The following is a 111,887-nucleotide window of genomic DNA, read 5'->3' on the forward strand; positions in this document are numbered from 1 at the left end:
GCGTCTACAGCGTGGCCGCGCTCGCCGGTGCCGCCGCGTACGCCACGGGGCTGCTGCTGGTGCTGCGGCCGTGGCTGTCGGCCCTGCTGGAACCACTCGGCCGGATGGCGCTCACGAACTACGTCACCGGCACCGCCGTCATCGTCCTGGCGGCCCCACTGCTCAGGGCCGACCCCACCCGCTGGTCGGTGGTGGCGCTGGCGCTCGCGACCGTGGTCGCCCAGGTGCTGTTCAGCGGCTGGTGGCTGGCCAGGTTCCGGTACGGCCCGCTGGAATGGGTCTGGCGGTGCCTCACCTGGTTTCGACGGGTGCCCAACCGGTTAGAGTCGGGCCGTGACCACCATCGCCCTCTGCCAGATCCCGGTGTCTCCTGAGCCGTCCGCGAACCTGAAGAGGGTCAGGGAGGCGCTGGCCCGGGCCGAAGGCGCCGACCTGGCCATCTTCCCCGAGGCCACGCTCACCCGCTTCGGCGGGCGCGTCGCCGGCCTGGCCGAGCCCCTCGACGGCCCGTTCGTCACCGGCCTGTCGCACGCCGCCCGCGAGCACGGCGTGGCCGTGATCGCCGGGGTGTTCGAGCCGGGCGACGGCGGGGGCCGCGTCCACAACACGGCCGTCGCCATCGACGCCGAGGGCTCGATCAGGGCGGCGTACCGGAAGATCCACCTGTTCGACTCGTTCGGCGCGAAGGAGTCGGAGCTGGTCGCGCCCGGGTCCCGCCCCACCGTGGTGGAGCTCGCCGGGCTGCGGATCGGCCTGATCACCTGCTACGACGTCCGCTTCCCCGAGCTGGCCAGGGCGCTGGTCGACGAGGGGGCCGACCTGTTCGCCGTGATCGCCGCGTGGGGCTCGGGGCCGCTCAAGGAGGACCACTGGGTCACCCTGGTACGCGCGCGGGCGCTGGAGAACACCATGTGGACGGCCGCCGTCGGGCAGGCGCCCAACCCGGCCGAGTCGTCCGACGGCTTCGGCGTCGGACGCAGCATGCTGGTCGACCCGCTCGGCGTGGTCCGCGTCGACCTCGGCACCGCACCCGGCGTCCAGCTCGTCCGGATCGATCCCGAGGTCACCGCCGCCGCCCGTGCCGCGCTGCCCTGCCTCGAACACCGGGTGCTGAAGGGTCAACCGATCGTAAAGTAGTGGTGTGAGCGGAACGCAGATGCAGAAGGTCATCCCGCCGCGTCTGCTCGTGCCGTACCTGTCGGGCAAGCGCACGGTCATCTCCGGCTACGTCTACCGCGTGCAGGACTGCGCGCGGCTGACCACGCCCCGGGCCCTCCACCGCGGCCTCGACCTGTCGTTCGAGGGCTCCGAGCTGACGGCCGACGTGCCCGAGCTGTACGTGCTGCGCTGGTACGCCCGCGACGTCGACACCTACGCCGTGCCGTACGGGCCGCACATGGGCGGCGACTGGAGCGACGCGCCGCCGTTCGCCGGCAACGGGTTCACCACCTCGCCCGAGAACGTCGTCCCCCAGTTCCACACCGTGCCGATGCCGATCCCGGCCGGCGCGGAGATCGTCCACGTCACCCCGGAGGGCGAGCGGCGCTTCGCCGAGTACGACGGCCTGACCTGGCGGCCCGCCGCATGAGCGACGCGATCACGCCCGTCGCCTCCGGCTTCGTCGCCCGCTTCGGCGACCGCACGCTGCCCGCCGCGCTCGGTCCCGGCAGCGACGACGTGGTGCTGTTCAGCGAGACCGAGCTGGAGGGGTTCGAGGCGGCATCCGGCTACTGGCGGCGCCGGGTGCGCAGGGCCGACGTGGAGTGGCTGGTGCTCGTCCGCACCGTCGGCGCGTTCGGCGGCGAGCCCTGCATCGTCCTCGACGAGGACGACGACGGCCTGCACATCGCCTACACCGGGCACAGCGGGATGAAGGCGGAGGCGCTGGGCTACTGGATGGTCGACCACGGCGCGTACGAGGTGGTCGTGCCCCGCGAGGAGGTCTTCTCCCTGCGCGTCGAACGGATCCCCGTGCCCTAGCCCTGGAGGCCGAGGCGGCGGTAGCGGGCCGCGCGGGCGGCCAGGCGGTCCTGCGGGCTCATCGCGAGCAGCCCCGCGATCTCGTGCTCCAGCGCCCGCCCGACCCGCTCACAGAACCGGCGCGGCTCGTACGCGGCGTCCGGCCGCTCCGGGATCACCCGGTCGACGATGCCGTCGCGGCGCAGGTCGGTGGCCCTGATGCCCTGCGCCCTCGCGATCTCGGGAGCGAAGTCCACCGAGCGGTACAGGATGGCCGACGCGCCCTCCGGCGGCAGCGGCGACAGCCACGCGTGCTGCGCGCACAGCACCCGGTCGGCGGGCAGCAGGGCCAGCGCCGCCCCGCCCGCGCCCTCGCCGAGCAGCACGCAGACCGTGGGCGCGTCGAGCGTGACGAGCTCGGCCAGGCAGCGGGCGATCTCCCCGGCCAGCCCGCCCTCCTCGGCCGACTTGGACAGGTCGGCGCCCGCCGTGTCGACCACGGTGACGAGGGGCAGGTTCAGCTCGGCCGCCAGCCGCATGCCGCGCCTGGCCACCCGCAGCCCGGCGGGCCCGAGCGGCGCGGTGTGCCGCTGCGTGCGGCGGTCCTGGCCGAGCACCACGGCGGGCGCCGTGCCGAACCTGGCCAGGGCCAGCAGCAGGCCCGGCTCGTTCGCGCCGGTGCCGGTGCCGGCGAGCGGGCTGACGTCGGAAGCGGCGAGCTTGAGCAGCGTGCGCACGCCGGGACGGTCGTCGCGGCGCGAGCGGGTGATCGCCTCCCACGCCTCCACCGGCCGCAGGTCCTCCTCGGGCGCCCCCTCCTCCCCCGGCTGCCGGGCGCGGACGAGCGAGCGGTCGGCGCACAGCACGTCGAGCGCGCGGATCGCGGCGTCGCGCTCGCCGCCCGGCGGCACGACCGCGTCGAGCAGCGCGTGCCGGTGCAGGTTCTCCGCCACCTGGACGCCCTCGGGAAACGGGTAGCCGTGCAGCGACTCGAACACGCGCGGCCCGAGGAAGCCGATCATCGCCCCCCGCTCGGCCGAGGTGAGGTGCCCGAGCGACCCCCACGAGGCGTACACGCCGCCGGTGGTGGGGTGGCGCAGGTGGACGAGGTAGGGCAGGCCCGCCGCGCGGTGCGCCTCCACCGCCGCCGTGATCTTGATCATCTGGACGAACGCCAGCGCCCCCTCCTGCATCCTGGTGCCGCCGGAGGCCGGCGCGGCCAGCAGCGGCAGCCGCTCGCGGGTGGCGCGCTCGACGGCCGTGACGATCCGCTCGGCCGCCGCCACGCCGATCGACCCGGCCATGAACGAGAACTCGCTGACCACGACCGCCACCCTGCGCCCGCCGAGCAGCCCCTCGCCCGTCAGGACCGCCTCGTCGTAGCCGGACTTCGCCCGGGCCGCGGCCAGCTCCTCGGCGTACGAGGAGCCCGGCTCGGCCGGATCGGCGGGCGGCACGTCCCACGACGTCCACGACCCCGGGTCGAGGACCGCGTCGATCAGCGTGCGCGCGTCCGGACGGCTCACTCTGGCTCCCTACTGTCGATCGGCGATGCAATGTTGACGCACGACGACGCCGTACGGTGCCACGCAATGCCGATCATGTCGGTCACGATCTCCGTGGGGCCCTGGCGGTTCACCGTTCGCGTTCCTCCAGCCAGGCGAGCACCGACTCGGTGTCCTGGCCGAGCGCGGGCGGAGCGGTGTGCACGGGCTTCTCCTGCATGCCTTCTTCCCGGCCGCTCGGGCCGCCTGGGTCGTCGAAGCGCAGGGGCGGGCCGGGCAGCTCGATGCGGCCCAGCACCGGGTGCTCGACCTCGACGACGAGACCCTGCGAGCGGGTCTGCGGCCAGGAGTACACCTCGTCGAGCGTCCTGATCGCGCCGGCGGGCACGCCCGCCTCGCCCAGCCTGGCCAGCCAGTGCCCCCGGTCGTGCGCGGCGAGCGCCGACTCCATCTCGGCAACCAGCCGGTCGCGGTGCGCGCGCCTCTCGCGGTTGGTGGCGTACTCCGGTCTGTCAGGGTCGATGCCGAGGAGCGCCGCGACCTTGCGCCACTGGCCGTCGTTGGCGGCGGCGATCTGGAGCATGCCGTCGGCGCAGCGGAACGCGCCGTACGGGGTGATCGAGGCGTGATGGTTGCCGCTCGCGTGCGGGACCGTGCCGCCGACCGTCCAGGCGGTGCCGTGGTAGGAGTGGACGCCCGTCACGGCCGCCAGCAGCGACGTGCGCACCACCCGGCCCCTGCCGGTGTGCTCGCGCTCGTACAGGGCGGCGGCGACGCCGTACGCGCCGTGGATGCCCGCGAGCAGGTCGGCGACGGACGCCCCCACCCGGTACGGCTCGTCGGGCGAGGGGCCCGTCAGCGACATCAGCCCGGCCTCGCCCTGGGCGATCTGGTCGTAGCCTGGACGTCCGCCCTCGGGGCCGTCGTGGCCGAACCCGGTGATCGACAGGACGACCAGGCGCGGGTTGAGCTCGTGCAGGCGCTCGACGGGGAAGCCGAGCCTGTCGAGGACGCCGCTGCGGAAGTTCTCGACGAGCACGTCGCTCTGGCGGACCAGGCGCTCGATGAGCTCCTTGCCCTCGGGCGTCTTCATGTCCACCGTGATGGACTGCTTGTTGCGGTTGGCTGCCAGGAAATACGTCGATATGTCGTGATCTGGGCCGACGAACGGCGGGCCCCAGCCGCGCGACTCGTCGCCCCCGTCCGGGTGCTCCACCTTGATCACGAGAGCGCCGAGGTCGCCCAGCATCTGCGCGGCGTGCGGCCCCGCCAACGCCCTGGACAGGTCTAGCACGACGATGCCACCGAGCGGTCCGAGCACGATCAGCCTCCCGCCCGCGTCATAGGTGATCCGAGCACGATCAGCCTCCCGCCCGCGCCATAGGTGATCCGAGCACGATCAGCTCCCTGCCTGCGCCGTAGGTGATCCGAGCATGATCAGCCTCCCGCCCGCGTCCTGGGTGAAAGGACATTCTCTCAGCTTGTCATCCGAGATCCGATCTTCACGTTCCAGAACCCTGCGATTTCCCCGCCAACCGCACGATCGGCCCCCCTGCCAATCCCACGCCCCAGCCCTCCCCGCCAGCCCGCGCCGCCGAGCTTGCGCCGCCCAGCCCCGCCGAGCCCTCCCCGTCAGCCCGCGCCGCCGAGCTTGCGCCGTCCAGCCCGCGCCGCCCAGCCCTCCCCGTCCAGCCCGCGCCGCTCAGCCCTCCCCGTCCAGCCCGCAGCGCCCAGCCGCCGTGATCGGCGGGCTCCGGCACGCGGCGCCCTCCTCTCCCCTCCCCGGGGCCTCTACCCTGGGGTCCGTGGATTCCCTGGCCCCCCGCCTGCGCGCGTTGCCGCCCTCGTGCGGCCCGGTCCGCCTCGTCGCGGTCGACGGGCCCGCGGGCTCCGGCAAGACGACGTTCGCCGGCACGCTCGGGTCCGAGCTGGGATGCCAGGTCGTCCACAGCGACGACTTCCCCGTGCCGTGGGAGGAAGGGCCGGGCGGCTGGTTCCCTCTGCTGGAGGAGCAGGTGATCCGCCCGCTGCGGCGCGGGCTGCCCGGCGGGTTCCGGCGCTACGACTGGCAGCGGGGCGCGTACGCCGAGCGCGTCACCGTGCCGCCCGCGCCGGTGCTGATCGTCGAGGGCGTGGGCACCGCCCGCCGGTCGGTCGCCCGCCTGCTGGCGTTCACCGTCTGGATCGAGGCCCCCGACGACGTACGGCTACGGCGCGTGCTCGACCGCGACGGACCCGAACTGGCGCCGCGCTGGCACGAGTGGTTCGCGGCGGAACGCGAGTGGTTCGCCGCCGACGGCACCCGCGCGAGAGCCGACCTCGTCGTGAGCACGGGCGTCCCCTGCCACTGAACCCGCCTCCTGAACGCGCCTCCTGAACCCGTCTTCTGAACCCGCCTTCGCCTCACCCGGTCGGGCCCGCACCGGGCCCGTGCCGCCTCCTCAGCCGTCCAGGTGGGAGGTGTCGTTGAACGCGACGAGCTCCAGCCGGCCACGGGCGGCGTGCCAGGTGGAGACCGAGGCGTTGAGCACCGGGGCGTACGCGCCGGCCGCCGCCGCCTCGCCGTCGGGCGTTCCCGCGATGGCGAGACGCAGACCGAGGATCACCGAGTCGTGCGCCACGAGCAGCACCCTCCTGCCGTCGGCCCGCACGGCCAGCTCCGCGAGGAACGCCCGCAGGCGCGCCACGACGTCGGCGAACGACTCGCCGCCCGGCGGCCGGTAGACGTACGGGCCCTCGGCCAGCAGCCGCGCCGCCTCCTCCGGGAAGCGCTCCCTGACGGCGGCCGGGTTCAGCCGGGCCAGGAGCCCGTTCTCGACGTCCCTGAGGCGCGCGTCGACGGTGACGGGCGGCGGCTCGCCTCGCCAGGCCGCGCCGGCGACCTCCCACGTCTGCACCGCCCGCAGGTACGGCGACGACCACACCAGCTCGGGGCTCTCACCCTCCGGGAGGGCGGCGAGTCTGCGGCCGAGCGCCTCGGCCTGCGACCTGCCGCGCGGGGTCAGCCCGACCTCGTCGTCGCCGAACCCGTAGACCAGCGGCGCGTCACCGGCGCGGGCGTAGGCGACGTTCGCCTCGCTCTCCCCGTGCCGTACGGCCGTGATCCGAGCCGGTCCCATGCCCGCATCCTGCCACGGCCGCCCCGCTCCCTGCGGGGCCAGGTACGGCGGGACCGCTGAGAGCCGTTCCAGGACTCCCGACGCCCCAGCACCTCTAGGAGGCGTTCGAGGACTCTGATGCTCCGGCACCTCCTAGGAGGCGTTCGACGATTCCCGGTGTTCCAGCACCTTGGCGAGGGCTTCGGCGAGGTGGGGGGCGGCCGGTGGGCCGGCCATGAGGAGCTGCTGACGGACCCACACCACGCTCCGGGCCGCCTCCTCGGCCGCCGGACACGGCTCGGCACGGGTGCCCTCCTTCAGCAGCGCGTCCATCCCGCCCAGCGGCGGGTAGCCGGCGTCCAGCGGCACGCCCTCCGCCGCCATGGCGCGCAGGAGGAAGTCGCGGTCCACGTCCGTCTCCAGGCGCAGCATGAGCAGGTGCCGCGAGTCGCGCGTGGTGCCCGGCGGCGCGGGCACGACGCTCACCGGCAGCCCGGCGAGTTCACGCCGCGCGGCGGCGCAGAAGGCGTTCCTCTGGTCGATCTCGGCGTCCAGCCGGTCCAGCCAGGGCAGCAGGATGGCGGCCTGGATCTCGGTGAGACGGAGGTTCCAGCCGACGTCCGGGTGGCCGTACCACTGGCCGCCCTGCCGCCTGCCGACGTTGCAGACCGACCAGACGCGTCCGTGCACCGCCTCGTCCCGGCAGACGACCAGGCCGCCCTCCCCCGCCGTCATCGCCTTGCTCGACTGGAAGCTGAAGACCCCCGCGTCGCCGAGCCCGCCCACCGGCCGCTCCCGGTAGCGGGCGCCGTGCGCCTGAGCGGCGTCCTCGACGACGGCCAGGCCGTGCCGGGAGGCCAGGTCGCCGATCTCGTCCATGGCGGCGGGACTGCCGGCCAGGTGCACGGGCAGGACGGCGGCGGTGGCGGCGGTGAGGGACGCCCGCACGGCGGCGGGTGACAGGTGGAGGTCCGCCGGATCGACGTCCACGACGACGGGGGTGGCCCCGGCCAGCAGGACGGCCGTGGCCGACGCCACGAACGTGTACGCGGGCACGATGACCTCGTCGCCCCTGCCGATGCCGAGGCCGCGCAGCGCGGCGAACAGTCCGAGGGTGGCGTTCCCGACCGCCACCCCGTACGCGACGCCGGCCTCCCGCGCGAACGCCTCGGTCAGGCGGGCGACGACGGACCCGCCCTGCGTCGCCCCCCACAGCCCGCTGTCCAGCACCTCGGTGACCAGGGCGCGCTGGGCGTCGTCGAGCGGCGGCGGCCAGGCGGGCCAGGGCGCGGTGCGGACGGGGGCGCCGCCGTGGATGGCGAGGGTCATGTCGGGGTCCCTTCTTCGCGGTCGAGGGGCGGCGGCCTGCGGTGGCCGGGGTTCGTCGGGATCGAGGCGGAGGATCCGTGGCTTCGGCGGCGGCGGAGCGGGCGAGCGCGGCCCCGGCGCGCCTGGGCATCGAGATGACCCGGTTACCCCTTACGCAAATTCCGGTACAGACCGAAATCTAGCCCGGCGGGGATGGAGGGTCAAGGGAAGGCGCACGGCCCGGGGCGGGCGAGCCGACGACAGGAAAGGCTCGCGTGGCCGCAACAGCTCGGGTGACAGGTAGGGCTCACGTAGCAGGCGCGCGGATGGCCGCTATGGCCTAGGTGGCCGGAAGGGCTGGCGTGACTAAGGGGTGCCGGGAGGGCTGGGGCGGCCTGCGTTAGGTGGCGGAAAGTTCCGACAGAGCTTTGCGCTCCTCCTCCAGGAGGGGAGGGCCGTACAGGTCGCAGGCGTGCGTCGCGGGGATGCGTCCCTCCGCGGCGGCCAGCCACAGCATGCGCTGCACGTACCCCTCCATCGGCTCGGTGAAGGTGGCCTGGGCGAGACGGTCAAGGCGGGCGGACGCGTCGGCGAAGGACCGCAGCCCGTCGCCCCTGTACGCCTCCATCACCGCCGCCGTCACCTGGACCGTGGCCGCGGCGATGCCGACGAGGGCCGCCTCGGCGCCCCACAGCAGGGAGGGGCCGAACATGCGGTCCTCGCCGGTGATGGCGAGCCGTCCGGCGGCGCGGGCGAGCTGGATGGCCCGCTGGCAGCCCATCGCGTCCGAGAGCAGGGCGGTCTTGAGCCCGGCGACGCCGGGGTGTTCCAGCAGGCGCCGCAGCGTCTCGGGCGGGCACGGTCGCGTGTAGAGGTCGAAGGCGATCATCGGCAGGCCGGACGCGCGCCAGATCTCCTCGTGCAGCGCCACCCTGTCGCCCGCGGACGGGAACACCAGCACGCCGTCCGCGCCCAGTTCGGCCGCCGCCCTGGCCTGCCCGGCGCCCTGTTCGGGGCCCTTGCCCGCGTCGCCGCCCACGCCGACGAGCACGGGCACGCCGAGCGCCACGGCGATGCGGATCACGTCGGCCCGCACCTGCGGGGGCAGGAACGGGCCGCGTCCGGTGTGGGCGAGCACCGCGAGGGCGCCGGCGCCGTCGGACACCAGGCCGGCGAGGTAGCGGGAGACCACGTCGAGGTCCACGCGACCGGACGTCGTCATGGGGGTGGCGGCGGCGGCGATCAGGCGGCCGCGGAGCCGGTCGCGGAGGTTTCGTGCCGAGATATCCACCCGGGAAAGCCTAATTTGCGAAGGGTCGTCGCGAAAGTGTTCGGGAAAAACGATTTTCAGGTATCGGTCATGACCGGAAGCGGTTTATGGCCGCCCGGCGCACCCACCCCGCGACCACCCGCCGCCCCGGTCCCACGGCCGGGCCGGGCCGGGCCGACGCGGGTCCCGGGTTCCACGGGCAGGCCGGGCCACCCCGGGCCGCGCGCTCCACGTCCCGGGTCCCGTGTTCCACGGGTAGGCCGGCCCGACTCGGGTCCCGCGTTCCACGTCCCGGGTCCCGGGTTCCACGGGTGGGCCAGCCTGACTCGGGCCCCGCGTTCCACGTCCCAGGTTCCACGGGCAGGCCGGCCCGACTCGGGCCCCGCGTTCCACGTCCCGGGTCCCGGGTTGCACGGGTGGGGAGGCCCGGTCCTGGAGGACTGGGGCGGGGTTCTGCGCCAAGATGAGAGCCGAGGTCCGACGCCCGGACGGAGCCCCGGTGACGGGGCACGGTCCAGACGAGCGCACCGACCGGGAAGCGCTGTCGCCCCCATCGCCCCCGGCGCGGGCGACCGCGCCGACCGGGGGTAGCCCCGGCGCCTCCATGGTCCCCGGCGCGGACGGCCGCGCCGACCGTGGGAGGCGCCGTCGCCTGGGAAGCACCGTCGCCCGACAAGCGCCGTCGTCCCCATCGTCCCCGGGGCGAGCGGCCGCGCCCGTCGGGGGAAGTCCCCGGCGCGTACGGAGCGCCCCTGAACCCTGTCGGGAACTACGGGGAGTAGTTCACACGTTATAGTTGCGGTCTTGACCGAAAAACGAGGGAGGCGAGGGTGGGAATCGTCATCGGGGTCGTCGGCCCGCATGATCTGGTCGACGACGTCGCGGCCGCGTGCGAGGAGCAGCCGGGCGTCAGCGCGCTGCGGCTCGACTACGACCACGAGTCGCAGGCGCCCGCCATCGTCGAGGCGCACGCGAACGCCGTCGAGGGGTGGCTGTTCACCGGCATCGTCCCCTACATGCTGTCCCGCGCGGCCGAGGCGCTGACCCGGCCGGCCGCGTTCGTCGACTACTCGGGCGCCACCCTGCTCAGCGCGCTCGCGCGCCTGCAGTACGAGGGCCAGGACATCACCAGGCTGTCCATCGACACCCTCTCGGCCGCCGACGTCACCGCCACCTTCGCCGAGGCCGGGCTGCCCACCTCGGAGGTGCGCACCCTCCCGTACCGGCCGGAGATGACCTCGAAGAAGGCGGTGGCCTTCCACCGGCGCGGGCCCGAGCACCCCGTGATCACCTGCCTCAGCTCGGTGCACGAGGCGCTGCGCGGCGAGATGCACGTCCTGCGCCTCGCGCCGTCGGTGCGTTCGGTGCGGGTGGCGCTGCGCCAGCTCCTGCTGACCGCCGAGGGGCAGGCCCAGGAGGACGCGCAGATCGCGCTCGGCCTGGTGGAGGTCGAGAACGAGGAGGGCCTGCTGCGGGAGGCCACCGCGCTGGGCGGCACCCTGGCGGCCTTCCGCGGAGGCACGCACCTGCTGGTCACGACGCGGGGGCCGCTGCACGACGCCACGGGCGGGTTCGCCGCGCTGCCGATGCTGTCGAGGCTGGCCGCGCAGAACGAGGTGGTCAGGGTGGGCTTCGGCCTGGGCCGCAGCGCCGCCGAGGCGGAGAGCCTGGCCCGCCGCGCGCTGGGCAGGGCGCGCCGCATCGGCGACGTCGCCGCGGTGCTGTCGCTGCGCGCCGACACGGACATCGTGCTGGAGTCGGTGCCGGTGCCGCCTGCTGACGCCCAGAACCTCCCGCTGATCGCCCGCCGCGTCGGCCTGTCGGTGCCGACGCTGGAGAAGCTGATCGAGGCGCAGGCCGCGGCCGGCGACGAGCCGCTCACCACCCGCGAGATCGCCGACCGGCTGGCGGTGCAGCAGCGCACCGCCCGCCGGATGCTGCACCGCCTGGAGCTCGCCGGGCTGGCCGAGCGCACCGGCAACCTCACGAGCGGCAGCAGCGGCCGTCCGCTGACCCTCTACCGCCTGACCCTCTGACGCCTCCGGCGGGTCACGACAGCCAGCGGGCCAGGCCGTCCGAGACGAACTCGTCGTCGCGCAGCCACGGGTAGGCGGCCCACACGCGGTCGATCTCGGCGAGCTGCCCCGGCGACAGCTCCTCGGACGGGTCCAGGCACCAGCGTCCCTCCAGCAGCCCCTGGCGGCGCAGCACCTCGTGGATGCCGGGGATGCAGCCGTGGAAGCCGTTCGCCGAGTCGAAGATGGCGGCGTTCGCGTCGGTCAGGTGGCCGTCCAGGGTGAGCAGGCGGCGTACGGCGGCGTCGTCGCCCGCGCGGGCGAGCGCCGCCTCCTCCAGCAGTTCCACCGCCCGGCGCACCCAGACGGCCCACTGGCCGAGCAGCCCGCCGACGAACTGCGTCTCGACCTCGCGGCCGTCCACGACAACCCGGTGGGTGGTGACGAGGTCGGCCAGGATGTGGTCGTCGTTGCCGGTGTAGAGGGCCACCTCGCCGGCCCGGCCGGCCCGTACGACGCCGTGCAGCACGTCGAGCGTGCGGTACCGGTCGAACGGCGCCACCTTGACGCCCACCACCGACTCGACGGAGGCCAGCCGGGTCCAGAAGTCCCGCGACAGCGGCCGGCCGCCGACGGCGGGCTGCAGGTAGAAGCCGACGACGGGCAGCACCTCGCCGACCGCGCGGGCCCGCTCGACGAGGGCGTCCTCGTCGAGCTCCCGGTACGGGCCGAGCAGCACCATGTGGTAGCCGAGCGACCTGGCGAGCTCGGCCTCGGCCACGGCCTGGGCGGTGGGGCCGGTGGCCCCGGCCACGAGCACGACCTCCCGGTCGTACTCGCCGGCCGTGCGCGCCGCGAGCTCGAGCACCGGCGCCAGCAGGTCGGTGCCGTGCAGCGCGAACTGGGTGGTGTGGACGCCGACCGCCAGGCCGCCCGCGCCCGCCTCGACGTAGTAGCGGGTCAGCGCCCGCTGGCGGCGCTCGTCGAGCGTCCTGTCCTTCGTGAGGGCCAGCGGGTGCGCCGGGATCACCAGGCCGCGCCTGAACAGGTCCCGTACCGATGTCTGCGCCTCCGGAGCCGTACCGAGCACGTGAGTCCCCCTTCGTGGTGGGTGTGAGGTGCGCCCGCGGGTCAGAAGCGCCCGTCGCGGCGCTCGAACTTGGTGGGCTTGCCGAGCAGCGGGCCTCCTCCCGCGACCCAGCGGGCGGTGTGCTCGATCAGCTCGGCGGGGGTCAGCTCGGGGTAGCCGAACAGCCGGTGGCAGCGGGAGGCGTTGGACAGCAGCGCGGTCGGCGCCTCCTCGCCGGTGAACACCGGCTCCTTGCCGAGCGCCGCGCCGAGCGCCTCGGCCGCCTGCCGTACGGAGATCAGTTCGGGGCCCGTCACGTTGAGCACGTACGGCGGGGTGCCGGCGAGGCGCAGCGAGCGCAGGGTGACCTCGTTGGCGTAGCCCTGCCAGACCACGTTGACCTGGCCGGTGGTGAGGTCGACGGGCTCGCCGGCGAGCACCTTCTGCGCCAGGTCCACCAGGACGCCGTACCGCAGCTCGACGGCGTAGTTGAGCCGGATCAGCGCCATGGGCGTGCCGTGCGTCTCGCTGAAGTGCGTCAGCACGCGCTCCCTGCCGAGGCAGCTCATGGCGTAGTCGCCCACGGGGCCGGTGGGCGTGTCCTCGGTGCTGCCGCCGCTCGTCACGGGGACGAGCGGGTAGACGTTGCCGGTGGACAGGGCGGCGATCCTGGCTCCCCTGAACCTGTCGGCCACCCGTCCTGGCAGGTAGGCGTTGGTGAACCAGGTGGCGTGCTCGCGTCCCTGCGTGCCGAACTTGGCGCCGACGAGGAACACGACGTTCGCGGCGTCGGGCAGGTCGCGCAGGGCCCGCTCGTCGGCCACGTCGGCGGGCGCCACGGTGGCGCCCGCCTCCCGCAGGGCGTCGGCGAGGCCCGGCTCGGAGAAGCGGGAGACGGCGATGACGCGCCTGTCGCCGCCGCCCGCGGACAGGGCGTTGAGCGCGAGCCGTACCAGGCTCGGGCCGAGCTTGCCGCCCGCGCCGAGGATCATGATGTCGCCGTCGAGCCCGCCCAGGTCCTCGACGAGCCCGGCGCTGGGCCGGGCCAGCCGCTCCTCCAGTTCCGCCGTCGTGCGCACGCGCGCCTCCTCCGTCCCGTTATTTACGGTCCAGACCGTAACCGGGACGGAGATCCGCTGTCAACGGGTGCGCGTCGCTCAGGCTTGCTCGCGGGCCGACACCAGCACCTCCAGGATCGCCCGGGTCTGCTCCCACGGGATCGGGCTCGGCGCGCCGCCCACCATGGCGAGGAACGCCTCGATCGTGCCCTCGTAGCCGAGGTTCGCGACGGGGTCGTCCCCGCTCTCGATCACGATCGTGTCGGTGCGGTCGCGCCGGTGCAGCGTGACCGTGTACGCCTCGCTCTCGGAGACGCCCAGGATCTCGACCGTCCCCGTGACGCCGCTCCCCCAGCGCAGCGCCATGACGCCGGTGTCCTCCGAGCGCAGCGTGGCGTAGTGCCGCCTGGCCCCGGCGGCGCCGGCCAGGCGCACGTCCGGGCCGAGCAGGGCGACCAGGAGCTCCACGCCGTGGACGCCCATGGTCACCATGGTGCCGCCGCCCTCGCCGGGGGTGTCCTGCCAGGCGTTGTAGCCCGTCGCCCACATGCCGACGTCGTGCCGCACGGTCGCCCGCACGGCCAGCACCTCGTCCGGGTCGACGGGCGGCGCGGCGGCGAAGGCGGGCGCGAAACGCAGCACCGACCCCGACATCACCCGGTCGTGCACGGGCAGCCGGTCGAGCGCGTCGAGCTGCTCCCGGCTGGCGGCGGCGGGCTTGTTGACGAAGCACGGCGCGCCCGTCTCCAGCACCTTGGCGAGCGCCCCGGGCACCTGGGGGTTCGGCACGGTCAGCACGACGCCGTCCGGCTTCGTGGCCAGCGCCTCGTCGAGGCCGCCCGCCACCTTCGCCGCCGGGTGCTCGTCGGTGAACCGGCGCAGCCGCTCGGGGTCGGGCTCCCACACCACCAGCTCGGCGTGCCTGGTCAGGGTGCGGGCGTCGGTGTACGGATGGCTGGTGGCGAGGCCGGCGAGCACGATGCGCACGATGTCCTCCATGGGGGTGACAGGAATGAAATGTCCCCCATCATGGCAGCCGGCCCCCCGCACCGCCCGGCGCGGCCGAGCACGGCGCCGCCGGCGGCCTGGCCTGGTTCGCCGTACGGCTCGCCGGGGACACCGCCGCACTGCCGCGAAGCGCAGGGGCCGTAGTGTGGTGCCCGTCGCGATCACCGGCGCGGCCCCGGGCGGCCCCGCCCCCGCGTCGCGGCAGGAAGCAGACCATCGCACCACAGGGGGACGCATGACCACCGTCGCCGTGCTCGGCACCGGACTCATGGGCGCGCCCATGGCACGCAACATGCTCAAGGCGGGGATGGACGTCAGGGTCTGGAACCGCACCAGGGAGAAGGCGCTCCCGCTGCGGGAGGACGGCGCGACCGTGGCCGGCACGGCCGCCGACGCCGTCAGGGACGCCGACGTGATCGTCACCATGCTCAGCGACGAGGACGCGGTGCGGGCCGCCCTCACCGCCGCCGCCCCCGGCCTGCGCCCCGGCCAGGTATGGGCGCAGATGAGCACCGTCGGCGTGGCGGGCGCCCAGCGGCTCGCCGCTCTCGCCGCCGAGCACGGGCTGACCTACGCCGACGCGCCGGTCCAGGGCACCAGGCAGCCCGCCGAGCAGGGCAGGCTGGTCGTCCTCGCCGCCGCCCCGCAGGAGGCCAGGGACGCCCTCGACCCCGTCTTCTCCGCCGTCGGCGGGCGCACCCTGTGGCTGGGCGAGGACGCCGCGGCCGGCACGGCCAGCGGGCTCAAGATGGCCGCCGTCAGCTACGCCGTCTCGCTGACCGCCGTCGTCGCCGAGTCGCTCGCGCTGGCCAAGGGCCTCGGCCTCGACCCCGAGCTGCTCCGCCAGGTCATCACCGGCGGCCCGCTGGACAACGCCTACTTCCAGGCGAAGTCCAAGGCCATCCTGGAGGGCGACTTCGAGCCGAGCTTCACCGTGCGCAACGCCGAGAAGGACACCCGGCTCATCACCGAGGCCGGCGAGTCGGCCGGGGTCAGGCTCGACCTGGCCGCCGCCGCGGGCGAGCGCCTGCGCCGGGCGGAGAGCGCGGGCCACGGCGACGAGGACATGTCGGCGACGTACTTCGCCAGCTTCGGCTGAGCCGCGGGAGGCCGGGGCCTCCCGGCGGGTCAGAGGTCGTCCACCTCGGCGAACGTCCTGCCGCCCGCGAGCTTCGGGTAGCCGGGGCCCCTGTCGAAGAAGCGGCCCGAGCTGTCGGCGGGCGGGCGGAGGCGGGCGCGCAGCTCGGCCGTGGCCTGCTCGTCGATGCGGTCGCCGTCCAGCACCACGCCGTAGTCGCCGAGCGCGCCCGCGATGGACACCTTGCCGTCGCGGACGTCGGCCGCCACCGCGCGCGGGTCGCGGTCGTACGGCGAGCCCCATCCGCCGCCGCCGGTCGTGCGGATGCGGATCACCTCGCCGGCCTGCACCGGGTGGTCGTCGACGAGGCCGTCCATCTCCCTGCCGTTGATCTCGACGCGGAAGGGCCGCCCGGCCAGGCCGCCGTTGACGCCCCAGCAGGACAGGATGGAGCGGTCGGCGATGGACATGTACGACGCGTCCCTGAGCATCCGGATGTGCTTGTCGTAGCCCAGGCCGCCCCTGAACATGCCGGGCCCGCCGGAATCGCAGGCGAGGCCGAGCCGCTCGACGCGGAACGGCCAGCGGGCCTCGGCGAACTCGACGGGGATGTTGCGCGAGTCGGGGACGATGTGGATGGTGTCCTCGCCGTCGGCGTACCAGCGGCCGCCCGAGCCGCCGCCCAGCACCTCGCGCATCAGGTACGGCACGCCGTCGGCGTCGGCGCCGTACACGCCGGTGTAGCGGATGGTCTCCTGGTCGGCCGGCATGCGCCCGCCGGTGGCCTTGGCCAGCACGCCCGCGAGCACGCCGAGCAGGCGCAGGATGACGAACGTGCGGGCGTTGGTCGGGGCGGGGAAGACGGGCGTGAGCAGCGTCCCCTTCTCCGGGAAGACCATCTCGATGAGGGGGACGACGCCCTCGTTGACGTCCAGCTCCGCCATGCGCTCCGGCGTGTCGGCCAGGTTGCGCAGCACGGGCGCGAGCCACTTCTTGAGAAAGACGCCGTCGGCGTAGTCGCCGGCGTGGTTGATCGGCCCCTTGGCCTGCGGGGACGTGCCGGTGAAGTCGATGGTGAGCGGCGCCGGCGCCGCGTGGTCGACGGTGAGGGTGATGCGCTGGGCGTGCAGGCGCGGCTCGTCCACGCCGTCGTGCTCGGCGTAGTCCTCCCACACGTACGTCCCCTCGGGGATCTTGGACAGCAGTTCCCTGCGGAACGTCTCCGTGGTCTTGCCGATGATCGCGTCGAAGCACTCCTCGACGGCCTGCCTGCCGTACCGGTCGAACAGCTCGGCCAGGCGGCGCGCCCCCATGAGGCAGGCGGAGCACTCGGCGTCGAGGTCGCCGGCGAGGGAGTCGGGCATGCGGGAGTTGCGGGTCATGATCCGCAGCGCGGCCTCGTTGGGCGCGCCCTGGTCCCACAGCTTGATCGGCGGGACCATGAGGCCCTCCTCGTACACCGACCTGGCGTGCGAGGGCATGGAGCCGGGAACGGCGCCGCCGATGTCGTCGTGGTGGCCGAACGCCTGCACGAACGCGACCACCTCGCCGTCGTGGAAGACCGGGACGGTCACGCACAGGTCGGGCAGGTGGCCGATGCCGCCCTCGGAGAGGTAGACGTCGTTGTGGAAGTAGACGTCGCCGGGCCGCATCGTCTCGATCGGGAAGTCGCGCACGACCGGCTGGACGAGCGCGCTGTACGAGCGGCCGGTGAGCTTGCGCAGACGGCGGTCGTGGATGCCCGCGCGGAAGTCGTGCGCGTCGCGGATCATCGGCGAGCGGGCGGTGCGCGCGATCGCGGTCTCGACCTCCTTCTCGACCGAGGCGAGCGTCCCCTCCACGATCTCCACGAGGATCGGGTCAGTCACGGCGGACCTCCACGTTGCCGTAGTCGTCGACGGTGGCGGTGAAACCGGGGTGGACGGGGATGGTCGAGCCGTACTCCTCGATGACGGCGGGGCCGCGCACCACCGCGCCGGGGCCGAGCGCGGCCCGCTGGTGGATCGGGGTGTCGGCCGCCTCCTCGAAGTGCACCCGGCGGACGCCCGGGGGCGGCGGGTCGGCGACGGGCGGGCGGCGGCGGACGACCGGCCGGGTGATCGGCCCGATGCCCGACACCCGCAGGTTGACCCATTCGATGCCGTGGCGGGGGTCGTCGCGGTAGGCGTAGCCGTACAGCTTCTCGTGCGCGTCGTGGAAGCGGCCGGTCACCTCGGCCCGCCACGCCTCGTCGAGCTCCCCGGCGGGGGCGGGCACCCGCACCTCGTACGCCTGGCCGTAGTAGCGCAGGTCGGCGCTGCGCGCGTACACCGGGTCGTCGAAGCCCTCGCGGTCGAGCGCCTCGGCGGCCTCGCGCTCCAGCTCGCGGAAGATCTCCCCGGCCGCGGCCAGGTCGAGGTCGCGGGTGACGTACGTGCGCACGTAGTCGTTCTTGACGTCCACGGTGAGCAGCCCGAACGCCGAGACGTTGCCGGGGTCGGGCGGGACGACGACGGCCGGCAGGCCGAGGATGTCGATGAGGCGGCAGGCCAGCAGCGGCCCCGAACCGCCGAACGTCACCAGCGGGAAGTCACGCACGTCGAGCCCGCGCTTGACGGTGAGCTGCCGGATCGCGTTGCTCTGGTTGAACGCGCTGATCTCCAGGATGCCCGTGGCGGTGCGCTCCGGGCTCAGCCCGAGCTTGCCCGCGAGCGCCTCGATGCCGGCGCGGGCGGCGTCCACGTCGAGCGGGATCTCGCCGCCCAGCAGGTGCGGCGGGATGCGGCCGAGGAGGACGTGCGCGTCGGTGACGGTCACCTGGGCGCCGCCCCTGCCGTAGCAGAGGGGGCCGGGGTCGGCGCCCGCCGACTTGGGCCCCACCTTGAGCGTGCCCTCCGGCGAGATCCACGCGATCGAGCCGCCGCCCGCCCCCACGGTGACGATGTCGATCATGGGGATCTTGCAGGGGTAGCGGCCGATCGAGCCCTCGGTGGTGATGGACGGCTCGCCGTCGACGACGACGGCGACGTCCGTGGAGGTGCCGCCGCCGTCCAGCGTGATGACGGACGGGTGCCCGGCGGTCGAGGCGATGAGCGCCGCGCCGAGCGCCCCGGCGGCCGGGCCCGACAGCACGGTCGTGATCGGCTGGTTGACGACCTCGCGCGCCGACAGGACGCCGCCGTTGGACTTCATGACCGAGAACGGCATGCCGAGCCGCGTCGAGAGGTTCGCGATGTAGCCCCGCATGGCGGGCTTGACGGCGGCGTCGACGAGCGTGGTGACCGCGCGCTCGTACTCGCGGTACTCGCGCAGCACGTCGCTCGACAGCGAGATGACCGCCTCCGGGTGCTCGCGCCACAGCACCTCGCGCATGCTGCGCTCGTGCTCGGGGTTGGCGTACGAGTGGAGGAAGCACACGCCGATCGCGGTGACGCCCTTGCTCCTGAACCAGCGGGCCACCTCGGCGGCCTGCTCCTCGTTGAACGGGCGCACCTCGCCGCCCAGGTGGTCGAGCCGCCCGCCGACCGTCTTCACCAGGTGGACGGGCACGATCCTGGGCGGCTTGACCCAGAAGTACGAGTTGCCGTAGCCGTCGGGGACGCTCTGCCTGGCGATCTCCAGGATGAACTCGAAGCCCTCGGTGGTGATCAGGCCGAGGTCGCCGATGCGGTCCTCCAGCAGCCGGTTCGTGGCCACCGTGGTGCCGTGGACGATCGAGCTCACGTCGAGCGGGCCCAGCTTGGCGATGCCGGCCATGAACCCGTCGGCCGGGTTCGCGGGCGTCGAGGGGGTCTTGGTCGTGACGATCTCACCGGTCCGCTCGTCCACCGCCACCACGTCGGTGAACGTGCCCCCGGTGTCGACACCGATACGGACGCTACGCATGGTCCCTCAGCTTCTGCGCCGGCCGAGCACGTCGTCGATGACCCTGGGCGCGTTCTCCGTGCCGACGTACGCGGCGAGCCTGACCACCATCTCCTGGGCCCTGGCCAGTTCGGCCTCCACCCTGGCCTTACCCGACTGGCCCGCCTGCACCCCGAAGTACGCGCCGATGATCGTGCCGACCACCCCGGCGACGCCCGCGAACAGGGGCGCGAAGTCGCGGGTGGCGAAGACGGCGGCGCCGAAGGCGACCAGGACGGCGACGATGCCCGTGACGACCACGAAGAAGCCGTAGCGCCAGCGGGCGGCGTCCGCCTGGGCGGCGGTCACGTCGTCGGGCTTCATCATGGCGTCGAGCGCCTGGGGTCTGTCGGTGACCACGGATCCTCCTGATAGTCCAGGGGAGAAATGTCCCATGAGGTGATGGAACAAGCCAAGCCGCTAAGGTGGCCCCCCGTGACTGACGTGTCTGCCTTGTCGCCTGTGCCGGCCGGAGCCCGGGACGCCGTGTTGAAGTTCTACTTCGGCCCCATGGACTGCGGGAAGTCCACCCTGGCGCTCCAGATGAACTACAACCACGCCCGCCAGGGCAGGCGCGGTCTCGTGCTGACCAAGCACGACCGCTCCGGCGGCCCGAAGATCACCAGCAGGATAGGGCTCGGCATGGAGGCCATCGAGGTCGAGGACGGCCTCGACCTCGTCCGCCTGGTCACCGCCCACGAACGCGTCGACTACCTCATCTGCGACGAGGTCTGCTTCTACACGGTCGAGCAGATCGAGCAGCTCGCCGACCTGGTCGACGACCACGGCGTGGACGTCTACGCCTTCGGCCTGGCCTCCGACTTCCGCTCGGTCATGTTCCCCGCCGCGCAGCGCCTGTTCGAGCTGGCGGACGAGGTGTGCCGGCTGCAGGTCGAGGTGCTGTGCTGGTGCGGGCGTCCCGGGCTGCTCAACGCGCGCGTCGTCGGCGGGGTGCTGGCGCGCACCGGGGAGCAGGTCGTGATCGGCGACACCGACGCCTCGCCGGTGCGCTACCAGGTGCTGTGCCGGCGCCACCACCGCTCCGGCCAGCTCGGCGAGGGCGCTCCCCCGGCCCCCTGACGGGACACGGGCCGGGAGAGCGGCGGCTGGAACGGCGCCCGGCCCGTCCCCGGGCCGCGGGTCGGACCGCGTCCCCAGGGCGTGGGGTCAGAGCGCGCAGGAGTCGTCGGCGCAGCCGTCGGCGGGGGCTCCGAGCCGGACGATCGGCGTCTGGCCCGTCCTGGCCGCGACCTCGTCGAGCGCGGCGGCGAACGCGTCCACCGGCTGCGCGCCCGACACCGCGAACTGCCCCTCGAACAGGAACAGCGGCACCCCGGTGACGCCGAGGCTCCGGGCCCGGTCGATCTGCTCGCGCACCTCGTCGGCGCCCTCGCCGGTGTCCTCCACGCCCGTCTCGGCCGCCAGCTCGGCCAGGACGCCGGGGTCGGCCACGTTGCGGCCCTCGGCGAAGTACGCGCGGAACAGCCGGTCGGCCATCTCCTCGCCGCGTCCCTGCCTGGTGGCCACCTCGATGAGCCGGTGCGCCTCGAACGTGTTCGTGCTGATCGCCCTGGCGAAGTCCATCTCCAGGCCGGACTCCTCCGCGAACCCCAGCACCCGGCCGGAGATCTCGCGCGGGTCGGCGCCGAACTTGCGCTCAAGGACGTCGTACAGGGGCTCGCCGTCGGCGGAGGCGCCGGGATCGAGCTGGTACGGGCGCATCGTCACCTCGACGGCGCCGCCCTTGGCGCGGAACCGCTCGGCCGCCTCGGCGAACCTGACGTGGCCGATGTAGCACCAGGGGCAGGCGACGTCGGAGAAAATCTCAACCTTCACGTACCAGCACAACCCACCGCCCGCCCCGGCGATTCCTGCGACGCTCAGCCCGAGGTCAGCTCCTCCAGCCGGTACGGCAGGTGGGCGCAGTCGTCGACCAGGGCGGACGCCGCGCGCCACCAGGCGAACCACTCTCCGCTGCGCCACATCCAGTCCACGCGCTCGATCGCGGCCACGACGTCGCCGACGGTGTCCCAGCGGTCGCCGAGCTGGTCGCGGGTGGCGCCGTTGCGCAGCGCCCAGTCGCGTAGGACGTCCGCCGCGCCGGGCGGCACCCTCCTGGCGTACGGGTCGGGGTCCTCGCCGGGGAGCCGGTGCGGGCCGAGCCCGGCGGCGACGCCCCAGCTCCACTGCGCCTCGGCCGGCCCCGAGTACCGCAGCGACTGGAAGTCGAGGTTCGAGCCCAGCTCGCCGCCGGGGCGCCGGACGACGACCGCGTCGAGCCGGCCCCCGGCGTCGAAGTGGACCACCAGCCGCTCCCCGGGACGCGCGCCGGGCGGCAGCGGGAACCGGTCCTCGGCGTGCCAGGAGTTCAGGTCCACCTGGGCCGCCGGGCGGCCCCACAGCGCGTCGGCGGCGTCGTCGGAGATCCAGGCGGCCAGCATCTCCAGTGCCGTCAGGTCGGTCCACGGCTCGATGGCCACGGCCGTGGTCAGCACCTCGTCGGGCGGCGGGAGCTTGCCGCCCCTCGGCCGCTCCCACCATTCCTTCCCCAGCTCGCGGGTGCCCACCAGCAGCGCCGCCACGGCGGCCAGCTCGGACGACCTCCTGGTGAGCGGGGCGCCGAGCGCCAGGTCGAGGCAGCGGCGGGTGCGCTCGTCGCCGAGCACGGGGCGTACGTCGCCCACCAGCGTCGGGGCCGTCGGGCGTTCTTCCCCCAGCAGTGTGCGGAGGACTCGTCTGGCTTCGGTTCGCGCGTCTTCAGCATGTGCCTGCCGCATACAGCCAACGCTACGCCGGGAGATCCTTTTCCGCGAGATCCGGCCCCCCTCTCACCTGCCGTTCCACCCGCCGTCTCCCTCGCCGGCGGCGCCAGGCGCGGCGGCGGACGCACGGCGGCGGGAGGCAGGGCGGGAGGCGCGGCGTCAGGCGCGGCGGCGGGAGGCGCGGCCGAAGAGCCAGCCCACGACGACTCCGGTCAGGGCGATGCCCGCCCCCATGCCGAACGACGCCAGCATCACCCAGGGGCGCGTCTCGGTGTGCGCCTTGGGCGGGCGCTCGTACACGGCGGCCAGGACCGGCGCCCCCTCCCCCGAGGCCGCGGGGACGGCCTCCGCCTCGACCTGACCGGCAGGTCCGGCGGGCCCGGGAGCGGGCGCGACGGCCGGGGCGCGGAGGTGGCCGTCCACGGCGGAGAAGAACTCCCCCGCCGTCCGCCTGGCCACCGAGGCGAGCATGCGCTGCCCCACCCCGCCGATCATGCCGCCCACCACGGCCTCGGCGTCGTAGTCGACTTTGGTGCCGCCGTCGGCGTCGCTCAGCCGCACCCTTACGGTGGCGTCGACCGTTCCCGGCGCCCCCTGCCCGCGCGCCCTGAGCGTGAAGCTCTCGGGCGCGAGCGGGTCGGCGAGGGCCACCTCGCCCTGGTAGACCCCCTTGACGGAGGCGACGCCCGCGTTGACCGTCATCCGGTACGTGTCCGGCCCGGTCTCCTCCAGGCGCTCGCAGCCCGGGATGGTGCGTACGAGCACCGCCGGGTCCTGGAGCGCGGCCCACACACGATCTCTCTGAGCGCCGATCACGGCACTGCCCGCAACCTTCACATGGTCACTCTAGGCGGCCGATCATCGCCGGATAAGGGCAACACCTGCCAGACGGGGTGGCGGCCGGACGATCAAGACCTGGCAAGATGAAGCGCCATGGGCAGGGGGCGAAGGGAACGAGGTGCCGCGCGGGCGGCCGGGCGGGTGACCGCGCGGGCGGCTCTGGCGGTGGTGTGCGCGGTGGCGGCCGGGGCGGCGGGCTGCTCCTCCGGGCGTACGGGCGGGGCGGCGGACGCGCAGCCGCAGGCGACGGACGCGCCGGGGGCACAGGGCCGCGACCCGGGCGCGTCGCGCGGCCGGCGTCCTGGCCGGGGCGCCGAGCCCGGCGGCCCCACGGGGGTGACGCCGCGGCCGGGCGAGGTGGCCAGGCTGGACGTGTCGGGCCCGCTGCCGCCGGTGATCAGCTCCATCCCGACGAAGCGCAAGGTGGTCTTCCTCACGATCGACGACGGGTGGGAGCAGGACCCCGGGTTCGTCCGCCAGGTGCGGGAGCAGCGCATCCCGATCACGGTGTTCGCCATGCGCGACGCGGTGGAGGCCAAGGGCACGCCGGACCCGGCGGGCGGTCAGGGCCGCTACGTCGGCGCCGGTAAATGGGGATATTTCCGTGAATTGCGGGATGCTGGGGCGCCGATCGAGAACCACACGCTGACCCACCCCGACCTGCGCAGACTGGGCTACGAGGCGCAGCGGCGCGAGATCTGCGGCGCCTCGCAGGTGGTCAAGAAGGAGCTGGGCACGCGGCCGGCCCTGTTCAGGCCGCCGTTCGGCGCGTACGGCGCCGACACGCTGAAGGCGGCGAAGAGCTGCGGCATCCGGGCGGTGCTGCTGTGGACCGCCACGGTGCAGCCGGGCGGCAAGATCGCCTACCAGGTGCCCGACAAGCGGCTGCGGCCCGGCGACATCCTGCTGCTGCACTTCCGCCCGAACCTGGACAGGGACTTCCGCGTCCTGGTCCGGAAGATCGAGCGCCGGGGCTTCGCGCTGGGCAACCTGCAGGCGTACCTGGAGGCGGCCATGGGACGTACCGGACCGGGCTGAGCGCCGCCGGGCGGGGTCCGCCGCGCGGGGTACGCGGGAATCAACCCGCGGGCGGACGCGGGCGCGGCCCGGTTCGCGGGATCCTCGATAAGCAAGCGATGACGGGGGGTGTGACCAAGGTCGCACCACGTAGCTCTACAACGTGTAGTACTACTTTCAGTAGAAGTACTACGTCCTGTAGAGCAAAGACCTGGCGGGGGAGATGGACGCACTCGACCTGGCGCGGTGGCAGTTCGGCGTGACCACCGTGTACCACTTTCTGTTCGTGCCGTTGACCATCGGGCTCGGCGTCTTCGTGGCCGGGCTGCAGACCGCCTGGCACCGCACGGGCAAGGACCAGTACCTGAAGCTGACGAAGTTCTTCGGCAAGCTCTTTCTGATCAACTTCGCCATGGGCGTGGTCACCGGCCTCGTGCAGGAGTTCCAGTTCGGGATGAACTGGAGTGAGTACTCCACGTTCGTCGGCGACGTGTTCGGAGCGCCGCTGGCGATGGAGGCGCTGCTGGCCTTCTTCATGGAGTCCACGTTCCTCGGGTTGTGGATCTTCGGCTGGGACCGGCTGCCGAAGAAGGCGCACCTGGCGTGCATCTGGGCGGCGGCCATCGGCTCGAACATCTCCGCCTACTTCATCCTCGCGGCCAACGCCTGGATGAAGCACCCCGTCGGCTACCAGGTCGTCGACGGCCGCGCGCGCATGACCGACCTGTGGGCCGTCCTGACCAACTCCACGGCCCTGGCCCAGGTGCCCCACGTCGTCGCGGCGGCGTTCATCGTGGCGGGCGGCTTCGTGCTCGCCGTGTGCGGCTTCTGGCTGCTGAAGACGCGCGACGGCATGTGGCGCAGCGCCGCCCGCGGCGCGCTCGTCATGACCGCCCTCGCGGGCGCGCTCGTCGGCCTCACCGGCGACATGTCCGCCAAGCTCATGTACGAGCAGCAGCCGATGAAGCTCGCCTCCGCCGAGGGCCTGGCGCACGACACGGCGGGGGCGGGGTTCTCGGTCGTGCCCGGCGTCGAGATCCCGAAGGTGCTGAGCTTCCTCGCCACCAACGACCCCGGCGCGACCGTCCAGGGCGTCGAGGACCTCCAGAAGCGCTTCGAGCAGCAGTTCGGCCCCGGCGACTACCGCCCCGACCAGACCATCGTGTTCTGGTCGTTCCGCCTGATGATCGGGTTCGGGCTGGTCACGGCGGGCCTGTCGGTGCTCGGCCTCTGGCTCACCAGGCGCAGGCGCGAGCTGCCGGGCTGGCTGTCGAGGCTGTTCCTGCTCGCCCTGCCGCTGCCGCTGCTCGCGGTCACCGCCGGCTGGCTGCTCAGCGAGATCGGCCGCCAGCCGTGGACGGTCGCGGGCGAGCTCCTGACCGCCTCCAGCGTGTCGCCCGGCGTGAGCCTGGCCGAGGTCGCCACCTCACTGACGATCTTCACGCTCCTGTACGGCGCGCTCGCCGTGGCCGAGGTCGTCATCATGACCAGGCACGTCCGCAAGGGCGTCGAGGAGCCCGATCAGGCGCCCGCCTCCGAGCGGCTCGAACCGTCGCTGACGTACTGAGGGAACACCCATGATCGAGTTCTGGTTCGTCCTCATCGCCTTCCTCTGGACCGGCTACTTCGTGCTGGAGGGCTTCGACTTCGGCGTCGGCCTGCTCGCGCCCCTGATCGCCAGGGACCCGAACGAGCAGCGGCAGAGCCTGCAGACCATCGGCCCCGTCTGGGACGGCAACGAGGTCTGGGTGATCACCGCGGTGGGCGCCATGTTCGCCGCGTTCCCCGCCTGGTACGCTGGCCTGTTCAGCGCGTTCTACCTGCCCGTCACGCTCATCCTGGTCGGCCTCATCGTGCGCGGCGTCGGGCTGGAGTGGCGCGGCAAGGTGAACAACCCGCTCTGGTGCGACCTCGGCATCGTCGTCGGCAGCGCCCTGCCCGCCTTCCTGTGGGGCTCGATCTTCGCCGACCTGGTCTTCGACAGCCCCGTCGCCGCCCTGCTCGGGGGCGCGTTCGCGCTCTCCGTGTTCACGCTGCACGGCGCCGTCTTCCTCGCGCTCAGGACCACCGGCGCGGTGCGCGACAGGGCGCGCGTGGCGGCGCTCGTCGCGAGCGGCGTGGCCGTGCCCGTCGCGGCGGTCGCGCTGACGCGATTCGGCACGCCGCCCGCGCTGGCCGCCCTGGCGGCGCTGGCGGGCGCGGCGGCGCTGATCTGGCGGCGCAGGGAGGGCTGGGCGTTCGCAGCCACGGCCGGCGCGATCGTCCTGGCCACGCTCGCGGTCTTCGTCGAGCTGCGCGGCGCGCCGCTGCCCGGCCTGACGCTGGCCGAGGCCGCCTCGGGGCCGTACACGCTCAAGATGATGACCTGGATCGGGCTGCTCACCCTGCCGTTCGTGCTGGTCTACCAGGGCTGGACGTACTGGGTGTTCCGCCGGCGCGTCACCCCGGTCGCGGCCTGAGCCCCGTGCCCTTCAGGAGCCCGCGGTGTGCATCTGGTTGGTCCTGTGGTCCTTCAGGTGCAGGTCTCCGTCGAGGCGGTCCTTGAGCAGCTCCAGCACCTCGCGCGGGCCGAGCACCGTCCACAGGGGGCCGACCAGGTGGGGGGTGTACTCGGGGGCGGCGTCCATCCAGGCGTCCTTGCCCGCCTCGGTGGTGAACGTGCTGACGAAGAAGCGGCCGTCGGCGGTCTCGCAGTAGCCGGTCCTGACATCGGCGGCGTCGACCTGGATGCGGGGGGCGCAGCCGGCCTTGGCGGCGAGCTGCTCGACCGTGAGGGGCGTGCCCGCGTGGGCGCCGCCGTGCGCGGCGCCCGGCCCCGCGGCCAGGCCGGCGTCGCCGCCCCCGGCGGAGCAGGCGGCGGCCAGGCCGGCCAGCAGCACGCCGGCGAGCAGGCGTGGAAGTGTCGTCATGTGCCGAGCTACGCACCCCCGGCCCCGCCGGTTCACCCCCATGCGAGAACGGCGGGCGGAGAGGGGGGTCAGCGCAGGACGACGCAGCCGCGTTCCGCGAGCCGGCGCAGCGCGTCCGGCTCACGGTCGAGCTTGTTCCACCGCAGGTCGAGCTTCTCCAGCGCGGGCAGGTCGCCCAGCGACTCCGGCAGCTCCCTGAGCCGGTTGTTGCGCAGGTCGAGCGAGGTGAGCCGGGTCAGCCGGCCCACCCAGGGCGGCACGGCGGCCAGGTGGTTGTCACGCAGGTCGAGCAGGCGCAGCTCCCCCAGCCCGGCGAGCGACGCGGGCAGCCCGGTGAGGCGGTTGCCCCGCAGGTGCAGCTCCCGCAGCCGGCCGAGCCCGCCCAGCCCGTCGGGCAGCTCCTCGATCTGGTTGTCGTAGAGCCTGAGCTCGACCAGCCCCGCCATCGACCCGAGCGACCGGGGCAGGCGGGACAGCCGGTTGCCGGTGAGGTTGAGGTAGGCGAGCCGGTCCAGCCGCCCGATCGACTCGGGCACGTCCGTGAACAGGTTGTCGCTCAGGTACAGGTAGTCGGTCAGGCGCAGGTCGCCCAGTTCCGGCGGGATCACGGAGAGCCGGTTGTGCCCGAGGTCCAGCATGCGCAGCCGGGTCAGCGCGCCGATGCCGGGAGGCAGCTCGGTCAGCGCGTTCTCGGCCAGGTTGAGCGATTCCAGGGCGGTGAGCGTCCAGAGGGCGGCGGGCACGGCCGTCAGCCGGTTGCCGCCCGCCGCCAGGTGCCGCAGCCGCGCGCCCAGCCGGTCGGGCAGCGCCTCCACCGCGTTGCCGTGGAAGAAGAGCACCTCCAGGTCCGGCGGCAGCGGCGGCAGCTCGGTGAGCCGGTTTCCGTCGAGGTGCAGCGCACGCAGGCGAGTCAGGCCCGACAGGTCGGGCAGGGCGCGCAGCCGGTTGCCGTCGAGCCGCAGCGCCTCCAGCGAGCGGAGCCCGGCGAGCGAGGCAGGCGGCTCGGTCAGGCCGCTCCAGGCGAGATCCAGCGTCGCCGGACCGTCCGCCTCCGGGCCCTCCGCCTTCACGCCGCCCGTCTCCAGGCTGTCCGGTGTCGTGCCGGTTCTCGGCTCGGCCACGCTCGTCCCCCGCTCCTCGGCCATGCGGAGCCCCGATCATCCCACGGTCAGTCGCCGCCCGGCTCCTGTCCCGCGTGCCGCAGGCGCAGGTGGTACAGCTCCGACGGCGAGAGGGGCATGCGGTCGATGGGGAAGCCCTCGGCGTCCTCGACGGCCGACGCGATGACCGCCGAGACGGGGATCACCCCCGCCTCGCCCGCGCCCTTGATCCCGAGCGGGTTCAGCGGCGACGGCGTCTCCAGGTGGGCCGTCTCGACGCGCGGGATCTCCGTGGCGTACGGCATGAGGAAGTCCATGAAGGAGGCGTTGACCAGCTGGCCGTGCTCGTCGTACACCATCCGCTCGTACAGGGCGCCGCCGATGCCCTGTGCCACGCCGCCGTGGATCTGCCCCTCCACGATCATGGGGTTGATCAGCCGCCCGCAGTCGTGCACGACGGCGTACCGCAGCACCCTGATCTCCGCCGTGTCCGGGTCGGTCTCGACCACGGCGGCGTGCATGCCCGCCGCGAACGTGGACCTGACCGGCGAGTAGTAGTCGCGCCCCTCCAGCCCCGGCTCGTCGCCCTCGGCCACGGGCGGCCGGTCGGGCGGGGCGGCGCCGGAGAACTGGGTGGCCTTGGCGGTCTCCTCGTCGAAGGCGTACCGCAGCGGGTTGGCCAGCACCGCGACCGTGGACAGCGGGACGGCCGGGCCCGGCGCGCCGACCACCCGCACCTCCCCCTCGACGATCTCCAGGTCGGCGGGGTCGGCCTCCAGCGCGTCGGCGGCGATGCGCAGCGCCTTCTCCCGTACCTTCCTGCAGGCCAGGGCGATGGCGTTGCCGCTCATGACGGCGGCCCTGGAGGCGAACGTGCCCACGGCGTAGCCGAACCTGCGGGTGTCGCCGGTGACGACGCTGACCCGTTCGATCGGCACGCCCAGCTCGGACGCGGCGATCTGCGCGAACGCCGTCTCGTGCCCCTGCCCCTGCGAGGTGAGGCCGGTGGAGACGTGGACGCGGCCGTCGGAGGTGACCTGGACGTGCCCGCCCTCGTACGGGCCCACGCCGGTGCCCTCGACGTAGCAGCCGAGGCCGATGCCGAGACCCGGCCGCCCGACGTGGTCGTCCCAGCCGATCAGCTCCTTGAGCATGCGGAGCATGCGCGGGTAGTCGCCGCTGTCGTAGACGAGGGGGCGGCCGTCCTGGAAGGTCATGCCCTGGTCGTACGGGAACTCGTCGGGCCCGATGAGGTTGGCCGCCCGCACCTCGGCGCGGTCCTTGCCGAGGTGCCGGGCGATCTTGTCCATGGTCCGCTCCATGCAGAACACGCCCTGCGGGCGGCCCGCCCCCCGGTACGGCGTGACCTGCAGGGTGTTGGTGTAGACGGAGCTGAACTCGACCCGGTACGCCCCGATCTTGTACGGCCCGAGCAACTGGGTGGAGGTGACGATGGGCACGATGATCCCGTACGGCGTGTAGGCGCCGTGGTCGTGCAGGATCGTCACGTCCAGGCCGAGGACGCGGCCGTCGTCGTCGAAGCCCACCCTGACGTCCTGGATCTGGCCGCGCTCGTGGGCGGAGGCGATGAAGTGCTCCCTGCGGTCCTCGGTCCACTTGACCTCGCGGCCCAGGGTCATGGCCGCCCACGGCACGAGGATCTCCTCCGGCCACGGGTGCACGATCTTCACGCCGAAGCCGCCGCCCACGTCGGGGGCGATGACCTCGACGTTCGGCAGCGGCAGGCCGAGCGCGGCGGCCACCGCCATGCGGACGCTGGTGGAGGTCTGGGTGCTGGAGTGGACGCGCAGGTCGCGGCCGTCCCAGCGGGCGTGGACGCCGCGCCCCTCCAGCGGCGTGCTGGCGCTGCGCTCGATGTGCAGCCGGAAGGCGAGCGTGTGGGGGGCGGCCTCGATCGCCTCCGCGGCGCCGCGGCCGTCGGCGCCGGGCACCTCCTGCACGAGGTGCGCGCCGACGTTGCCCGGCACGTCGTCGTGGACGAGCGCGTCTCCCCGCACGGCCCGCTCCAGGCCGACGACGGGCGTGAGCGGCTCGTAGTCGACCTCGATGAGGGCGCAGGCGTCCTCGGCGGCGTACCTGTCGCTGGCGACGACCATGACGACGGGCTCGCCGACGTGCCTGACGACGTCCCTGGCGAGCGGGTGGGCGGTGCGGCCGTGGGTGAGCGCCGGGTGCGGGATGAGCAGCGGCAGCGGGCGGCCGATCCGTTCCGGCAGGTCCTCCCAGGTGTAGACGGCGACGAGGCCCTCGACGTCGAGCGCCGGGGCGACGTCCACGTCGCGGATGCGGGCGCTGGCGTGCGGCGACCTGACGAACGCGGCGGCGAGCGCGTCGCGGCCCAGGTCGTCGAGGTAGCGGCCCTGGCCGGTGAGCAGCCTGGGGTCCTCGCGGCGGCGTACGGGCTCGCCGAACAGCCGGGTGCTCATCGGCCCTCCTCCGCGATCAGCTCGGCGGCCCGGTGGACGGCCTTGACGATGTTCTGGTAGCCGGTGCAGCGGCACAGGTTGCCGGAGATCCCCTCGACGACCTCCTCCTCGGTGGGCGAGGGGTTGTCGCGCAGCAGCGCGGTGACGGTGCACAGGAAGCCAGGCGTGCAGAAGCCGCACTGCAGCGCGTGGCACTCGCCGAACGCCCGCTGCACGGGCGACATCCCGCCGGGCCCGGCGAGCCCCTCGACGGTGGTGATCTCGCGGCCGTCGACGCTCACGGCGAACGTCAGGCAGGAGCGCACCGGCTCGCCGTCGAGCAGGACCGTGCAGCAGCCGCACACGCCGTGCTCGCAGCCCACGTGGGTGCCGGTCAGCCCCAGGTCGTGGCGCAGGCAGTCCGACAGCAGCCTCCGGGCGGGCACCCGCACCCTTCGGGCGGCGCCGTTCACCACGAGCGTGATCTCATGCTCCACCTGCGGCCTCCTTTGACGCCCGCTCGGCGAGACCCGCGGCCTCCTTCAGCGCCCGCTCGGCGAGCACCGCCACCAGGTGGCGGCGGTAGGCGGCGGTCGCGTGGATGTCGTCCTCGGGCTCGACCCGGCGGCTGAGCGCCGCGGCGGCGAGCGCCCAGTCCCCGGCGCCGGCCCCGGTCAGGTCGGCGACGACGGGAGCGGGGCCGACGCCGACGCAGGCGACCCTGGCGGCGGCGACGCCGCCGTCCTCGCCCAGGGTGACGACGGCGCACACCCCGGCCAGGGCGTAGTCGCCGTGCCTCCTCGCCACCTCGTGGAAGGCGTGGCCGGTGCGCTCGTCCAGGGCGGGGAAGAACGCCGAGACCGCCAGCTCGTCCGGCCCGGCCGCCGACTCCATGGGGCCGACGAAGAACTCGTGCGCGGGGACGTCCCTGACCTGCCCGCGGGCGCCGTCCCAGCGGGCCAGGCGGACCGAGCCGCCGAGGACGGCGAGCACGGCGGGCAGCTCGGCCGCCGGGTCGGCGTGGACGAGGCTGCCGACGACGGTGCCGCGGTTGCGGATGACCGGGTGGGCGACCAGCCGCAGCGCCCGGGTGAGCAGGGGGTGGCCGCCCTCGCGCTCGGCCCGCGCGTGGGTGACGGCGGCGCCGACCCGCACCCCTTCCCGGGTGCGCTCCAGCGCGTCGAGGGACGCGACGCGGGTGATGTCCACCAGGTGGGCGGGCGCGGCCAGCCGCATGTTCAGCATCGGGATCAGGCTCTGACCGCCGGCCAGCACCTTGCCGCGCACCCCGGCGAGGATCCGCAGGGCCTCGTCGAGGTCGCGGGGAGCGTGGTACTCGAACGGCGGCGGCTTCACCCGGTGGCACTCCCTTCCGCCGGTCTGAGCGTGCGCCCGGCGATCGCCCGCAGGAGGTGGTAGCCGGCCACCACCACGATCGTGCCGAGGGCGATGCCCTGCAGGACGAACCCCCCGGCGATCACGTGCGTGACGGGGCCGATGGCCAGGATGATGCCCGCGCCGGTCGGGACCATGTTGACGGGGTCGGCGAAGTCCACCCGGTTCTCGATCCAGATCTTCGCGCCGAGCAGGCCGATCATGCCGTACAGGATGACGGTGACGCCGCCGAGCACGCCGCCCGGCGTGGCCGCGACGAGCGCGCCGAACTTGGGGCACAGGCCGAACAGGATCGCGATGACGGCCGCGATGTAGTACGCCGCCGTGGAGTAGACCCGGGTGGCGGCCATGACGCCGATGTTCTCCGCGTACGTCGTGGTGGGCGAGCCGCCGACGGCGCTCGCCACCACGGTGGCCACGCCGTCAGCGACGACCGCCCTGCCCACGTACGGGTCGACGTCGGCGCGGGTCATCTCGCCGACCGCCTTGACGTGGCCGATGTTCTCGGCCACCAGCGCGATGACGGCAGGCAGCACCAGCAGCACGGCCGAGGTCCTGATGTCGGGGGCGTGGAAGTTCGGGATGCCGAACCAGGGCGCGCTGTCGACCGTGCCGAGGTTGACGCGGTCGTGGGGGAACGCGGTGGCCACGCAGTACGTGCCCTCCTTGGGGCAGACCGCCCCTGCGGCGTCGCGCAGGTTCTGCCCCGGCAGGACGGAGGTGATCGGCCCGGCCGTCCTGTCGAGCACCCACGACAGCACGAACCCGAAGACGAGCCCCACGAGGACGGCGACGCGCCCGATGAAGCCCTTGAAGACGACCATCACGAGGAACGTGACGACCATCGTGATGAGCGCCACCCACTGGTCCTGCGGCCAGTAGGTGCCGGCCACGACGAAGGCCAGGCCGAAGCCGATGAGCATGACGACCGCGCCGGTGACGACGGGCGGGAAGATCCGGTGGATGATCTGCACGCCGAGGACGTGGATGGCCACGCCGACCAGCGCCAGCACCAGGCCGGCCACGAGGATGGCGCCCGTCACGATCGCGTCGGCCCCTGCCGTGTCGCCTCCGGCGATCGCCCTGATGGCGTAGACGCCGCCGACGAACGACGCGCTCGTGCCGAGGTAGCTCGGGATCCTCCCCTTGACGATCAGCAGGAACAGGATCGTCGCGACGCCCGACATCATGACGGCCACGTTGGGGTCGAGCCCCATGACGAGGGGGAAGACGAACGTGGCGCCGAACATGGCGATCACGTGCTGGGCGCCGAACCCGACCATGCGCGGCCAGGTCAGCCGCTCGTCGGGCCTGACGACCTCTCCAGGGGCCAGATGCTTGCCGTCACCGTGTCTGGTCCAACCCACACCCATCGAAAGCCCCTCTTCGCCCGGGCCGGCGGCGCTGCTCGTTCCGTTGCGGGCACATTAGGCCCGGCGCATCGCGCCTTCACGGGCATGATCTGCCAAATCTGTTCCCCAGACCAGGGAGAACTCGCGCACTCCTGGACATCACCTGTGTGAATTCCTCACAAAGGCCCCGGGCGGTCACCTCACGTTGATGGAGAACCCCTCGCCCGTGACCACCTGACCTGACCGGATCTTGGCGGTCTTGCGCAGCTCCACCTCGCCGTCGACGAGCACCATGCCCTCGGCGATCAGCATCTTGGCCATGCCGCCTGTCTCGGTGACCCCGCAGTACTTCAGCAGGTCGCACAGCGGGATGTAGTCGGAGCGCAGTTCGAAGTCCACGGGCCAAGCCTAGATGCCGCGCATCCGCAGGACGTGCAGGGCCAGCGTCAGGTTGAGCCGCAGGTGCGGGTCGCCGGTGAAGTTGCCGAGGATCCGCTCCAGCTTGCCGATGCGGTAGCGCAGGGTGTTGTAGTGGAAGTGCAGCCGCCTCGCGGTCTCGGCCACGTTGAGGTTGGTCTCCAGCAGCGCCTGCAGGGTGCGCCTGAGGTCGGCGTTCTCGGCGTCGTCGTCGGAGGCGAGCGGGCCGAGCGTCTCCCGGACGAACGCGTGCAGCTCCCCGGTGTCGTTCACCAGCGACAGCAGGCGGTAGACGCCGAGCTGGTCGAAGTGCGCGACCGCGCCGGGGCCGTGGAGCTGCCGCCCGACCCTGGCGGCCTTCAGCGCCTGCGAGTACGCCTCCGGCAGCGTGTCCGCCCCGGTGCTCGGCCTGGACGTCCCCGTGGAGAACGTGGCGGGCGGCAGGTCGGCGAACGCGGCGGCGGCGTCCCTCGCGACCCTGGAGGCGTCGGCGCCCGCGTCGATGACGGCGACCACCTCGTGCGAGAAGCCCGCCACGGCGCCCCGCGGGTCGTGCCTGCGGATGGCGGCGGTCCAGCAGGACACCAGGCGGTCCTGGGCGCTGCGCTCGTCGCCGTCGGGGTCGAGCTCGGCGACGACGACGGTCACGGGCCTGGCGAGGTCCCAGCCGAAGGCGCGCGCCCGCGCGGTGACCCGCTCCGGCGTGCCCGCCCGCCCGGTGAGGACGTCGCGCAGGAAGTCGGCCCGGTACTTGCTCTCGACGGCGTTGACCGCGTCCTGCCGGGTGATGACCAGGGCGGCGACGGTCGCGGCACGTTCCAGGATGCCGACGTCGCTGTCGCCGATGGCCGACGACGGGCTGTAGGCGACGATCCGCCCGTGGTGGTGGCCGCCCGCCAGCACCGGCACGGAGGCGAAGGGCCTGCCTCGCCCGGACGCGGCGGCCGGCGGCCCGGACCGGGCGGGACCGGCGGCGGGACCGGCGGCTGGGCCGGGCGGCAGGACGGGCGGTCCCTCCCTGGCGATCGACACGCGCAGCGCGGCGACCTGGTCGGGCGCCCCCGCCGTGGCCAGGACGCGGCCGGAGCCGTCGACGGCCGCCACGGCCACGTCGAGGAGCTGCGCGACCTCGGCCGTGACCTCGTTGAGCCCGCCTCCGGCCAGCACGACGTGCACCAGCGCCCGGTGCGCCTCCTCGGCCCTGGCCAGCACCCCGGCCTGCCGGTTGAGTATGTCCGTCAGGACCTGGTTGAGAATGTCGTCGAAACCGACGTCGTTCGGCAGGAGGATGAGCGGGAAGCCCAGCCGGTCGGCCTGTTCCACCATCTCGGCCGGCAGCTCGTCCACGTACCTGCCGAGCTTGATGGCGAGCGCCGCGAGGCCGCGCTCGTCCAGGTCGGCCACCAGGCGGCCGAGCGACTGCGGGGTGTTGCGCAGCGGGTAGCCGGTGGTGAGCAGCAGTTCGTGCGGCTTCACCCAGGCGAGGACGTCCGGCACCTCCATGACGTTGAGCCGCTGCACGATCCGGCCGAGGCCGCTCTCGCCCGCGATCAGCTTCGCTCCGGCCAGCGTCGAGACGCCGAGCACCTCCCCCACGGACACGCCGTGAATGATCGTTCCAGTGCTGGCGAGACGCACGGGGGGCTTCATGGGGTGATTGTTAACCCAGAAGCCGTCTGTCAGGAAGAGCCAACCTTCCCGCGCACTGTTGGCAAATTTCTCCGTACGGAGGGTTCGCCGCCCGTTCTACGGTCAGGAACCAAGGTCGGCAGGGGGAGGTCCGGTGACGGTCGGCACGCACGCTCGGCGGCTGAGAGCCGGGGCGAGGACCGGGCCGGGCCTCGGGCCGCGAGTCACCGTCACGGGCGCCGCGAGCACGGCGGTGCGGCCGCTCCTCGAAGGGCCGAGGCGGCCGGCCCGCGTGCTCGCCGCCTTCCCGTCCGCCGTGTACCTGGAGGTCAGGACGGAGCTGGAGCCGTCCGTCCTCGCGGTCGTCACGGGTGAGGCGGCCAGGCTGCCCAACGCGGCGCTGCTGTCGGCGCCGCTGCCCGACCTGGCGGTCGGCGAGGACGCGTCGGCCGGCGACGGGACGGTGCGGATCGGCCGGCTGACCCTGCGGGTGCGCCGCTGGTGGGACCCGGCCCCGCCGCTCGGCCCTGTCGATCCCGCCCTGCTGGCGCAGGCCGCGCCGCTGCTCGACCCGTGGGAGCACGGGGTGCCGGGCGGCGAGACGGCCGACGGGCTCGCGCGCTCCCCCGCCTCGGGTCAGGGCCTTCCCGGGCTGGCGGGGAACGAGGCGGTCGGGCTGCTGGCGGCGAGCTGCGCGTCCGGCTGGCTGCTCGGCGCGGTGACGGCGGCCGAACAACTGGTCGGGCTGGGTCCCGGGCTGACGCCGAGCGGCGACGACGTCCTCGCGGGACTGCTCGTGACGCTGCGGCAGCTCGGCGCGGCGGCGGGCGTGGAGCCCGCCGTGCGGCTCGCGGGGTGGCTGGCGGCGGCGGTGACGTTCGACGCGCGGACCCGTACGACGCCGCTGTCGGCGACGCTGCTGCACTGCGCGGCGAGGGGCGAGGCGGGACCCGAGGTGATCGGGGTGCTGCGGGGCGTCGCCGGGCGGCAGCCGCTGGAGCCCGCGCTGCGGCGGCTGCGCCGGCTCGGCCACACGTCGGGCGCGGACCTCACGCAGGGCATGGCCATCGGCCTGGCGTCGGTGCGCGCGCTGCGAGGCGCGGCATGACCGATCTGGTGCTCGTTCTGGGGGCGCGGCATGACCGATCTGGTGCTCGTGCTGGGAGGCGCGGCGTGACCGCCGTGGTGATCGTCCTGGGAGGTGTGGTGTGACCGATCTGGTGCTCGTGCGCAAGGGCGCCTACCACGACTCGGTCAGCCTCATGCGGGTCAGCCGCGCGCTCGGCGAGCTGCCCGGGATGGAGGCGGCCATGGTCGCCATGGCGACGGAGCTGAACGTGTCCGTCGTGCGGGAGATGGGGTTCGAGGTCCCGGCGACGGAGCCGGGCGACCTGCTGGTGGCGCTGCGCGGGCGCGACCCCGGGACGGCGGCCGGGGAGCTGGACCGCAGGCTGGCGGAGCTGGGCGGGCGGCGCGGCGCGGGCGGGGGCGGCCGGGCGGAGGACCCGCCGCTCACGACGCGGTCGGCGGCGGCGCGCGGCCACGCGGACCTGGTGCTGGTGTCGGTGCCGGGCGAGCACGCCTTCTGCGAGGCCGTGGACGCCGTCGAGGCCGGCCTGCCCGTGATGGTCTTCAGCGACGGCGTGCCGCTGCGGCTGGAGCGCCGGCTGAAGGAGCTGGGCGAGGAGCGCGGCGTGCTGGTCATGGGGCCCGACTGCGGCACGGCCGTCATCGCGGGGGTCGGCCTGGGCTTCGCGAACGTGCTGCGTCCAGGGCCGGTCGGCGTGGTGGCGGCGTCCGGCACGGGCGCTCAGCAGGTGACGTCGCTGCTCGACTGGGCGGGCACGGGCGTCAGCCACGTGCTCGGCGTCGGAGGCAGGGACCTGTCGGCCGAGGTGGGCGGGCTGTCCACGCTGCGGGCGCTGCGCATGCTGGACGACGACCCCGCCACGGAGCTGGTGGTGCTCGTGTCGAAGCCGCCCGCGCCCGGGGTGGCGGCGCGGGTGCGGGAGGCCGTGGCGGCGATGCGCACGCCGGTGGTGGAGGCGTTCCTCGACGAGGGCGACCTGACGGGGGCGGCCGAGGCGGCGCTGCGCGCGCTGGGACGGCCCGTGCCCGGCTGGCCCTGCTGGGACGTCCCGGCCGGGCGCGGACGGCCGGGCGGCGGGACCCTCAGAGGCCTGTACTCGGGGGGCACGCTCAAGGCGGAGGCGGAGCTGGTCACCGGGCTCTCAGGGACGTTCGTGGACTACGGCGACGACGCCTACACCCGGGGCAGGCCGCACCCCATGATCGATCCGACGCTCCGGCTCGACGCGCTGTCCCGCGTCGCCCCCGGCGACGTCGTGCTCATGGACGTCGTCCTCGGCCACGGCGCCGACCCCGACCCTGCCGCCGCGCTCGCGCCCGCCGTGGCCCGTGTCCCGGGGCCGGTCGTGGTCGCGCTGGTCGGCACCGCGTCCGACCCGCAGGACCTGCGCCGGCAGGCCGCCGCCTTCCAGGAGGCGGGCGCCGCCGTCTTCCTCTCCAACGCCCAGGCCGCCAGACACGCCAGGAGCCTGTCATGAGCCTCCTCGACGCGCCGCCGCACGTCATCACCGTCGGGACCAGCCTGCTCGACGACGCGCTCGCCGCCCAGGCCGTGCCCACCACGCCGGTGGCCTGGCGCCCGCCGCTGCCCGGCGCAGCGCGGGCGCTGGCCACGGTGCTGGCCGACCCGCGCAGGGCCGCGGCCAACGCCGAGGCGGTCCGCAGGCTGACGTCGGCGCGGCCGTACCTGGTGGGCGTGCGCAGGGCGGCGGAGGTGCTGCCCGAGCGGACGTTCCTGCACGCCGGGCCGCCCATCACCTGGGAGCGGGCGTCCGGGCCGATGCGCGGCGCGCTGATCGGCGCGATGCTGCTGGAAGGGCTGGCCTCCGGCGAGGAGGAGGCCGTGCGGCGGCTGGAGCGGGGCGAGGTCGAGCTGCGGCCCTGCCACGAGCACGGCGCGGTCGGGCCGATGGCGGGCGTGGTGTGCCCGTCGATGTGGCTGTTCGAGGTGCGCGACGAGGAGCACGGCGGCACCGCGTTCTGCTCGCTCAACGAGGGCCTGGGCAAGGTGCTGCGCTACGGCGCGTACGGGCCGGAGGTGCTGGAGCGGCTGCGCTGGATGGACGAGGTGCTCGGCCCGGTGCTGGCGCGGGCGCTGGCCCGCACCGGCCCGATCGACCTGCGGGCGCTCGTCGCGCAGGCCCTCCAGATGGGCGACGAGCTGCACAACCGCAACCGCGCGGCGACGTCGCTGCTGCTGCGCGAGCTGGCCCCGGCGGTGGTGGAGGCGGCGCCCGGCCAGGCGGCGCGCGTGCTGCGCTTCGTCATCGGCAACGACCACTTCTTCCTCAACGCCGGCATGGCGGCGGCGAAGGCGAGCACCGACGCGGCCCGCGGCGTGCCCGGCTCGTCGCTGGTCGTCGCCATGGCGAGGAACGGCACGGACTTCGGCGTGCAGGTGTCGGGGCTGGAGGGCCGCTGGTTCACGGGGCCCGCAGGGGTGCCGGACGGGCTGTACCTCGGCGCGTACGGGCCGCAGGACGCCAACCCCGACATCGGCGACTCGACGATCACGGAGACGTCGGGGCTCGGCGGGTTCGCGATGGCGGCGGCGCCCGCCATCGTGCGTTTCGTGGGCGGCGAGGTCGAGGACGCGTTCGCGGCCACCCGCTCCATGTACGAGATCACGCTGGCGGAGCATCCGGCGTACCAGATTCCCGGGCTCGGGTTCCGCGGCACGCCGGTGGGGATCGACGTCGCGCTGGTGGCGAGAACGGGCGTGCTGCCCGTCGTGAACACCGGCATCGCGGGGCGCGTGGCCGGAACGGGGCAGGTCGGAGCGGGCCTGGTCAGGCCGCCCGCGGAGGCGTTCGTCAAGGCGCTGCTGGCGCTCGCGGATTCAGTAAGTGATCCATTTGAATAGCGCCGTATCAGCAGGTCATGGTGCATGGTAAAGGACGATCGACTTCCAATTTCCATTGTTCTGCCTATATCGTGGCGAACCTCAATAATCTGCAAGTAGCGTCGTGACGCACGTGACGGATGAGGCTGGATGGGGGCGGGACAATGGCAGCCGACCGCTTGCTCAGCGGACCCGGCCACGCAGGGGAGGCCCAGCAGAGCCAGGGCCGGCTGATCGGCCGGCGGTACCGGCTGATGTCGCCGGTCGGCAGGGGCGGCATGGGCATGGTCTGGCACGCGCACGACGTGCTGCTCGACAGGGACGTCGCGGTCAAGGAGCTGATCCTGCCGTTCGGCCTCGACCACGCCGGCAAGCAGGCGGCGCACCGGCGCATGCTGCGCGAGGCCCGGTCGGCGGCGCGGCTCACGCACCCCGGCATCGTGACCGTCCACGACGTGGTCGAGGAGGACGGCCGGCCCTGGATCGTCATGGAGCTCGTCCGGGCCTGGTCGCTGGAGCAGGCCCTGCGGCAGAGCGGGCCGCTGCCGGTGATCCAGGTGGCCGAGATCGGCATCAGGGTGCTCGACGCACTCAGGCACGCGCACGCCGCCGGCATCCTGCACCGCGACGTCAAACCGGGCAACGTGCTGCTCACCGCCGACCGCGTGGTGCTCACCGACTTCGGCATCGCCGCCATCGAGGGCGACGTGACGATCACGCAGACCGGGCTGCTCATGGGCTCGCCCGCGTACGTGCCGCCCGAGCGGCTGTCCGGGCAGGCCATCACCCACGCGGCCGACCTCTGGTCGTTCGGCGCCACGCTGTACGCCGCCGTCGAGGGACGGCCGCCGTACGAGGGGCCCGACGCGATCGCGGTGCTCGGCGCGGTGCTCACGCAGGAGCCGGTCAGGCCGCAGCGGGCTGGGGCGCTGCTGCCGGTCATCGAGGGGCTGCTGCGCAAGAACCCGGCGGAGCGGCTGACCGCCGCGCAGGTGAGCGAGCTGCTGGAGCAGGTGCTGAGCGCCCACGGCTCGATGCGGCCGCGGCTCCAGGAGACGCCGGCGGGGCAGGCGGGGCCGGGTGCTCCGGGGCCGGTTCCCGACGCGATGCTGCCGCCGTTCGACACGCCGTCGGGGCCGATGCCGTCACGCATCATCGAGACCCCGTCGGGCCCGGTCAGGATCCCGTACGACCCGCTCGACGGCCCGTCGGGCGGCCACGACCCCCTGGGCGGCCCTCCCGGCGCCCGAGCCGGGGCGTACGACCCGCTCGGCGGCCCGTCAGGCGCTCAGGCAGGGACGTACGACCCGCTCGGCAGCCCCTCGGCAGGGGTGCGCACCGACCGGATCCCGGCGCCCGACCTGTTCGGCGGCCCGTCGGGGCCGCAGCGCATGGAGACGCCGTCCAGCCCGTACGACGACGACCTCGACGACCCGCCCGGCGCCAGGCGGCCCCAGCCGATCCTGCCGCTGACCAGCGACAGCAAGGCGCTGGCCGACCGGCCGTGGCCCCTCGCGTCGGCCGACGACCTGCGCGACCAGGAGCGGGACCTCTCGCAAGAGATCGGCCGCAGCCGCCTGGCCGCGCTGCCCGGCACGGCGCCGCGCCACGACCAGCCCGCGCCCGGCCAGCCCCGCACCGGCAGGAGCAGGCGCCGCGCCGAGGACTCCGGCGGCGCGTGGCTGCGTGACGGGCGACCCACCCCCCTCCTGATCGCGAGCGGCCTGGCCGCGGTCGCCGCCGTGGCGGGCGCGGCGGTCGTGTTCCTGTCAGGAGGCTCCGGCGAGCCAGGACCCGGTGCCGCGTCACAGGCCACGGCGGCGGAGACCGCGACGGCCGCCGCGAAGCCGTCGCCGGTGCCCGACGGGTACAAGGAGCACACGCAGCCGGGCTTCGCGGCGGCCGTCCCCGCGGGCTGGAAGGCGTCGGCGTCGGGCGGCGAGGCGACGTTCACCGGCCCGAAGGACTCCGGCATCAGGATCGTCGTCCAGCCCGCCTCGCCCCAGGCCGACGGCGGGGTGGCGGAGCTGACCCGCAGGGAGGCGGACGGCGGCGTCGAGGGCTACATCCAGGTGCAGCTCCAGGGCACGCGCTACCGCGGCTGGAAGGCCGCCGACTGGGAGTACACCTACACGACCTCGCAGGGCGTGCCGATGCACGCGCTGACCCGGTACGTCACGGTGGACGACAGGACGGCGTTCACGATCACGTTCGACATGCCGGAGCTGAAGTGGGACGACCAGGCGCAGGCCCGCAAGGTCTTCCTGGACACGTTCCGCCAGACGCAGTGAATTGCACTGATCGTTCCAAAACTGCTAGCGTCGGGGCATGGCGCGACCCAGGCAGTTCGACGAGGACCGCGCGGTCGAGGCGGCCATGCGCGCGTTCTGGGCGGCCGGCTACGAGGCCACCTCGACCCAGGACCTGTGCGCGGCCACCGGCCTCGGCCGCAGCAGCGTCTACAACACCTTCGACAGCAAGCGCGACCTGTTCGGCAGGGCGCTGCGCCGCTACATGGAGCAGAAGAACGCCGGGCTGGCCGAGCTGATGGAGTCGGACCTCCCGGTCAGGGAGAAGATGCGCACCCTGCTGTGGTACGCGGTCGAGCCCGACCCGGGCGACCCGGCCGGGTGCCTGGTCGTCAACACGCTGGTCGAGCTCGGGCCGCGCGACCCCGAGATCGCCGAGGTGCTGCGCCGCGACACGGAGGCGCGGCTGCGGCTGCTGCGCGCCGCGTTCGAGAGGGGGCGGGCGCGCGGCGAGATCGGCGCGGACAGGGACCCGGTCGCGCTGGCCCAGTTCGTCATCGCGACGGTCAGCGGCATGCGGGTGGCGCGGCGCGGCGGCGCGGACCGCGAAGCCCTTGAGGCGATCGCCTCAACCGCCCTCACCGCCCTCTAGCCACTCCCGGCCCAACCCTTCCGCCCCTCCATCCCTTACGGACCCTTTGACCACTAAAGCCCCTCAGCCACTCTTGCCGCTCTAGCCCTTCCGCTCCGCCCCCGCCCCCCTCCAGCCCTTTCACGCCCTTCCCCGCTTCTCCATGCCCTTGTTTTGAACCGATTGATCTAAAACTAGAGGAGACCCATGATGCCGCCTGCCGTGTACGTCCTCGGGCTGGCGATCTTCGCCCAGGGCACGTCCGAGCTCATGCTCGCGGGACTGGTCCCGGAGATGGCCGCCGACCTGCACGTCTCCATCCCGGAGGCGGGCCTGCTGATCTCGGCGTTCGCGATCGGCATGCTGGTCGGCGCGCCCGTGCTCGCCGCCGCCACCCTGCGCCTGCCACGCCGCACCGCGCTGCTCTCCTTCATGGCGGTCTTCGCGCTCTCGCACGTCGCGGGCGCCCTGACGTCCAGCTACGCCGTCGTGTTCGCCACCCGCGTCGTCGGCGCCTTCGTGTACGCCGGGTTCTGGGCCGTGGCCGCGGCCACCGCGATCGGCCTGGTGCCCGTCACCGCCAGGGCCAGGGCCATGAGCGTCGTCGCGGGCGGGCTCACCGTGGCCACCATCGTCGGGCTGTCGGCCGGCACGTTCATCGGGCAGCACCTGGGCTGGCGGGCGGCGTTCTGGGCGGTGGCCGCGCTGTCGGCGCTGGCCGCGGCCGGAGTGCTCGCCACGATCCCCGGCGGACGCCCCGAGGGGGACTCCCCGAGCCTCGCGGGCGAACTGCGCGCGCTGGCCGACGCCAGGCTGTGGCTGTCCTGCCTGATGACCGCGCTGGCCACGTCCGCCCTGCTGGTGTCGTTCAGCTACCTCAGCGCGATGCTCGTCGAGACCACCGGCCTGGACGCCGCCTGGGTCCCCGCCGTCCTCGGCCTGTACGGCGTCGGCGCGCTGGCCGGCATCACCGTCGGCGGCCGGGTCGCCGACGCCCGCCCCTTCCCCCTGCTGTACGCCGGCGTCGCCGGGCTCGTCGTCACCTCGGCGGCGCTGGCCCTCACCGCCGGGGTCGCCGCGGCGGCCGTGCCGCTCGTCGGGCTGCTCGGCGCGTTCGGCTTCGCCACCAACCCGGCGCTCAACACCCGGGTGTTCGCCCTGGCCAAGGGGGCTCCCACGTTCGCCGCAGCGATGAACGTGGCGTCCTTCAACGTGGGCATCACCGTCGGGCCATGGCTCGGCGGGGCCGCCATCGACGCGGGCCTCGGCTACCCGTCCGTGGCCTGGATCGGGGCGGCGCTCGGCGTCGCCGCCCTCGGCTCGGTGGCCCTGGCGGCGCATGGCCAGGCCCGCGGGGCCTTCCATGCGGGCCCCGGCCGCCCCGAGGCGGCCGGCCGGCCGTGAGGTACGGTCCTCGCATGAGGCTGGCGAGCATCCATTTCTTCCCCGTCAAATCCACCGCCGGGCACGACGTCCAAGAGGCCGAGGTACACCCCTGGGGGCTCGCCGGGGACCGGCGCTACCTCGTCACCGACGAGCGCGGCGAGCTGATCACCGCCCGCGAGCAGCCCCTGTTGCTGTCCTGCGTGGCCGAGCTCGACGGCGACGCCCTCACCCTGACCCGCCCGCACGCGGCGCCGCTGCGCGTCACGCCGGGCACGGGCAGGTCCACGGTCACCGTGTGGGGCACTCCTGTGGAGGTCACCGACTGCGGCGACGACGCCGCCGCGTGGCTGTCGGCGCTGCTCGGCCGCCCGGCCCGCCTGCACTGGCTGGACGACCCGACCCGCCGCCCGGTCAACCCGGTGTACGGCCGGCCCGAGGACCGCGTGAGCCTGGCCGACGGCTACCCGCTGCTGCTGGCGTCCGCCACGTCGCTGGCGCTGCTCAACGAATGGGTGGCGCAGACGGCCGCCGAGCACGGCGAGGAGGCGCCGGCGCCGCTGCCCATGAGCAGGTTCCGTCCGAACGTGGTGGTCGAGGGCGGCGCGGCCTTCGCCGAGGACGAGTGGAAGCGGGTGCGCATCGGCGGGGTGGACTTCCGGGTGACCAAGGGCTGCGACCGCTGCGTGATGACCACGGTCGACACCGCGACGTACCGGAAGGGCAAGGAGCCGATCAGGACGCTGTCCAGGCACCGCAAGTGGGACGGCAAGGTGTGGTTCGGCATCAACCTGATCCCGGACACGCCGGGCCGGATCGCCGTGGGCGACCCCGTGACCGTCCTGTGAGCCGGGGCCGCCCGCCCCACCCAGGAAGAATCTTCAGATAAGCGAGCTTTCCCGATTAAATGACCCTTTGGGGCACTGTTGGGTGTTATGGGAGACTTCACGGGTGACCAGCACCCCCACCGAGCCTGCCCTCCTCCCCACTGACCGCATCCGCTCCATCCAGCGCCGCACCCTCGGCGTCCTGTCGGCCACCCAGATCATGGGAGGCGTGGGGGTCGCCGTGGGGCTGGCGCTCAGCTCCGTCGTCGTGGACGAGCTGTCGGGATCGACGGTCATCAGCGGGTTCGCGGGAACGGCCACGGTGCTCGGCGCGGCACTGCTGGCCCTGCCCGCGGCCAAGGCGTCGGGCAGCGGCGGGCGCAGAGCCGGGCTCGCCCTGGCCTACCTCGCGGCGCTCGCGGGCTGCGTGGTCTCGGTCACCGCGATCAGCCTGGGCTCCTGGCCGCTGCTCCTGGCCGGGCTGGTGCTGGTGGGCGGCGGGAGCGCGGGCGGCCTGGCCGCGCGGTACTCCGCCACCGACCTGTCGCCGCGCGACCACTCGGCCAGGCACCTGTCGCTCGTCGTCTGGGCCTCGACCGTGGGCTCCGTCGCGGGGCCGAACCTCGCCCAGCCCGCCGACGAGCTGGGCAGGAGCCTCGGACTGGCCGACAAGGCCGGTCCGTTCGCGTTCGCCGCGCTGGCCTTCGCCGCGGCCCTCGCGATCGTCATCGCCGGACTGCGTCCCGACCCGCTCAAACTGGCCCGCGAGCTGCACGGCACCGAGGACCGCGGACCCGGACGCAACCGCACGGTCAGGACCGCCTTCCAGACGCTGCGCACCACCCCGATGGCCCGCACGGCACTGGTCATGATCGCGGTGAGCCACACGGCGATGGTGTCGGTCATGTCGATGACCCCCGTCAAGCTCCACCACGACGGCTCGGACCTGAAGGTCATCGGCCTGGTGATCAGCCTGCACATCGCCGGCATGTACGTGCTGTCGCCGGTCGTCGGCTGGCTGGCCGACAAGGCGGGCAAGGTGCCGGTGCTCGTGCTCGGCATGGCCGTGCTGCTCGCGGCCGCCATGCTCGCCGCCACCGCCGGGCACCGGGTCTGGCAGGTCACGGCGGCGCTCGTGCTGCTCGGGATCGGCTGGTCGTGCGGGCTGGTGGCGGGCTCGGCGCTGGTGACGGAGTCGGTGCCGATCGACCGGCGGCCCGCCGTGCAGGGCCTGTCGGACCTGCTCATGAACGTCTGCGGCGCCACCGGCACGATCGTGGCCGGCGCCGTGGTGGGACGGCTGTCGTTCGGCGCGCTCGGGCTGGGCGTGGGCCTCATGGTGACCGCCGCCGGGCTCTGGCTCTCGATCACCTGGCACCGCACCCCAGCCTGACCCCGGGGGCTCACTTCGCGTCGGCGTACGAGGCGACGGCCACTGCCTCCATGGGGATGCGTACCGGCGTGGCCCCGAACAGCAGCCTCGTGGCCTGCGCGGCGGCCGACGCGACCGCCGCACCCACCTCCTCCGCCTGGTCGAGCCCGCAGTGCACCATCACCTCGTCGTGCTGGAAGAACACCAGCGCGGCCCCCTCGGGCAGCAGCCCGCGCAGCACCGCCATCATGGCGAGCGCCCACTCGGCGGCCGTGGCCTGCACCACGAAGTTGCGGGTGAACCTGCCCCTGTCGCGCGCGGCCCGCCCGCCCTCCGGCCCCGACACCAGCTCCTTCCACCGGGACGACGGCGGCGGGCTGGTACGGCCCAGCCACGACCGCACGAGCCGCCCCTCCTCCCCCGCCTTGGCGGCGTCCTCGACGAACTGGTACGCCTTCGGGAAGCGCTGCCGCATGATCGCCAGCAGCTTGGGCGCGTCGCCGCTGGTGCCGCCGTACATGGCCGACAGCATGGCGATCTTGGCGTGGTCGCGGTCGCCGCCGAACGCCTGGGCGAGCGCGGAGTACAGGTCGATCTCGCCCGCCGCCCTGGCCAGCCCGACGTCGCCCGCCATGGCGGCCAGCACCCGGGGCTCCAGCTGGGCGGCGTCGGCGACGACGAGCGTGTGCCCCTCGTCGGCCACCACGACCCTGCGCATCACCTTGGGGATCTGCAGCGCCCCTCCCCCGCTGGTGGCCCACCGGCCCGACACCACGCCGCCCACGACGTACTCGGGGCGGAAGCGCCCGCCGCGCACCCACTGGTCGGCCCATGTCCAGCCGTGGAAGCTGAACAGCCTGGCCAGCTCCTTGTACGCGAGCAGCGGCGCGACGGCCGGATGCTCCACACGCTTCAGCTCCCACGAACGCGTGCTGCTCAGGGACACCCCGGCCTGCTTGAACGCCTTGACGAGCTGCTGCACCGAGTCGGGGTTGACCGGATGCCCGAAGGCGGCGCTCACCTCGTGGGCCAGCGCCTGCAGCTTGGCCGGGCGCATGCCGTGGACCGGCCGCGGGCCGAGCAGCTCGGTCAGCAGGGCGTCGTGGACGTCCTCGCGCCACGGCATGCCGTCGTGGCTCATCTCGGCGGCGATCAGCGCGCCCGCGGACTCGGCGGCGGCCAGGAGGCGGAACCGCCCCGGCTCGGGCAGCGCCTCGATGCGCGCGAGCTGCCCGGCCAGCACCTCGGCCATCTGCTCGGCGCCGAGCGACTCGGGAGGGAACAGGGTGTCGGGCGCGCCGGGCTCGTCGTCGGGCACGGGCAGGCCGTGCAGCCTGGCGTGCGCGGCCCTGGCCGAGCGCGGCTCGCCGAAGCGCCCCTCGCGGGCGAGCAGCAGGGCCTCGGTGAGCGCGACGTCGTGGCAGCGCGACACCCGCACGCCCGCGCGCAGCAGCCCGGGGTAGGTGTCGCGGGTGTCGGCCCACACCCACCGGGGCCGGCGGGCCTCCAGCTCGCGGACGGCGGCCGCCAGGTCGGCCACCCGCCTGGGCCGCTCCCCCACGGGGAGAACCGTGTCTCCCGCCACCACGACATGCACGCCCCCAGGCTGCCAGACGCCTACGACAAGGTGATGCTCACCTCGTCCTCCACGGGGGGCTCCTGTTCCTGGGGGAGGCAGCCGGTGGCGGCGAGGCAGCGCAGCGTCAGCTCCTGCGGGGTGACCGAGATGTGCAGGAACTGCTTGAAGAACGGCGGATGGTCCCAGTCCGACACCTCCGACAGGTGGCGCTGGAACACCTTCTCCACGGGCAGCCGCATCGGCCACGGCCAGGCGCCGAGCAGCCGCGCCGCCCAGCGCATCCTGCGGGTGACCCGTACGGGGCCGTCGAGGGGCCGTACGGGCTGGTTGCCCACCTGCTTGGAGGTGACGCAGGCCGCCTCGTCGGGCGTCAGGTAGATCCACTTCATGCGCAGGCGGCGGGCGTAGAGCTGGCTATAGAAGGACAGCGAGTCGCCGCGCAGCGGGTAGCAGCGGAAGTCGTCCTCGTCCACGCCGGCCACGTCCACCCTGCGGATGGTGTGGGTGGCGTGCATGAACGCCCCGCCTCCGCCGGAGACGACGTACTGGATGACGCGGTCGCCCACCTTGACCGGGTAGCGCTGGTAGTTGTGCACGTCTCCGCCGATGGCGGCGACGTACCGGTGCGCCGGGTCGCGCACGATGTCGTCGATCGTGCCGCCTTCCTCCAGCTCCGACGGCTTGTAGGCGTTGCCGACGTAGATGGGCTTGCCGGTGACGAGGATCTTGGGGCGGGGGTCGAGGGAGACGCGGCGCAGCCAGGCGGTCTGGTCCTTGTCGATGACGTTCCTGATGCCGGTGTCGACGCCGACGATCAGCAGGCTCTCGCTCTCGACCACCCAGTACGACCCCGGCTGCGCGGCCCGCTGCGACGGCTTGCCGCGTAGCTCGCGGGCGGCGGCGAGCCGTGCCTCGTCGATGGTGTCGGGCCTGCGCCACAGCAGCCCGCGCAGCCCGCGGTCGGGCTTCGGCGGCAGGCCCGGCGCGTCGCAGAAGACCCGCATGAAGCCGCTGAGCCCGTCGTACCAGTCGTGGTTGCCGGGGATCGCGTAGATGGGGGCGTCGTAGTCCTTGTACGGACGGAAGAACTTGTCGCCGTACTCGTTTCCCGATCCGGCCGGATAGACGACGTCACTGGCGATGATCGCGAAAGAGGTGCCGTGCCCGGCTTTCAGCATTCCGGGAACGACGGCATATTGCGACGCGTCACCCTCTCCTGTGTCGCCGAGCAGGAGAAAACTGAAATGCCCGCCGAGACGCTGATCGATGCGAAAGTCGGGATCCGCGCCGCGGTCGAGCTGTGCCCGCGCCCACCGCGTCCTCACCGCGCCGGAAGGATCGCCGAACAGCGCGGCGACGACCTCGTTCCTAGACAGCCAAAGAGTGCGTAAATTCAACCAGCTGAATCCTCGGCCATTGGGTCTGAGCTGCGCGAACGTCCCGGTTTCCGAGCAGGCCCAGCCTGCCCCGGCCTTCGAGGTCCTTGATGACTGCCCCTTATGTCCCATTGCGCGTTCGGCCGCCACGTCCACCATGACCACATCTTTACCGCGATCTTCCTCCGGCGCGCACGGAACTCTCCGTACAGCGGGGGACACTGATGGTGCTCCATGGTGTAAGGTCGCCCCCCAAGCAAGCGGTTGCCTATTACCGCGAGGGGAGCTTGCATGGCCCGCAATGGCTCCGACGACGCGACCCGTCCGGGCACCACTCCGGTGGAGGCCGTCGAGGGCCTGCTCGCCTACGCCCAGTCCCGCTGGGGCGGCGGAGGGATCAGAAGGGCGTACGAGGCGGTCGCGCTGAGCCGCGCGATGGCCGAGCGCGATCCCGGCACGTACGGCGTGCTGCTGGCACGCTGCCTGCGCACCACGGCGACGCTCCTGCTGCGCCGCGGGCAGGCCACGGAGGCGCTGCCCATGGCGCAGGAGGCGGTCGCCCTGACCAGGGCCACGGGCGGCGCGCCGCTCGCCGTGTCGCTGTACTGCCTGGTCGAGGCCCTGGAGGCGCTCAACCGCTTCAGCGAGGCCGCCGCCTTCTCGGCCGAGGCCGACCGGCTCGACCCCGGCTGACGCGGCGCCCGACCCCAGCGCCCGACCCCAGCGCCCGAACCCGCCGCGCCCGACCGGCACGACCCAAGGCTGACGCACCCTCCGGCCCTGCCGGGGAGCCGGCCCTTTCAGGGGATTCTGCCCCGTCAGGGGATGAGGACGCCCGGGTTGAGCACGCCCGCCGGGTCCAGTCCCGCCTTGACGGCGCGCAGCACGCCCACGCCCGCCGGTCCGATCTCGCGCGCGTACGCCTCCCTGTGGTCCCTGCCGACCCCGTGGTGGTGGCTGACCGTGCCGCCCGCCTCGACGACGGCGGCGCTGACCTGCCGCTTGGCCCGCTCCCACTGCTCCACCGGGTCGCCCTCCTGCGGGGTGACGACGGTGAAGTACAGCGAGGCGCCGGTCTCGTACACGTGCGAGACGTGGCACATGACGAGCGGGGAGCCCAGCGCGCCGAGCAGGGCGAGCCTGACGGCGTCGTACAGGCGGGGCAGGTTCGACCAGAAGCCGGCGGTCTCCAGCGTCTCGACGGTGGCGCCGGCGGCGAGGAGCGAGTCGCGCAGGTACGGCGCGGAGAACCGGCCGTGCTCCCACGCCTGCCCCGGCCCCGTCCCCAGCGGCTCGCCCCCCGCGCGGCGGAGCACCGCGGAGGCCGCGGCCCTGCGCTCCGCCACCGCGTCGCCCTCGTACCCGCTGATCACGAGACAGCCGGAGCCGCCCTGCCCGATGGCGTCGGGACGGGCCAGGCCGATCATGGTCTCGGTCTCGTCGGAGAGCCTGAGCACGGTCGGGAGCGGCCCCTCCTGGGCGAGCGCGCGCACGGCGGCCGTCCCCTCGGCGAAGGAGGCGAAGCGCCAGCCCTCGTACACGCGCTCGGCGGGGGCGCGGCGCACCCGCAGCCGCAGCGCCGTGATGACGCCGAACGCCCCCTCCGAGCCGAGGACGAGCTGGCGCAGGTCGGGCCCGGCCGCCGACCTGGGGGCGCGGCCGAGGTCGAGAGTCCCCGCGGGGGTGGCGACGGTGAGCCCCATCACCATGTCGTCGAAGCGGCCGTAGCCGGCCGAGGCCTGGCCGCTCGAGCGGGCCGCGGCGAAGCCGCCGAGGGAGGCGTACTCGAAGGACTGGGGGAAGTGCCCGAGCGTCAGGCCGCGCGCGGCGAGCAGCCGCTCGGCCTCGGGGGCGCGCACGCCCGGCTCGAAGGTGGCGAGCATCGACTCCTCGTCCACGGCGAGCAGGCGGTCGAGCCTGGACAGGTCGAGGGCGACGACCCCGGCGAAGCCCTCGCGGGAGGCCGCGAGCCCGCCGACGACGGAGGTGCCGCCGCCGAAGGGCACGACGGCGACGCGCTCGGCTGAGCACAGCCGCAGCAGCTCGGCGACCTCGTCGTGGGAGCCGGGGAGCACGACGGCGTCGGGCGCGTCGGAGCCGTCGCCCGCGCGCATCCGCAGCAGGTCGGGCGTGGACTTGCCGCGCGTGTGCCTGACGCGTGCCTCGTGCGAGGTCAGGACGTGCTCGGGGCCGACGGCGCGGCCGAGCGCGTCGAGATGCGCGCCGGAGAGGGCGACCGGCGGGACCCGTACGGACTCCAGCGCGGCGGCGGGGGCCTGCGGCGCGCGCACGCCCAGCAGGTCGTGCAGGAGGACGCGGATCTCCTCGGGCAGCTCGCGGGCCTTGGCGGGGTCGCCCCAGCCCGACCAGAGCATCGGTTCACTAGCCACGCGTACACTGTGACACATGACGTCGAATCGTCACAATGAGCGCGTTCTGGACGCTGCCCGGGAATGCGTGCTGGCCTACGGGGTGCGCAGGACGACACTCACCGACGTGGCCCGCCGCGCCGGCGTGTCGCGGATGACGATCTACCGGCGCTGGCCCGACGTGCGCACCCTCGTCGCCGACCTCATGACCCGGGAGTGGGTGCGGGTGGTGGCGGAGCTGGACACGTCCGACCCGGTGCGGGCGATCGTGGAGGGCGTGCGCAGGCTGCGCGCGCACCCGCTGCTGCGCAAGATCGTCGAGGCCGACCCCGAGCTGCTCGTCCCCTACCTGCTCGACCGCAGGGGCGCCACGCACGAGGCGGTGCTCGCCGTGCTCGAACCCGCGGTCGGCGACCGGCGCAGGGCCAGGGCGGTGTTGCTCGTGGCCCAGTCGTTCCTGCTGTCCGCCCCCACCATGCTCGACCCCGCCCCGCCACCCGACCCGTCGATCACGGCCGGCCCCGTCACCACGCTCGGCCCGGACGCCACCGCCCCGGACGCCACCGCCCCGGACGCCGCCGCCTCGTCCGGCCCCGTCACCATGGACCAGCTCGACGCCGAGCTCACCGCCCTGCTGGAGGCCTACCTTGGCTAGCTCGCCCCCTCCCCCCGACAGCTCGCTCAACGCCCGCAGGAGATCGCGCGAGCTGGCCGAGGTCACCGGCGGACGCGTGGACGTGCTCGTCGTCGGGCTCGGCGCCACCGGGGCGGGCGCCGCGCTGGACGCCGCGTCCCGAGGGCTGAGCGTGGCCGCGATCGAGGCCCGGGACATCGCCTTCGGCACGTCGCGCTGGAGTTCCAAGATGGTCCACGGCGGCCTGCGCTACCTCGCCAAGGGCCAGGTGGACGTCGCGTACGAGAGCGCCGTCGAGCGGGGCATCCTGCTCAGGACCACCGCGCCGCACCTGGTCCGCGCCCACCCCTACCTGCTCCCGCTGACCCCCGACGTGGCACGCGGGCAGGCGGCACTCGTCATGACCGGCTACCGCCTGGGCGACGGGCTGCGCGCCGCCGCGCGCACGCCGCGCCGCCTGCTGCCGGGGCCGTCGCCGCTGAGCGCGGCCAGGACGCGCACGCTCGCCCCGGTGCTCGCCGCGCGCGGCCTGCGTGGCGGCCTGCTGTCCTGGGACGGCCGCCTGCTGGACGACGCCCGCCTGGTCCTGGCCGTCGCGCGGACGGCGGCCGCGCACGGCGCCCGGGTGCTGACCCGCTGCCGCGCGCTGGAGCTGTCGCCGGGCGGCGCCCGGGTCCGGGACGAGCTGACCGGCGAGGAGTTCGAGATCAGGGCGAGGGCCGTGGTCAACGCCACCGGCGTGTGGGCGGGCGGGCTCGATCCGTCGGTGCGGCTGCGGCCGTCACGCGGCACGCACCTCGTGCTCGCGCCGGGGACACTGCCCGGCCTCGTCGCCGGGATGCACCTGCCGATCCCGGGTGAGACCAACAGGTTCGCGCTCGTCCTGCCCCAGCAGGACGGGCGGATCCACGTCGGGCTCACCGACGAGCCCGTGGAGGGCCCGGTGCCCGACGTCCCCGAGGCGCCCGAGGAGGACGTCAGAGCGCTCCTGGAGGTGCTGAACGGGGTGCTTGAGACTCCGGTGACCAGAGAGGCGGTCGCGGGCGCGTACGCGGGCCTCAGGCCCCTCCTGGCGGCCGACGGCCGGACGGCCGACCTCTCCCGGAGGCACGCGGTGCTCTGCGAGGCCGGCGTGGTGACGGTGGTGGGCGGGAAGCTGACGACGTACCGGCGGATGGCGGAGGACGCCGTGGACCGCGCGGTCGCGCTGGCGGGCCTGCGGGCGGGCCGCTGCCGCACCCGCCGCACGCCCCTGGTGGGCGCGGGTCCCCAGCCCGAGGGTGTGCCGCGCCGCCTGGCCGAGCGGTACGGGAGCGAGGCCGCCGCCGTCCTGGACCTGGTCGAGGCGCATCCGGAGGAGGTCGCGCCGGGCGTCGCGCGGGGCGAGCTGCTGTGGTCGGTGCGGCACGAGGGCGCGCTCGACGAGGGCGACCTGCTGGACCGCCGCACGAGGATCGGCCTGGTGGCCGCGGACCGCGACCGGGCGCTGCCCGCCGTCCGGGAGGTCCTGGCCCTGCCGGAGGCGAGGGAGGTGCTGGACGGGAACGCCCCCTGATCGCCTCCCCAAACCGTTAGGTTAGTCTTACCTAAGCATCGGGGAGGGGGACATCGTGAGGAAAGGATGCGAGCATCCGGACGGGTGCCACACCGGCGTGGTGCCCACCCTCGCCAGCGCCACCGTCGGCGCCAGGCTCTGGCTGCTCGTCGAGTACGCGGGCCCGTGGCCGGAGCGGCTCGAAAACTCCGGGCTTCCTGAAGAAATCTCGGAACTCCTGCGCAGGGCGCGCGAACGCGGTATCAGGCCCCAGCTCATCCGCCGTCCGGGACGGCGCACCCGCACGCGGGGCGAGGGTGTCCGTGTGCTAGTGGCGTACGGCACGGGCCGAAGCCCCTGGCTGGCGAGCGGCGTCGTCGCAGGTCCCGACGATCTTGACCTCGACGCGCTGGTGGCCGGAGTGGTCCCCGAGTCCTGCATACTTGAAGACGAGCCGGTATTTCTGGTCTGCACGCACGCCAAGCGCAATGCGTGCTGCGCCCGCATTGGACTACCCCTCGCTCGCTCGCTGGCCGAATCCGTGCCCGGGAGAGTGTGGGAAACGTCACACGTAGGCGGCGATCGCTACGCCGCCAACCTCGTGTGCTTGCCACACGGAATTTTCTACGGCAGCATGTCTCAGGCTGCTGCACTGGCAGCGGCTAACGCGTACCGGTCGGGCGAGATCATTCTCGACCGCTACCGGGGGCGCGCAGGCATCCCTGAGCCAATGCAGGCCGTAGAGCACTTCGCCCGAGCCCATACGGGAGAGCGTTCGATCGGCGCAGTGGCCGTGGAATCCTCCAGGTCGGACGGCGACGTCACCGAAGCCATCGTGCGCTGCGGCGACGTCCGGGTCCAGGTTGTGATCGAGCCATCGGCGTTCCAAGCGCCGTGTGGCGCGGCTTGCGCCGAGACGATCGCCACCTACCGGCTGGTTTCGCTGGACAGGCTCACGCCTGTGCGGTACGCCACGCCCGCTCTCGCCTGAGCAGGGAACACCACGGCCTGTTCTTGCGTTGGAACAGTGACGCCCAAAGCGTCCAATGCGGCTCAAATTCCGAAATACCTCTCACGAAGGTGGTTTTCTCATGTCTCAGGTACGTCGGCAGCTCACCCGCCCCCGCCCCAGCTGGGGTTGGCAGGATGATGCCGCGTGCCGGGGTGAGGACCTCGTGCTCTTCTTCGGCCCCGACGGGGAGCGGCAGCCCGAGCGTGACGTACGTGAGCGGAAGGCCAAGGCGATCTGCGCCCAGTGCCCGGTCCGCAACGAGTGCCTTGACTACGCGCTGTCCCGTCCCGAGAAGTACGGCACGTGGGGCGGTCTGAACGAGGACGAGCGCGCCTCCGAGCGTCGCCGTCGCATGCGCCGCGCCGCCAGCGCCGGCATCTCCGCCGCCTGACACCCGGCCTCCCAACGACCATCGCGTGATCACGCAGTTGTCCCGATGAGCCGGAGCCTGGCGTTCCATGCCCAGGCCCCGGTGAACCCGGTCGGGACAACTGCCTGATCAGGCCCAGGTCAAGCCGCCACCCGGCCACCCTCGCCGGGTGGTTTCCGTTTTTTCGGGCACGTCCAGCACGTCCAGCACGTCCGACATGTCCGGCACGTCCCGCACGGGGCACGTCCAGCACGTCGGGCGCGTCGGGCGCGTCGGGCGCGTCGGGCGCGTCCGGCACAAAACGCGTCCGGCGCGTCGGGCGCGTTCGGTACGTCCTGCCTCGATGGTCACCGGGCGTCGCCTCGCGTTCGGAATCCCGTCATGTGGGGCCCCTAACGTGCCCCGCATGAAACGCATCACCATCCTGATGTGCGCCGCCGCGGTGGCGCTCGGCGCCGTCGCGGCCCCCGCCGCCGCTGACGACCCGGGCGCCGCCCGCTCGGGCCACGGCTCGTTCGGCCGCGCCACCCTGACGGGCTTCGCCGCGCTGCCCGCGCAGACGTACGTCCCCGGCAGCGAGCCGTCCGGCTCGAAGCTGGGCTCCGCGCCCGTCAACGGGATCACCCCGCCCTTCCCCGGGCAGCCGGTGCAGGGCTTCAGCGGCATCGCCCGCCGCGGCGACGGCAGCTTCGACGTGCTGTCCGACAACGGCTTCGGCAACAAGGCCAACAGCTCCGACTTCCTGCTGCGCGTCCACCAGGTGAAGCCGGACTTCTCGGCGAGGACGGTCCGGGTGCTCGGCGGCTTCAACCTGTCCGACCCGAAGGGCTTCGTCCCGTTCCCGCTGACGCGCGCCGACCGCACGCTGACGGGCTCCGACTTCGACGTCGAGTCGATCGTGCGCGACCTGGACGGCACGTACTGGTTCGGCGACGAGTTCGGCCCGTTCCTGCTGCACGCCGACGAGCAGGGCCGCCTGCTGGAGGCGCCGATCGAGCTGCCGGGCGTGCGCGCGCCCGAGAACCCGGGCCTGAAGGGCGCCCAGCCGAACCTGGGCAGCAGCAAGGGCTTCGAGGGCATGGCCAGGTCGGTGGACGGCCGCACGCTCTACCCGCTGCTGGAGGGCACGGTCAGCGGCGACCCGGCGGGCACGCTGCGCATGCAGGAGTTCGACCTGCGCACGCGGGCCTACACCGGGCGGCGCTGGACCTACCGGCTCGACGACCCGTCGCACGCCATCGGCGACATGATCGCGGTGGACCGCCACCGCTTCCTCGTCATCGAGCGCGACAACCTGCAGGGCGACGCCGCCAAGGTCAAGCGGGTCTACCTGGCCGACACCCGCGACAGGGACGGCGACGGCGCGCTGGACAAGACGCTCGTGGCCGACCTGCTCGACCTCGCCGACCCCAAGGGGCTCGGCGGCGCCTCCGGCACGTTCAGGTTCCCGTTCCAGACCATCGAGGACGTCATCATCCTCGACGACCACACGCTGGGCCTGCTGGACGACAACAACTTCCCGTTCTCCAACGGCCGCACTCCGGGCAAGCCGGACGACAACGAGTTCATCACCATCCGCCTGACCCGGGGCCTGCAGGCCGACCACCGGGTCTACCGCTAGGCGCGCCGCGGGGGCGAGGGACCGAGCGGCCCTCGCCCCCGGGCTCACGCGGCGGGATCAGACGATCATGTCGTCGAACTCGCCGTCCTTCGCCCCGAGCACGAACGCGGTGATCTCGGCCCGCGTGTACACCAGCGCGGGGCCTTCGGGGTGGCGGGAGTTGCGCATGGCGATCTCGCCGGTGGGCAGGGCGGCCACCTCGACGCAGTTGCCGTTGGGATTGCTCCGCCTGCTCTTGCGCCAGACGACGGGCAGGCTGCCGGCCGGGGTTCCGTTGCGGAACTCGTGCATGGGTCAGCTCCTAGTGCGCTTGCGGATGCACGTGCATCCGCCGATGCAGCCGACAATACGGCAGCACGTTCACCCCCATATAGCGGACAGCCAAAAATCCGATATGCAGTGGATCACAGGGATATCCGCAGGTCATGCGGAACGCAGGCGCTCCAGGAACCGCCTGCTGGCCTTGGGCTCCTCCGCCTGGACGCTCAGGCGGTCCATGACGCGCGCGTAGTGCTCCGACTCGGCCGGCTTGTCGAGGTACAGGGCGCTGGTGAGCTGCTCCATGTAGACGACGTCGGGCAGGTCGGGCTCGGGGAAGCGCAGGACGCTGAACGACCCTCCGGCCGCCGCGTGCCCGCCCCGGTCGAACGGCATCACCTGGATCGTGACGTTGTGCTCGCCGGTGACGTCGAGCAGGTGGCCGACCTGCTCACGCATGACGTCGGGCCCGCCGAGCGCGCGGCGCAGCACCGCCTCGTCGATCACCGCCCACAGCGACAGCCCCTCCTCCAGCCGCCGCTGCCGCGCCGTGCGCAGCGCCACCCGGCGGTCGAGTTCGACGCCGGGCGCCTTGTCGTGCGCGAGCTCGATCACGGCCCTGGCGTACGCCGGGGTCTGGAGCAGCCCGGGGACGAACTGGTTCTCGTAGGTGCGGATGCCGGACGCCGCCCCCTCCAGGCCGATGTACACCTCGAACCAGCCCGGCAGCAGGTCGTGGTACTTGTGCCACCACCCGGGGGCGTTGGCCTGCTCGGCCAGGGCGAGGAGGGGCCCGCGATCGGCGGGGTCGGTGACGCCGTAGAGGGTGAGCAGGTCGGCGACGTCGCGCTGCTTGAAGCTGACCTGGCCGAGCTCCAGCCGGCTGATCTTGGCGTGGGAGGCGCGAATGGCGTACCCGGCGTCCTCCCGGGAGATACCCTGCTCCGTGCGGAGCCGGCGGAGCTGCGTGCCCAGCAGGATCCGCAGCACCGTGGGGCTTCCCGGTGTGTGGCCGAGGAGCTTCCCCTCCGCACCTTCCACGCTCACTCGCCACTCCTTGATCGTCTGCACGTGCAGATGCGATTCGCATCTGTAAACGAAGAAAAGTCTTGCATCGGTAACCCCGTGGCGTAAAGATGGGCTCTGGAGCACCAGACGCGTTTCGGGGGCCAGGATGACGACGTTCGACACAGGGCCGCAGGCCGCCATCGGTTCCCGGCCGCCCGGCTGGCTGTCGTCCGCCCTCCTGGCCGGCCACGCCTTACGGAACGGGTACGACGCCGTCTTCCCCTTCCACGAGCTGAGCGCGTTCGAGCCGGCGTGCGTCGCCACGGCCAGGAGGTTCGTCGACCGGACCCTCGGCGGGTGGGCCGTGCGCGACCTGGCCTACGACACGCAGCTCGTCGTCTCCGAGCTGGTGACCAACGCGATGCGGCACGGCGGCGGCGCCGTGCAGCTCCGCCTGCTGGCCCACGAACGCCACCTGGCCTGCGTCGTCACCGACTACTCCAGCGCCTCCCCCGTGCCGTCGCCGCCCGACGTCCTCGCCGAGTTCGGCCGCGGGTTACGGCTGGTCGAAGCGCTCTGCAGCGGCTGGGGATGGCTCTTCCCCGGCGGCCCCAGCAAGCTCGTCTGGGCCGTGCTCACCAGCGAGAGCGGCCCAGCATCTCCAGCACGTCCTCGTCACTGAGCTGGTCGAACCGCTCGTACCACTGCCCCACGGCCCGGAAGCCGGCCGGGGTCTTCAGCGCCACCACCTCGTCCGCCTCCGCGCGCAGCGCCTCCACGGTCTCCGGCGCCCCGACGGGCACGGCCAGGGTCACCCTGGCGGGCCCGGCCGCCCGCACCGCGCGCAGCGCCGCCCGCGCGGTGCCCCCGGTGGCCAGCCCGTCGTCCACGACGATCACCTCGCGGCCCGACAGGCCCGGCAGCGGCCTGCCGCCCCGGTACGCCTCCACCCTGCGGGCCAGCTCCTCGCGCTCCCGCCGCACCACCCGGCCCACCGACTCGGGGGTGAGCCCGAGCCGGTGCAGCAGGTCCAGGTCGAACACGGGCTCGCCGCCCTCGGCCAGCGCGCCGACGCCCAGCTCGGGCATCGGCGGATAGCCGATCTTCCTGACGACGAGCACGTCGAGCTCGGCGCCGAGGCGGCGCGCGATCGGCACCGCCACCTCCACCCCGCCGCGCGGCAGCGCCAGCACCACGGGGTCGTGCGCGCCCGTCAGCCGCTCGGCGAGCAGCTCGCCCGCCTGGGTCCGGTCGGCGAAGACCTCCATGACGGAGCCCCTACCCACCGAACCCGGACACCCTCCCTGTCAGGGACGGTTCCTGCCGGAACGCCGCATCTCCTTGGTGATGACCTTCCACTTGCTCTGCAGTTCCTTGCGCGCGCGGGCGTCGGTGCGCGCGGCCATCCACGCCGCCTCCCGCTGGAGCTTGCGCCAGCTCTCCAGGCGGCGCTGCGGCAGGTCGCCGCTCTCCACGGCCGCCCGGACGGCGCAGCCGGGCTCGCTGTCGTGGCCGCAGTCGCCGAACCTGCACCGCAGCGCCAGCTCCTCGACGTCGGAGAAGACGAGGTCGACGCCGTCGCTCATGTCGTACAGGCCGATCCTGCGGATGCCCGGCGTGTCGATGACGAGGCCGCCGCCGGGCAGCGGGATGAGCTCGCGGTGGACGGTGGTGTGCCTGCCGCGCCCGTCGGCGGCGCGTACCTGCTGGGTCTCCATGACGGACGTGTCGGCCAGGGCGTTGACGAGGGTGGACTTGCCCGCGCCCGACGGCCCGAGCACCACGGCGGTGCGCGAGCCCTCCAGGTAGCCGCGGACGATCTCCACGCCCTCGCCGCGCTGCGAGGAGACGGCGTGGACGTCGACGCCGGGCGCGGCCGTGCGGACGTCGGCCATGAGGTCGTCCAGGCCCTGCTCGAACAGGTCGGACTTGGTGACCAGCACGACCGGGGTGCCGCCCGACTCCCAGGCCAGCGCGACGAGCCGCTCGATGCGGCCCAGGTCGGCGTAGTCGGTGGCGTGCATGGACGGCTCGGCCACGAACACCACGTCGACGTTGGCGGCCAGCACCTGGCCCTGCCCGTCGCCGGACAGGCCCCCGACCGAGTGACGGCTGACGCCGCCCCTGACGAACGCGGTGGTGCGCGGCAGGACCGCCTCCAGCTCGTGGCGGCCCTCCGGCAGCCACCTGAGCGCGACCCAGTCGCCGACGCACGGCAGCGCGACCGGGTCGGCCGCGGCGGCCCTGCGCACGCTCGCGCCGTACCTGGCGTGGTGCTGGCCGTCGGCCGCGATCACCTCGGCGGCGCCGCGGTCGACGCGGGCCACGCGGGCGGGAACGGTGCCGTCGGGCAGCTGGAACGAACGCGATTCGGTCCAGCCCAGAAGAGAAAGATCGTAAGACAACGGAGTGAAACCCTTTGATCGAGAAGGAACCGGACGGGCTCAGGCACGCGTCCGGAGGGGGACTACAGGCATGCGGAACAGGACAACCCGCATAGTCCTCACCTCCTCGATCAAGTGACGGCAGGACTCTACTCAGTCCTCTCCCGGCGCCGCAAACGCTTTTCCCGCCCTGTTGAACCCCGTCCCCGCCGTGCCCGTACTCCTTGCCGACGGACGCCAGAAGGGGGACCGATGCGTACCAGCGCGTATCCCCGGCCCTCGGCCGAGGCAGCCCCGGCGGGCGGGCAGCGGCTGCGCCGGTGGCTCGGCCGGGCGCGACCGGACGACGAGGCGGTCGTGTCCGCGCTCTACCGGGAGTACCACCGGCCGCTGCTGGCCTTCGTGGTCAGGCTGACGGCGGGCGACCGGCAGTGGGCGGAGGACGTCGTCCAGGAGACCATGATCCGGGCCTGGCGCAGCGCCGACCGGCTGGACCCCGACGCCGTCTCCCTCATGCCCTGGCTCGCCACGGTCGCCAGACGTATCGTGATCGATGACCGCCGGCGCAGGGACGCCCGCCCCCAGGAGTCGGGTGACGCGCCGCTGGCGAGCATGACCGTGCCGGACGAGCTGGAGGGGCTGCTGCACCAGGTGGTCGTGTCCGAGGCGCTGAAGGCGCTGTCGCCGGCGCATCGCGAGATCCTCCACGAGACGGTCCTGCGCGACAGGTCCGTCAACGACGCCGCTCGGGCGCTCGGCATCCCGGTGGGCACCGTGAAGTCCCGGGTGTACTACGCGGTGCGCGCGCTGCGCGTCGCGCTGGAGGAGAGGGGGGTGACGGCGTGACGTCCCAGGTGGAGCACACGGACGTGGGCGCCTACGCCCTGGGTCTGCTGGAGGACGACGACCGGCGCGCCTTCGAGTCGCACCTGCTCGGCTGCGCGTCCTGCCGCGCCGAGCTGGACGAGCTGTCGGGGGTGGCGAGCGCGCTCACCGGCGTCGGCCCGCTGCTGGACGACGACCCGCCTCCCCCCGACGGGCAGGCCCAGGTGATCGACCTCCTCCGCCGCAGGCAGGCGGCCGACCGCAGGGCCCGCAGAGGCACCTGGCTGATCGGGACGGCGGCGGCCGTGACGCTCGTCGCGGGAGGGCTGACCGTCGGCACCCAGCTCGCCGGCCAGGCAGGAGCCCCGGGAGGGCAGCCGGTCGCGGCGGCCGGTCACGCCGGCCATCTGGGACCCGCCGAGCAGTTCTACGCCGACGGCACGCCCGTCGAGGGCAGGGGCGCCGACGGGGTGACCGGCGGGCTGGTCGTGGAGTCGAAGGGGTGGGGCACGCACGCGGCGCTCAGGCTGTCGGGCCTCAGGGGGCCGCTGGAGTGCGAGCTCGTGTCGGTGAGCAGATCGGGCGAGCGGCACGTCATGACCGGCTGGTCGGTGCCGCCCGCCGGGTACGGGGTGCCGGGCTCGCCCGACCCGCTGTACATGCACGGCGGCAGCCCGGTGCCGCTGAAGGACATCGCCAGGTTCGAGGTGGTCACCTCGACCGGCAGGACCCTGCTGACGGTCGAGGTCTGACGCCGGCCGGAGCGGTGGCGGCAGCCGCGCGAGTCGCCGTGTCGCGGCACCCGCCGCCGGCCGCCATCTCCCGGGCATCGGCGCGGGAGCCGCCGCGGGCGGCGCTTGCCGCCTCCCGGCACCTCTCAGGAGCTCAGCACCGATTCGTGAGATTTCCGGCAAAATTTTCTGACTGATCCGGTGAACCCGGTAGGGCGGGCGGGCCGTACCACCTGGCGTACGAACGGTCGCCCCCGGTCAGTGCCCCCGGCCGTGGGGAGGCCGCCGCGACCCGGCACTCGGCACACCGGGTCACGCCCCGCCGCATACCGGAGCCCGTGCGGCGGGGCGTCCGCGGCCCCCGCGGGGGCCGCGCCGGGCGTCTACGGCGTCAGGACAGGCCGGGCGCGGGGAACTGCGAGGTGAGCTCGCTGACCTCGTGGTGCACCCGGGTGATGACGTCCTCGGCGTCGCCCTTGGCGAGGGCCGTGACGACCTCGTCGATCCAGGCGCCGATCTGCCGCATCTCCGCCTCGCGCATGCCGCGCGAGGTGACCGACGGGGTGCCGATGCGGATGCCGGACGGGTCGAACGGCTTGCGGGTGTCGAACGGGACCGTGTTGTAGTTGGTCTCCAGGCCCGCGCGGTCGAGCGCCTGGGCGGCCGGCTTGCCGCCGATGCCCTTCGGCGTGAGGTCGAGCAGGATCAGGTGGTTGTCGGTGCCGCCCGACACCAGGTCGAAGCCGCGGCTCGCCAGCTCGTCGGCCAGCGCCTTGGCGTTGGCGACCACCTGGTGGGCGTACGCGCGGAACTCGGGCTGGGCGGCCTCGTGCAGCGCGACCGCGATGGCGGCGGTGGTGTGGTTGTGCGGGCCGCCCTGCAGGCCGGGGAAGACGGCCTTGTTCAGCGCGGTGGCGTGCTCGTCGCTGGACGCCATGAGCATGGCGCCGCGCGGGCCGCGCAGCGTCTTGTGGGTGGTCGTGGAGATCACGTCCGCGTGGCCGACGGGGGACGGGTGCGCCCCGCCCGCGACCAGGCCCGCGATGTGCGCGATGTCGGCGGCGAGCACGGCGCCCACCTCGCGCGCGATGGCGGCGAAGCCCTCGAAGTCGATGGTGCGCGGGATCGCGGTGCCGCCGCAGAAGATCAGCTTCGGACGGTGCTCCAGCGCGAGCTGCCTGACCTCGTCGAGGTCGACGCGGCCGGTGTCCTTGCGCACGCCGTAGCGCACCGAGGTGAACCACTTGCCGGTGGCCGAGACGGACCAGCCGTGCGTGAGGTGGCCGCCGAACGGCAGGCCCATGCCCATCACGGTGTCGCCGGGCTGCAGGAAGGCCAGGTAGATGGCGAGGTTCGCGGGAGAGCCCGAGTACGGCTGGACGTTGGCGTGGTTCACCCCGAACAGCGACTTGGCCCGGTCGATGGCCAGCGTCTCGATCTGGTCGATGACCTGCTGGCCCTCGTAGTAGCGCTTGCCGGGATAGCCCTCGGAGTACTTGTTCGTCAGGACGGTGCCGGTGGCCTCGAGCACGGCCCTGGACACGTAGTTCTCCGACGCGATCAGCTTGACGGTGTCGGCCTGGCGCCGCTCTTCAGCCTTGATGAGCTCGGCGATCTGCGGGTCGACGCTAGCGAGAGAACTCATGACTCCCCTGTCATCGTTGACAACGTGCGAAGACCCAGGCGCACGGCCTCCGCTCCTTTCGCTCCCTGGTGGTCGCTCCCACCCAACTGCGCCAGTCGCGTCGATTAGACGATAGCGGATGGCGGCGCCCGCTCCTTTCCCGGTGATCTGCGGGTTCACGCCGGGGTGCGGCTGACTCCGGGCCACAGGCGGTCGACCTCGGCGTTGAGTATCGCGCCGATGAGCACGGCGAGCGCGGTGATGTAGAGCCACAGCAGCAGCGCGATGGGGGCGGCCAGGGAGCCGTACACGGAGACGGGCGAGAACCAGGCGGCCAGGACGGCGCGCAGCACGGCCGCGCAGACGATCCACAGGATGAGCGCCAGGATCGCGCCGGGCAGCTCGCGGTACCACTTGGTGCGCACCGGGACGCTGACGTGGTACAGGACGGTCAGGAACAGCACCGAGCCGATGATCACGACGGGCCAGTAGAGGACGTCGATGAGGACGCCGTACTGGGCGGGCAGCGCGTCCTTGATCAGGGTGGGGCCGATGACCAGGATGGGCATGACGATGATGCCCAGGATCAGGCCCATGACGTACAGGCCGAAGGACATCAGCCTGGTGCGGATGATGCCGCGCTCCTCCCCCAGCCCGTACGCGACGGAGATGAGGTCCACGTACACGTAGAGGGCGCGCGAGCCCGACCACAGCGACAGCAGGAAGCCCAGCGAGATGATCGACACCTTGCCGGCGTCGTCGCTGAGGACGTCGTTGATGAGCGGGCGGACGACGCCCTTGACGGCCTCGGGCGTGAACAGCAGGCCCGCCTGGTCGAGCACCCACGTCTTGATCTGCTCGACGTGCGCCCGGCCGAGCCAGGTGCCGAGCTTGCCGAGCACGCCGATGAGGCCGAGGACGAACGGCGGCAGCGACAGCAGCGCGAAGAAGGCGGCCTCGCCGGCCAGACCGGTGACCCGGTAGGTGACGCCGGCGTTGGTGGCGGCCCTGACGATCGCCCACGACTTCGTGTCGAGCACCCAGCTCAGCCTGGCCCGCGCGGTGGCGGCGAGCCGTCTCTTCGGCCGAGGAGGCGCGTCGGTGGAGGTCATGGCACCCACGGTGTCTCGCAGTGACGATGTGGACCAGCTTACGTCCCCCCTGTCATGCCCCACTCGACGTCGGCGATGCCCGCCGGGCGGGATGAGCGGACGCGCGCTAGTCGATGTCGACGATGCGCGCGCCGAGCGGGAGGAGCGAGACCGGGACCATCTTGATGTTGGCGACGCCCATCGGGATGCCGATGACCGACAGGAACAGCGGCACGGACGTCACGATGTGGCCGATGGCCAGCCAGATGCCGGCGACGAGGCACCAGATGATGTTGCCGATGAGGGAGAAGACCCCGGCGTCGGGGTCGCGGACGACGGTCCGGCCGAAGGGCCACAGCGCGTACGCGGCGATCCTGAACGAGGCCAGCCCGAACGGGATGGTGACGATGAGGACGCAGCAGATGACCCCGGCGACGGCGTAGCCGAGTGCGAGCCAGATGCCGGCGAACAGCAGCCAGATGACGTTGAGTATGGTCCTCATGCCTTCAGCATGGCAGCGCGGCCGCCGCGGGCGGCATCCGGCATGTCCCCGGCCCGACCCTGACCCGGGCTCCGCCCACCCCCGGGGGCGCGCCGGGGCAATAATCGAAGCGTGATCTGCCAGAGCTGCAAGGACAGACGTCACGACGAGTGCCGCGGCGGCTCCTGGTGCGACTGCCAGCACCAGGAGGAGGAGAAGCCGAAGGAGTCGCCGCTGGACTGGCCGCGCCAGGGGTGAGGCGTCCAGACTGTGGACCCAGTCTTGGACATCCCGGACCGCCAGAGTATCTTCGAAGCATGCCAGCGGACCCCATGCTCGTCGGTCGACGCCACGTCGACCTCCAGCGTGTCCGCAGTGCGATCTGTTGCGACGCCCGCTAATCAGACCTCTTTACCGCTGAGCGCGTCGCACCCTGGTGAAACCCCTGCACTCGATGACGAGGCAGGAGGGACCCTGCGCGCGCCCATGAACAGAAGGACGCGCAATGAGCACCCCTGCCAGCAGGCACCACAAGCGCCCGCGCGGCGAAGGCCAGTGGGCTCTCGGTTACCGGGAGCCGCTCAACAAGAACGAAGAGAACAAGAAGAACGACGACGGGCTCAACGTCCGCCAGCGGATCATCGACATCTACTCCAAGCGCGGTTTCGACTCGATCGACCCCGCCGACCTGCGCGGACGCATGCGCTGGTACGGCCTGTACACGCAGCGCAAGCCCGGCATCGACGGTGGCAAGACGGCCGTGCTGGCGCCGGAGGAGCTCGACGACCGCTACTTCATGTTGCGCGTCCGCATCGACGGCGGCCAGCTCGACGTGCGCCAGCTCCGCGCGATCGCCGACGTCTCCAACCTGTACGGCCGGGGCACGGCCGACCTGACCGACCGGCAGAACATCCAGCTCCACTGGGTGGAGATCGAGTCGGTGCCCGACATCTGGGAGCGCCTGGAGTCGGTGGGCCTGTCCACCACGGAGGCGTGCGGCGACACGCCCCGCGTCATCCTCGGTTGCCCGCTCGCGGGCATCGACGCCGAGGAGACGATCGACGCCACCGAGCAGATCCGGGAGATCAACGAGCGGTTCATCGGCAACCCCGAGTTCTCCAACCTGCCGCGCAAGTTCAAGTCGGCGCTGAGCGGCTGCGTCGCCCACTGCACCGTCCACGAGATCAACGACGTGGCGTTCGTGGGCGTCGTCAACGAGGACGGCGAGCAGGGCTACGACCTGTGGGTGGGCGGCGGCCTGTCCACGAACCCGATGCTGGGCAGGCGGCTCGGCGTGTTCGTGAGCCCGGAGCGGGCGGCCGACGTCTTCGGCGGCGTCATCGGGATCTTCCGCGACTACGGCTACCGGCGGCTGCGGCACCGCGCCCGGCTGAAGTTCCTCGTCGGCGACTGGGGCGTGGAGAGGTTCCGCGAGGTCCTGGAGACCGAGTACCTGAAGGAGCCGCTGCCCGACGGGCCCGCCCCGCAGGAGCCGCGCGGCGGACGCCGCGACCACGTCGGCGTCTTCCCGCAGAAGGACGGCAACTTCTACGTCGGCTTCGCGCCGAAGGTGGGCCGGCTCGACGGCGACAGGCTGCACCTGATCGCCGACCTGGCGGAGCGGTACGGCTCCGACAGGATCCGCACCACCACCGAGCAGAAGATGGTCATCCTCGACGTCACGCCCGACCGGGTCGACGCCCTGGTGGCCGAGCTGGAGGCGAACGACCTCCAGGTCAACCCGTCCACGTTCCGCCGCCACACGATGGCCTGCACCGGCATCGAGTACTGCAAGCTGGCGATCGTCGAGACGAAGGCCACCGCGATGCAGCTCATCGACGAGCTGGAGCGGCGGCTGCCCACCTTCGAGGAGCCGCTGACGATCAACGTCAACGGCTGCCCCAACTCCTGCGCCCGCATCCAGGTGGCCGACATCGGGCTGAAGGGCCAGCTCGTCGTGGACGAGAACGGCGAGCAGGTCGAGGGCTTCCAGATCCACCTGGGCGGCTCGCTCGGCGTGAGCTCCGGCTTCGGCAGGAAGGTGCGCGGGCTGAAGACGACGGCCGCGGCGCTGCCCGACTACGTCGAGCGGGTCGTGACCCACTACGACACCCAGAAGAAGGACGGCGAGTCGTTCGCCGACTGGGTGCAGCGTGCCGACGAGGCGGACCTGAAGTGACCGCGCGAGCCGTGCCCTTCCACTGCCCGTACTGCGGCGACGAGGACCTGGAGCCCTACGAGGGCGACGGTCCTTCTGCCGCGGGGGGCTGGTACTGCCGCTCCTGCGCGCGGGCCTTCAAGCTGACCTTTCTCGGAATCGGAGTGAAGATATGACGCTGGTCGACATCGAGGTGGGTCTGCGACGGCAGCGGGGCACGCTGGACCTGCAGGACATCGTGGAGTCCGCGGCGGCCTTCCTGGAGGGCGCGCAGGCCCGCGACATCATCCGGTGGGCGGCCGCGACGTTCGGCGACCGGCTGTGCCTGACGTCCTCGATGAGCGACGCGCTGCTGATCGACCTGGTCAGCAGGGTCAAGCCCGGCGTGGACGTCCTGTTCATCGACACCGGGTACCACTTCGCCGAGACGATCGGCACCCGCGACGCGGTGCGCCAGGTGTACGACGTCAACGTGATCGACGTGTCGCCGTCGCGGACGGTCGAGGAGCAGGAGCGCGACCTCGGCCCCCGCCTGTTCGGCCGCAACCCCGACCTGTGCTGCTACCTGCGCAAGGTGGAGCCGCTGAACCGGGCGCTGGAGCCGTACCTGGCGTGGGTGTCCGGCATCCGCCGCGACGAGTCGCCCACCAGGGCCGGAACGAAGGTCGTGGAGTGGGACGCCAAGCGGCAGATGGTCAAGGTCAACCCGATCGCGGCCTGGACGCAGGAGGACGTCGACAACTACATCAGCGACAACGGGGTGCTCATCAACCCGCTGCACTACGACGGCTACCCGTCGATCGGCTGCGCCCCCTGCACCCGCCAGGTGGCGGAGGGCGAGGACCCGCGCAGCGGCCGCTGGGCGGGGCTGGGGAAGGTCGAATGCGGCATTCACCTGTAGTCCCCGGCAGGGGCCCCGTCCCGCTGGCAGGCGGGACGGCCCCCGGCCGCGTGCCACTGGTGGCGGTGGCGCACGGGTCGCGCGACCCGCGTGCCGCCGCCACCGTGGCCGCGCTGCTGGACACGGTGCGGCTGGCCCGGCCCGGCCTGCCGGTCGTCACCGCGTTCCTCGACCACTGCGTGCCGTCGCTGCCGCAGGCGCTGCGCGGCCTGGACGCCGGGCGGGGCGCGTCCGCCATGAGCTGCGTGGTGCTGCCGCTGCTGCTGACGGAGGCGTACCACAGCCGGGTGGACCTGCCTGCGGCGCTGAACGAGGCCCGCGCGCGCGACCCGTGGCTGCGGCCGTGCCAGGGCGCCACGCTGGGCCCGCACCCGCTGCTGCTGCGGGCGCTGGAGCGGCGCCTGGCCGAGGCGGGCGTGCCCGCGGGCGACCCGGACACCGCGGTCGTCCTGGTGTCGGCCGGGTCGAGCGATGCCGGGGCCAACGCGGTCGTCGCCACGACGGCCCGGCAGTGGGCGCGCACGGGCTGGTGGGCGGTGACGGCGGCGTACGCCTCGGCGGCGGGGCCGACGCCTGAGCAGGCGGTGGAGCGGCTGCGGCGGGCGGGCGCGCCCCGGGTGGCCGTGGCGCCGTATCTGCTGGCTCCCGGCCACTTCGCCGACAAGGTGCGCGCCGCCACGCCGGGCGCGGTCCACGCGGACGTGCTCGGCGCCGCGCCCGAGCTCGTGGACGTCCTGCTGGAGCGCTACGACGCGGCCCGGCTCACCGCTTGGACGGGCACCGGAACCTGACCTCCCCGGTGCGGGGGTCCAGGACGACCGTCCTCGCCTCGCACGACGGACGCTTCATCACGGTCACCGACCACTCCGCGCGGTAGGGCCGCGCGGAGTCGAGCAGCTTCCCGGCCCGCGCGCCGGTCATCCGGCGGTCTCCCGCCGCGCTCGCGGGCACCAGGGCGGCCTTCACCTCGTTCACGCCCTTGAGCAGTGGCAGGCTCTGCGCCTCGCGGGGCGGCGCCACTCGGGCCGGCGAGCAGCTCTCGCCCCCGGCGAACCGGCCGTTCAGCCAGATCAGCGCGTAGCCGTCGCGGGGGCAGCGCACCAGGAACAGCGCCTTGCCGCCCTTCGCGGTGAACGTGAACGTCTCGGCCGTGCCGCCCCGCTCCGAGCGGTGCTCGTAGGGCAGGCCGCGCGACGGCGTGTCGGACGGCCTTCCGGACGGCTGGGCGAGGACGCCGGCCGCCCCCCGCTCGGCGGGGCCCCGCACCTCGGAGGGCAGGGCGGAGGGCAGGGTTGACGGCAGGGCGGACGGCAGGGCCAGCGCCACGGCGGCCACCGCGGCGGCGGCCATCGCCCCCGCGCCGCCCGCCAGCCCGGCCCGGCGCCCGCGGATGCGGCGGGCCCGCGCGTAGACGTCCTCGACGGTCACGCCCCTGTGGTGACCGCCTGAGCTGTCGTCATCCAGCAGCTCGCGCAACTCGTGTTCTGTCATGGTCAGCTTCCCGTCTCTATCGCGGCCCTGGCCGCGGGATCGAGCCGCAGTCTGGCCAGCGCGCGGCTGGCCTGGCTGCGTACGGTCGCCGCCGAACAGCCGAGGATCCCGGCGATCACCTCGTCCGGCATGTCCTCGAAGTACCGCAGCACGATCACCGCGCGCTGCCGCCGCGGCAGCGCGGCGAGCGCCGTCCTGAGGGCGTCGCGGACGCCGAGGGCGGCCGCCGCGTCGCGGGGGTCGGCCCCGTCGGGCACCTCCGCCGTCGCCAGCTCTCCCCGCCAGCGCCGCCGCCACCAGGAGGCGTGCGTGTTGGCGAGGATCCTGTAGACGTACGGGTCGGGGTCGGCGCCGACGCGGCGCCAGGCCAGCCATGCCCTGGCCAGGGCGTCCTGCACGAGGTCCTCGGCGGTCGCCCAGTCCCTGCACAGCAGATAGGCCGTTCTGAGCAGGCGGGCCGAGCGGTGCTCGACGTAGCGCTCGAAGTCGGCGCGATCCCGCATCGGGGGTCCTTGTCTGTCCGGCGATGTTCACCGATGACTACGCGGTGGGGACCCCCGGATGTTGCATCAGTGTCCGCGCGGGTTTTCCCGGCCTTCCTCCCTGAGCCGGCCGCGCAGCTCGTGCCGCTCGTCCCTGGCGGCCCTGCCCAGCTCGCGCCAGTTCTCGCCGTGCAGGCGCCGCCAGTGCTCGCGCCAGGCGGCGAAGCCGCGCTGGAGCGGCTGCGCCCGCGAGTCGCCGAGCACCTTGACGTCGCCCATCACGGCGTACGCGTGCACCCTGACGACGGGCACGTTCATGCCGGGCTGCGCCTCCTCGACGTCCACCCGCTTGTCGCCCATGACGGCGATGCCGTCGAGGTCCACGATGACGCCGTCGGGGACGATGATCTTCACGTCGCCCATCACGGAGACGGCGGTGATGTCCACGACGCCGGTGCGCACCTCGGCCTCGCGCAGGTCGAGCAGCACGTCGCCCATGACGGCGACGGCGCCGAGCTCCTGGTCGATCCGCCAGGTGCCGCGCCGCTTGGCGTCGCCCATGACGCCCACGAACCAGCGGCGCCTGCGCTGCTCGGGCGCCGGCGCGGCGTAGGGGGCGGGGGTGCCCTGCGGGCCGCCCGCCTGGGGGAGGTCCTGGGTGAGCAGCGCCAGCTCGGCGTGCGTGGTCGCGGAGTAGGCGGCCTCGGTGCGGTCGGTCAGCTCGGCGAGGGTGAGCCTGCCCTCCACCGACGCCACCCGCAACTGCTCGACGACGGCCTCGCGCTCGGCGTCCGAGGCGCGAACCCCACCGGGATCTGTCATAGTCGCAACATATCGCGTCTTGCCCGTTCGGCGCTCCTTCTCAGGGAGGAGAGGCCGTCAGCCGAACTTCGCACCTCCCGCGCCGAACCGCCCTGCCGCGGGAGCCGTACCACCGGATGACACGGACCCCGGCTTGGTCCTGGGCGCGGCCGGACCAGGCTAGGGTCCCTGTCATGCATGAGGAACAGCTCTACCGGGCGGCGCTGAACGGCGAGTCCGACACCGTCGCCAAGCTCCTCGCGGCCGGCGCCGACCCCAACCGGCCCAGCGAGGGCGAGGAGGAGGGCCTGCCGCTCTGCGCGGCGGCCGCCTGGGACCGCGTCGAGACGGCGCGCGCGCTGCTGGAGGCCGGCGCCGAGGCCGACGGCCGGGAGAGCGGCGGCTGGACCGCGCTGATGTGGGCGGCGGCCAACGGCCACGCCGACACCGCGAGCCTGCTCATCCAGGCCGGCGCCACCCTCGACGCCGCCAACGACGACGGCGACACCCCGCTCACCCTCGCCGCCAGGCGCGGCGCGCTGGGCGTCGTGCAGCAGCTCCTGAGCGCGGGCGCCGACCACGAGAAGTACGACGGCGACGGCGACACCCCGCTCGACATCGCCGAGGACTGGGTGGGCGTGCACCTGGAGAGCGCCCTGCTCGACCAGATCGGGCAGGAGGGCTGGGAGTACGTGGTGGGCCGCCAGTACGCCAAGGACGGCACCGAGCTCGTCACCGTGGCGGGCCGCTCCCCCGACGGCTCCGAGACCGAGCAGGTGCAGGCCCAGCGCGGCCACGCCGCCATCGCCACCCTCCTGGAGGACGCGGCGGGCGTGCTCACCCCGGTCGACCAGCTCGTGGCGCGCGCGCTCGCCCACCGCGACGTCGACGAGGACGCCGAGACCTGGTGGATCGTGGCCGACGCCCTGTCCAAGCGGGGCGACGACGAGACGTACGAGGCGCTCGCGCGGCTGTGCGTGAGCGAGGACGCCAGGGAGCGCGAGTTCGGCGTCGACGCCATCGCCCAGTTCGGGCACCGCGAAGGCGAGAAGCCGTACCTGGAGCGCACGCTGCCCCTGCTGCAGAAGATGGTGACGACCGAGGGCAACCCGCAGGTGCTGCGCTCGGTGCTCGCCGCGCTCGGCCACCAGGGCGACCCGCGGGCGCTCCCGCAGGTGCTGGACGTCATCCGGCGTCCCGGGCACCAGCGCACCATGACCGACGCCATCGCGCTCGCCGACGTGCTGCCGCCCGACCACGCCGAGGGCCTGGAACTGCTCATCTCCATGACCGAGGACGACGACGCCGAGGTGCGCGACTGGGCGACCGCGGGTCTGGCGGGGCTGTCCGCCGACACGCCGCGCATCAGGGAGGCGCTGGCGGCCCGGCTGGGCGACGACGACCTGCGCACGGTCGCCGAGGCCACCCGCGGGCTGGCCGAGAGGGGCGACCCTCGGGCCGAGGAGGGCGCCAGGCGCGTCCTGGCGGAGAGCGACGACGAGTACGCCAGGGACCTCGTCACGGAGGCCACCGCCAGCTCCTGACCGCCCCGGCCCGCGCCCCGAGGCGCGGGCCCGTCCACGGGGGCGGCGGCTCAGTCGGAGAGGGCGGAGCGGAGCTTGGTCAGCACGGCCCGCAGGATGCGGGAGACGTGCATCTGCGAGATGCCGAACTCGGCCGCGATCTCCGACTGGGTCATGTTCCCGTAGAAGCGCATGAGCAGGATGTTCTTCTCCCTGGGCGGGAGCGCGTCGATGAGCGGCTTGACCGCGTGCTTGTCGAGCAGGGTGTCGAGCGACTCGTCCTGCATCGGCAGCATGTCGCTGAGGTTGGCGGCGTCCTCGTCGTTGCCGACGGGGGCGTCCAGCGACAGGGCGCTGTAGGCCGTGGACGCCTCCAGCGCGAGCAGCACGTCCTCCTCCGAGATGCCCATCTTGGCGGCCAGCTCGGCCACGGTGGGCGAGTGGCCGAGCGTCTGGGTGAGCTCGGCGGTGGCCTTGTTCAGCTCCAGGCGGCGCTCCTGGTACACGCGGGGCACCCGCACCGCCCAGGTGCGGTCGCGGAAGTGGCGCTTCACCTCGCCGATCATGGTGATCATCGCGTAGCCGCGGAACTCGTGCCCGAGGGCCGGGTCGAACCCGTTGACGGCCTTCATCAACCCCACGTACGCGGCCTGGCGGAGGTCCTCCATCGGCTCGCCGCGGTAGCGGTAGCGACGCGTGACCTCGTTGACGAGCCCGTCGTACATGTCCACCAGACGCTCACGGATGCGGACCTTGCGCAGCTCGGGGACCTCCGGCTTGGCCATCTCGGCCAGCAGCTGCTCGGCGGTCATCTGCTCGAATGCGATATCCAGGACGGCCATCTGATGCTCCATAGGTCTCCAGGCGGCCCCGTCCATGGAAAAAAGCCCAGGCAGAGGCACGCCACGTGTCACGTGAGACGAAGCCCTCTGCTGGACTTCGGGATCAAGGATTCCCCGTGGAACGGGCTTTACCACCTCCTGAAGGTCACAAAACGGTTACGACCGCGGGCCTGACACCCGTCCGTCCGGGGTAGGCAGGAGACATGGCATGCCGAATCAGCGAACTGGTGATCGACAGCCGCGATCCGGAGCACCTGGCGACGTTCTGGTGCGAGGTGCTCGGCTACGTCGTGCTCAGCCGGCAGGAGGGAACCGTCCAGATCGGGCCCAAGGAGGGGTTCGGCGGCCACCAGCCGACCATCGCCTTCAATCCCACCGTCAACGCCAAGACCGGCAAACTGCCGCTCCACATCGACGTGAACCCGACCGACCGCGGCCAGGACGCCGAGCTGGAACGCCTGCTCGCCGTCGGGGCGCGGCCGGCCGAGGTCGGGCAGACCGGCGAGGAGCCCTGGCACGTGCTGGCCGACCCGGAGGGCAACGAGTTCTGCCTGCTGCGCCGCCAGATCGAGCCGTGACAGGACAGGGCGCGTCAGCCGAGGACGCGCGACATCCACTCCAGCGTGCCCGTGCGCAGGGCCTCCTCGGCCAGGCGGCGGCCGGTGGTGGTCTTCAGCGCGGCCAGCGAGCTGTCGATCCACGGCTGCACGTTCTGGTGGCCCTGCTCGCGGTACTCGACCGCCTGCAGCAGGCACTCCAGCTTGTCGGCGTCACGCGCGCACACCGCCTCCAGGCTCGCCTTCTCCTCGTACTCGGCGACCGCGTCGCGCACCATGTCCGCGACCGGGCCGGGCACGCCGTCCATCTGCTCGGCCGTGACCTCCTCGTTCGGCGTGGCGGTGACGTACCGCTTGGCGAGGTAGGGCAGGTCCGTGACCCGGGTCTCCTGCGTGTCGTGGAACAGGCTCATGAACGCCGCCCGCTGCGGGTCGCCGCCCTCCATCGCGGCGATCGCGGCGGCGATCACGGCCGCGCGGAACGAGTGGTCGGCGATGCTCTCGGGGTCACGCACCCCCGCCACCAGCCAGCCGGTACGCCTGTAGCGCTTGAGCAGGCCGATCTCGTACAGCAACCCCGTCAGCCCCGCCAGGTGCTCCGCCACGGCTCCCCCTCCTCGTCCGTCGTTCCGCGTATGCGCAGAGCGTAGACGATCGGTTACAGAACAGCCCGTGACCCCCGCGACACGCCGCGCGGGGAGCCCCGGGATAGGGTCGGAAGTCCACGACGGAGGGAGCAGACCATGGCCACCACCCGTACCGCCACCACGCAGTGGAAGGGCGCCCTGCTCGACGGGTCGGGCACGGTGTCGCTCGACACCTCGGGCGTCGGCACGTTCGAGGTGTCCTGGCCGTCCAGGGCGGAGGCGCCGAACGGCAAGACGTCGCCGGAGGAGCTCATCGCGGCGGCCCACTCGTCCTGCTTCTCGATGGCGCTCGCCCACGGCCTGGCCGGCGCCGGCAACCCGCCGCAGTCGCTGCAGACCACCGCGGCCGTCACCTTCCAGCCCGGCGAGGGCATCACCGGCATCGCCCTGACGGTCCAGGGCCAGGTCCCCGGCATCTCCGCCGAGCAGTTCCAGGAGGCCGCCGAGACGGCCAAGGCGAACTGCCCCGTCAGCAAGGCCCTGGCCGGCACGACGATCACTTTGCGCGCCGAACTCCTGTAGCCGGACCCGGGTGGCGTGCGACAATTGGGTCACATGCGTGAGGTCTGGCCGGGAGAGCCCTACCCACTCGGCGCCACCTGGGACGGCGTGGGCACCAGTTTCGCCGTGTTCTCCGAGGTCGCCGAGCGGGTCGAGCTGTGCCTCTTCCACGACGACGGCACCGAGGAGCGCGTCCGCCTGCCCGAGGTCGACGGGTTCGTCTGGCACGGCTACCTGCCGGGCGTGCTGCCCGGCCAGCGCTACGGCTACCGCGTCCACGGCCCCTACGAGCCGTCCTACGGGCGCCGGTGCAACCCGTCCAAGCTGCTGCTCGACCCGTACGCCAAGGCCATCGACGGCGAGCTGGCGTGGAACGAGGCGCTGTTCCCTTACCACTTCACCGATCCGTCCAGGATCAACATGGCCGACAGCGGGCCGTACATGCCGAAGAACGTGGTCGTCAACCCGTTCTTCGAGTGGGGCAACGACCGGCTGCCGCGCACGCCGTACCACCAGAGCCTGATCTACGAGGCGCACGTCCGGGGGCTGACGATGCGGCATCCCGGCGTGCCCGAGGAGCTGCGCGGCACGTACGCGGGCATGGGCCACCCGGCCGTCATCGACCATCTGCTGTCGCTCGGCGTGACGGCGGTGGAGCTGATGCCGGTGCACCACTACATCCCCGAGCACTTCCTGGTGGCGCGCGGCCTGACGAACTACTGGGGCTACAACACGATGGCCTACCTGGCGCCCCACGGCGGCTACTCCAGCTCGGGCACCAGGGGCCAGCAGGTGCTGGAGTTCAAGGCGATGGTGCGCGCCCTGCACGAGGCGGGCATCGAGGTCATCCTGGACGTCGTCTACAACCACACGGCCGAGGGCGACCACATGGGCCCCACGCTCGGCTTCAGGGGCATCGACAACTCCGCCTACTACCGGCTGCACGACGGCGACCGGCGCTACTACCTCGACTACACCGGCTGCGGCAACTCCCTGAACGTCCGCTCGCCGCACGCGCTGCAGCTCATCATGGACTCCCTGCGCTACTGGGTGCTGGAGATGCACGTCGACGGGTTCCGCTTCGACCTGGCCTCGGCCCTGGCGCGCGAGCTGCACGACGTGGACCGGCTGAGCGCGTTCTTCGACCTGATCCAGCAGGACCCGGTGATCTCGCAGGTGAAGCTCATCGCCGAGCCGTGGGACGTCGGGCCCGGCGGCTACCAGGTCGGCAACTTCCCGCCGCTGTGGACGGAGTGGAACGGCAAGTACCGCGACATCGTCAGGGACTTCTGGCGCGGCACCCACTCCGCGCTGCCCGAGTTCGCCTCCCGCCTGACCGGTTCGGCCGACCTGTACGAGTCGTCCGGCCGCCGCCCGGTCGCCTCCATCAACTTCGTCACCTGCCACGACGGCTTCACCCTCACCGACCTCGTCTCGTACGACCACAAGCACAACGAGGCGAACGGCGAGGACAACCGCGACGGCACCGACGACAACCGCTCGTGGAACTGCGGCGCTGAGGGCCCCGTCGAGGACCCCGAGATCGTCACGCTGCGCCGCCGCCAGCGCCGCAACTTCCTCACCACGCTCTTCCTGTCGCAGGGCGTGCCGATGCTCTCCCACGGCGACGAGCTGGGCCGCACCCAGCGCGGCAACAACAACGCCTACTGCCAGGACAACGAGCTGGCCTGGGTGGACTGGTCGCTGCTGCGCACCGAGTCGGACCTGCTGGAGTTCGTGCGGGCGCTGTCGAAGCTGCGCCGCGAGCACCCGGTGTTCCAGCGCCGCCGCTTCTTCCACGGCGGGGCGTCGGAGGACGGCGGACGGGACCTGGTGTGGCTCACGCCGCACGGCACCGAGATGACGGCGGGCGACTGGCACATCGGCTACGCCAAGTCGCTCATGGTCTACCTGAACGGCGAGGCCATCACCGAGCCCGGCCCGAGGGGCGAGCGCATCGTCGACGACTCGTTCCTGCTGCTGGTCAACGCCCACCACGAGAACATGGCGTTCACGCTGCCGGGCGAGGAGTTCGGCGGGACGTGGCTGCCGGTGCTCGACACCACCCACGACACGATCGAGGACGCCTTCGCCGACGAGCAGTGGCGGGCGGGCGCGGTGGTCGCGGTGACGGCCAGGTCGATCCAGGTCCTGCGGCGGCCGAGGACCACCCACGGAGGGACGCGGCGCTTCTAGCGGACGGCCGTCAGAGGACGCGGCCGGCGCCGGCGCCGAGCAGCACCAGCACGAACGTGGCGACGCCGGCGGCGGCGTGCAGGGCCAGCGCCAGCCGGGGCACGCCGCGCGCGCCCCGCTCGTGGCGTCCGGACCCGAGCCAGCGGGTGGACATCGCGAACCCGAGCAGCGCGGCGGCGCTGACGCCGCCGAACGCGGCCCAGGCGAGGGGCGTGCAGCCGGTGACGAGGTGGGCCGTCCAGCAGCCGAGCGACGACAGCGCCACCGCGGGGTGGGCGATGATCAGCGTCCTCGGGAACCTGGTGACCTTGGCGGCCTGGCGCCGCAGCCCTCCCCCGGCCAGCCAGCGGGCCATCAGGTAGACCCCGACGAGGGCGGCGAACGTCCCCGTCGCGGCGGTGACCAGACCCACGCTGCCTCCCATGGCGACCGCGCCCTTGCCGTCATGTGACGCGCGCTTGTGAAGGGATCTACCCGGTAGGTGAAAGGCGGTATCCCCTGCGGGGGCGGATTGTCGGCGGCGTGTGCCAAGGTAGAGGGGTGCGGCGCATCTATCCCGACTTTCACGACAATCCAGACATCGAGCAGGCCTACGCGTACCCGGAGGGGCGTCCGTGGCTGCGGCTCAACATGGTGGCCAGCGCCGACGGCGGCGCCTGGGTCGACGGCCGGTCCGGCGGGCTGTCCAGCAGGGGCGACAAGCGCATCTTCGCGATCCTGCGCGGGCTCGCCGACGTCGTGCTCGCCGGCGCGCAGACCGTCCGCACCGAGGGCTACGGCCCGGTCAAGCCGCGCGAGTCCTGGAAGTCCATCAGGGCGGGGCGGCCCGCCGCGCCGCCCATCGCCGTGATCACCCGCAGCCTCGACCTCGACCTCGACGGCGAGCTGTTCGGCGACGCGGCGAGCCGCACCATCGTCATCACCTGCGAGTCCGCGCCCACCGCGCGGCGCAAGAAGGCCGCCGGGCGCTGCGACCTCGTCATCGCCGGCGAGGAGAGCGTCGACATGCGCGTGGCCGTCCGCGAGCTGCACGAGCGGGGGCTGACCCGCATCCTGTGCGAGGGCGGGCCGAGGGTCAACGCCGAGCTGTCCGCCGACGGCCTGGTCGACGAGCTGTGCCTGTCGGTGAGCCCCCTGCTGCTCGGGGGCGGCGCGGCCCGCATACTCAACGGCACGGCGGCCCGGGTGCCCATGGCCCTCGGCCAGGTGCTGGAGGAGGACGGCTTCCTGTTCTGCTCCTACAGGAGAGAGGAGCGGCCATGAGCGAGCCGCCACCCGAGCCCCAGGTCCCGTCCCACGCCGAGGCCCAACCGGAGCCGGCGCCCCGGGCCCTGTCCCAGCCCGAGGCCCAACCGGAGCCGGTGCCCGACCTGCCGGTGCGTCCGCCCGTGCCGCCCATGCTGGCCAAGGCCGTCAAGACCATGCCCAGGCAGGACGGCACGCTGTTCTACGAGCCGAAGTGGGACGGCTTCCGCTGCATCGTCTTCCGCGACGGCGACGAGGTCTACCTCGGCAGCCGCAACGAGCGGCCGTTCACCCGCTACTTCCCCGAGCTGGTCGAGGCGGTCAAGGCCGAGCTGCCCGAGCGCTGCGTGGTCGACGGCGAGATCGTGCTGCCGCAGGGCGAGCAGCTCGACTTCGACGCGCTCCAGCAGCGCATCCACCCGGCCGCCTCGCGGGTGAAGCTGCTGTCGGAGCGCACCCCGGCCCAGTTCGTGGCCTTCGACCTGCTGGCGCTGGGCGACGAGTCGCTGATGGAGGCGCCGTTCGCCGAGCGCCGCCGCCGGCTGGAGTCGATCTTCGGCCGGGCGGGCGGGTCGGTGCGCCTCACCCCGATCACCACCAGCGACGAGCAGGCGGCACGCTGGTTCGAGACGTTCGAGGGCGCCGGGCTCGACGGCGTCGTGGTCAAGCCGGGCGACCGGCCGTACGAGCCCGACCGGCGCGCCATGTTCAAGGTCAAGCACGAGCGCACCGCCGACGTGGTGGTGGCCGGCTACCGCGAGCACAAGTCGGGCCCCGTCGTGGGCTCGCTCCTGGTCGGCCTGTACGGCCGCGACGGCAGGCTGCACCACGTCGGCGTGGTGGCCGCGTTCCCCATGGCGCGCAGGGCCGAGCTGGTGGAGGAGCTGCGGCCGTACGTCGCCGAGCTGGGCGAGCACCCGTGGGGCCACTGGGCCGAGCAGGCCGCCGCCACCGTCGGTCAGCCCGCCGCCGGGCCGGCGACCGGCGGCCAGCGGGTGCCCGGCGCGGTGTCGCGGTGGAACGCCAAGAAGGACCTGTCGTTCATCCCGCTCAGGCCCGAGCTGGTGATCGAGGTGGCCTACGACCAGATGGAGGGCGACCGGTTCAGGCACACCGCCCAGTGGCGCCGCTGGCGGCCCGACCGCACGCCCGAGTCGTGCACGTACGAGCAGCTTGAGCGGCCGGTGTCGTACAAGCTGGATGACGTTCTTGCCCGGTAGCGGCAAAGCCGATATATCTCGTTCATGAGTACCGGTGATGAGCTCAAGGCGGCCGTGGCCGCGCGGCGCGACCTCGGGCCCGACTTCGAGGACGCCGTCGTCGAGTCGTTCCTCGACAAGATGGGCCAGGAGGTCGACCGGCGGGTGGACGAGCGCCTGGCCGCCGCCGGGCCCTCCGGCAAGGACCGCGACAGGGCCGCCAGGAGAGCCGACGGTCAGCGGCTGGCGCTGGCGATCGTCTCGCTCTCGGTGGGCACGGCCGCCACGCTGCCGCTGGCCCTGCTCGTGGACGACCCGCCCTACGCCGCCATCTGGATCGGCATCGTCCTGGTCAACCTGATCTTCAACATGGGCTCTCATCGGCGGTGAGCCAGATGAGCCCAGCGAAGCGGCCGCCCGGCTGCTCCCGGCGGTGCGAGTAGAGCTCGTCCGACTCGATCGTGCAGCGCGCGTCGTGCCGGACGTCGCGCACGCCCGCCGCGCGCAGCTGCGCCTCGATGCCGGCCCGCAGGTCGAGCGCCGGCGTGCCCCACGAGGTCACCGACCACGTCCGCGGCACCCGCGCCGCCACCCGCTCCCGCAGGTCGTCCGGCACCTCGTAGCACCGGCCGCACGCGCCGGGCCCGACGAGCGCCGCCATCCGCTCGGGCTCGGCGCCCTTGACCGCCATCGCGCGGACGAGGGCGACGGCGACGCCCGCCTCGGTGCCGGGACGCCCCGAGTGGGCCGCGCCCACCAGCCGCGCCACCGGATCGGCCACCAGCACCGCCGGGCAGTCGGCGCCGAGCGAGGCGAGGGCCAGCCCCGGGGCGTCGGTGAACACGCCGTCGAGGGGCGGCGGGTCGTCGCCGAACGGCTCGCTGACGTAGGCGACGTCGGCGCCGTGCACCTGACGCATGAAGACGATGGCGCGCACCCCCAGCTCGGCCGCGACGCGCTCGCGGTTCGCGCGCACCGCCGCCGGGTCGTCGCCGACCAGGCCGCCCAGGTTGCGCGAGGCGTAGGGGGGCGCGCTGACACCGCCGTGCCTGTCGGTGACGGCGACGCGCACTCCTGGAGCCAGTTGCATGCCTCCGATCTTAGGCCCGGCCGCCCGGGGGCAGGAGGCGGTGCACGTCCAGCGAGGCGCCCCAGCGGCCGATGGCCTCGTCGTCGGCGAAGGCCAGCACGCGCATCATGTTCCCGCCGTCGCCGCGCTCCACCGTACGGCGCAGGCGGGCGGCGAGCTCGGGCCGCAGCCTCGTCGTGCCCGCCTCGACCGAGTCGCCGTAGTGCGGGGCGAAGGCGACCCCGGCGAACCCGGTACGCCGCAGCAGCGTGCGCACCGTACGCGAGTCGTAGAACATCAGGTGGTTCTTGGTGAACCCGTTCCAGCCCGGCCCGCATGCCTTCAGCAGCAGCGACCCGGCGTTGACGGTCAGGATGAGCAGCAGGCCGCCGGGCGCCAGCAGCCGGCGGAACCGGGCGAAGTCCTCCAGCGGCCTGGGCAGGTGCGCGAGCACCGACCACAGGGTGATGACGTCGAAGCCGCCCGCGGCGATCTCCGGCACGTCCTCCGGCGCCCCGAAGAAGGCCCGAGCCCGGCGGAGCCGCATGCCCGCCTGCTCGACGGAGTCGGCCGACAGGTCCACCCCGCACGCGTCGAAGCCGCGCCGCTCCGCCAGCTCCAGGAACAGGCCCGCGCCGCAGCCGAAGTCGAGCAGCCGCCGCTCCTTGCCCTCGTCGAACACCGGCGAGAAACCGCGCATCACCAGCTCGTAGCGGCGCTGCCGGTTGGCGGCGTACGCGCCGGTCAGGAAGCCGCTGTAGCCGGTCGCGTACAGGTCGCCGAGCCGTTCGGGCCGGACGTTGGGGTTGCGGTAGAGGAAGCCGCAGGCGGGGCAGCGCACGACCCGGTAACGCCAGCCGTTGCCCCCGGCCGGCTCGAACAGCGGCTGCTGGCGCGACTCGCCGCACATCATGCAGCTGAGGAACTCCTCGATCGCGCCGAGCTCGGTGCGGGCGGCGTACTCGTCGAGCGTGAGGATCGGGGCGCGCCTGATCAGCCACTGCCACTGCGCCTCGCGCGCCCAGCGCTCGCCGGGACGGACGTAGACGCGCTGGCTCGACGGGACCTTCGCGTAGCGGGAGCCGTAGGCGAGGCGGGCGAGCGACTTCCAGTTCATGGAGCGGTGCCTGCCCGGCCCCCCGTACGGGTTACCCCGTGATTCGACCATGGACAGGGCCGGCATCGGCAAGGACGCGTCCTCTCCGGATACTGCGGAAAAATCGGCCTTCATCAGTATTTGGTCGGATAGATTCCCCTCATGAGCGAGGGGATCAAGGACGAGCACGGGCTGCCCGAGGCGGCCGCCCAGTCGCGCGCGTCCGTGCTGCGCAGCCGCGCCGAGTCGTACATCGCCCTGTCGCGGCACGACGCCGCGATCGCGGACCTGACCGAGTCCATCGCGCTGGCGCCCGGCAGCGCCCGCGCCTGGCGGATGCGCGGCGAGAGCCACCGCCTCACGGAACGCTACGAGGCCGCGCTCACCGACTTCGACGAATCGCTCAAGCTGGAGCCCGACAGCGCGTACGCGCTGGGCTCGCGCGGCCAGGTGTACGCCGCGCTCGGCCGCACCGAGGACGCCCTCGCCGACTTCGACCACGCGTTGACCCTCTCCCCCGACTCCCCCTGGATCCTGGAGGCCAAGGCCGACGCCCTCGCCGACCTCGACCGCATGGACGAGGCGCTGGAGGAGCACGCCAAGATCATCGCGCTGGACGAGGGCGTCCCCTACTCGTGGGCCGCCCGCGGCGACCTCTACCAGCGGATGCACCTGTACGCCGAGGCCATCGCCGACTACACCCGCGCCCTGGAGGCCGACCCCGCCTACGTACGGGCGCTGAGCAGGCGCGGCGAGGCCCTGCGCATGATCGACCGGTACGAGGAGGCGCTGACCGACCTGGACCGCGCCATCGAGCTGGACCCCGAGAACGACCGCGCGTACGGCAGCCGCGGAGCCGTCCACAGCGAACTGGGCGACGACGAGGCCGCCCTGCGCGACCTCGACCGGGCGATCGAGCTGGACCCCGGGTACGTGTGGGCGTACCGGGTGCGCGGCGAGATCCTCCAGGAACTGGAACGGCACGAGGAAGCCGTGGCCGACTTCACGAGGGCCCTGCACCTGGAGTTCGGCGACGCCTGACACCGGCCCCCGCGACCACGGCCACCCGTGGGCCCCGAGGGGAGCCGGGCCGTGCGGGGCGCAGGAAAGGCCCCCGCACGGCCCGGCGGCCGCCGGTTACAGGGTCAGCATGGCGCTGACCGGCAGGCGGCGGTCGGACAGCGGGCGCATGGCGATGCGCAGCAGCGCCAGCGCATTGTCGTCGCCCGCGATGCGGTTGGCGCTCAGCACCCCGCACGACTGGCAGTGGTGGATGATCAGCCACTCGCCGTCGTGCCTGACGGTGACACTGAGCGCCGTCATCCTGCCCCGGCAGCCCGCCCGCCGGTCGCCGGGGACCCGGCGGTCGAGGTGCAGGCTGGTCAGGCAGTGCGGGCAGTGGTTGCGGTGCGCGGTGCCCGGCGCGTGCACCGGGACGTCGAGCCCGCAGCCGACGCAGCGGAACGCGTCGCCGCCCTGCCCGTGCCGGACGTCCTTGCGCCGCTGCGGCCGTTCTCCGGCCGGGTTCCTGCGCGGCACGTCACAGCCCGCCGAACGCTTCGAGCGGGAACGGCGGCTGCGCCAGCGGACGCACGGCCATGCGCATGAGGATGAGCTGGTTGTCGTCCGGGCAGATCGGGTTCGACGTCAGCTCACCGCAGCGCGCGCAGCGGTGGATGACCATCCAGTCGCCGGTGCGCAGCACGGCGATCGAGATGGGCGCCATCCGCGAGCGGCACTCCGACGGGCCGCCCTCCACCGCGTCGAGCACGTGCAGCGAGTGCAGGCAGCTCGGGCAGTGGTTGCGCGGCGTGCCGTCGGGCCCTGAGGCGGTGACGGTCAGCCCGCAGCGGACGCACGGGAACGTCTTCGGGACAGGACGGGACGGGTGAGTGGTGGACAACCTGGTTTCTCCTTGCCGGATGGTTCTTGGGATCAGCAAGGGAGCCCGAGCGGCCTCGCGGCGCGGGCGGGCATGCCGGTGTGACAGGCGGTCCGACCTATCGACGGTGACGGGTCAGCAGGGGACCCGCCCACGGCATGACGAGGCGCTCCGGGCGCAGGTGCCAGGCATAGATCCCCACTCCTCTCCTTGACGTCACCGATGCCGCCCGTCCAGGCGACGTGCGTGAGGCTAGCGGGTCCGCGCCACCGCGCGCCAACGGTTTTCTCTGCCCTCTGGTCATCGAGGAGACCGCGCTTCCCGGCGGCGGGTTTGGCCCGGTCGCCGGGCGGCAAGGGGACATATGACGCATATGGGGGTAAATGCCATGACCAACCCGCAACAGCCGGAGATCCGGAGGTCGGGGAAGTCGGCCACCGAGTCGAAGTCGGCTCATGCCGTCCCCGAGACCAAGAGCGGCGCCAAGCGGGCCGCCCGCCCGCACGGCACGGACAAGGGCCGCAAGGGCGGGGGCAAGGGCGGAGGCGTCCCGCCGGAGCAGCGGCCACCGCACCCGGAGTGATCGACGTGAAAGGCAGCCTGCAGTTCATCGGCAACGCCACGACGCTGATCCGCTACAACGGCTTCACCCTGCTCACCGACCCCAACTTCCTGCACCGGGGACAGCGGGCATACCTCGGCTACGGCCTGACCTCGCGCCGCCTCGCCGACCCGGCGGTGGAGATCGAGGACCTGCCGGCGCTCGACGCCGTGCTGCTCTCGCACCTGCACGGCGACCACTGGGACCGCGTCACCCGGCGCCGCCTCGACCGGGCGACGCCGATCATCACCACCCGGCAGGCCGCCGGCAGGCTGCGCCGGCGCGGCTTCGAGCGGAGCGTCGGGCTGGGCGTGTGGCAGCAGCACGAGCTGCGCGGCCCCGGGGGCAGCGTGACCGTCACCGCCCTGCCCGCCCGGCACGCCCCGGGACCGGCCGAGAGGCTGCTGCCTCCCGTCATCGGGACGATGCTGGAGTTCCGCGGCCCCGACGGGCGGGTGGAGCTGACCGTGCACGTGAGCGGCGACACCCTGCTCGACCGCCGCCTGGACGCCATCCCGCGCCGCTTCCCCGACATCGACCTCGGCATCGTCCACCTGGGCGGCACCCGGCTGCTCGGCATGCTGCTGGTCACCATGGACGGGGAGCAGGGTGCGTCCTGGGTGGACCTGATCGACCCGCACACCGTCGTGCCGGTGCACTTCGACGACTACACGGTCTTCAGCTCGCCCCTGGGCGACTTCCTCCACCACGTCGAGCAGGCCGGGCTCGCGGACCGCGTCGTCCACCTGAGGCGCGGCGAGACGAGGGAGCTCGCTCCGCACCACCTCGTCCGCCCCTGAGGCAGAGGTCGGCGACGGCCGCCGGCACCTGTTCGCGGGCGGCGCCCGGCCGGGGCGCCACGGTTTCTTGATCGCCCCTTTGACTACTCACAGTGACGTTTCCGCTGCTCAGAGTGTTAGCTTTCTCGTGGTTCTGACACATTGACCGCCGTTCGCGGCATCCAGGCCGCGCCGGCGATGGGGGGAAGCAAGCGGCATGAGCAGGTATCTCAGGGCCGGCGTGATCGCCACAGGAACGGCCCTGGTCTCGACGCTGGTCGCGGGAGTGGGGGGCGCGCCGGCACAGGCGGCCGTCTGCGCCTCGGGCGCGGCGTGCAACACCACGACGACGTTCGACATCACCGCCGGCACTTTGCAGATCACCGTGCCGGACACGGTCGCGCTGGCGAACGACGCCGCGCCGGACGGCTACGCCTGGGGCCAGCTCGGCGCGATCACGGTGACCGACGCCCGCGCCTCGGCGACGCCGAGCTGGACCGCCACCGTGACCAGCGGCGACTTCATCACGGCCGGCGGCAACGACCCGGGCGAGACCGTGGACGCCACGAACGTCTACTACTGTTCCGGCCCCGCCAGCACCACCACCGGCGACGGCACCTTCACGCCCGGCCAGACGGGCTGCGCGGCTCCGCCTCCCATCACCGGGGAGTCCCTGGGCGCCGCCAAGACGGCCTTCAGCCACACCGGCGGCACGGGCAACAACTCCGCCAGCTGGAACCCGCTGATCGGCATCGACACGGCGCTGGCCAACGTGGGAGGCACCTACACCGGCACGATCGCCCACGTCGTCGCCTAGCGGCATGGCACGACCTCACGCGCTGCCGCGGCTCGGGGCGCTGGTCCTCCTGATCCTAGGAGCGATCGGCGCCCCCGCTCACGCGGACCACGACCCTCGGGGCCGCCGCGCGGACCCACCCGAGCGCTCCACGATCGGCATCAGGCTCCTGGAGGCGTCCTCGAACCGGCGCGACGACCCTCGCGCCCGCCTTTACATCGTAGATCACATAAATCCCGGCACCACGATATCCCGCCGTTTCGAGGTGCGGAACGGCTCCGACACGACCAGGGCCATCCGGGTCTACGCCGGCGGGGCGGAGATCAGGAAGAACGCCTTCACCCCGCTGCCCGAGCGGGTGACCGGCGAACCCGCCTCGTGGATCACCGTCGACCGGCCCCGCCTGGCGGTGCCGCCCCGGAGCAGCGTCACGCTCAAGGCCACGATCAGCATCCCCGAGAACGCCACGGAAGGCGAGCGCTACGGCGTCCTCCTCGCCGAGACGTCGTCGGAGGGACCCAGCCCCCAGAAGAACCTGCGGATGATCAGCCGGGTCGGCATCAGGCTCTACCTCGACATCGGACCCGGCGGCGACCGGCCGTCCGACTTCGAGATCGAGCGGCTCACGCCCGGCCGCACCGAGACCGGCATGCCGGTGGTGAAGGCGACCGTGCGCAACACCGGCGAGCGCGCGCTCGACTTCGAAGGCCGCATGTGGCTCTCCGACGGGCCCGGCGGGCTCAGCGCGGGCCCCTTCCCCGCCCAGGTGGGCACCACGGTCGCGCCGGGCGGCACCGCGCCGGTCATGGTCGTGCTGGACGAGCGGCTGCCCGACGGGCCGTGGGGGGTCAAGCTGGAGCTGCGCAGCGGCCAGGTGGAGCGCACGGTCACGGGCACCCTGACGTTCCCCGCCAAGCCGTCGAGCTGGGGACTGCCCGCCTTCCTGGACGAGGCGCCGTCCTGGCTGCTCCCCGCGGGCGCGGTGACCGCGCTCGCCCTGCCGGTGGCCCTCCTCGTACGGGCCCGCCGCCGCAGCGCGGCGCGGGACGCCCGGCAGGCCGGCCCGCCGGCCGCCGGAGGTGACGGGCCGGACGCGCCGGACGCAGGGACGTAGCCGTCCCGGGGCGGCCGCACCGCGCTCCCCGGCCCGGCTGCCGGGAGGCGGCGCGGCCACCGGGAAGCGGCCCGGCCACCGGGAAGCGGCCCGGCTACCGGGAGCCGGCGCGGCGGGCGAGCCGGGACGCGACCCTGCCCACGGCGTTCGCCCCCGCCCGGTGGGCGAGGTAGAACAGCCGGGGCGGGACGTGCGGGAGCAGCCCCGAGCCGCGCAGGCTGAGCAGCCTGACCAGCTGCGGCATCGGGAGGTCCGCGTAGCGCGGCAGGTCCTCGTACCACCGGGCGCTGCGGCGGGCGGCCCGCTGGGCGGAGCGCACCAGCACCCTGGCCTGCCGCTCGTAGCGCGCCAGGGCGGCCGGCAGCGGCAGCCCTTCGAGCAGCGCGGCGGCGAGGAGGGCGGCGTCGGTCAGCGCGAGACCGGTGCCCGCCCCGATCGAGAAGTGCGTGGTGTGGGCCGCGTCCCCCATGAGCACGAGGTTGTCCCGGCTCCAGGTCGTGTTGGTGACCGTGCGGAAGTTCAGCCAGCGCGCGCCCCCGTGGCCGTCGCCCTGGGCGAGCAGCGAGTGCCCGTCCAGGAGGTCGGCGAAGATCTTCTCCAGCCGGGCCAGCGTGTCGCCCTCGTCCGCCCGGTCGAAGCCGAGCCCCTTCCAGGTCCGCGGCGCGCACTCCACGACGCAGGTGCTGCGGTCCGGGGCGTACGGGTAGCCGTAGCACCAGATCCAGCCGTGGGCCGTCTCCTGGAAGGAGAAGACGAAGGCGTCGAAGGCCCTGGTGGCGCCGAGCCACAGGTACTTGTTGCCGCCGACCGCGACGTCGGTGCCGAAGTGGGCGGCGTGGCGCTCGCGCAGCCCGCTGTTGACGCCGTCGCAGGCGACGACGAGGTCGGCGTCCGCGAGTTCGTCCTCGCCGGCGACCTCCCGCTCGTGCTCGACGCGCACGCCGAGGCCGCGGGCCCGCCCGGCGAGGATGTCGAGCAGCCGGTGGCGGCCGATGCCGTACCCCTCCTCTCCGTAGTGCTCGCTCCTGCTCTCGTCGCCGCGGAAGTGGTCCCAGCGGTCCCAGCGCACCGAGCTGTCGAGGACGGCGCGCGCGGACTCCGGGTCGGTGGCGTGGAGGTTGCGCAGCAGGGCCTCGGAGTAGGTCACGCCCCAGCCGTACGTGGAGCCCGCGGGGTCGCGCTCGTGGACGGTGACGTCGTGGGAGGGGTCCACGCCTTTCATGAGGATGGAGAAGTACAGGCCGGCGGGTCCGCCGCCCACACAGGCGATCTTCATGCAAGCCCCCGATATAACAGTGAGTACTTCATTCGCCACGGAAAGTAGCGAATGCCGACATAGCTGCATATACCCGGGACAATCCGATGACACCTGGCGCGGCGCCGGCGGCTGGCAGGTGAGGACGACGCAGCCGTTCCCGCCGGCGCGGCGCACCGGCATGGTCACGCTCGTGGTTCGGCGGGGTTGAGGCGAGTCGCCCCTTCCCTGGCGTCCCGGGGTGCGAGGTGCGGGTTCGTCCGCCCGCCTGGCTACACTGCGGCTGCGAGAAGGCGCCGGCCCGGCTTCGGGCAGGGACCCCTGGTCACGTCCCTGCCGACGGCCGCGGGCGCGCGCAGGCGACGAAAGGCACAGCACCATGGTCCATGGCGACACCGGCCCGCTCGACGACCCGGTGGGCGAGTCGCTCCGCGGCCACCACGCGCACCTGGCCCGGCGGCTCGGCCGGGCGGCCGGATACGTGCCGGGGGTCGCGACCTTCTCCACCGTGCCCGCCGACCCCGACCCTGCGGAGTGGGCCGACCTCGCGCGGCTGCTCGGCCCCGGCGAACTCGCCGATCTGTTCAGCTGCCCGGCCACCCCGCCCGCAGGCTGGGAGCCGGTCTTCTCGCTCGACGGCCTCCAGATGATCTTCCCCGCGGACGGCCGGACCGAGCCCGAGCCGGGGATCGTCGAACTGGGCATCGACGACGTGCCCGACATGCTGGATCTCACCGGCCGGACCCGCCCTGGACCCTTCTGGCCGCGGACGCACGAACTCGGCGCCTATCTGGGCATCCGCGAGAACGGCGTCCTGGTCGCCATGGCGGGCGAACGGCTCCGTCCACCCGGATGGACCGAGATCAGCGCCGTCTGCACCGCCCCAGAAGCACGCGGGCGAGGTCACGCCGCCCGCCTCGTACGCGCCCTGGTCACGCGCATCACGTCACGGAACGAGCGGCCGTTCCTCCACGTGGCCGGAGCCAACACCTCGGCGATCGCCCTCTACGAGCGGCTCGGCTTCGTGGTGCGCAAGCGTGTGACGTTCCGCGGCTTCAGGACGCCGTGACGGACGGCCGCCGCCCGTCACAGGTCACGCACCGCCCGCCCCATCCTGGACAGCGCCTCGCGCAGGACGGCGGGTGACGTGGCGAAGTTGAGCCGCACGCAGCCGGCCCCGCCGGAGCCGAACACGTGCCCCGAGCTCAGGGCGACGCGGGCGCGGTCGAGGAACATCCTGGCCGGTCCCGCCAGGTCGCCGACCACGCCGGGTTCGGAGCCGCGCCGGTCGTCGTCGTGCAGCCCGAGCCAGGCGCAGTCGATCCAGGCGAGGTAGGTGCCCTCGGGCGGGCGGTGGCGCGCCCGCGGCAGGTGTTCCGCGATCAGCCGGCCCAGGAGCGCGCGGTTCGCGTCGAGGCCGAGCAGCAGCTCGTCGAGCCAGGCCCCGCCCTCGCGGAACGCCGTGGTGTGGGCGATGACGCCCAGATGGCTGGGGCCGTGACCGACCTCCTCCGGCATGCGCCGGAGGTCGCCGGCGGAGTCGGCGCCCGCGACGACGAGGGCGGCCTTGAGGCCGGCGAGGTTCCAGGCCTTGGACGCGGAGGTCACCGCGAAGCCGTTCTCGGACCCCTCGACGCTGAGGAACGGCGTGAAGGCGGCTCCGGGCAGCACGAGGGGGCCGTGGATCTCGTCGGACACCACCCGCACGCCGTGCTCGCGGGCGAGCCGGGCGACCGCCTGCAACTCCTCCCGGGTGTGGACGACACCGGTCGGGTTGTGCGGGTTGCTCATGAGGAACGCCGCATGACGGCCCTGGCGGCGGGCCCGCACGAACGCCTCCTCCAGGGCGCCGAGGTCGATCCGCAGATCCGGGCCGAGCCTCGCCTCGACGATCGTCCTGGCGTCGTGCGTGACGAACGCGTAGAACGGCGGATAGACCGGCGAGCACACCACAACCGCGTCGCCCGGGTCGGTGATCAGGCGGAGGACCTCGACGATGCCCATCATGACGTCGGGCACGACGGCGGTGTGCTCGACGCGCACGCCGTCCCACCGCCATCGCGCACGCGCGAAGCCCGCGAGGGCCTCGGCGTAGCCGGTGCCGTGCGGGTAGCCGGTGTCGCCGAGGTCGATCGCCGCGTGCAGCGCGTCGGCGACGGGCGGAGCCAGCGGCACGTCCATCTCCGCCACCCACAGCGGCAGCACGTCCTCGGGGTGGGCGCGCCACTTCATGCTCGTGCGCCGGCGCAGGCGGTCGAGCGGCAGCCGCACGAGGGGATCGGTCCGCCGGGTCTCCGGGTCTTCGGCGCCTGCTCTCTTCATCCGATCACCCCACGGTCCCGTGCCACGTCCTCTCCGCTCGAACGTACCCCGGCGGGTGCATGGATACAACATGTATCCTAGGCCGCGTGACCGACATCCCCTCATCACCGTCCACGCAGGTCCTCGAGCAGCGGCTGCGCACGGCCCGGATCGTGAACGTCGTGCTGGCCGTCGTCGCCGTGTTCCTTCTCATCGTGGTGCTCGCGAGGCCCACCGGCGGCGGAGCGGGCGGGGCCCGCCCGGCCGCCGCGCCGAACACCGCGACACCGGGCCCGGAGGCCACCCCGACGTCGGTCGCGCTGCGGGACCCGGACGACCCGCTCGCCATCGGGCCCGTCGACGCCCCGGTGGTGCTGGTGGAGTGGGCGGACCTGCGGTGCCCGTACTGCGCGCTGTTCACCAACCGCACGATGCCGGCACTGCTGAAGGAGTACGTCGACACGGGCCGGGTGCGGTACGAGTTCCGCGACGTGTCGTTCTTCGGCGAGCAGTCCACGAACGCCGCCGTGGCGGTCAGGGCGGCGGCCGAGCAGGGCCGCTTCCGCGAGTACCTGGCCGCCGCGTACGCGGCGGCGCCGGAGAAGGGCCACCCCGACCTGCCGCGCAAGAAGCTGATCGGGTTCGCGCGCACGGCGGGCGTCCCGGACCTCGCGCGGTTCGAACGCGACCTGGACCGCGCGGACCTGCGGAAGGCGGTCGAGCAGAGCACCCGCGACGCGCAGTCGCTCGGGATCACCAGCGTCCCGTTCTTCGTCGCCGGCGACCGCGCCGTGCCCGGCGCCCAGCCCGTCGAGGTGTTCCGGCAGTTGCTGGACGACCGGCTCGCGGCTGCCGGGACCCGATGAACGTCAGCCTCGCCGGAGCGCTCGTCGGCGGCGTCCTGACCCTGCTGAGCCCCTGCTCGGTCATGCTGCTGCCGTCGTTCTTCGCCTACGCCTTCACCGCCCCCGGCAGGCTGGTCGCCCGCACCGGGGTGTTCTACCTGGGGTTGCTCACGACGCTCGTGCCCCTCGGCGTGCTCGCCGGCAGCCTGGGGGCGGTCATCAGCGAGCACCGGGTCACGCTGGTCACCGTCGCGGCCGGCGTGGTCGTCGCGCTCGGCGTCGTCCAGCTGTCCGGCGTCCCGCTGCCGGCCCTCGGCCGCCTCTCCAACGCCGAGGGCACCTCGACCGCGTCGGTCTTCCTCCTCGGCACCGTCTACGGCCTCGCCGGCGTGTGCGCGGGACCGGTCCTGGGGTCGGTGCTGGCGCTGGCCGCCCTCGGCGGCGAGCCGCTCCACGGCGGGATCGTGCTGGCCGTGTTCGCCTTCGGCATGACCGTCCCGCTGTTCGTCCTCGCGATCGCCTGGTCCAGGGCGCCCTGGGTGCGCCGGCTCGTACGGCCGCGGGAGCTCCGCCTCGGCCGCTGGCGCAACACCTGGACCCAGGTCGCCGGCGGCCTGCTCGGGATCGGCGTCGGCGTGCTCCTCATCGTCACCGAGGGCACCACCTCGCTGGGCGGCGTCCTCGGGGTCTCCCAGCAGTTCGCCGTCGAGAGCTGGGCGCTCGGCGGCACCGCGGACATCCCCGACGCGCTCGTCGTGCTCGCGGCCGGGCTCGCCCTGGCGGCGGCCTGGCTGGCGCACCGGCGCCGGGCCCGCCGGCGGTCGCACGGCGAACGCGGCGGAGAATAGCCGCGACATCGAGGCCTGCCGGCGCCCGCCGAGGGGGCCGATACCGACAAGATTGGTTCCATGTCGACAAGCGAGAGCGCCGCCGACCGGGCCTACGCGGCCATCCGCGCCGGCATACTCAACGGAACGCACAAACCCGACACGATGCTCAGTGAAGCGGCCCTGGCCATCGACATCGGGGTCAGCCGCACCCCCGTCCGCGCCGCCCTGGTCCGCCTCCAGGACGAGGGCTGGATCACCGTCTACCCCAAGCGCGGCGCCCTCGTCCGCGGGATGAGCGACAAGGTCACCGCCGACCTCGCCGACGCCCGCCTCATCCTGGAGTCGACGGCCGTGCAGCGCGCCGCGCCGGAGACCAGGCGCGCTCTCGCGGCGCGGCTCGAACAGGACGTCGAAGCGCAGAGGCAGGCGCTCGCGGGCAGGGACCTGCGCCACTTCATCGAGCTGACCATCGCCTTCCACCGCTCCTTCGTGGAGTCGGGCGGCAACCTCGTGCTGCTCGAACTGAACGACCGGCTCGCCGATCGGCAGCGCTTCCTGCTGTTCAGCTACGGCGGCACCCTCCTCGCCCGCTGCGACGCGATCATCGCCGAGCACGAGGACCTCATCGAACGCCTCCGCGCCGACGACCCCCAGGGGTTCGCCGAGACCCTGCGCTCGCACCTGTCGGACACCTACGGCTCGGAGCTGCGCCGCCTCTGCCCCGACCCGCCCCGCTGACCGCCGGAACCCGCGCCGGACGCGCCGGGCGCGGCGCGGAAGGAGCTCTGGGCAGTGGCCGCGGCCGCTTCTACGCTTCGCCCGTGCCGGACCTCGCCTCGTGACCCGGCCCGGACGGCTCAGCCCGGCCCGTCCTCCCGTGTCGTGGCCCTGGCCCTGCTGGGCTGGACGCGCATGGGCTCGCCGGGCATCTTCGGGTAGTTCGGCGGGTACGGCAGGTCGCCGCGGTCGTCCTCGGCGTACAGCCCCAGGAGGGGCTCGATCGAGTGGGCCACGTCGTCGATGGCGGCGTGGACGTCGCCGAGGCGGGCGAAGCGGGCGGGCACCGTGCGGATGTCGAAGTCGCGCGGGTCGGCGTCCTTCAGCTCGTCCCAGGTGAGCGGGGTGGAGACGGGGGCGTGCGGCCGGGCCCGGACGGAGTAGGCGCTCACCACGGTGCGGTCGCGGGCGTTCTGGTTGAAGTCGATGAACACGCGCCGCCCGCGCTCCTCCTTCCACCAGGCGGTGGTGACGAGGCTCGGGTCGCGGGCCTCGACGGCCCTGGCGAGGGCGATGCCGGCGTGGCGCACCTGGATGAAGTCCCAGCGGGGCTCGATGCGGACGGCGATGTGGACGCCGCGGTTGCCGGACGTCTTGACGAAGCCGGTCAGGCCCAGCTCGCCGAGCACCTCGCGGGTGAGGAAGGCGGCCTGGCGGGCGGCGTCGAAGCCGATGCCGGGCTGCGGGTCGAGGTCGACGCGCAGCTCGTCGGGGTGCTCGACGTCGCCCGCCCGCACCTGCCAGGGGTGGAAGTCGATGGTGCCGAGGTTGGCGCAGTAGGCGATGGCGGCGACCTCGGTGACGCGCAGTGACTGCGCGGTGCGCCCGCTGGGGAAGGTGACGGTGACGGCCTGCAGCCAGTCGGGGTGCCGCGGCGGCATGCGTTTCTGGTAGATCGCCTCGGTCTGGACGCCGTCGGGATGGCGCTTGAGATTGGTGGGCCGGTCTCTGAGCGCCCGCAGGGCGCCCTCGCCGACGCTGACGTAGTACTCGACCAGCTCACGCTTGGTGGCGCCGATCTCAGGGAAATAGACCTTGCCGGGGTTGGTGACCTTGACGGTCCGCTCCCCCACCTCAAGCTCGATGTACGGCGATGCCATGCACTGAACCTACCCGGCCCGACCCACAGAATCGGGGGGCCCGCCCCGGAGCCTCCGCGGTGGCGGGACCGGGCGCTCGACAGGGCGGGCCGCAGACCACTCGCGGGCCGCTCCGGGCGCTGGCGCGCCGCCCGGGCGGCCGTGCGATCGCCATCGGCGCCAGCACGGGCGTGGGCTGTGCCGCTCCGGCGATCCGGCCGAGTGATCACCCCTTGTGCAGGAGGCGTTGACAACCCCCTTGCTGACAAAGACGCGAATTCTCCCCAGAAAGGATGCTTCCCCCGACGGAGATCTCTTTTTGCCGCATCTCGTACGCTGGATGCATGGACAAGGTCGTCAAGAGTGAGGCCGAGTGGCGCGCCGAGCTGTCGCCCGAGGAGTACCACGTGCTCAGGGAGGCCGGCACCGAGCGCCCCTTCACCGGTGAGTACGTCGACACCAAGACCGAGGGCGTGTACTCGTGCCGCGCCTGCGGCGCCGAGCTGTTCCGCTCGGACGCGAAGTTCGAGTCGCACTGCGGGTGGCCGAGCTTCTTCGAGCCGTCGGGCACCGACACGGTGCGGCTGCTGGAGGACCGCGGCCACGGCATGGTGCGCACCGAGGTGCGCTGCGCCCGCTGCGACTCTCACCTGGGTCACGTCTTCCACGGCGAGGGCTACCCCACGCCGACCGACGACCGCTACTGCATCAACTCGGTCTCGCTCCGCCTCGAACCCAAGGCGTGATCACCTGGCCACGGCGCGTACCGATCGTCACCCTCGGGTAGAAGTCTCCCGTGCTCCGCGTCCATCTCCGCCACCGGTGGGTGACGGTCGAGACCATCGGCCGCGTCGTCACGCAGCGGTGCGAGGTGTGCGGGAAGACCCGGGTGCGGGTGCGCTGAGCTTCAGCGGGGGGCCGGGTAGGTGATGCGGCAGCTCCGGTCGGAGGGGCCGAGGATGTTGGCGAGCACGGGGTTGCCGTTCTCCCCGAACTCGGCCTGGACGAACACGACCGGCGTCCTGGTGCCGATCTCCTTGAGGTACTGCAGGCCGCGCTTGCACAGCGTGATGGCGTGCCGGGAGTTGCCCGCGGACTCCGGTAAGTTCGTGTAGATGCGCAGATATCCGCCTATGGTGCGGATGTCCTTGAGGCGCTTCATCGCCTTGTCGTCCGGCCCCCAGTGCGCGCGGAAGTACTCCGCCGCCCGCTGGTCGGTGTGGCGGGAGAACCGGTCGGCCTTGAAGTCGGAGTCGTCGAGGTCGTCGGGGCCCGCCACCGTCGCCGAGGGGCCGCCCGTCGCCCCCACGCCCGGGGACAGGCCCGTGTCGGCCTTGCCCTCCAGGACCTGCGGCGGCGCGTCCTGCTCGCCGCCCTCGCTCCCTGCGCCGGGCGTGGCGCGGCCCTTCGCTGGACGTCCGCCCTGGCCGCCGTCGCGGGAACCGCCGTCGCGAGCCGCCCCGTCACCCGGGCCGCCGTCACCCCGGCCGCCGTCACGCGAGCCTCCTCCGGCGACGTCCTTCTTGGGGGACGCGGAGGGACCTGCCTCGCTGGTGGCGGGACTCGTCCGGCCGCGCCCGGCCCCGCCCTGGCCCGACGCGCCGTACGGGGTGTCGGCGGGAGCGGGCGAGACGCCGGAGGCCGCGAGCGCCCGGGGCAGCGGGCCGGTGAACGAACCGCCCAGCGTGCCGTTCGCGGTGAGCGCGAGGACGCCGCCCGCGAGCGCGACCGCGCCCGCCGACGCCCCTGCCAGCCACAGCCCCCTGCCCGACCGGCGCCCGGTGCGCGCCTGTGCCTGCGCCGCGTGACGGCCCGGGGCGCGCCTCCGGCGGCCGGACCTCCCCGACGACTGCTGCTCCACTGCCCCTCCATGGAACGCGACGCCCCACGCCACGCGGGCAGGGGCTTTCCCTGATTGTGACAAACGGGGTAGATCACGTCAGGGAGATCGGAAAGTTGGGCCCCCGCCGCCACGGCGAGCGGGCCCGCGCTACGGCAGCGCGGCGACGATCTCGCGCACCGGCTTGCGCGTGCCCGTGTAGAACGGGATCTCGACGCGCGTGTGCCGCCTGGCCTCGGCGCCGCGCAGCTCGCGCATGAGGTCGACGATGCGGTGCAGCTCGTCGGCCTCGAACGCGAGCATCCACTCGAAGTCGTTGAGCGCGAAGCAGGCGACCGTGTTCGCCCGGACGTCGGGGTAGCCGCGCGCCATCCTGCCGTGCTCGGCCAGCATCGCCCGCCGCTCGGCGTCCTCCAGGAGGTACCACTCGTACGAGCGGACGAACGGGTAGACGCTCACGTACGCCCGCGGCTCCTCCTCGGCGAGGAAGGCCGGGATGTGCGACTTGTTGAACTCGGCGGGGCGGTGCAGCGCCATGGCCGACCAGACGGGCGCGCTGTGGCGGCCCAGCGCGGTGCGGCGGAAGCGCGAGTAGACGTCCTGGAGGTCCTCGGGGGTCGGCGCGTGCCACCAGAACATGTAGTCGGCGTCGGCGCGGAACCCGGCGACCTCGTAGACCCCCCTGGTCACGACGTCCTTGCCGGCGGCCTGCTCCAGCAGGCCCTCGACCTCGGCGGCCAGGCTCTCCCTGTCGGCGGGGCACGCGTCGGTGGCCTTGAAGACCGACCACATCGTGTACCTGATCACCTGGTTGAGATCGCGGGCCTTGAGCCGCGGGGCACCCTCAGTCATGCGTTCATTCTCCTTGCTTGTCCAGCTGGTCCAGAATCCGGCCCGCCGCGGTGCGCGCGGTCGCGAGGCAGGCCGGGATGCCCAGGCCGTCGTAGGCGGCGCCGCACACGGCCAGGCCGGGCTGCACGGCGACGGCGGCCCGCACCCTGGCCACCCGGTCGAGGTGGCCCACGTTGTACTGCGGAAGCCCGCCTCCCCACCGGGTGACGCGGGTGTCGACGGGCAGGCCGCGCACGCCCATGACGTCGGCCATCTCGGCGGTGGCCAGCGACACCAGCTCGGCGTCCTCGCGCTGGAGCAGGTGCTCCTCGCCGACCCTGCCGATCGAGCAGCGCAGCACGACCAGGTCGGACGCCAGGTGCGGCCACTTGACGGAGCTGAACGTGACGGCCTTGACCGGCCTGCCCTCGACGGGCGGCACCAGATAGCCGCTGGTGGCGGGCGGCTCGGGGAAGGCGTCGAGCGGGTAGGCGAGGGTGACGACGGCCATGCTGGCGTAGTCGATCCTGGCCAGCTCGGCGGCGGCCCTGGGCGCCTCCTCCTTCAGCAGCCGGGCGGCGGCGGGGGCGGGTGTGGCGACGACGACGGCGTCGGCCTCGATCACCTCGGGCCGGGGGACGGGGCCGGTGACGAGCCGCCACCCGCTCTCGGTACGGTGCAGCTCGCGGACCGTCACGCCCGTCCTGACGTCGGCGCCGGACGCCTTGGCGACCGCCTCGGGCAGCACGCCGATGCCGCCGCGCAGCGTGGCGAAGACCGGGCCGGCGTCCTTGGGCGCCTCCTCGACGAGGTGCCTGGTGGCCGACAGCAGCGACCGCTCGCTGCGGGCCACGGCGGCCACGCGCGGCATCGTGGCCTCCAGCGACAGCATGTCGGAGCGGCCCGCGTACACGCCGCCGAGCAGCGGCTCGATCAGGCGCTCGACGACCTCGCCGCCCATCCTGGCCCGGATGTAGGCGGCCACCGAGACGTCGGTGCGCACGAGGGTGGCGGGCAGGATCTGGTCGAGCGGCACCCGCAGGAGGCCGGCCGGCGAGATGATGCCCGACCTGGCCAGCTCGGCCAGGTCGGCGGGCACGCCCATGACCTGCGCCTTGGGCAGCGCGTGCAGCGTGCCCCTGCTGTAGATCGACGATCGGAGCGTGCCGGGGAGGACGAGGTCTCCGGCGAGCCCGACGGCCGCGGCCAGCTCCTTGCCCTCGGGGCGCCGGGCCAGCATGGACTCCGCGCCCGCGTCGACGCTCACCCCGGCCACCTCGGAGGCGTACAGCTTGCCGCCGATGCGCGGGCTCGACTCCAGCACGGTCACCCTGACCCGCTCGCCGGCGCCCTGGCGGAGAAACCACGCGGCGGCCAGCCCGGAGATGCCGCCGCCGACGACGACCACGTGTGCCCGATTCCCTTCCACGAGATCCGACGCTACCGCCTCACCGGGGCGGTCAGGCCGCCGGGGCGCGTGACCGTAACGTGATGGTTCCCACCAAACCCGGGCCGTCCGCCCTCCGTCATAGGGGCATGAGGAGAACCCGGTACGGCATCGCGTTATCGGCCGCCTGCGCGGCCCTCGTGCTGGCGGGCTGCGGAGGCGGATCGTCGTCCTTCGTCGCGAGGCAGGAGAGCCGCGCCGACGGCGCGGCGGCCCCCGCGGCGGCGCCCAGCCCCGCGGCGGATCACGCCGTGCCGCAGGACCGGACGGTGGCGGGGCAGGCGGGCAAGACCATCCCCACCGAGGTCCAGCCCACGCCGGAGGACCGGCAGATCGTCTACACGGCCTCCATGACGGTGCGGGCCGCGGCGGTGACCGCCGCGGCGCAGCAGGCCAAGCAGATCGTCACCGCGGCCGGCGGCTACCTGGCCAGGGAGGAGGCCGACTCCTCCGGCGACAGCGAGGACAGCGCGCTGCTGGAGTTCAAGGTGCCGCCCGCCCGGTACGCCGAGGTGCTCGGCAGGCTCGGCAAGGACCTCGGCAGGCAGCTCTCGCTCAACCAGAACACGCAGGACGTCACCCTGCAGGTGGCCGACGTGGACAGCCGGCTGAAGACGGCGCAGCGGTCGCTGGAGTCGCTGCGCGCGCTGCTGAAGAAGGCCGGCACGATGCGCCAGGTGCTGGAGGTGGAGCGGGAGATCGCGGCGCGCGAGGCGGACCTGGAGTCGCTGCAGGCCCAGCAGAAGGAGCTGGCCAGGCAGGTGGCCATGGCGACGCTGACGCTCCGCCTGGTCGGCCCGGTGGCGGAGGTGGAGGACCCGGCCGACGAGCCGCCCGGCTTCCTCTCGGGGCTCAAGGCGGGCTGGGCGGCGCTGGTGACGTCGGCGAAGGTGTTCGTCACCGTGTTCGGTGCCGTGCTGCCGTGGCTGGTGGCGCTCGGCGTGCCGGTGACCGCCCTGGTGCTGCTCGTACGCCGCCGCCGCCGCGCGCGCCGCCGCCCGGACCGGCCCTCGGGCCCGCCTGCGCCGCAGGGCCCGCCCGCGCGGGTGCCCGGCGGTCCCCCGAACCCGCCGGCGGCGCCGGAGAGAGCCGCGGACGCGTCAGGGCCGGAGCAGCCGGAGGCGCCGGGGCCTCAGTGAGCCTCGTGGACCAGGTCGGTGAGCCGCTTGAGCTGGTCGGGGTCGGTGGAGGGCAGCACGCCGTGGCCGAGGTTGAACACGTGCCCCTCGGCCTCCCTGCCGCGCCGCAGCACCTCGCGGGCCTTGCGCTCGACGACCTCCCAGGGCGCGAGCAGGACGGCCGGGTCGAGGTTGCCCTGCAGCGCCTTGCCGGGGCCGACCCGGCGGGCGGCCTCGTCGAGCGGCACCCGCCAGTCGACGCCCACGACGTCGGCACCTGCCTCGCCGAGCAGGCCGAGCAGCTCTCCGGTGCCGACGCCGAAGTGGATGCGCGGGACGCCTTCGACGCCCTCGAAGATGCGCCTGGTGTGGGGCAGGATGAACTCGCGGTAGTCGTCGGGCGCGACCGCGCCGACCCACGAGTCGAAGAGCTGCACCGCCGACGCCCCCGCGGCCACCTGGACACGCAGGTGCTCCAGCACGATGTCCGTCAGCCGCTCCATCAGGGCGTGCCACAGCGCGGGCTCGCCGTACATCATCGCCTTGGTGCGGTCGTGGTTCTTGGACGGCCCGCCCTCGATGAGGTACGAGCCGAGCGTGAACGGCGCCCCGGCGAAGCCGATGAGCGGCGTGCCGCCGAGCTCGCCGACGAGCGCGCGCACCGCCTCGGTGACGTAGGGGACGTCGCCGGGCTCCAGCGGGCGCAGCGCGTCGATGCCCCTGGCGTCGCGGATCGGGTCGGCGACGACGGGGCCGACGCCCGGCTTGATGTCGAGGTCGACGCCGATGGCCTTGAGCGGCACGACGATGTCGCTGAAGAAGATGGCGGCGTCGACGCCGTAGCGCCGCACCGGCTGCAGGGTGATCTCGACGACCATGTCGGGCGTCTCGCACGCGGTGAGCATGGGGACGCCTTCGCGCGCCTTCATGTACTCGGGCAGCGACCGTCCGGCCTGGCGCATGTACCAGACGGGGGTGTGGGGGACGGGCTGACGGCGGCAGGCGCGCAGGAAGGCTGAGTCGGCGAGGTTCACCCTCCAAGGGTGCCATGCGGGCAGGTCGGTCACGGAATCGGCGCGAGGTGTCGGAAAAATATGCATTGGATGCGCCAAATCATGATCAGATAGCTGGATGAAGGTTTACCGGTCCGCTCGGCATCGGCGTCGCTCACGGGTCGAGCACACCCCATGGGTCGGCAGAGCGGTGGTCCCCGGCAGGTCAAAACTTCCCCAAACGACCGCGCGGCTACGATTCACCGACCACTTTCGGGACACGCCGAGCGCGTTGCGGGGAAATGTTCGCCGCTCATGCCAACGTCGGAGCCACGACCCGAAGAAAGGCCCCGGCTCGATGACTGGTGCGATGACCGCCTTGTGGAGTTCCCCGGAGCGCCGCAGCGAGCGCTGCGTTTCCTGCGCCGGTGAGCGGCTGTTCGAGCAGCCGCCGTGCGCCGACGGGCACCGGCCCGGCGAGTGCCCCGAGTGGTTCTGCCTGGAGTGCGGCCACGCGGCGCCGCTGGGCGGCGCCGCCCCGTTCACCCGACCGGTTCGCCAGCTCGTTACGGCTTCGGCTTGATCACCAAGGATGAGCACCCCCGTGGTCCCCTTCCGTCCTACTTCGACCTACGCTTCGGCTATGACACTCGGTGACCAGCCGCCGCCTCCCGCCGCGTTCGCGCGCGCCGCGGAGAGCATGCGGCTGTCCGAGGTCAGGCCGGAGATCGAGCTTGAGGAGCTGCCGGCGCCGCAGCGCCTGGCCCCCTACTCCGCGGCGATCGGCGCGTCGGTCTACCGCGACGACGACGAGCTCGCCGTCGGCCGGCTCATCCTGCTGTACGACCCCGACGGCCAGCGCGGCTGGGAGGGCCCCTTCCGCCTGGTCGCGTACGTGCGGGCCGACATGGAGCCCGAGATCACGTCCGACCCGCTGCTCGGGCCCGTCGTCTGGAGCTGGCTGACCGAGGCCCTGGACGCGCGCCACGCCGACTACTCGGCCGCCGGCGGTACCGTGACGAGAGCCGTGTCCGAGGGGTTCGGCAACAAGGCGGACGACCCGGTCAGCACCGAACTGGAGCTGCGCGCCTCCTGGTCGCCCGCCGAGGAGGATCTCTCCGGCCACGTCGCCGCCTGGTGCGACCTGATGTGCCTGGCGGCCGGCATACCGCCGCTCCCTCCCGACGTGGCAGCGCTGCCACGCCGGCGTGAAGATCCGGAGAGTGACCGTACGAAGTGAGGGCACCCGTCAACACCGCACCCACGTCATGAGGCCGGTGAGCTCATGACAGAAGAACGCACCGTCGAACCGCTGCTGGAGCCGCGCGAGGGCATCCCTCCCGTGGTGGCGGACCCCGGCGCGCTGGTCCGCGTCGTCGAGTCGTTCGCCGCGGGCGCCGGCCCGGTGGCGGTGGACGCCGAGCGGGCGTCGGGCTACCGCTACGGCAACCGCGCCTACCTGGTGCAGCTGCGCAGAGCGGGCGCGGGCACCGCGCTGATCGACCCGATCGCCTGCCCCGACCTGTCCGAGCTCGACGCCGCCGTCGCCGACGCCGAGATCGTGCTGCACGCCGCGTCGCAGGACCTCCCCTGCCTGATGGAGGTGGGGTTCCGGCCCCGCACGATGTTCGACACCGAGCTGGCCGGCCGGCTGCTCGGCTACGAGCGCGTGGGGCTCGGCACCATGGTCGAGACCGTGCTCGGCCTGCGGCTGGAGAAGGGCCACTCCGCCGCCGACTGGTCCACCAGGCCGCTGCCCGAGGACTGGCTCAGGTACGCCGCGCTGGACGTCGAGGTCCTGGTGGAGCTGCGCGACGTGCTGCACGGAGAGCTGGAGGAGACGGGGAAGCTGGAGTGGGCGCGCGAGGAGTTCGCCGCCGTGCTCAGGACGCCCCCGCCGGTGCCGCGCTCCGACCCGTGGCGCCGCACGTCCGGCATCCACAAGGTGCGCAGCGTCCGGGCGCTCGCGGTCGTACGCGAGCTGTGGGCGACGCGCGACCGGATCGCCCGCGAGAACGACATGGCCCCCGGCAGGGTGCTGCCGGACGCGGCGATCGTCACGGCCGCGCTGGAGGGCCCGCGGACGAGGAAGGCGCTCACGGAGATCCCGGCGTTCACCCGCAGCGGGGCGCGCCGGTACATGAGCGAGTGGCTGGCGGCCGTGACCAGGGCCAGGACCGTGCCGGAGAGCCAGCTCCCGCAGCCCAGCACGCCGGGCGACGGCCCGCCGCCGCCCAACCGCTGGCCCGACCGCGACCCCGCCGCGGCCAGGCGGCTGGCCGCCGCGCGCGCCGTGGTGGCCGCGCTGGCCGACGAGCACCACATGCCGGCGGAGAACCTGCTCCAGCCGGACGCCGTGCGCCGCCTGACGTGGGAGCCGCCGGCGGAGATCACCGACGACAGCGTACGTGAGCGGCTGCGCGGGCTCGGCGCCCGCGAGTGGCAGCTCGCGCTCACGGCGCATCCCATCGCCAGGGCCCTGGCCAGGCTGGAGACGAAGGGCGAGCTCTAGGGCTCCCCCGCCCCCTCCGCGGTACGGCGCACGCCACTTGACGCTTTCGGTGGCGTCGCCGTACCGTTCGGGAAAGCGCTTTCCCCGAAAGGAAACCCATGAGCGTGCGCACCATCGGCGTCGTGATGAACGGCGTCACCGGACGGATGGGCTACCGTCAGCACCTCGTCCGCTCCGTCCTGGCCATCAACGAGCAGGGCGGTGTCACGCTCTCCGACGGGAGCCGGGTGAAGCTCCGGCCCGTCCTGGTCGGCCGCGACGCCGGCAAGCTCGCCGACATCGCCGCCCGGCACGGCATCGCCGACCTGACCACTGACCTCGACGCGGCCCTCGCCGACGAGGACGCCCTGATCTACTTCGACGCCCAGGTGACCAGCGCCAGGGTGAAGGCCGTGCTGAAGGCCATCGACGCGGGCAAGCACATCTACGCCGAGAAGCCCACGGCAGAGTCCACGCAGGAGGCGGTCGCGCTGGCCGAGGCCGCCGCCGCGAAGGGCGTCAAGAACGGCGTCGTCCAGGACAAGCTGTTCCTGCCCGGCCTGCTGAAGCTGAAGCGGCTCATCGACGGCGGCTTCTTCGGCCGCATCCTGTCGGTGCGCGGCGAGTTCGGCTACTGGGTGTTCGAGGGCGACTGGCAGGAGGCGCAGCGCCCCTCCTGGAACTACCGGGCCGAGGACGGCGGCGGCATCGTGCTCGACATGTTCCCGCACTGGCACTACGTGCTGGAGAACCTGTTCGGCCGGGTCGAGTCGGTCTACGCGCAGGCCGTCACGCACATCCCGAGCCGCGTGGACGAGCAGGGCAGGACGTACCAGGCCACCGCCGACGACGCCGCGTACGGCGTGTTCGGCATCGAGGGCGGCGTCGTCGCCCAGATCAACTCCTCCTGGACGGTCCGGGTCAACCGCGACGAACTGGTGGAGTTCCAGGTGGACGGCACGCACGGCAGCGCCGTCGCCGGGCTGCGCAACTGCCGGGTCCAGCACCGCTCGGCCACGCCGAAGCCCGTCTGGAACCCCGACCTGCCGGTCACCGCCCGCTTCCGCGACGGCTGGCAGGAGGTGCCGGACAACGCCGAGTTCGACAACGGCTTCAAGATCCAGTGGGAGCGGTTCGTCCGGCACGTCCTGGAGGACGCCCCGTTCCCGAACGACTTCGCCTCGGGCGCGCGCGGCGTCCAGCTCGCCGAGCTGGCCCTGCGCTCCTCCGCCGAGGGCCGCAGGATCGAGGTGCCCGCGCTGTGAGGATCGACCTGCCCGGCGGGGCGTACACCCTGCGCGAGCCCGTCGCCTGGCCGGTGGAGGCCGCTCCGGCCGCGAGCCGCGTCGTCTACGCGGCGGCGCACGTCGTGGCCGACCCGCTCGGCGACAACACGCCCGGCTCCCCCGCCGCCGTGGACTGGGAGGCGACCCTCCGCTTCCGCCGCCACCTGTGGTCGCACGGCCTGCGCGTGGCCGACGCCATGGACACCGCGCAGCGCAACATGGGACTCGACTGGGCCGCCACCCGCGAGCTGATCACGCGCAGCGCGCAGGAGGCCCGCGCGTTCGGCGACCCGGCCGCGCTCGTCTCCTGCGGCGCCGGCACCGACCACGCGCCCGGCGCCGGCGACCTGAACACCATCACCGCCGCGTACGCCGAGCAGATCGAGACCGTCCAGGCGGCGGGGGCGGGCGTGATCGTCATGGCGTCGCGGCAGCTCGCCCGCGCCGCGACCGGGCCGCGCGACTACCACCAGGTGTACGGCAAGCTGTTCGGCGTCGCCGAGCGGCCGGTGATCCTGCACTGGCTGGGCGAGATGTTCGACCCGCAGCTCGCCGGCTACTGGGGCTCGCGCGACGTCGCCGAGGCCACCGAGTCGTTCCTCGAACTGGTCCACGCCCACGCCCCGATGGTCGACGGCGTGAAGGTGTCGCTGCTGGACGAGGAGCACGAGGTGCGGCTGCGCGCCGCGCTGCCCGAGGGCGTGCGGCTCTACACCGGCGACGACTTCAACTACCCGTCGCTCATCAGGACCGGCTCGCACGCCCTGCTCGGCATCTTCGACGCGATCGCCCCCGCCGCCGCCGAGGCGCTGCGGGCGCTCGACGCCGCCGAGTCGGCCTCCGGCGAGGAGGACCGCGCCCGGCACCTGGCCAGGTACGACGAGATCCTCGCCCCGACGGTGCCGCTGTCGCGCACGATCTTCGAGGCGCCCACGTACCACTACAAGACCGGCATCGTCTTCCTGGCCTGGCTGAACGGCCACCAGGACGCGTTCGCCATGGTGAACGGCGCCCAGTCGGCCCGCTCGCTGACGCACCTGGCGAAGGTGTTCAGGCTGGCCGACCAGGCGGGCCTGCTCGCCGACCCCGAGCTGGCCGTCCACCGCATGCGGGCGCTGCTGGCGGTGAACGGGCTGTGAGTCTGTCGCTCAACCAGTGGACGACCAGGCGCTGGTCGGTCGCCGAGGCCGTGGACGGCTGCGTCAGGCACGGCCTCCCGGCCATCGGGCTGTGGCGCGAGAAGGTGGCCGAGCAGGGCCTGGCCGAGACGGCCAAGCTGGTGCGCGACGCGGGCCTGCGGGTCTCGTCGCTGTGCCGCGGCGGCTTCCTCACGGCGGGCGGCCTGCCCGGCGAGGAGGGCAGGCGGGCGTTCGCCGAGGCGCTCGACGACAACCGCCGCGCCGTGGACGAGGCGGCCGAACTGGGCGCGGCCTGCCTGGTGATGGTCGTGGGCGGGCTGCCCGGCGTGCGTCCGGGCGAGGCGCTGCCCTCAGGCTTCTCCCGCGACCTCGCGGGCGCGCGCGAACGCGTCGCCGAGGCGCTGTCGGTGCTCGCGCCGTACGCCGGCGAGCGGGGCGTGCGGCTGGCGCTGGAGCCGCTGCACCCGGTCTACTGCCCCGACCGCGCCGTGCTGTCCACGCTCGGCCAGGCGCTCGACCTGAGCCTGCCCTACCCGGAGGAGCAGGTGGGCGTGGTCGTCGACACCTTCCACGTCTGGTGGGACCCGCGGTTGTTCGACGACATCGCGCGGGCCGGCCGCCGCATCGCCTCGTACCAGGTGTGCGACTACCTCCACCCGCTGCCCGAGGACGTGCTGCTCGGGCGCGGCATGATGGGCGACGGGGTGATCGACTTCGCGCCGATCACCCGGGCCGTCCTCGCGGCGGGCTACGACGGCGACGTCGAGGTGGAGATCTTCAACGCCGACGTCTGGGCGGCCGACCCCGACGAGGTGGTGGCGACGATGCGCCGCCGCTACACCGAGGTCGTGCTCGCCGAAGGCTGATCGGGGGCGGCGGGGAGGGTCACGGTGCCGGCGGCGCCGTCCACCGTGATCTCCTGGCCGCCGCGCACGCGGCGCGTCGCGTCGGGCACGCCGACGACGGCGGGGATGCCGTACTCCCTGGCCACCACCGCGCCGTGCGACATCGCGCCGCCCATCTCCATGACCAGCCCGCCCGCCGTGAGGAACAGCGGCGTCCAGCCGGGGTCGGTCGACGGGCAGACGAGGACCTCGCCGGGCTCCAGGTGGGCGCCCACCGGGTCGAGCACCACGCGGGCGGGGCCCGTGACGGTGCCCGCCGAGGCGGGCGTCCCGGTCAGCACGCCGTCCCGGTGGCCGCCCGCGGGCCGGAGGAGGGTCTCGGGCTCGGTGCCGTCGGAGAGCAGAACCCTGGGCACGTGCCGGCGGCGCGACTCCCGCTCGTACACCTGCCTGCGCTCCGCGACGAGCGCCCGCAGGTCGCCGCCGCCCAGCGCCGCGCGGGCCTCCTCCAGGCGCAGGAAGAACACGTCCTCGGGGGCCTCCAGCCCGCCCTCGGCGGCCAGGTGGGCGCCGACGGCGAGCAGGCTCGCCCGCACCGCCGCCAGCGTCCTGACCGCGTGGAACTTGGGCAGCTCGCGCAGCCCCGCGTACATCCTGGTGCGGCCCAGCGCGTAGCGGGTGAGGGCGGCCCGCAGCGGGCCGCGGCGGCGCGCGGCCGAGACCGCCCGCTCCACGGCGGCCCGCGCCCGCAGCTCGCCCCTCGCGAACAGCGCGTCGGGGGCCGTGCCGTCGGCCTCCATGCGGCGGCGGTCGGCGCGCAGGTAGTTGGACAGCACGCCGAGGACGTGCGCGGGGTCCTCCGACCAGCGCGGCACGCCGAGGTCGATCTCCGCGACGCCGCGGTGCCCGTACCTGCGCAGGAAGGCGGCGATCTCGCGCTGGGCGGTGGGGGGCAGCGTCCCCGCCCGGTAGCGGCGCGCCAGCTCCTCCGCCGGCTCCGTCCTGAACGGCTCCGGCTCGACGCGGGTGGCGAGCTCCCACAGGGCGAGGTCCATCTCGGTGGTCGGGTTGCGCGGGACGCTGCGCAGGACGTCCTGGAGCTCGGCCATGGACGTCCCGCACAGCCTGGACGCCAGCGCGAACAGCCCGTACCCGGTGATGACGATCGGCATGATCGACAGGACGGCCGGGAACGCGGTGCGCAGCGTGCGCACGGCGTGGTCGATCCGCTCGGCGGGAGTGGCTCCGTCCGGGACGCGCAGCCGCGCCTCCAACTCCTCCCCCACCCGGGCGGTGTAGGCGAGCGCGGCGCGCGGCCGGGCGAGCGCCTGGAACACCCGCGCCGGGGCGTGGACGCGGCGGGCGAAACGGGCGAACCCCCGCACCGCGGGCCGCAGGTCCCTGTGGACGACCGACAGCCGCGGGTCGCCCGCCAGCCCGTCGAGGACGGCCTTGGCCCGCGCCTCGCCGAGGGTCAGCAGGCGCGGCAGGATCACCCGGCCCGCCCTGCTGCGCACCGCCGTGGTGACGTCGAGCCAGAGCCGCTGCCCCGACTCGGCCATGACCGGCGGGCCGGACAGCGGGTCGGCGGGCCCGTACCCGAACAGGGCGGTGCCGCCCGCGCCGAAGAGCCTGACGGCCGACAGCCCCATCGGGGTGAGCGGGCCCATGACGCCCTGGGCGACGTTGAAGGAGAAGTAGACGCGCAGCCCGTCGCGGCGGCTCTCGGGCAGCGGGTAGAGGGTGGTGATCGGCCTGGACTGGGTGAGCCAGAGCGTGCCGCGGTGGTCGAGGGCCCACTCGGTGTCCTGCGGCGCGCCGAAGTGGTCCTCGACGCGGGCCGCGAGGGCGGCCAGCTCGCGCGCCTCGGCGTCGGTGAGACACGGGCGACCCGCGCCCATGCCCGCACTCGTTCCCGCTCCCACGCCCGTGCCCGTTCCCGCGCCCGTTCCCGCGCCGCCCGCGTGGCGCTCGCGGATCTCGCCGGTCGCGACGTCCACGACGAAGCGGTCGGGGTCGACCGCGCCGGAGACGACGGCGTCGCCGAGCCCCGGGGCGGCGTCGATGACGGCCTCGCGCCGCCGCCCCGTCACCGGGTTGGCGGTGAACATCACCCCGGCGACCCTGGCGTCCACCATCGCCTGGACGACCACCGCGAGCCGCACCCGGTCGTGGCCGACGCCCTGGGACTCCCGGTAGGCGACGGCGCGGTCGGTCCACAGGGAGGCCCAGCAGCGGCGGACCGCGTCGAGCACCGCCTCGCCGCCGACGACGTTCAGGTACGTGTCCTGCTGACCGGCGAAGCTGGCGAACGGCAGGTCCTCGGCCGTCGCCGAGGAGCGCACGGCGACGGGCACGTCGTCGCCGAGCGCCGCGTATCGGCTGAGGATCTCCTCCCGCACCGCGCCGGGCACGGGGGCCTCCAGCAGCAGGGCTCTGGCGCGCGCCGCGAGGGCCGTGCCGCCGGTGGAGCCGCCCGCCGCGACGAGCTCGTCCAGCGCGCCGCCCAGACCGTCGGCCACCTGCCGGTACGCCTCCGTGGTGAGCACCCACCCGGGCGGAACCGGCAGCCCCGCCCTGACGAGCTCGCCGAGGTTGGCCGCCTTGCCGCCCACCTCGTCCGGCATGCCGCCGTCGATCTCGCAGAGGTCCAGAGCCGTCTTCATGGGGTCGCTCCCGCTGTCCGCCGTCCTGTCCCCCCAGTGTCGTCCTCCGGCGACCAGAATTCAACAGGTGATGAAAGAAGGTGGCTCAGACCTCCAGGACGCCGCCGTCCAGGTCCCAGCCCGGATCGACGGCCACCCCGAGCAGGGACAGCGCCGTGGGGGCCACGTCCACCAGCCGGGGCGCGCCCAGCGACCGGCCGCCGAGGTCGTCGCCCAGGCGGTTGGCGATGACGAAGACCGTCCGCTCCTCGTCCGACACGCCGCCGTGGCCGCCCTCGTCGACATGACCGTGGTCGGTGGTGACGAGCACCGTCCAGCGCTCCCGGGAGGGGCGGGAGCGCACGGCGTCGAGCAGGCGGCCGAGGTAGGCGTCCTGGGTGTGGAGCGCGGCGGCGTACTCCGGGCAGAACGCGCCCAGCTCGTGGGCCACCTCGTCGGTGTCGCCCAGGTAGACGAACGTCAGGTCGGGGCCCGCCTCCGCGAGGTGGCGCTCGGCCGCCGCCGCGAGGCGCTCGTCGGCGGCGGCGAAGGTGAGGGCGAAGCCGTCCAGGACGTGGCGGTGGTCGATCGCGGGGCCGAACGCGCCGTGCTCGTCCAGGGCCGCCCAGGAGAAGAACGCGGAGGTGGCGAGGTCGGGCCGGGCGTCCTTGGCCCGCGTCAAGAAGTCCGGAAATTTCTGGAACTGTGCACCGCTGAAGCCGTTGTCCACGACGCCGTGCTTGTCGGGCCACACGCCGGTCGCGATGGACGACCACCCGGGCCCCGAGTCGGTACGCGACCGGATGCCCGGACCCTCGGGGGCGGGCTCGGGGACGACCTCGCCGGGCGACTCGGTGCGGGGCGCGCCGGGTTCGCCGTAGGGGAGCTTGCTGGTGCCGTACGCGCCGGAGGACATGAGCGCGCCGAGGACGGGCGGGTCGATCGCGACGAGGCGGTCGAAGCGCAGGCCGTCCATCCCGACGACGAGCACCTTGTCAATGAAGTCGGACATCCTCCTATCTAAGCGGTGAAACGCCGCACCCACGCGGCGGCGCCGGGCAGGATCTCCTCGACCGGCGCGACCTGCGGATACCAGGTGCGCTCCCACTCCAGCGACACCCACCCGCCGTAGCCCGCCGCGCGCAGCAGCTCGCCCGACTCCTCCAGCGGGACCGAGCCCGACCCCATCGGCACGGGCGTGGTGTCGCGGGCCGAGACGGCGTCCTTGACCTGCACGCAGCGCAGGTGCGGGCCCAGCGCGGCGAGCGTGGCGGCCGGCTCCTCGCCGTGCCGCCAGGGGTGGAGGAGGTCCCAGATCGCGCCCGCGGCGTCCGGGAGATCGGCGGTGTCGAGCAGCCCCGCCACGGCCGCGCCCGTCGCCATCTCGTCGTGCGTCTCCACCAGCACCAGCCGGCCGAGGGCCGCGGCCTCCCCTGCCACCGCCCCGAGCCTGCGCGCGCCCACCTCCGGGTCGGCGCCGCCGGGGAACACGCGCACACCCGGCGCGTCCAGGTCGGCGGCCAGGCGCAGGTCCGCGAGGAGCGCCTCGACGACCGGCTCGTCCGGGCCGGGCGCGCAGACGCGGACGTACCCGGCGAGCGCCGACACCTCCAGGCCCGCGGCCTCGATCCGCCGCCGCACCGAGCGGCGCTCCTGCTCGGAAAGCCCCGCGTGCACGCCCGTGTCGGGGTGCAGCCGCAGCTCCAGCCCCTCGCACCCGTGCCCGCCGGCGATCTCGATCGCCCGCTCCAGCCCTTCCCCCGGCATCCCCAGGGTGCTGACCGCCAGCCTCATGCGTTCCTCCTCCTCGTCCGTCCCGACGGCCCGCCGGAACGCTTCGACTTCCTGCCGGAACGCTTCGAGCGCTCCACGGGCCCCGGCCTTCCCGCCGACCCGCCTCGCCGCGCACCGGCGGTCAGGACAGCCTCCTGACGCTCTCGCGGAGCACGACCTCGCCCTCGACCTGCTCGACCACCGGGGTGTCGCTCTCACGCAGCGCCAGCTCCAGCGCCCGCGCGCCCATGTCCTTCAGCGGCAGCCGGACGGTCGTCAGCGCCGGGACATGATCACGCAGCGTGACGATGTCGTCGAAACCGGCCACCGACACGTCCTCGGGCACCCGCACGCCGCCCTCCCTGTAGGCCGCCAGCGCCCCCACCGCCATGACGTCGTTCACCGCGAACACGCAGGTGGCGTCGCCCACCTCCCGGGCCGCCGCGTGGCCGCCGTCACGGTCGAACGGCCCGTGGACGACGCGGGGCGCGGGCAGGCCCAGCTCCTCCACCGCCGCGCAGAACCCGGCGCAGCGGTCCGCCGCGGTCATGAGGTGCTCGGGCCCGGCCAGCACCGCGAACCTCCTGTGCCCCAGCCCGGCCAGCGCCCTGGCCAGCGCGCCCGCGCCCGCCCGGTTGGCGGGCGCGACGGTGTCGACCCCCAGGAGGTCCTGGCCCACGCAGGCCACCCGGCCGCCGCTCTCGCGGTACTTGGCCAGCTCGTCGCGCAGGCGGCCGGTCACGCCAGGGTCGGCCACGCGCGAGCCGACCAGCAGCACCGCGCGTACGCGCTGCGCGCTCAGGGTGGAGACGTACGCGATCTCCTGCTCGGGGTCGCGGTGCGTGGTGCCGACCATGACGAGCATGCCCTCGCCCTCCGCGGCCCGCATGGCGCCGTCGGCGAGGGCCGCGAAGTACGGGTCCGTCAGGTCGTGCACCACGATGCCGATGACGTTGCTCGCGCCCCTCGCCAACGTCTGGGCCGCGATGTTGGCGCGGTAGCCCAGCTCGTCGGCCGCCCGCTCGACGCGGGCGCGCAGGGCGGCCCCCACCTGGCGGGTGCTGCCGTTGAGCACCCGCGAGGCGGTGGCGAGTGAGACGCCCGCCTGCTTGGCGACGTCCTCAAGCGTGACCACGAGACCTCCCGGAAAGCGGTTTCCAGTCTGCCAGACCAGCTCCTGGCTCCGCATCCTCGCACGTCTCAACACCAGCCCGGACAGAACCGCACCCCCTGGACGCGCCCGCGAGCGCCAACAGGCCGAAGCAGCAGGCGACCCGCGGCCCGGAGGAACGGCCGACCGTCCCACCGCGAGTGTCGGCGACACTGCCGCACCGGTCGGGCCGGCAGGCCAGGTGCCGAGATCGGCAGGTGACCGGAACCGGCCGGACCAGCACGCCCAACAGCCGGGAGCGGCGGTCGAGCAAGCCCGCGCCCGGCATCGACGCTGCTGCACCGGTTGGACCAGCGGGCCGAATACCGAGATCAGCACGCGACCGCAACCGGCCGGACCGGCGCCCTCAGCGGCCGGAAAGGGCGGGCGGCACCGGGCGGCACCGGCAGACCTGTAGCACGGCCAGGACCGGCGGGCAGCGCGCCGAGGTGGGCATGCGGCCGGGCGACGGGGCGGGCGACGGGCCTGGGCTGTGGCCGGGATGGGCGACGGGCGGGGACTTGGCTGCGGGCCCGGGCCGTGGCCAAGGTGGGCGACGGGCCCGGGCCGTGGCCAAGGTGGGCGACGGGCCTGGGCCATGGCCCGGGTGGGCGACGGGCCTGGGCTGTGGCCGGGATGGGCGACGGGCCTGGGCTGTGGCCGGGATGGGCGACGGGCCTGGGCCGTGGCCGGGGTGGGAGGCCGGGGGGCGGGTCAGGTCCAGGGGAAGAGGATGTCGAACAGGCCCTTCTGCGACTCCGACGGGGTCGGGGCGGGCTGCGAGGCGGGCGGCTGCTCGGGCCCGCTGCTCGGCTGCTGGGCCTCCGGCTCCTTGCTGGCCTTCTGCTCCTGCGGCTGCCCCTGCTGATCCTGGCCGTCCGTGCCGGTGTCGGCGACGTCGCCCTGCGGGTCGCGGGTGGCGGGCCCGGAGGTCGGCCTGGTCGTCGGCCGGACGGTGCGGGTCGGCGTGGGGCGC

111 protein-coding genes and 1 riboswitch (2 of these 112 cut by a window edge) are annotated in these 111,887 nt (G+C 73.5%); of the genes, 57 read left to right on the forward strand and 54 right to left on the reverse strand.

From position 1 onward, the window contains the following. The 4 genes in view from BMX74_RS07520 to BMX74_RS07535 are tightly spaced (at most 4 nt apart) and all read left to right on the forward strand, a layout consistent with a single transcriptional unit that may run on beyond the window. Positions 1–374: the 3' portion of a DUF418 domain-containing protein gene (locus BMX74_RS07520; protein ID WP_055505842.1), read on the forward strand. 547 nt of this gene lie to the left of the window's left edge; 374 of the gene's 921 nt are visible here — the last part of the coding sequence; its start codon lies beyond the left edge, outside the window; its stop codon occupies positions 372–374. Then, entirely contained in the window at positions 334–1,137 is an 804-nt protein-coding gene (locus BMX74_RS07525; RefSeq protein ID WP_091099205.1) for a carbon-nitrogen hydrolase family protein, read from the forward strand. The genes BMX74_RS07520 and BMX74_RS07525 overlap by 41 nt, the downstream gene beginning before the upstream one ends. Before the next feature lie 4 nt (positions 1,138–1,141). Then, complete coding sequence (locus BMX74_RS07530) at positions 1,142–1,588, forward strand: hypothetical protein (RefSeq protein ID WP_236714938.1); 447 nt, start codon at positions 1,142–1,144, stop codon at positions 1,586–1,588. Further along, positions 1,585–1,980, forward strand: coding sequence for a hypothetical protein (locus BMX74_RS07535; protein WP_055505845.1), 396 nt, complete (start codon positions 1,585–1,587; stop codon positions 1,978–1,980). The genes BMX74_RS07530 and BMX74_RS07535 overlap by 4 nt, the downstream gene beginning before the upstream one ends. Here the strand turns inward: BMX74_RS07535 and BMX74_RS07540 are convergent. Both BMX74_RS07540 and BMX74_RS07545 read right to left on the reverse strand, forming a co-directional pair. Further along, entirely contained in the window at positions 1,977–3,485 is a 1,509-nt protein-coding gene (locus BMX74_RS07540) for a carboxyl transferase domain-containing protein (RefSeq protein ID WP_055505846.1), read from the reverse strand. The genes BMX74_RS07535 and BMX74_RS07540 overlap by 4 nt on opposite strands. A gap of 109 nt (positions 3,486–3,594) precedes the next feature. Beyond that, positions 3,595–4,785 carry a CaiB/BaiF CoA transferase family protein gene (locus BMX74_RS07545; protein ID WP_055505847.1) on the reverse strand — a complete coding sequence of 397 codons (1,191 nt, stop codon included), beginning with the start codon at positions 4,783–4,785 and terminating at the stop codon, positions 3,595–3,597. A gap of 484 nt (positions 4,786–5,269) precedes the next feature. On the opposite strand from BMX74_RS07545, the gene BMX74_RS43890 reads away from it, so the two are divergent. After that, the gene (locus BMX74_RS43890; protein WP_091099207.1) at positions 5,270–5,815 is read left to right on the forward strand and encodes a uridine kinase family protein; all 546 of its coding nucleotides are present in this window, start codon (positions 5,270–5,272) and stop codon (positions 5,813–5,815) included. Between the two features lie 90 nt (positions 5,816–5,905). On the opposite strand, the gene BMX74_RS07555 is transcribed toward BMX74_RS43890, so the two are convergent. The 3 genes from BMX74_RS07555 to BMX74_RS07565 all read right to left on the reverse strand — a co-directional run bounded on the left by BMX74_RS07555 (position 5,906) and on the right by BMX74_RS07565 (position 9,161). Beyond that, positions 5,906–6,583, reverse strand: coding sequence for a histidine phosphatase family protein (locus BMX74_RS07555; RefSeq protein ID WP_091099209.1), 678 nt, complete (start codon positions 6,581–6,583; stop codon positions 5,906–5,908). A 132-nt stretch (positions 6,584–6,715) separates the two neighbouring features. Beyond that, on the reverse strand, positions 6,716–7,891 hold the full coding sequence (locus BMX74_RS07560) for a DegT/DnrJ/EryC1/StrS family aminotransferase (RefSeq protein WP_091099212.1): 1,176 nt from the start codon (positions 7,889–7,891) through the stop codon (positions 6,716–6,718). 379 nt (positions 7,892–8,270) lie between these two features. Beyond that, entirely contained in the window at positions 8,271–9,161 is an 891-nt protein-coding gene (locus BMX74_RS07565) for a dihydrodipicolinate synthase family protein (protein ID WP_218153913.1), read from the reverse strand. Between the two features lie 809 nt (positions 9,162–9,970). Between BMX74_RS07565 and BMX74_RS07570 the strand changes: the two genes are divergently transcribed. After that, positions 9,971–11,176: a response regulator gene (locus tag BMX74_RS07570; RefSeq protein WP_063792219.1), complete on the forward strand. Its 1,206-nt coding sequence runs from the start codon at positions 9,971–9,973 to the stop codon at positions 11,174–11,176. A 13-nt stretch (positions 11,177–11,189) separates the two neighbouring features. Here the strand turns inward: BMX74_RS07570 and BMX74_RS07575 are convergent, their stop codons facing one another. From BMX74_RS07575 to BMX74_RS07585, 3 genes are all read right to left on the reverse strand, one after another. Further along, positions 11,190–12,245 (reverse strand): dihydrodipicolinate synthase family protein, encoded by a 1,056-nt coding sequence (locus tag BMX74_RS07575; protein ID WP_091099214.1) that lies wholly within the window; start codon positions 12,243–12,245, stop codon positions 11,190–11,192. Between the two features lie 41 nt (positions 12,246–12,286). Next, entirely contained in the window at positions 12,287–13,303 is a 1,017-nt protein-coding gene (locus BMX74_RS07580; protein ID WP_091099216.1) for an NAD-dependent epimerase/dehydratase family protein, read from the reverse strand. Positions 13,304–13,381: 78 nt separating this feature from the next. Then, complete coding sequence (locus tag BMX74_RS07585) at positions 13,382–14,281, reverse strand: Gfo/Idh/MocA family protein (protein WP_055505854.1); 900 nt, start codon at positions 14,279–14,281, stop codon at positions 13,382–13,384. 244 nt (positions 14,282–14,525) lie between these two features. Here BMX74_RS07585 and BMX74_RS07590 point away from each other — a divergent pair, with 244 nt between their 5' ends. After that, positions 14,526–15,389, forward strand: a complete 864-nt coding sequence (locus tag BMX74_RS07590; protein WP_091099219.1) for an NAD(P)-dependent oxidoreductase — start codon at positions 14,526–14,528, stop codon at positions 15,387–15,389. A 29-nt stretch (positions 15,390–15,418) separates the two neighbouring features. On the opposite strand, the gene BMX74_RS07595 is transcribed toward BMX74_RS07590, so the two are convergent. Genes BMX74_RS07595 through BMX74_RS07605 form a run of 3 tightly spaced genes read right to left on the reverse strand, consistent with a single transcriptional unit; the run spans position 15,419 to position 19,610 of the window. After that, complete coding sequence (locus tag BMX74_RS07595; protein ID WP_091099220.1) at positions 15,419–17,236, reverse strand: hydantoinase B/oxoprolinase family protein; 1,818 nt, start codon at positions 17,234–17,236, stop codon at positions 15,419–15,421. After that, a complete protein-coding gene (locus tag BMX74_RS07600; RefSeq protein WP_091099223.1) occupies positions 17,229–19,232 on the reverse strand; it encodes a hydantoinase/oxoprolinase family protein in 2,004 nt (667 codons plus the stop codon). The genes BMX74_RS07595 and BMX74_RS07600 overlap by 8 nt, the downstream gene beginning before the upstream one ends. Positions 19,233–19,238: 6 nt before the next feature. Further along, positions 19,239–19,610, reverse strand: a complete 372-nt coding sequence (locus tag BMX74_RS07605; protein ID WP_055505858.1) for a hypothetical protein — start codon at positions 19,608–19,610, stop codon at positions 19,239–19,241. A 75-nt stretch (positions 19,611–19,685) separates the two neighbouring features. Here BMX74_RS07605 and BMX74_RS07610 point away from each other — a divergent pair, with 75 nt between their 5' ends. Continuing rightward, positions 19,686–20,330: a thymidine kinase gene (locus tag BMX74_RS07610; RefSeq protein WP_055505859.1), complete on the forward strand. Its 645-nt coding sequence runs from the start codon at positions 19,686–19,688 to the stop codon at positions 20,328–20,330. Positions 20,331–20,417: 87 nt separating this feature from the next. Here BMX74_RS07610 and BMX74_RS07615 read toward each other — a convergent pair whose 3' ends face one another. From BMX74_RS07615 to BMX74_RS07625, 3 genes are all read right to left on the reverse strand, one after another. Continuing rightward, complete coding sequence (locus BMX74_RS07615) at positions 20,418–21,086, reverse strand: DsbA family oxidoreductase (protein WP_055505860.1); 669 nt, start codon at positions 21,084–21,086, stop codon at positions 20,418–20,420. A gap of 44 nt (positions 21,087–21,130) precedes the next feature. Beyond that, positions 21,131–21,934, reverse strand: a complete 804-nt coding sequence (locus tag BMX74_RS07620; RefSeq protein ID WP_256256818.1) for a hypothetical protein — start codon at positions 21,932–21,934, stop codon at positions 21,131–21,133. Between the two features lie 237 nt (positions 21,935–22,171). After that, positions 22,172–22,804, reverse strand: coding sequence for an SRPBCC family protein (locus BMX74_RS07625; protein WP_236714940.1), 633 nt, complete (start codon positions 22,802–22,804; stop codon positions 22,172–22,174). A 141-nt stretch (positions 22,805–22,945) separates the two neighbouring features. On the opposite strand from BMX74_RS07625, the gene BMX74_RS07630 reads away from it, so the two are divergent. The 3 genes from BMX74_RS07630 to cydB all read left to right on the forward strand — a co-directional run bounded on the left by BMX74_RS07630 (position 22,946) and on the right by cydB (position 26,328). Then, complete coding sequence (locus BMX74_RS07630; RefSeq protein ID WP_091099228.1) at positions 22,946–23,890, forward strand: polysaccharide deacetylase family protein; 945 nt, start codon at positions 22,946–22,948, stop codon at positions 23,888–23,890. A gap of 202 nt (positions 23,891–24,092) precedes the next feature. Further along, positions 24,093–25,436: a cytochrome ubiquinol oxidase subunit I gene (locus BMX74_RS07635; protein ID WP_055505864.1), complete on the forward strand. Its 1,344-nt coding sequence runs from the start codon at positions 24,093–24,095 to the stop codon at positions 25,434–25,436. Between the two features lie 10 nt (positions 25,437–25,446). Next, positions 25,447–26,328 (forward strand): cytochrome d ubiquinol oxidase subunit II, encoded by an 882-nt coding sequence (gene cydB / locus BMX74_RS07640; RefSeq protein WP_091099230.1) that lies wholly within the window; start codon positions 25,447–25,449, stop codon positions 26,326–26,328. 12 nt (positions 26,329–26,340) lie between these two features. On the opposite strand, the gene BMX74_RS07645 is transcribed toward cydB, so the two are convergent. The 8 genes from BMX74_RS07645 to BMX74_RS07680 all read right to left on the reverse strand — a co-directional run bounded on the left by BMX74_RS07645 (position 26,341) and on the right by BMX74_RS07680 (position 35,118). Further along, positions 26,341–26,778 carry a hypothetical protein gene (locus BMX74_RS07645; protein WP_055505866.1) on the reverse strand — a complete coding sequence of 146 codons (438 nt, stop codon included), beginning with the start codon at positions 26,776–26,778 and terminating at the stop codon, positions 26,341–26,343. 68 nt (positions 26,779–26,846) lie between these two features. Further along, positions 26,847–27,899 (reverse strand): leucine-rich repeat domain-containing protein, encoded by a 1,053-nt coding sequence (locus BMX74_RS07650; protein WP_256256819.1) that lies wholly within the window; start codon positions 27,897–27,899, stop codon positions 26,847–26,849. 47 nt (positions 27,900–27,946) lie between these two features. Further along, positions 27,947–30,325 (reverse strand): aerobic carbon-monoxide dehydrogenase large subunit, encoded by a 2,379-nt coding sequence (gene cutA, locus BMX74_RS07655; RefSeq protein WP_055505867.1) that lies wholly within the window; start codon positions 30,323–30,325, stop codon positions 27,947–27,949. Continuing rightward, the gene (locus BMX74_RS07660) at positions 30,322–30,801 is read right to left on the reverse strand and encodes a (2Fe-2S)-binding protein (protein WP_055505868.1); all 480 of its coding nucleotides are present in this window, start codon (positions 30,799–30,801) and stop codon (positions 30,322–30,324) included. The genes cutA and BMX74_RS07660 overlap by 4 nt, the downstream gene beginning before the upstream one ends. Further along, the gene (locus BMX74_RS07665; protein ID WP_091099235.1) at positions 30,791–31,660 is read right to left on the reverse strand and encodes an FAD binding domain-containing protein; all 870 of its coding nucleotides are present in this window, start codon (positions 31,658–31,660) and stop codon (positions 30,791–30,793) included. The genes BMX74_RS07660 and BMX74_RS07665 overlap by 11 nt, the downstream gene beginning before the upstream one ends. Then, on the reverse strand, positions 31,657–33,072 hold the full coding sequence (locus BMX74_RS07670) for a uracil-xanthine permease family protein (RefSeq protein ID WP_091099236.1): 1,416 nt from the start codon (positions 33,070–33,072) through the stop codon (positions 31,657–31,659). Before BMX74_RS07670 ends, BMX74_RS07665 begins: the two co-directional genes overlap by 4 nt. A 174-nt stretch (positions 33,073–33,246) precedes the next feature. After that, positions 33,247–33,450 (reverse strand): RNA-binding S4 domain-containing protein, encoded by a 204-nt coding sequence (locus BMX74_RS07675; RefSeq protein ID WP_055505871.1) that lies wholly within the window; start codon positions 33,448–33,450, stop codon positions 33,247–33,249. 9 nt (positions 33,451–33,459) lie between these two features. Continuing rightward, entirely contained in the window at positions 33,460–35,118 is a 1,659-nt protein-coding gene (locus BMX74_RS07680) for a PucR family transcriptional regulator (protein WP_055505872.1), read from the reverse strand. A 133-nt stretch (positions 35,119–35,251) separates the two neighbouring features. Here BMX74_RS07680 and BMX74_RS07685 point away from each other — a divergent pair, with 133 nt between their 5' ends. The 8 genes from BMX74_RS07685 (at position 35,252) to BMX74_RS07720 (ending at position 45,511) form a co-directional block, all read left to right on the forward strand. Further along, a complete protein-coding gene (locus BMX74_RS07685; protein WP_091099238.1) occupies positions 35,252–36,205 on the forward strand; it encodes an oxamate carbamoyltransferase subunit AllH family protein in 954 nt (317 codons plus the stop codon). A 100-nt stretch (positions 36,206–36,305) separates the two neighbouring features. Next, entirely contained in the window at positions 36,306–37,664 is a 1,359-nt protein-coding gene (locus BMX74_RS07690) for an FdrA family protein (protein WP_256256820.1), read from the forward strand. Then, a complete protein-coding gene (locus tag BMX74_RS07695) occupies positions 37,661–39,049 on the forward strand; it encodes a YlbE family protein (protein WP_091099241.1) in 1,389 nt (462 codons plus the stop codon). The genes BMX74_RS07690 and BMX74_RS07695 overlap by 4 nt, the downstream gene beginning before the upstream one ends. 143 nt (positions 39,050–39,192) lie before the next feature. Next, entirely contained in the window at positions 39,193–41,319 is a 2,127-nt protein-coding gene (locus tag BMX74_RS43895) for a serine/threonine-protein kinase (protein ID WP_177227275.1), read from the forward strand. 37 nt (positions 41,320–41,356) lie between these two features. After that, the gene (locus tag BMX74_RS07705) at positions 41,357–41,929 is read left to right on the forward strand and encodes a TetR/AcrR family transcriptional regulator (RefSeq protein WP_091099243.1); all 573 of its coding nucleotides are present in this window, start codon (positions 41,357–41,359) and stop codon (positions 41,927–41,929) included. A gap of 186 nt (positions 41,930–42,115) precedes the next feature. Beyond that, positions 42,116–43,312, forward strand: coding sequence for a Cmx/CmrA family chloramphenicol efflux MFS transporter (locus BMX74_RS07710; protein ID WP_256256821.1), 1,197 nt, complete (start codon positions 42,116–42,118; stop codon positions 43,310–43,312). A 14-nt stretch (positions 43,313–43,326) separates the two neighbouring features. Next, on the forward strand, positions 43,327–44,139 hold the full coding sequence (locus BMX74_RS07715) for an MOSC domain-containing protein (RefSeq protein WP_091099245.1): 813 nt from the start codon (positions 43,327–43,329) through the stop codon (positions 44,137–44,139). 103 nt (positions 44,140–44,242) lie between these two features. Further along, a complete protein-coding gene (locus BMX74_RS07720) occupies positions 44,243–45,511 on the forward strand; it encodes an MFS transporter (protein ID WP_256256822.1) in 1,269 nt (422 codons plus the stop codon). A 10-nt stretch (positions 45,512–45,521) separates the two neighbouring features. On the opposite strand, the gene BMX74_RS07725 is transcribed toward BMX74_RS07720, so the two are convergent. Further along, complete coding sequence (locus BMX74_RS07725) at positions 45,522–47,087, reverse strand: bifunctional 3'-5' exonuclease/DNA polymerase (protein WP_256256823.1); 1,566 nt, start codon at positions 47,085–47,087, stop codon at positions 45,522–45,524. A 20-nt stretch (positions 47,088–47,107) separates the two neighbouring features. Continuing rightward, the gene (locus BMX74_RS07730) at positions 47,108–48,337 is read right to left on the reverse strand and encodes a metallophosphoesterase family protein (protein WP_256256842.1); all 1,230 of its coding nucleotides are present in this window, start codon (positions 48,335–48,337) and stop codon (positions 47,108–47,110) included. Between BMX74_RS07730 and BMX74_RS45445 the strand changes: the two genes are divergently transcribed. Then, positions 48,230–48,460 (forward strand): hypothetical protein, encoded by a 231-nt coding sequence (locus tag BMX74_RS45445; protein ID WP_236714995.1) that lies wholly within the window; start codon positions 48,230–48,232, stop codon positions 48,458–48,460. The two genes, BMX74_RS07730 and BMX74_RS45445, sit on opposite strands and share 108 nt — an antisense overlap. Positions 48,461–48,736: 276 nt before the next feature. Beyond that, positions 48,737–49,138, forward strand: a complete 402-nt coding sequence (locus tag BMX74_RS07735) for a hypothetical protein (protein ID WP_091099247.1) — start codon at positions 48,737–48,739, stop codon at positions 49,136–49,138. 125 nt (positions 49,139–49,263) lie between these two features. On the opposite strand, the gene BMX74_RS07740 is transcribed toward BMX74_RS07735, so the two are convergent. Then, complete coding sequence (locus BMX74_RS07740; RefSeq protein ID WP_091099250.1) at positions 49,264–50,820, reverse strand: FAD-binding oxidoreductase; 1,557 nt, start codon at positions 50,818–50,820, stop codon at positions 49,264–49,266. A gap of 31 nt (positions 50,821–50,851) precedes the next feature. On the opposite strand from BMX74_RS07740, the gene BMX74_RS07745 reads away from it, so the two are divergent. The 5 genes from BMX74_RS07745 to BMX74_RS07765 all read left to right on the forward strand — a co-directional run bounded on the left by BMX74_RS07745 (position 50,852) and on the right by BMX74_RS07765 (position 55,985). Further along, positions 50,852–51,469: a TetR/AcrR family transcriptional regulator gene (locus BMX74_RS07745; RefSeq protein ID WP_091099252.1), complete on the forward strand. Its 618-nt coding sequence runs from the start codon at positions 50,852–50,854 to the stop codon at positions 51,467–51,469. Next, positions 51,462–53,003 (forward strand): glycerol-3-phosphate dehydrogenase/oxidase, encoded by a 1,542-nt coding sequence (locus BMX74_RS07750; protein ID WP_091099254.1) that lies wholly within the window; start codon positions 51,462–51,464, stop codon positions 53,001–53,003. Before BMX74_RS07745 ends, BMX74_RS07750 begins: the two co-directional genes overlap by 8 nt. A gap of 100 nt (positions 53,004–53,103) precedes the next feature. Further along, positions 53,104–53,973, forward strand: coding sequence for a sucrase ferredoxin (locus tag BMX74_RS07755; RefSeq protein WP_256256824.1), 870 nt, complete (start codon positions 53,104–53,106; stop codon positions 53,971–53,973). 100 nt (positions 53,974–54,073) lie between these two features. Next, positions 54,074–54,385: a WhiB family transcriptional regulator gene (locus tag BMX74_RS07760; RefSeq protein ID WP_082535301.1), complete on the forward strand. Its 312-nt coding sequence runs from the start codon at positions 54,074–54,076 to the stop codon at positions 54,383–54,385. A 385-nt stretch (positions 54,386–54,770) separates the two neighbouring features. After that, positions 54,771–55,985 carry an esterase-like activity of phytase family protein gene (locus BMX74_RS07765; protein WP_091099260.1) on the forward strand — a complete coding sequence of 405 codons (1,215 nt, stop codon included), beginning with the start codon at positions 54,771–54,773 and terminating at the stop codon, positions 55,983–55,985. A gap of 57 nt (positions 55,986–56,042) precedes the next feature. Here BMX74_RS07765 and BMX74_RS07770 read toward each other — a convergent pair whose 3' ends face one another. Together BMX74_RS07770 and BMX74_RS07775 are read right to left on the reverse strand one after the other, a co-directional pair. Continuing rightward, positions 56,043–56,276 (reverse strand): DUF397 domain-containing protein, encoded by a 234-nt coding sequence (locus tag BMX74_RS07770; RefSeq protein ID WP_091099262.1) that lies wholly within the window; start codon positions 56,274–56,276, stop codon positions 56,043–56,045. Between the two features lie 132 nt (positions 56,277–56,408). Next, on the reverse strand, positions 56,409–57,290 hold the full coding sequence (locus tag BMX74_RS07775; RefSeq protein WP_055505887.1) for a helix-turn-helix domain-containing protein: 882 nt from the start codon (positions 57,288–57,290) through the stop codon (positions 56,409–56,411). 127 nt (positions 57,291–57,417) lie between these two features. On the opposite strand from BMX74_RS07775, the gene BMX74_RS07780 reads away from it, so the two are divergent. Then, on the forward strand, positions 57,418–57,933 hold the full coding sequence (locus tag BMX74_RS07780) for an ATP-binding protein (protein WP_055505888.1): 516 nt from the start codon (positions 57,418–57,420) through the stop codon (positions 57,931–57,933). Here the strand turns inward: BMX74_RS07780 and BMX74_RS07785 are convergent. Both BMX74_RS07785 and rsgA read right to left on the reverse strand, forming a co-directional pair. Then, positions 57,887–58,537 carry a phosphoribosyltransferase gene (locus tag BMX74_RS07785; protein ID WP_236714945.1) on the reverse strand — a complete coding sequence of 217 codons (651 nt, stop codon included), beginning with the start codon at positions 58,535–58,537 and terminating at the stop codon, positions 57,887–57,889. The genes BMX74_RS07780 and BMX74_RS07785 overlap by 47 nt on opposite strands. 21 nt (positions 58,538–58,558) lie before the next feature. Next, complete coding sequence (gene rsgA, locus BMX74_RS07790) at positions 58,559–59,578, reverse strand: ribosome small subunit-dependent GTPase A (protein WP_236714946.1); 1,020 nt, start codon at positions 59,576–59,578, stop codon at positions 58,559–58,561. Between the two features lie 309 nt (positions 59,579–59,887). Here rsgA and BMX74_RS07795 point away from each other — a divergent pair, with 309 nt between their 5' ends. Next, complete coding sequence (locus BMX74_RS07795; RefSeq protein WP_091099265.1) at positions 59,888–60,481, forward strand: sigma-70 family RNA polymerase sigma factor; 594 nt, start codon at positions 59,888–59,890, stop codon at positions 60,479–60,481. Continuing rightward, positions 60,478–61,212 carry an anti-sigma factor family protein gene (locus BMX74_RS07800; protein ID WP_091099266.1) on the forward strand — a complete coding sequence of 245 codons (735 nt, stop codon included), beginning with the start codon at positions 60,478–60,480 and terminating at the stop codon, positions 61,210–61,212. Before BMX74_RS07795 ends, BMX74_RS07800 begins: the two co-directional genes overlap by 4 nt. Before the next feature lie 370 nt (positions 61,213–61,582). Here the strand turns inward: BMX74_RS07800 and glyA are convergent, their stop codons facing one another. The 3 genes from glyA to BMX74_RS07815 all read right to left on the reverse strand — a co-directional run bounded on the left by glyA (position 61,583) and on the right by BMX74_RS07815 (position 64,408). Beyond that, complete coding sequence (gene glyA / locus BMX74_RS07805) at positions 61,583–62,836, reverse strand: serine hydroxymethyltransferase (RefSeq protein WP_055505893.1); 1,254 nt, start codon at positions 62,834–62,836, stop codon at positions 61,583–61,585. 25 nt (positions 62,837–62,861) lie between these two features. Then, a riboswitch (ZMP/ZTP riboswitch) is annotated at positions 62,862–62,945 on the reverse strand. A gap of 46 nt (positions 62,946–62,991) precedes the next feature. Beyond that, the gene (locus BMX74_RS07810) at positions 62,992–63,927 is read right to left on the reverse strand and encodes a YihY/virulence factor BrkB family protein (RefSeq protein WP_236714947.1); all 936 of its coding nucleotides are present in this window, start codon (positions 63,925–63,927) and stop codon (positions 62,992–62,994) included. Between the two features lie 106 nt (positions 63,928–64,033). Next, entirely contained in the window at positions 64,034–64,408 is a 375-nt protein-coding gene (locus BMX74_RS07815) for a YccF domain-containing protein (protein WP_091099269.1), read from the reverse strand. Between the two features lie 111 nt (positions 64,409–64,519). On the opposite strand from BMX74_RS07815, the gene BMX74_RS45450 reads away from it, so the two are divergent. From BMX74_RS45450 to BMX74_RS07835, 5 genes are all read left to right on the forward strand, one after another. Beyond that, entirely contained in the window at positions 64,520–64,645 is a 126-nt protein-coding gene (locus tag BMX74_RS45450; RefSeq protein ID WP_256256825.1) for a hypothetical protein, read from the forward strand. Between the two features lie 59 nt (positions 64,646–64,704). Next, complete coding sequence (locus BMX74_RS46595; RefSeq protein ID WP_311132608.1) at positions 64,705–64,788, forward strand: putative leader peptide; 84 nt, start codon at positions 64,705–64,707, stop codon at positions 64,786–64,788. Between the two features lie 104 nt (positions 64,789–64,892). Beyond that, the gene (locus BMX74_RS07820; protein WP_091099270.1) at positions 64,893–66,566 is read left to right on the forward strand and encodes a nitrite/sulfite reductase; all 1,674 of its coding nucleotides are present in this window, start codon (positions 64,893–64,895) and stop codon (positions 66,564–66,566) included. 151 nt (positions 66,567–66,717) lie between these two features. Continuing rightward, positions 66,718–67,446, forward strand: coding sequence for a phosphoadenylyl-sulfate reductase (locus tag BMX74_RS07830; protein WP_091099273.1), 729 nt, complete (start codon positions 66,718–66,720; stop codon positions 67,444–67,446). After that, entirely contained in the window at positions 67,428–68,237 is an 810-nt protein-coding gene (locus tag BMX74_RS07835) for a sirohydrochlorin chelatase (protein ID WP_091099274.1), read from the forward strand. The genes BMX74_RS07830 and BMX74_RS07835 overlap by 19 nt, the downstream gene beginning before the upstream one ends. Here the strand turns inward: BMX74_RS07835 and BMX74_RS07840 are convergent. The 3 genes from BMX74_RS07840 to BMX74_RS07850 all read right to left on the reverse strand — a co-directional run bounded on the left by BMX74_RS07840 (position 68,209) and on the right by BMX74_RS07850 (position 70,241). After that, positions 68,209–68,937 carry a hypothetical protein gene (locus tag BMX74_RS07840; protein WP_091099277.1) on the reverse strand — a complete coding sequence of 243 codons (729 nt, stop codon included), beginning with the start codon at positions 68,935–68,937 and terminating at the stop codon, positions 68,209–68,211. The two genes, BMX74_RS07835 and BMX74_RS07840, sit on opposite strands and share 29 nt — an antisense overlap. Positions 68,938–68,939: 2 nt before the next feature. After that, positions 68,940–69,440, reverse strand: a complete 501-nt coding sequence (locus tag BMX74_RS07845) for a SigE family RNA polymerase sigma factor (protein ID WP_091099280.1) — start codon at positions 69,438–69,440, stop codon at positions 68,940–68,942. A 66-nt stretch (positions 69,441–69,506) separates the two neighbouring features. After that, positions 69,507–70,241: a DUF1707 SHOCT-like domain-containing protein gene (locus BMX74_RS07850; RefSeq protein ID WP_091099283.1), complete on the reverse strand. Its 735-nt coding sequence runs from the start codon at positions 70,239–70,241 to the stop codon at positions 69,507–69,509. 173 nt (positions 70,242–70,414) lie between these two features. Here BMX74_RS07850 and BMX74_RS07855 point away from each other — a divergent pair, with 173 nt between their 5' ends. Next, entirely contained in the window at positions 70,415–71,764 is a 1,350-nt protein-coding gene (locus tag BMX74_RS07855) for an ankyrin repeat domain-containing protein (protein WP_236714948.1), read from the forward strand. Positions 71,765–71,814: 50 nt separating this feature from the next. Here BMX74_RS07855 and BMX74_RS07860 read toward each other — a convergent pair whose 3' ends face one another. Beyond that, positions 71,815–72,585, reverse strand: a complete 771-nt coding sequence (locus BMX74_RS07860) for a SigB/SigF/SigG family RNA polymerase sigma factor (RefSeq protein WP_055506342.1) — start codon at positions 72,583–72,585, stop codon at positions 71,815–71,817. Between the two features lie 203 nt (positions 72,586–72,788). On the opposite strand from BMX74_RS07860, the gene BMX74_RS07865 reads away from it, so the two are divergent. Next, positions 72,789–73,163 (forward strand): VOC family protein, encoded by a 375-nt coding sequence (locus BMX74_RS07865; protein WP_055505901.1) that lies wholly within the window; start codon positions 72,789–72,791, stop codon positions 73,161–73,163. A gap of 14 nt (positions 73,164–73,177) precedes the next feature. Here the strand turns inward: BMX74_RS07865 and BMX74_RS07870 are convergent, their stop codons facing one another. After that, entirely contained in the window at positions 73,178–73,747 is a 570-nt protein-coding gene (locus tag BMX74_RS07870) for an HD domain-containing protein (protein ID WP_055505902.1), read from the reverse strand. A 138-nt stretch (positions 73,748–73,885) separates the two neighbouring features. On the opposite strand from BMX74_RS07870, the gene BMX74_RS07875 reads away from it, so the two are divergent. Together BMX74_RS07875 and glgX are read left to right on the forward strand one after the other, a co-directional pair. Further along, positions 73,886–74,311 (forward strand): OsmC family protein, encoded by a 426-nt coding sequence (locus tag BMX74_RS07875; protein WP_091099285.1) that lies wholly within the window; start codon positions 73,886–73,888, stop codon positions 74,309–74,311. A 33-nt stretch (positions 74,312–74,344) separates the two neighbouring features. Beyond that, the gene (glgX, locus tag BMX74_RS07880) at positions 74,345–76,486 is read left to right on the forward strand and encodes a glycogen debranching protein GlgX (protein WP_055505904.1); all 2,142 of its coding nucleotides are present in this window, start codon (positions 74,345–74,347) and stop codon (positions 76,484–76,486) included. A gap of 10 nt (positions 76,487–76,496) precedes the next feature. On the opposite strand, the gene BMX74_RS07885 is transcribed toward glgX, so the two are convergent. Next, positions 76,497–76,898, reverse strand: coding sequence for a hypothetical protein (locus BMX74_RS07885; protein WP_055506343.1), 402 nt, complete (start codon positions 76,896–76,898; stop codon positions 76,497–76,499). A 128-nt stretch (positions 76,899–77,026) separates the two neighbouring features. Between BMX74_RS07885 and BMX74_RS07890 the strand changes: the two genes are divergently transcribed. From BMX74_RS07890 to BMX74_RS07900, 3 genes are read left to right on the forward strand one after another with little or no spacing between them, the layout of a single operon-like run. Continuing rightward, the gene (locus BMX74_RS07890; protein ID WP_091099287.1) at positions 77,027–77,749 is read left to right on the forward strand and encodes a pyrimidine reductase family protein; all 723 of its coding nucleotides are present in this window, start codon (positions 77,027–77,029) and stop codon (positions 77,747–77,749) included. Next, the gene (locus BMX74_RS07895) at positions 77,746–78,951 is read left to right on the forward strand and encodes an ATP-dependent DNA ligase (protein WP_091099290.1); all 1,206 of its coding nucleotides are present in this window, start codon (positions 77,746–77,748) and stop codon (positions 78,949–78,951) included. The genes BMX74_RS07890 and BMX74_RS07895 overlap by 4 nt, the downstream gene beginning before the upstream one ends. A 24-nt stretch (positions 78,952–78,975) precedes the next feature. After that, positions 78,976–79,320: a hypothetical protein gene (locus BMX74_RS07900; protein ID WP_055505906.1), complete on the forward strand. Its 345-nt coding sequence runs from the start codon at positions 78,976–78,978 to the stop codon at positions 79,318–79,320. On the opposite strand, the gene pgeF is transcribed toward BMX74_RS07900, so the two are convergent. Both pgeF and BMX74_RS07910 read right to left on the reverse strand, forming a co-directional pair. Next, positions 79,295–80,020, reverse strand: coding sequence for a peptidoglycan editing factor PgeF (gene pgeF / locus BMX74_RS07905; RefSeq protein WP_091099291.1), 726 nt, complete (start codon positions 80,018–80,020; stop codon positions 79,295–79,297). The two genes, BMX74_RS07900 and pgeF, sit on opposite strands and share 26 nt — an antisense overlap. 10 nt (positions 80,021–80,030) lie before the next feature. Continuing rightward, positions 80,031–81,116, reverse strand: coding sequence for a class I SAM-dependent methyltransferase (locus BMX74_RS07910; RefSeq protein WP_143078585.1), 1,086 nt, complete (start codon positions 81,114–81,116; stop codon positions 80,031–80,033). Between the two features lie 141 nt (positions 81,117–81,257). On the opposite strand from BMX74_RS07910, the gene BMX74_RS07915 reads away from it, so the two are divergent. Next, positions 81,258–82,136: a tetratricopeptide repeat protein gene (locus BMX74_RS07915; protein WP_055505909.1), complete on the forward strand. Its 879-nt coding sequence runs from the start codon at positions 81,258–81,260 to the stop codon at positions 82,134–82,136. A gap of 96 nt (positions 82,137–82,232) precedes the next feature. On the opposite strand, the gene BMX74_RS07920 is transcribed toward BMX74_RS07915, so the two are convergent. Beyond that, positions 82,233–82,634 carry an RNHCP domain-containing protein gene (locus BMX74_RS07920; protein WP_055505910.1) on the reverse strand — a complete coding sequence of 134 codons (402 nt, stop codon included), beginning with the start codon at positions 82,632–82,634 and terminating at the stop codon, positions 82,233–82,235. A 1-nt stretch (position 82,635) separates the two neighbouring features. Then, the gene (locus BMX74_RS07925; RefSeq protein ID WP_055505911.1) at positions 82,636–82,998 is read right to left on the reverse strand and encodes an RNHCP domain-containing protein; all 363 of its coding nucleotides are present in this window, start codon (positions 82,996–82,998) and stop codon (positions 82,636–82,638) included. A gap of 367 nt (positions 82,999–83,365) precedes the next feature. Between BMX74_RS07925 and BMX74_RS07930 the strand changes: the two genes are divergently transcribed. The 4 genes from BMX74_RS07930 to BMX74_RS07945 all read left to right on the forward strand — a co-directional run bounded on the left by BMX74_RS07930 (position 83,366) and on the right by BMX74_RS07945 (position 86,267). Continuing rightward, the gene (locus BMX74_RS07930) at positions 83,366–83,560 is read left to right on the forward strand and encodes a hypothetical protein (protein ID WP_091099295.1); all 195 of its coding nucleotides are present in this window, start codon (positions 83,366–83,368) and stop codon (positions 83,558–83,560) included. Continuing rightward, positions 83,557–84,378: an MBL fold metallo-hydrolase gene (locus tag BMX74_RS07935; RefSeq protein ID WP_256256827.1), complete on the forward strand. Its 822-nt coding sequence runs from the start codon at positions 83,557–83,559 to the stop codon at positions 84,376–84,378. Before BMX74_RS07930 ends, BMX74_RS07935 begins: the two co-directional genes overlap by 4 nt. Positions 84,379–84,574: 196 nt before the next feature. Continuing rightward, positions 84,575–85,174 carry a hypothetical protein gene (locus tag BMX74_RS07940; protein ID WP_055505913.1) on the forward strand — a complete coding sequence of 200 codons (600 nt, stop codon included), beginning with the start codon at positions 84,575–84,577 and terminating at the stop codon, positions 85,172–85,174. Positions 85,175–85,178: 4 nt separating this feature from the next. Then, complete coding sequence (locus BMX74_RS07945; RefSeq protein ID WP_177227277.1) at positions 85,179–86,267, forward strand: COG1361 family protein; 1,089 nt, start codon at positions 85,179–85,181, stop codon at positions 86,265–86,267. A 94-nt stretch (positions 86,268–86,361) separates the two neighbouring features. Here the strand turns inward: BMX74_RS07945 and BMX74_RS07950 are convergent, their stop codons facing one another. After that, entirely contained in the window at positions 86,362–87,543 is a 1,182-nt protein-coding gene (locus BMX74_RS07950; protein ID WP_091099298.1) for an FAD-dependent monooxygenase, read from the reverse strand. A 358-nt stretch (positions 87,544–87,901) separates the two neighbouring features. Between BMX74_RS07950 and BMX74_RS07955 the strand changes: the two genes are divergently transcribed. Further along, the gene (locus BMX74_RS07955; protein ID WP_091099301.1) at positions 87,902–88,591 is read left to right on the forward strand and encodes a GNAT family N-acetyltransferase; all 690 of its coding nucleotides are present in this window, start codon (positions 87,902–87,904) and stop codon (positions 88,589–88,591) included. Positions 88,592–88,608: 17 nt separating this feature from the next. On the opposite strand, the gene BMX74_RS07960 is transcribed toward BMX74_RS07955, so the two are convergent. Next, the gene (locus BMX74_RS07960; protein WP_091099302.1) at positions 88,609–89,844 is read right to left on the reverse strand and encodes a MalY/PatB family protein; all 1,236 of its coding nucleotides are present in this window, start codon (positions 89,842–89,844) and stop codon (positions 88,609–88,611) included. Between the two features lie 86 nt (positions 89,845–89,930). Between BMX74_RS07960 and BMX74_RS07965 the strand changes: the two genes are divergently transcribed. Genes BMX74_RS07965 through BMX74_RS07975 form a run of 3 tightly spaced genes read left to right on the forward strand, consistent with a single transcriptional unit; the run spans position 89,931 to position 92,236 of the window. Continuing rightward, on the forward strand, positions 89,931–90,689 hold the full coding sequence (locus tag BMX74_RS07965) for a DsbA family protein (protein ID WP_218153914.1): 759 nt from the start codon (positions 89,931–89,933) through the stop codon (positions 90,687–90,689). After that, positions 90,686–91,516, forward strand: coding sequence for a cytochrome c biogenesis CcdA family protein (locus tag BMX74_RS07970; protein ID WP_091099306.1), 831 nt, complete (start codon positions 90,686–90,688; stop codon positions 91,514–91,516). The genes BMX74_RS07965 and BMX74_RS07970 overlap by 4 nt, the downstream gene beginning before the upstream one ends. A gap of 60 nt (positions 91,517–91,576) precedes the next feature. Then, positions 91,577–92,236 carry a GntR family transcriptional regulator gene (locus tag BMX74_RS07975; protein WP_055505919.1) on the forward strand — a complete coding sequence of 220 codons (660 nt, stop codon included), beginning with the start codon at positions 91,577–91,579 and terminating at the stop codon, positions 92,234–92,236. 119 nt (positions 92,237–92,355) lie between these two features. On the opposite strand, the gene ligD is transcribed toward BMX74_RS07975, so the two are convergent. Then, positions 92,356–93,375, reverse strand: a complete 1,020-nt coding sequence (gene ligD / locus BMX74_RS07980) for a non-homologous end-joining DNA ligase (protein ID WP_055505920.1) — start codon at positions 93,373–93,375, stop codon at positions 92,356–92,358. Between the two features lie 323 nt (positions 93,376–93,698). On the opposite strand from ligD, the gene msrB reads away from it, so the two are divergent. Next, positions 93,699–94,100 carry a peptide-methionine (R)-S-oxide reductase MsrB gene (gene msrB / locus BMX74_RS07985; protein ID WP_055505921.1) on the forward strand — a complete coding sequence of 134 codons (402 nt, stop codon included), beginning with the start codon at positions 93,699–93,701 and terminating at the stop codon, positions 94,098–94,100. A 161-nt stretch (positions 94,101–94,261) separates the two neighbouring features. Here the strand turns inward: msrB and BMX74_RS07990 are convergent, their stop codons facing one another. The 3 genes from BMX74_RS07990 to hemG all read right to left on the reverse strand — a co-directional run bounded on the left by BMX74_RS07990 (position 94,262) and on the right by hemG (position 97,454). Then, complete coding sequence (locus BMX74_RS07990; protein ID WP_091099309.1) at positions 94,262–95,215, reverse strand: hypothetical protein; 954 nt, start codon at positions 95,213–95,215, stop codon at positions 94,262–94,264. Between the two features lie 129 nt (positions 95,216–95,344). Next, entirely contained in the window at positions 95,345–96,046 is a 702-nt protein-coding gene (gene hemQ, locus BMX74_RS07995) for a hydrogen peroxide-dependent heme synthase (protein WP_055505923.1), read from the reverse strand. A gap of 4 nt (positions 96,047–96,050) precedes the next feature. Next, positions 96,051–97,454 carry a protoporphyrinogen oxidase gene (gene hemG / locus BMX74_RS08000; protein ID WP_091099311.1) on the reverse strand — a complete coding sequence of 468 codons (1,404 nt, stop codon included), beginning with the start codon at positions 97,452–97,454 and terminating at the stop codon, positions 96,051–96,053. Positions 97,455–97,561: 107 nt separating this feature from the next. Between hemG and BMX74_RS08005 the strand changes: the two genes are divergently transcribed. Beyond that, positions 97,562–98,611, forward strand: a complete 1,050-nt coding sequence (locus BMX74_RS08005; protein ID WP_177227278.1) for a DUF4349 domain-containing protein — start codon at positions 97,562–97,564, stop codon at positions 98,609–98,611. On the opposite strand, the gene hemE is transcribed toward BMX74_RS08005, so the two are convergent. Beyond that, entirely contained in the window at positions 98,605–99,624 is a 1,020-nt protein-coding gene (gene hemE / locus BMX74_RS08010) for a uroporphyrinogen decarboxylase (protein ID WP_091099315.1), read from the reverse strand. The genes BMX74_RS08005 and hemE overlap by 7 nt on opposite strands. Before the next feature lie 601 nt (positions 99,625–100,225). On the opposite strand from hemE, the gene BMX74_RS08020 reads away from it, so the two are divergent. The 5 genes from BMX74_RS08020 to BMX74_RS08040 all read left to right on the forward strand — a co-directional run bounded on the left by BMX74_RS08020 (position 100,226) and on the right by BMX74_RS08040 (position 105,364). Further along, positions 100,226–100,822: a DUF3000 domain-containing protein gene (locus tag BMX74_RS08020; protein ID WP_055505928.1), complete on the forward strand. Its 597-nt coding sequence runs from the start codon at positions 100,226–100,228 to the stop codon at positions 100,820–100,822. A gap of 45 nt (positions 100,823–100,867) precedes the next feature. Beyond that, entirely contained in the window at positions 100,868–102,094 is a 1,227-nt protein-coding gene (locus tag BMX74_RS08025) for a ribonuclease D (protein WP_091099318.1), read from the forward strand. Positions 102,095–102,192: 98 nt separating this feature from the next. Continuing rightward, a complete protein-coding gene (locus BMX74_RS08030) occupies positions 102,193–103,338 on the forward strand; it encodes a Gfo/Idh/MocA family protein (protein ID WP_091099320.1) in 1,146 nt (381 codons plus the stop codon). Then, on the forward strand, positions 103,335–104,498 hold the full coding sequence (locus BMX74_RS08035; RefSeq protein ID WP_055505931.1) for a dihydrodipicolinate synthase family protein: 1,164 nt from the start codon (positions 103,335–103,337) through the stop codon (positions 104,496–104,498). The genes BMX74_RS08030 and BMX74_RS08035 overlap by 4 nt, the downstream gene beginning before the upstream one ends. Beyond that, positions 104,495–105,364, forward strand: coding sequence for a sugar phosphate isomerase/epimerase family protein (locus BMX74_RS08040; RefSeq protein ID WP_055505932.1), 870 nt, complete (start codon positions 104,495–104,497; stop codon positions 105,362–105,364). Before BMX74_RS08035 ends, BMX74_RS08040 begins: the two co-directional genes overlap by 4 nt. Here the strand turns inward: BMX74_RS08040 and BMX74_RS08045 are convergent. The 5 genes from BMX74_RS08045 to BMX74_RS08065 form a co-directional block, all read right to left on the reverse strand. Beyond that, complete coding sequence (locus tag BMX74_RS08045; RefSeq protein WP_091099321.1) at positions 105,334–108,009, reverse strand: PEP/pyruvate-binding domain-containing protein; 2,676 nt, start codon at positions 108,007–108,009, stop codon at positions 105,334–105,336. The two genes, BMX74_RS08040 and BMX74_RS08045, sit on opposite strands and share 31 nt — an antisense overlap. An 85-nt stretch (positions 108,010–108,094) precedes the next feature. Next, a complete protein-coding gene (locus BMX74_RS08050) occupies positions 108,095–109,000 on the reverse strand; it encodes an alkaline phosphatase family protein (protein WP_055505934.1) in 906 nt (301 codons plus the stop codon). 8 nt (positions 109,001–109,008) lie between these two features. Beyond that, on the reverse strand, positions 109,009–109,782 hold the full coding sequence (locus tag BMX74_RS08055; RefSeq protein ID WP_055505935.1) for a sugar phosphate isomerase/epimerase family protein: 774 nt from the start codon (positions 109,780–109,782) through the stop codon (positions 109,009–109,011). A gap of 121 nt (positions 109,783–109,903) precedes the next feature. Beyond that, positions 109,904–110,896 carry a LacI family DNA-binding transcriptional regulator gene (locus BMX74_RS08060; RefSeq protein WP_236714950.1) on the reverse strand — a complete coding sequence of 331 codons (993 nt, stop codon included), beginning with the start codon at positions 110,894–110,896 and terminating at the stop codon, positions 109,904–109,906. 729 nt (positions 110,897–111,625) lie between these two features. Next, positions 111,626–111,887, reverse strand: the 3' end of a protein-coding gene (locus BMX74_RS08065) for a hypothetical protein (protein ID WP_091099324.1). It continues 1,109 nt past the right edge of the window; only the last 262 of its 1,371 coding nucleotides appear in the window; the start codon falls outside the window, past its right edge; the stop codon is at positions 111,626–111,628.

Origin of the sequence: Nonomuraea pusilla (assembly GCF_900109355.1) — a bacterium.
GTDB lineage: Bacteria > Actinomycetota > Actinomycetes > Streptosporangiales > Streptosporangiaceae > Nonomuraea > Nonomuraea pusilla.

Bases quoted from the DNA above. Each gene is read 5' to 3' on its own strand.
- BMX74_RS07535 (WP_055505845.1), top strand. From the start codon at position 1,585: ATGAGCGACGCGATCACGCCCGTCGCCTCCGGCTTCGTCGCCCGCTTC.
- BMX74_RS07555 (WP_091099209.1), bottom strand. From the start codon at position 6,583: ATGGGACCGGCTCGGATCACGGCCGTACGGCACGGGGAGAGCGAGGCG.
- BMX74_RS07560 (WP_091099212.1), bottom strand. From the start codon at position 7,891: ATGACCCTCGCCATCCACGGCGGCGCCCCCGTCCGCACCGCGCCCTGG.
- BMX74_RS07585 (WP_055505854.1), bottom strand. From the start codon at position 14,281: ATGGAGGACATCGTGCGCATCGTGCTCGCCGGCCTCGCCACCAGCCAT.
- BMX74_RS07590 (WP_091099219.1), top strand. From the start codon at position 14,526: ATGACCACCGTCGCCGTGCTCGGCACCGGACTCATGGGCGCGCCCATG.
- BMX74_RS07600 (WP_091099223.1), bottom strand. From the start codon at position 19,232: ATGCGTAGCGTCCGTATCGGTGTCGACACCGGGGGCACGTTCACCGAC.
- BMX74_RS07630 (WP_091099228.1), top strand. From the start codon at position 22,946: ATGGGCAGGGGGCGAAGGGAACGAGGTGCCGCGCGGGCGGCCGGGCGG.
- BMX74_RS07635 (WP_055505864.1), top strand. From the start codon at position 24,093: ATGGACGCACTCGACCTGGCGCGGTGGCAGTTCGGCGTGACCACCGTG.
- cydB (WP_091099230.1), top strand. From the start codon at position 25,447: ATGATCGAGTTCTGGTTCGTCCTCATCGCCTTCCTCTGGACCGGCTAC.
- BMX74_RS07645 (WP_055505866.1), bottom strand. From the start codon at position 26,778: ATGACGACACTTCCACGCCTGCTCGCCGGCGTGCTGCTGGCCGGCCTG.
- cutA (WP_055505867.1), bottom strand. From the start codon at position 30,325: ATGAGCACCCGGCTGTTCGGCGAGCCCGTACGCCGCCGCGAGGACCCC.
- BMX74_RS07670 (WP_091099236.1), bottom strand. From the start codon at position 33,072: ATGGGTGTGGGTTGGACCAGACACGGTGACGGCAAGCATCTGGCCCCT.
- BMX74_RS07680 (WP_055505872.1), bottom strand. From the start codon at position 35,118: ATGAAGCCCCCCGTGCGTCTCGCCAGCACTGGAACGATCATTCACGGC.
- BMX74_RS07695 (WP_091099241.1), top strand. From the start codon at position 37,661: ATGAGCCTCCTCGACGCGCCGCCGCACGTCATCACCGTCGGGACCAGC.
- BMX74_RS43895 (WP_177227275.1), top strand. From the start codon at position 39,193: ATGGCAGCCGACCGCTTGCTCAGCGGACCCGGCCACGCAGGGGAGGCC.
- BMX74_RS07705 (WP_091099243.1), top strand. From the start codon at position 41,357: ATGGCGCGACCCAGGCAGTTCGACGAGGACCGCGCGGTCGAGGCGGCC.
- BMX74_RS07710 (WP_256256821.1), top strand. From the start codon at position 42,116: ATGATGCCGCCTGCCGTGTACGTCCTCGGGCTGGCGATCTTCGCCCAG.
- BMX74_RS07715 (WP_091099245.1), top strand. From the start codon at position 43,327: ATGAGGCTGGCGAGCATCCATTTCTTCCCCGTCAAATCCACCGCCGGG.
- BMX74_RS07735 (WP_091099247.1), top strand. From the start codon at position 48,737: ATGGCCCGCAATGGCTCCGACGACGCGACCCGTCCGGGCACCACTCCG.
- BMX74_RS07740 (WP_091099250.1), bottom strand. From the start codon at position 50,820: ATGCTCTGGTCGGGCTGGGGCGACCCCGCCAAGGCCCGCGAGCTGCCC.
- BMX74_RS07745 (WP_091099252.1), top strand. From the start codon at position 50,852: ATGACGTCGAATCGTCACAATGAGCGCGTTCTGGACGCTGCCCGGGAA.
- BMX74_RS07760 (WP_082535301.1), top strand. From the start codon at position 54,074: ATGTCTCAGGTACGTCGGCAGCTCACCCGCCCCCGCCCCAGCTGGGGT.
- BMX74_RS07765 (WP_091099260.1), top strand. From the start codon at position 54,771: ATGAAACGCATCACCATCCTGATGTGCGCCGCCGCGGTGGCGCTCGGC.
- BMX74_RS07770 (WP_091099262.1), bottom strand. From the start codon at position 56,276: ATGCACGAGTTCCGCAACGGAACCCCGGCCGGCAGCCTGCCCGTCGTC.
- BMX74_RS07780 (WP_055505888.1), top strand. From the start codon at position 57,418: ATGACGACGTTCGACACAGGGCCGCAGGCCGCCATCGGTTCCCGGCCG.
- BMX74_RS07795 (WP_091099265.1), top strand. From the start codon at position 59,888: ATGCGTACCAGCGCGTATCCCCGGCCCTCGGCCGAGGCAGCCCCGGCG.
- glyA (WP_055505893.1), bottom strand. From the start codon at position 62,836: ATGAGTTCTCTCGCTAGCGTCGACCCGCAGATCGCCGAGCTCATCAAG.
- BMX74_RS07810 (WP_236714947.1), bottom strand. From the start codon at position 63,927: ATGACCTCCACCGACGCGCCTCCTCGGCCGAAGAGACGGCTCGCCGCC.
- BMX74_RS07815 (WP_091099269.1), bottom strand. From the start codon at position 64,408: ATGAGGACCATACTCAACGTCATCTGGCTGCTGTTCGCCGGCATCTGG.
- BMX74_RS46595 (WP_311132608.1), top strand. From the start codon at position 64,705: ATGCCAGCGGACCCCATGCTCGTCGGTCGACGCCACGTCGACCTCCAG.
- BMX74_RS07820 (WP_091099270.1), top strand. From the start codon at position 64,893: ATGAGCACCCCTGCCAGCAGGCACCACAAGCGCCCGCGCGGCGAAGGC.
- BMX74_RS07830 (WP_091099273.1), top strand. From the start codon at position 66,718: ATGACGCTGGTCGACATCGAGGTGGGTCTGCGACGGCAGCGGGGCACG.
- BMX74_RS07835 (WP_091099274.1), top strand. From the start codon at position 67,428: ATGCGGCATTCACCTGTAGTCCCCGGCAGGGGCCCCGTCCCGCTGGCA.
- BMX74_RS07840 (WP_091099277.1), bottom strand. From the start codon at position 68,937: ATGACAGAACACGAGTTGCGCGAGCTGCTGGATGACGACAGCTCAGGC.
- BMX74_RS07845 (WP_091099280.1), bottom strand. From the start codon at position 69,440: ATGCGGGATCGCGCCGACTTCGAGCGCTACGTCGAGCACCGCTCGGCC.
- BMX74_RS07850 (WP_091099283.1), bottom strand. From the start codon at position 70,241: ATGACAGATCCCGGTGGGGTTCGCGCCTCGGACGCCGAGCGCGAGGCC.
- BMX74_RS07855 (WP_236714948.1), top strand. From the start codon at position 70,415: ATGCATGAGGAACAGCTCTACCGGGCGGCGCTGAACGGCGAGTCCGAC.
- BMX74_RS07860 (WP_055506342.1), bottom strand. From the start codon at position 72,585: ATGGCCGTCCTGGATATCGCATTCGAGCAGATGACCGCCGAGCAGCTG.
- BMX74_RS07865 (WP_055505901.1), top strand. From the start codon at position 72,789: ATGGCATGCCGAATCAGCGAACTGGTGATCGACAGCCGCGATCCGGAG.
- BMX74_RS07875 (WP_091099285.1), top strand. From the start codon at position 73,886: ATGGCCACCACCCGTACCGCCACCACGCAGTGGAAGGGCGCCCTGCTC.
- glgX (WP_055505904.1), top strand. From the start codon at position 74,345: ATGCGTGAGGTCTGGCCGGGAGAGCCCTACCCACTCGGCGCCACCTGG.
- BMX74_RS07895 (WP_091099290.1), top strand. From the start codon at position 77,746: ATGAGCGAGCCGCCACCCGAGCCCCAGGTCCCGTCCCACGCCGAGGCC.
- BMX74_RS07900 (WP_055505906.1), top strand. From the start codon at position 78,976: ATGAGTACCGGTGATGAGCTCAAGGCGGCCGTGGCCGCGCGGCGCGAC.
- pgeF (WP_091099291.1), bottom strand. From the start codon at position 80,020: ATGCAACTGGCTCCAGGAGTGCGCGTCGCCGTCACCGACAGGCACGGC.
- BMX74_RS07910 (WP_143078585.1), bottom strand. From the start codon at position 81,116: ATGAACTGGAAGTCGCTCGCCCGCCTCGCCTACGGCTCCCGCTACGCG.
- BMX74_RS07915 (WP_055505909.1), top strand. From the start codon at position 81,258: ATGAGCGAGGGGATCAAGGACGAGCACGGGCTGCCCGAGGCGGCCGCC.
- BMX74_RS07930 (WP_091099295.1), top strand. From the start codon at position 83,366: ATGACCAACCCGCAACAGCCGGAGATCCGGAGGTCGGGGAAGTCGGCC.
- BMX74_RS07940 (WP_055505913.1), top strand. From the start codon at position 84,575: ATGAGCAGGTATCTCAGGGCCGGCGTGATCGCCACAGGAACGGCCCTG.
- BMX74_RS07945 (WP_177227277.1), top strand. From the start codon at position 85,179: ATGGCACGACCTCACGCGCTGCCGCGGCTCGGGGCGCTGGTCCTCCTG.
- BMX74_RS07950 (WP_091099298.1), bottom strand. From the start codon at position 87,543: ATGAAGATCGCCTGTGTGGGCGGCGGACCCGCCGGCCTGTACTTCTCC.
- BMX74_RS07955 (WP_091099301.1), top strand. From the start codon at position 87,902: ATGGTCCATGGCGACACCGGCCCGCTCGACGACCCGGTGGGCGAGTCG.
- BMX74_RS07960 (WP_091099302.1), bottom strand. From the start codon at position 89,844: ATGAAGAGAGCAGGCGCCGAAGACCCGGAGACCCGGCGGACCGATCCC.
- BMX74_RS07970 (WP_091099306.1), top strand. From the start codon at position 90,686: ATGAACGTCAGCCTCGCCGGAGCGCTCGTCGGCGGCGTCCTGACCCTG.
- BMX74_RS07975 (WP_055505919.1), top strand. From the start codon at position 91,577: ATGTCGACAAGCGAGAGCGCCGCCGACCGGGCCTACGCGGCCATCCGC.
- ligD (WP_055505920.1), bottom strand. From the start codon at position 93,375: ATGGCATCGCCGTACATCGAGCTTGAGGTGGGGGAGCGGACCGTCAAG.
- msrB (WP_055505921.1), top strand. From the start codon at position 93,699: ATGGACAAGGTCGTCAAGAGTGAGGCCGAGTGGCGCGCCGAGCTGTCG.
- hemQ (WP_055505923.1), bottom strand. From the start codon at position 96,046: ATGACTGAGGGTGCCCCGCGGCTCAAGGCCCGCGATCTCAACCAGGTG.
- BMX74_RS08005 (WP_177227278.1), top strand. From the start codon at position 97,562: ATGAGGAGAACCCGGTACGGCATCGCGTTATCGGCCGCCTGCGCGGCC.
- BMX74_RS08020 (WP_055505928.1), top strand. From the start codon at position 100,226: ATGACACTCGGTGACCAGCCGCCGCCTCCCGCCGCGTTCGCGCGCGCC.
- BMX74_RS08025 (WP_091099318.1), top strand. From the start codon at position 100,868: ATGACAGAAGAACGCACCGTCGAACCGCTGCTGGAGCCGCGCGAGGGC.
- BMX74_RS08030 (WP_091099320.1), top strand. From the start codon at position 102,193: ATGAGCGTGCGCACCATCGGCGTCGTGATGAACGGCGTCACCGGACGG.
- BMX74_RS08045 (WP_091099321.1), bottom strand. From the start codon at position 108,009: ATGAAGACGGCTCTGGACCTCTGCGAGATCGACGGCGGCATGCCGGAC.
- BMX74_RS08050 (WP_055505934.1), bottom strand. From the start codon at position 109,000: ATGTCCGACTTCATTGACAAGGTGCTCGTCGTCGGGATGGACGGCCTG.
- BMX74_RS08055 (WP_055505935.1), bottom strand. From the start codon at position 109,782: ATGAGGCTGGCGGTCAGCACCCTGGGGATGCCGGGGGAAGGGCTGGAG.